At 68.7% G+C, this 110,855-nt stretch carries 116 protein-coding genes, 4 tRNA genes and 1 other RNA gene (2 of these 121 cut by a window edge); 42 read left to right on the top strand and 79 right to left on the bottom strand.

Annotated elements, in window-relative coordinates; genetic code table 11:
• Positions 1–2,633, bottom strand: partial view of a chromosome segregation protein SMC gene (gene smc, locus AC4FS1_RS02825; RefSeq protein WP_491152459.1) — the 5' portion only. Its footprint begins 892 nt before the window's first position; 2,633 of the gene's 3,525 nt are visible here — the first part of the coding sequence; it begins with the start codon at positions 2,631–2,633; its stop codon lies off the left edge, out of view.
• A 467-nt stretch (positions 2,634–3,100) separates the two neighbouring features.
• Here smc and AC4FS1_RS02820 point away from each other — a divergent pair, with 467 nt between their 5' ends.
• Both AC4FS1_RS02820 and AC4FS1_RS02815 read left to right on the top strand, forming a co-directional pair.
• On the top strand, positions 3,101–3,370 hold the full coding sequence (locus tag AC4FS1_RS02820; RefSeq protein WP_491152457.1) for a hypothetical protein: 270 nt from the start codon (positions 3,101–3,103) through the stop codon (positions 3,368–3,370).
• A 77-nt stretch (positions 3,371–3,447) separates the two neighbouring features.
• Positions 3,448–4,539, top strand: coding sequence for a GNAT family N-acetyltransferase (locus AC4FS1_RS02815; RefSeq protein ID WP_491152455.1), 1,092 nt, complete (start codon positions 3,448–3,450; stop codon positions 4,537–4,539).
• Here the strand turns inward: AC4FS1_RS02815 and mutM are convergent.
• From mutM to AC4FS1_RS02785, 6 genes are all read right to left on the bottom strand, one after another.
• Positions 4,496–5,443: a bifunctional DNA-formamidopyrimidine glycosylase/DNA-(apurinic or apyrimidinic site) lyase gene (gene mutM, locus AC4FS1_RS02810; RefSeq protein WP_491152453.1), complete on the bottom strand. Its 948-nt coding sequence runs from the start codon at positions 5,441–5,443 to the stop codon at positions 4,496–4,498. The two genes, AC4FS1_RS02815 and mutM, sit on opposite strands and share 44 nt — an antisense overlap.
• The gene (rnc, locus tag AC4FS1_RS02805; protein WP_491152451.1) at positions 5,436–6,125 is read right to left on the bottom strand and encodes a ribonuclease III; all 690 of its coding nucleotides are present in this window, start codon (positions 6,123–6,125) and stop codon (positions 5,436–5,438) included. Before rnc ends, mutM begins: the two co-directional genes overlap by 8 nt.
• A 17-nt stretch (positions 6,126–6,142) precedes the next feature.
• The gene (gene rpmF / locus AC4FS1_RS02800; protein ID WP_484509023.1) at positions 6,143–6,352 is read right to left on the bottom strand and encodes a 50S ribosomal protein L32; all 210 of its coding nucleotides are present in this window, start codon (positions 6,350–6,352) and stop codon (positions 6,143–6,145) included.
• 2 nt (positions 6,353–6,354) lie between these two features.
• A complete protein-coding gene (locus AC4FS1_RS02795; RefSeq protein WP_491155631.1) occupies positions 6,355–6,855 on the bottom strand; it encodes a YceD family protein in 501 nt (166 codons plus the stop codon).
• Positions 6,856–6,959: 104 nt separating this feature from the next.
• Complete coding sequence (coaD, locus tag AC4FS1_RS02790) at positions 6,960–7,457, bottom strand: pantetheine-phosphate adenylyltransferase (protein WP_491152449.1); 498 nt, start codon at positions 7,455–7,457, stop codon at positions 6,960–6,962.
• A gap of 25 nt (positions 7,458–7,482) precedes the next feature.
• On the bottom strand, positions 7,483–9,648 hold the full coding sequence (locus tag AC4FS1_RS02785; RefSeq protein WP_491152447.1) for an ATP-dependent DNA helicase RecG: 2,166 nt from the start codon (positions 9,646–9,648) through the stop codon (positions 7,483–7,485).
• A gap of 60 nt (positions 9,649–9,708) precedes the next feature.
• On the opposite strand from AC4FS1_RS02785, the gene AC4FS1_RS02780 reads away from it, so the two are divergent.
• The gene (locus AC4FS1_RS02780) at positions 9,709–10,293 is read left to right on the top strand and encodes an RsmD family RNA methyltransferase (RefSeq protein ID WP_491152445.1); all 585 of its coding nucleotides are present in this window, start codon (positions 9,709–9,711) and stop codon (positions 10,291–10,293) included.
• Here AC4FS1_RS02780 and thiL read toward each other — a convergent pair.
• Complete coding sequence (thiL, locus tag AC4FS1_RS02775; protein ID WP_491152443.1) at positions 10,263–11,246, bottom strand: thiamine-phosphate kinase; 984 nt, start codon at positions 11,244–11,246, stop codon at positions 10,263–10,265. The two genes, AC4FS1_RS02780 and thiL, sit on opposite strands and share 31 nt — an antisense overlap.
• Positions 11,247–11,280: 34 nt before the next feature.
• Between thiL and AC4FS1_RS02770 the strand changes: the two genes are divergently transcribed.
• Complete coding sequence (locus tag AC4FS1_RS02770) at positions 11,281–11,757, top strand: DUF3515 family protein (RefSeq protein WP_491152441.1); 477 nt, start codon at positions 11,281–11,283, stop codon at positions 11,755–11,757.
• A gap of 67 nt (positions 11,758–11,824) precedes the next feature.
• Here the strand turns inward: AC4FS1_RS02770 and AC4FS1_RS02765 are convergent, their stop codons facing one another.
• From AC4FS1_RS02765 to AC4FS1_RS02735, 7 genes are all read right to left on the bottom strand, one after another.
• Positions 11,825–12,910, bottom strand: a complete 1,086-nt coding sequence (locus AC4FS1_RS02765) for a D-alanine--D-alanine ligase family protein (RefSeq protein ID WP_491152438.1) — start codon at positions 12,908–12,910, stop codon at positions 11,825–11,827.
• Complete coding sequence (locus AC4FS1_RS02760) at positions 12,810–13,922, bottom strand: NAD(P)H-dependent glycerol-3-phosphate dehydrogenase (RefSeq protein WP_491152435.1); 1,113 nt, start codon at positions 13,920–13,922, stop codon at positions 12,810–12,812. Before AC4FS1_RS02760 ends, AC4FS1_RS02765 begins: the two co-directional genes overlap by 101 nt.
• Before the next feature lie 13 nt (positions 13,923–13,935).
• Positions 13,936–14,703, bottom strand: a complete 768-nt coding sequence (locus tag AC4FS1_RS02755; RefSeq protein WP_491155630.1) for a lysophospholipid acyltransferase family protein — start codon at positions 14,701–14,703, stop codon at positions 13,936–13,938.
• A complete protein-coding gene (gene murA / locus AC4FS1_RS02750) occupies positions 14,700–16,070 on the bottom strand; it encodes a UDP-N-acetylglucosamine 1-carboxyvinyltransferase (RefSeq protein WP_491152434.1) in 1,371 nt (456 codons plus the stop codon). Before murA ends, AC4FS1_RS02755 begins: the two co-directional genes overlap by 4 nt.
• Before the next feature lie 61 nt (positions 16,071–16,131).
• Entirely contained in the window at positions 16,132–16,728 is a 597-nt protein-coding gene (leuD, locus tag AC4FS1_RS02745) for a 3-isopropylmalate dehydratase small subunit (protein ID WP_491152433.1), read from the bottom strand.
• Positions 16,728–18,275, bottom strand: a complete 1,548-nt coding sequence (gene leuC / locus AC4FS1_RS02740) for a 3-isopropylmalate dehydratase large subunit (protein WP_491152431.1) — start codon at positions 18,273–18,275, stop codon at positions 16,728–16,730. The genes leuD and leuC overlap by 1 nt, the downstream gene beginning before the upstream one ends.
• Before the next feature lie 247 nt (positions 18,276–18,522).
• Positions 18,523–19,536, bottom strand: coding sequence for a TerC/Alx family metal homeostasis membrane protein (locus tag AC4FS1_RS02735; protein WP_491152429.1), 1,014 nt, complete (start codon positions 19,534–19,536; stop codon positions 18,523–18,525).
• A gap of 257 nt (positions 19,537–19,793) precedes the next feature.
• On the opposite strand from AC4FS1_RS02735, the gene AC4FS1_RS02730 reads away from it, so the two are divergent.
• Both AC4FS1_RS02730 and AC4FS1_RS02725 read left to right on the top strand, forming a co-directional pair.
• Positions 19,794–20,351, top strand: coding sequence for an RNA polymerase sigma factor (locus AC4FS1_RS02730; protein WP_491152428.1), 558 nt, complete (start codon positions 19,794–19,796; stop codon positions 20,349–20,351).
• A complete protein-coding gene (locus AC4FS1_RS02725; RefSeq protein ID WP_491152426.1) occupies positions 20,348–21,457 on the top strand; it encodes a DUF4349 domain-containing protein in 1,110 nt (369 codons plus the stop codon). The genes AC4FS1_RS02730 and AC4FS1_RS02725 overlap by 4 nt, the downstream gene beginning before the upstream one ends.
• A 13-nt stretch (positions 21,458–21,470) precedes the next feature.
• Here AC4FS1_RS02725 and AC4FS1_RS02720 read toward each other — a convergent pair whose 3' ends face one another.
• From AC4FS1_RS02720 to AC4FS1_RS02710, 3 genes are all read right to left on the bottom strand, one after another.
• The gene (locus tag AC4FS1_RS02720; RefSeq protein WP_491152424.1) at positions 21,471–21,875 is read right to left on the bottom strand and encodes a glucose-6-phosphate dehydrogenase; all 405 of its coding nucleotides are present in this window, start codon (positions 21,873–21,875) and stop codon (positions 21,471–21,473) included.
• Positions 21,876–21,970: 95 nt separating this feature from the next.
• Positions 21,971–23,671 carry a long-chain-fatty-acid--CoA ligase gene (locus tag AC4FS1_RS02715; protein WP_491152423.1) on the bottom strand — a complete coding sequence of 567 codons (1,701 nt, stop codon included), beginning with the start codon at positions 23,669–23,671 and terminating at the stop codon, positions 21,971–21,973.
• Between the two features lie 147 nt (positions 23,672–23,818).
• Positions 23,819–23,891: transfer RNA gene (locus tag AC4FS1_RS02710), tRNA-Glu, on the bottom strand.
• Between the two features lie 107 nt (positions 23,892–23,998).
• Between AC4FS1_RS02710 and AC4FS1_RS02705 the strand changes: the two genes are divergently transcribed.
• Positions 23,999–24,637, top strand: coding sequence for an MBL fold metallo-hydrolase (locus tag AC4FS1_RS02705; protein ID WP_491152421.1), 639 nt, complete (start codon positions 23,999–24,001; stop codon positions 24,635–24,637).
• A gap of 7 nt (positions 24,638–24,644) precedes the next feature.
• Here the strand turns inward: AC4FS1_RS02705 and AC4FS1_RS02700 are convergent, their stop codons facing one another.
• The 6 genes from AC4FS1_RS02700 to AC4FS1_RS02675 all read right to left on the bottom strand — a co-directional run bounded on the left by AC4FS1_RS02700 (position 24,645) and on the right by AC4FS1_RS02675 (position 28,740).
• Entirely contained in the window at positions 24,645–25,421 is a 777-nt protein-coding gene (locus tag AC4FS1_RS02700) for a hypothetical protein (protein ID WP_491152419.1), read from the bottom strand.
• 23 nt (positions 25,422–25,444) lie between these two features.
• Complete coding sequence (locus tag AC4FS1_RS02695; protein WP_491152418.1) at positions 25,445–26,107, bottom strand: M23 family metallopeptidase; 663 nt, start codon at positions 26,105–26,107, stop codon at positions 25,445–25,447.
• 88 nt (positions 26,108–26,195) lie between these two features.
• A tRNA-Gln gene (locus tag AC4FS1_RS02690) sits at positions 26,196–26,267 on the bottom strand.
• 69 nt (positions 26,268–26,336) lie between these two features.
• Positions 26,337–27,854 (bottom strand): glutamate--tRNA ligase, encoded by a 1,518-nt coding sequence (gene gltX, locus AC4FS1_RS02685; RefSeq protein WP_491152416.1) that lies wholly within the window; start codon positions 27,852–27,854, stop codon positions 26,337–26,339.
• Between the two features lie 71 nt (positions 27,855–27,925).
• Entirely contained in the window at positions 27,926–28,330 is a 405-nt protein-coding gene (locus tag AC4FS1_RS02680; protein ID WP_491152415.1) for a DUF1761 domain-containing protein, read from the bottom strand.
• A 2-nt stretch (positions 28,331–28,332) separates the two neighbouring features.
• Positions 28,333–28,740, bottom strand: coding sequence for a DUF6157 family protein (locus AC4FS1_RS02675; protein WP_491152414.1), 408 nt, complete (start codon positions 28,738–28,740; stop codon positions 28,333–28,335).
• Positions 28,741–28,793: 53 nt separating this feature from the next.
• On the opposite strand from AC4FS1_RS02675, the gene AC4FS1_RS02670 reads away from it, so the two are divergent.
• On the top strand, positions 28,794–29,642 hold the full coding sequence (locus tag AC4FS1_RS02670) for a helix-turn-helix domain-containing protein (protein ID WP_491152412.1): 849 nt from the start codon (positions 28,794–28,796) through the stop codon (positions 29,640–29,642).
• Here the strand turns inward: AC4FS1_RS02670 and AC4FS1_RS02665 are convergent.
• From AC4FS1_RS02665 to AC4FS1_RS02645, 5 genes are all read right to left on the bottom strand, one after another.
• Entirely contained in the window at positions 29,557–30,858 is a 1,302-nt protein-coding gene (locus AC4FS1_RS02665) for an MFS transporter (RefSeq protein ID WP_491152411.1), read from the bottom strand. The genes AC4FS1_RS02670 and AC4FS1_RS02665 overlap by 86 nt on opposite strands.
• On the bottom strand, positions 30,851–31,615 hold the full coding sequence (locus AC4FS1_RS02660) for a fumarylacetoacetate hydrolase family protein (protein ID WP_491152409.1): 765 nt from the start codon (positions 31,613–31,615) through the stop codon (positions 30,851–30,853). The genes AC4FS1_RS02665 and AC4FS1_RS02660 overlap by 8 nt, the downstream gene beginning before the upstream one ends.
• A gap of 182 nt (positions 31,616–31,797) precedes the next feature.
• The gene (locus AC4FS1_RS02655; RefSeq protein WP_491152407.1) at positions 31,798–32,904 is read right to left on the bottom strand and encodes a branched-chain amino acid aminotransferase; all 1,107 of its coding nucleotides are present in this window, start codon (positions 32,902–32,904) and stop codon (positions 31,798–31,800) included.
• Positions 32,905–32,956: 52 nt separating this feature from the next.
• Entirely contained in the window at positions 32,957–34,009 is a 1,053-nt protein-coding gene (locus AC4FS1_RS02650) for a 3-isopropylmalate dehydrogenase (RefSeq protein ID WP_491152405.1), read from the bottom strand.
• A gap of 26 nt (positions 34,010–34,035) precedes the next feature.
• A complete protein-coding gene (locus tag AC4FS1_RS02645; protein ID WP_491152403.1) occupies positions 34,036–35,568 on the bottom strand; it encodes an MFS transporter in 1,533 nt (510 codons plus the stop codon).
• A 75-nt stretch (positions 35,569–35,643) separates the two neighbouring features.
• Between AC4FS1_RS02645 and AC4FS1_RS02640 the strand changes: the two genes are divergently transcribed.
• Complete coding sequence (locus AC4FS1_RS02640) at positions 35,644–36,195, top strand: TetR/AcrR family transcriptional regulator (protein ID WP_491152401.1); 552 nt, start codon at positions 35,644–35,646, stop codon at positions 36,193–36,195.
• Positions 36,196–36,596: 401 nt separating this feature from the next.
• Here AC4FS1_RS02640 and serA read toward each other — a convergent pair whose 3' ends face one another.
• From serA to AC4FS1_RS02590, 10 genes are all read right to left on the bottom strand, one after another.
• Entirely contained in the window at positions 36,597–38,201 is a 1,605-nt protein-coding gene (gene serA, locus AC4FS1_RS02635; protein ID WP_491152399.1) for a phosphoglycerate dehydrogenase, read from the bottom strand.
• Positions 38,202–38,332: 131 nt separating this feature from the next.
• Positions 38,333–38,677, bottom strand: coding sequence for a bacitracin resistance protein (locus AC4FS1_RS02630; protein WP_491152397.1), 345 nt, complete (start codon positions 38,675–38,677; stop codon positions 38,333–38,335).
• The gene (locus tag AC4FS1_RS02625) at positions 38,674–39,165 is read right to left on the bottom strand and encodes a DNA polymerase III subunit gamma/tau (protein WP_491152395.1); all 492 of its coding nucleotides are present in this window, start codon (positions 39,163–39,165) and stop codon (positions 38,674–38,676) included. Before AC4FS1_RS02625 ends, AC4FS1_RS02630 begins: the two co-directional genes overlap by 4 nt.
• A gap of 108 nt (positions 39,166–39,273) precedes the next feature.
• Positions 39,274–39,891 (bottom strand): cyclodeaminase/cyclohydrolase family protein, encoded by a 618-nt coding sequence (locus AC4FS1_RS02620; RefSeq protein ID WP_491152394.1) that lies wholly within the window; start codon positions 39,889–39,891, stop codon positions 39,274–39,276.
• A gap of 75 nt (positions 39,892–39,966) precedes the next feature.
• Positions 39,967–40,992 carry a ketol-acid reductoisomerase gene (gene ilvC, locus AC4FS1_RS02615; protein ID WP_491152392.1) on the bottom strand — a complete coding sequence of 342 codons (1,026 nt, stop codon included), beginning with the start codon at positions 40,990–40,992 and terminating at the stop codon, positions 39,967–39,969.
• 36 nt (positions 40,993–41,028) lie between these two features.
• Complete coding sequence (ilvN, locus tag AC4FS1_RS02610) at positions 41,029–41,538, bottom strand: acetolactate synthase small subunit (protein ID WP_491152390.1); 510 nt, start codon at positions 41,536–41,538, stop codon at positions 41,029–41,031.
• A 4-nt stretch (positions 41,539–41,542) separates the two neighbouring features.
• The gene (locus AC4FS1_RS02605) at positions 41,543–43,345 is read right to left on the bottom strand and encodes an acetolactate synthase large subunit (RefSeq protein ID WP_491152388.1); all 1,803 of its coding nucleotides are present in this window, start codon (positions 43,343–43,345) and stop codon (positions 41,543–41,545) included.
• Positions 43,346–43,388: 43 nt separating this feature from the next.
• The gene (ilvD, locus tag AC4FS1_RS02600; protein WP_491152386.1) at positions 43,389–45,089 is read right to left on the bottom strand and encodes a dihydroxy-acid dehydratase; all 1,701 of its coding nucleotides are present in this window, start codon (positions 45,087–45,089) and stop codon (positions 43,389–43,391) included.
• Positions 45,090–45,098: 9 nt separating this feature from the next.
• Positions 45,099–45,884: a trehalose-phosphatase gene (otsB, locus tag AC4FS1_RS02595; protein WP_491152384.1), complete on the bottom strand. Its 786-nt coding sequence runs from the start codon at positions 45,882–45,884 to the stop codon at positions 45,099–45,101.
• The gene (locus tag AC4FS1_RS02590) at positions 45,881–47,314 is read right to left on the bottom strand and encodes an alpha,alpha-trehalose-phosphate synthase (UDP-forming) (RefSeq protein ID WP_491152382.1); all 1,434 of its coding nucleotides are present in this window, start codon (positions 47,312–47,314) and stop codon (positions 45,881–45,883) included. Before AC4FS1_RS02590 ends, otsB begins: the two co-directional genes overlap by 4 nt.
• A gap of 114 nt (positions 47,315–47,428) precedes the next feature.
• Here AC4FS1_RS02590 and AC4FS1_RS02585 point away from each other — a divergent pair, with 114 nt between their 5' ends.
• Positions 47,429–47,686, top strand: coding sequence for a hypothetical protein (locus AC4FS1_RS02585; protein ID WP_491152380.1), 258 nt, complete (start codon positions 47,429–47,431; stop codon positions 47,684–47,686).
• A 74-nt stretch (positions 47,687–47,760) separates the two neighbouring features.
• Positions 47,761–48,645, top strand: a complete 885-nt coding sequence (locus AC4FS1_RS02580; protein WP_491152378.1) for an AraC family transcriptional regulator — start codon at positions 47,761–47,763, stop codon at positions 48,643–48,645.
• 6 nt (positions 48,646–48,651) lie between these two features.
• Here the strand turns inward: AC4FS1_RS02580 and AC4FS1_RS02575 are convergent, their stop codons facing one another.
• Positions 48,652–49,449, bottom strand: a complete 798-nt coding sequence (locus tag AC4FS1_RS02575) for a class I SAM-dependent methyltransferase (RefSeq protein ID WP_491152376.1) — start codon at positions 49,447–49,449, stop codon at positions 48,652–48,654.
• 216 nt (positions 49,450–49,665) lie between these two features.
• Between AC4FS1_RS02575 and AC4FS1_RS02570 the strand changes: the two genes are divergently transcribed.
• The 4 genes from AC4FS1_RS02570 to AC4FS1_RS02555 all read left to right on the top strand — a co-directional run bounded on the left by AC4FS1_RS02570 (position 49,666) and on the right by AC4FS1_RS02555 (position 56,046).
• Complete coding sequence (locus tag AC4FS1_RS02570) at positions 49,666–51,333, top strand: catalase (RefSeq protein ID WP_491152375.1); 1,668 nt, start codon at positions 49,666–49,668, stop codon at positions 51,331–51,333.
• Between the two features lie 266 nt (positions 51,334–51,599).
• Complete coding sequence (locus AC4FS1_RS02565; RefSeq protein ID WP_491152373.1) at positions 51,600–53,315, top strand: glycosyltransferase family 2 protein; 1,716 nt, start codon at positions 51,600–51,602, stop codon at positions 53,313–53,315.
• Positions 53,316–53,335: 20 nt separating this feature from the next.
• Positions 53,336–54,043: an HlyD family efflux transporter periplasmic adaptor subunit gene (locus AC4FS1_RS02560; RefSeq protein ID WP_491152372.1), complete on the top strand. Its 708-nt coding sequence runs from the start codon at positions 53,336–53,338 to the stop codon at positions 54,041–54,043.
• Positions 54,040–56,046, top strand: a complete 2,007-nt coding sequence (locus tag AC4FS1_RS02555; RefSeq protein WP_491152371.1) for a glycosyl hydrolase — start codon at positions 54,040–54,042, stop codon at positions 56,044–56,046. Before AC4FS1_RS02560 ends, AC4FS1_RS02555 begins: the two co-directional genes overlap by 4 nt.
• A 74-nt stretch (positions 56,047–56,120) precedes the next feature.
• On the opposite strand, the gene AC4FS1_RS02550 is transcribed toward AC4FS1_RS02555, so the two are convergent.
• Both AC4FS1_RS02550 and AC4FS1_RS02545 read right to left on the bottom strand, forming a co-directional pair.
• Complete coding sequence (locus AC4FS1_RS02550; RefSeq protein WP_491152369.1) at positions 56,121–56,858, bottom strand: SDR family oxidoreductase; 738 nt, start codon at positions 56,856–56,858, stop codon at positions 56,121–56,123.
• A 36-nt stretch (positions 56,859–56,894) separates the two neighbouring features.
• The gene (locus tag AC4FS1_RS02545; RefSeq protein ID WP_491152368.1) at positions 56,895–57,650 is read right to left on the bottom strand and encodes an SDR family NAD(P)-dependent oxidoreductase; all 756 of its coding nucleotides are present in this window, start codon (positions 57,648–57,650) and stop codon (positions 56,895–56,897) included.
• A gap of 153 nt (positions 57,651–57,803) precedes the next feature.
• Between AC4FS1_RS02545 and AC4FS1_RS02540 the strand changes: the two genes are divergently transcribed.
• Positions 57,804–58,385: a TetR/AcrR family transcriptional regulator gene (locus tag AC4FS1_RS02540; protein WP_491152367.1), complete on the top strand. Its 582-nt coding sequence runs from the start codon at positions 57,804–57,806 to the stop codon at positions 58,383–58,385.
• 84 nt (positions 58,386–58,469) lie between these two features.
• On the opposite strand, the gene AC4FS1_RS02535 is transcribed toward AC4FS1_RS02540, so the two are convergent.
• Positions 58,470–58,542 (bottom strand) — tRNA-Lys (locus AC4FS1_RS02535).
• Positions 58,543–58,646: 104 nt separating this feature from the next.
• Between AC4FS1_RS02535 and AC4FS1_RS02530 the strand changes: the two genes are divergently transcribed.
• Together AC4FS1_RS02530 and AC4FS1_RS02525 are read left to right on the top strand one after the other, a co-directional pair.
• Complete coding sequence (locus tag AC4FS1_RS02530; RefSeq protein WP_491152366.1) at positions 58,647–59,492, top strand: inositol monophosphatase family protein; 846 nt, start codon at positions 58,647–58,649, stop codon at positions 59,490–59,492.
• Positions 59,489–60,058, top strand: a complete 570-nt coding sequence (locus AC4FS1_RS02525; RefSeq protein WP_491152364.1) for a hypothetical protein — start codon at positions 59,489–59,491, stop codon at positions 60,056–60,058. The genes AC4FS1_RS02530 and AC4FS1_RS02525 overlap by 4 nt, the downstream gene beginning before the upstream one ends.
• 25 nt (positions 60,059–60,083) lie before the next feature.
• Here the strand turns inward: AC4FS1_RS02525 and AC4FS1_RS02520 are convergent, their stop codons facing one another.
• Positions 60,084–60,785 carry a TetR/AcrR family transcriptional regulator gene (locus AC4FS1_RS02520; RefSeq protein ID WP_491152362.1) on the bottom strand — a complete coding sequence of 234 codons (702 nt, stop codon included), beginning with the start codon at positions 60,783–60,785 and terminating at the stop codon, positions 60,084–60,086.
• A 101-nt stretch (positions 60,786–60,886) separates the two neighbouring features.
• On the opposite strand from AC4FS1_RS02520, the gene AC4FS1_RS02515 reads away from it, so the two are divergent.
• Positions 60,887–62,347, top strand: a complete 1,461-nt coding sequence (locus tag AC4FS1_RS02515; RefSeq protein ID WP_491152361.1) for an MFS transporter — start codon at positions 60,887–60,889, stop codon at positions 62,345–62,347.
• Positions 62,348–62,408: 61 nt separating this feature from the next.
• Here the strand turns inward: AC4FS1_RS02515 and AC4FS1_RS02510 are convergent, their stop codons facing one another.
• Positions 62,409–63,212, bottom strand: coding sequence for a CGNR zinc finger domain-containing protein (locus AC4FS1_RS02510; RefSeq protein ID WP_491152360.1), 804 nt, complete (start codon positions 63,210–63,212; stop codon positions 62,409–62,411).
• Positions 63,213–63,316: 104 nt separating this feature from the next.
• Between AC4FS1_RS02510 and AC4FS1_RS02505 the strand changes: the two genes are divergently transcribed.
• Entirely contained in the window at positions 63,317–63,898 is a 582-nt protein-coding gene (locus AC4FS1_RS02505; RefSeq protein WP_491152358.1) for a ribonuclease H family protein, read from the top strand.
• Between the two features lie 30 nt (positions 63,899–63,928).
• Here the strand turns inward: AC4FS1_RS02505 and AC4FS1_RS02500 are convergent, their stop codons facing one another.
• From AC4FS1_RS02500 to AC4FS1_RS02490, 3 genes are all read right to left on the bottom strand, one after another.
• Complete coding sequence (locus AC4FS1_RS02500) at positions 63,929–64,090, bottom strand: hypothetical protein (protein ID WP_491152356.1); 162 nt, start codon at positions 64,088–64,090, stop codon at positions 63,929–63,931.
• Positions 64,091–64,322: 232 nt separating this feature from the next.
• Positions 64,323–64,541, bottom strand: a complete 219-nt coding sequence (locus tag AC4FS1_RS02495) for a putative acetyltransferase (protein WP_491152353.1) — start codon at positions 64,539–64,541, stop codon at positions 64,323–64,325.
• On the bottom strand, positions 64,535–66,004 hold the full coding sequence (locus AC4FS1_RS02490; RefSeq protein WP_491155629.1) for an SDR family NAD(P)-dependent oxidoreductase: 1,470 nt from the start codon (positions 66,002–66,004) through the stop codon (positions 64,535–64,537). Before AC4FS1_RS02490 ends, AC4FS1_RS02495 begins: the two co-directional genes overlap by 7 nt.
• A 61-nt stretch (positions 66,005–66,065) precedes the next feature.
• Here AC4FS1_RS02490 and AC4FS1_RS02485 point away from each other — a divergent pair, with 61 nt between their 5' ends.
• The 4 genes from AC4FS1_RS02485 to AC4FS1_RS02470 all read left to right on the top strand — a co-directional run bounded on the left by AC4FS1_RS02485 (position 66,066) and on the right by AC4FS1_RS02470 (position 68,682).
• Positions 66,066–66,485, top strand: a complete 420-nt coding sequence (locus AC4FS1_RS02485; protein ID WP_491152351.1) for an NUDIX hydrolase — start codon at positions 66,066–66,068, stop codon at positions 66,483–66,485.
• Positions 66,486–66,681: 196 nt separating this feature from the next.
• A complete protein-coding gene (locus tag AC4FS1_RS02480) occupies positions 66,682–67,626 on the top strand; it encodes a hypothetical protein (RefSeq protein WP_491152349.1) in 945 nt (314 codons plus the stop codon).
• A gap of 175 nt (positions 67,627–67,801) precedes the next feature.
• Positions 67,802–68,185 carry an ArsR/SmtB family transcription factor gene (locus AC4FS1_RS02475; RefSeq protein WP_491152347.1) on the top strand — a complete coding sequence of 128 codons (384 nt, stop codon included), beginning with the start codon at positions 67,802–67,804 and terminating at the stop codon, positions 68,183–68,185.
• The gene (locus AC4FS1_RS02470) at positions 68,182–68,682 is read left to right on the top strand and encodes an SRPBCC family protein (RefSeq protein WP_491152345.1); all 501 of its coding nucleotides are present in this window, start codon (positions 68,182–68,184) and stop codon (positions 68,680–68,682) included. The genes AC4FS1_RS02475 and AC4FS1_RS02470 overlap by 4 nt, the downstream gene beginning before the upstream one ends.
• Positions 68,683–68,725: 43 nt before the next feature.
• On the opposite strand, the gene AC4FS1_RS02465 is transcribed toward AC4FS1_RS02470, so the two are convergent.
• Positions 68,726–68,995: a hypothetical protein gene (locus AC4FS1_RS02465; protein ID WP_491152343.1), complete on the bottom strand. Its 270-nt coding sequence runs from the start codon at positions 68,993–68,995 to the stop codon at positions 68,726–68,728.
• A 188-nt stretch (positions 68,996–69,183) separates the two neighbouring features.
• On the opposite strand from AC4FS1_RS02465, the gene AC4FS1_RS02460 reads away from it, so the two are divergent.
• Complete coding sequence (locus AC4FS1_RS02460) at positions 69,184–70,272, top strand: hypothetical protein (protein WP_491152341.1); 1,089 nt, start codon at positions 69,184–69,186, stop codon at positions 70,270–70,272.
• Positions 70,273–70,541: 269 nt separating this feature from the next.
• Here the strand turns inward: AC4FS1_RS02460 and AC4FS1_RS02455 are convergent, their stop codons facing one another.
• The 3 genes from AC4FS1_RS02455 to AC4FS1_RS02445 all read right to left on the bottom strand — a co-directional run bounded on the left by AC4FS1_RS02455 (position 70,542) and on the right by AC4FS1_RS02445 (position 74,540).
• Complete coding sequence (locus AC4FS1_RS02455; protein WP_491152339.1) at positions 70,542–71,618, bottom strand: phage tail sheath family protein; 1,077 nt, start codon at positions 71,616–71,618, stop codon at positions 70,542–70,544.
• 577 nt (positions 71,619–72,195) lie between these two features.
• The gene (locus AC4FS1_RS02450; RefSeq protein WP_491152337.1) at positions 72,196–72,504 is read right to left on the bottom strand and encodes a hypothetical protein; all 309 of its coding nucleotides are present in this window, start codon (positions 72,502–72,504) and stop codon (positions 72,196–72,198) included.
• 485 nt (positions 72,505–72,989) lie between these two features.
• Positions 72,990–74,540: a tyrosinase family protein gene (locus tag AC4FS1_RS02445; RefSeq protein WP_491152335.1), complete on the bottom strand. Its 1,551-nt coding sequence runs from the start codon at positions 74,538–74,540 to the stop codon at positions 72,990–72,992.
• Positions 74,541–74,828: 288 nt separating this feature from the next.
• On the opposite strand from AC4FS1_RS02445, the gene AC4FS1_RS02440 reads away from it, so the two are divergent.
• Positions 74,829–75,104 carry a hypothetical protein gene (locus tag AC4FS1_RS02440; RefSeq protein ID WP_491152334.1) on the top strand — a complete coding sequence of 92 codons (276 nt, stop codon included), beginning with the start codon at positions 74,829–74,831 and terminating at the stop codon, positions 75,102–75,104.
• Positions 75,105–75,542: 438 nt separating this feature from the next.
• Here the strand turns inward: AC4FS1_RS02440 and AC4FS1_RS02435 are convergent, their stop codons facing one another.
• From AC4FS1_RS02435 to AC4FS1_RS02425, 3 genes are all read right to left on the bottom strand, one after another.
• Positions 75,543–76,211, bottom strand: coding sequence for a DUF4166 domain-containing protein (locus AC4FS1_RS02435; RefSeq protein ID WP_491152332.1), 669 nt, complete (start codon positions 76,209–76,211; stop codon positions 75,543–75,545).
• A complete protein-coding gene (locus AC4FS1_RS02430; RefSeq protein ID WP_491152330.1) occupies positions 76,208–76,816 on the bottom strand; it encodes an SRPBCC family protein in 609 nt (202 codons plus the stop codon). The genes AC4FS1_RS02435 and AC4FS1_RS02430 overlap by 4 nt, the downstream gene beginning before the upstream one ends.
• Before the next feature lie 168 nt (positions 76,817–76,984).
• On the bottom strand, positions 76,985–77,203 hold the full coding sequence (locus AC4FS1_RS02425; protein WP_491152328.1) for a hypothetical protein: 219 nt from the start codon (positions 77,201–77,203) through the stop codon (positions 76,985–76,987).
• 111 nt (positions 77,204–77,314) lie between these two features.
• Between AC4FS1_RS02425 and AC4FS1_RS02420 the strand changes: the two genes are divergently transcribed.
• The 4 genes from AC4FS1_RS02420 to AC4FS1_RS02405 all read left to right on the top strand — a co-directional run bounded on the left by AC4FS1_RS02420 (position 77,315) and on the right by AC4FS1_RS02405 (position 80,549).
• Positions 77,315–78,223, top strand: coding sequence for an oxygenase MpaB family protein (locus AC4FS1_RS02420; protein WP_491152326.1), 909 nt, complete (start codon positions 77,315–77,317; stop codon positions 78,221–78,223).
• Positions 78,224–78,424: 201 nt separating this feature from the next.
• Positions 78,425–78,826: a phage baseplate assembly protein V gene (locus tag AC4FS1_RS02415; protein WP_491152325.1), complete on the top strand. Its 402-nt coding sequence runs from the start codon at positions 78,425–78,427 to the stop codon at positions 78,824–78,826.
• Between the two features lie 108 nt (positions 78,827–78,934).
• Complete coding sequence (locus tag AC4FS1_RS02410; protein ID WP_491152323.1) at positions 78,935–79,576, top strand: hypothetical protein; 642 nt, start codon at positions 78,935–78,937, stop codon at positions 79,574–79,576.
• Between the two features lie 211 nt (positions 79,577–79,787).
• Positions 79,788–80,549, top strand: a complete 762-nt coding sequence (locus AC4FS1_RS02405; RefSeq protein WP_491152321.1) for a hypothetical protein — start codon at positions 79,788–79,790, stop codon at positions 80,547–80,549.
• Positions 80,550–80,595: 46 nt separating this feature from the next.
• Here AC4FS1_RS02405 and AC4FS1_RS02400 read toward each other — a convergent pair whose 3' ends face one another.
• The 3 genes from AC4FS1_RS02400 to AC4FS1_RS02390 form a co-directional block, all read right to left on the bottom strand.
• Complete coding sequence (locus AC4FS1_RS02400; RefSeq protein ID WP_491152319.1) at positions 80,596–81,813, bottom strand: trypsin-like serine peptidase; 1,218 nt, start codon at positions 81,811–81,813, stop codon at positions 80,596–80,598.
• A 306-nt stretch (positions 81,814–82,119) separates the two neighbouring features.
• Positions 82,120–82,563: a nitroreductase/quinone reductase family protein gene (locus AC4FS1_RS02395; RefSeq protein WP_491152317.1), complete on the bottom strand. Its 444-nt coding sequence runs from the start codon at positions 82,561–82,563 to the stop codon at positions 82,120–82,122.
• A 73-nt stretch (positions 82,564–82,636) separates the two neighbouring features.
• Positions 82,637–83,413 carry an SDR family oxidoreductase gene (locus AC4FS1_RS02390; protein ID WP_491152314.1) on the bottom strand — a complete coding sequence of 259 codons (777 nt, stop codon included), beginning with the start codon at positions 83,411–83,413 and terminating at the stop codon, positions 82,637–82,639.
• Positions 83,414–83,512: 99 nt separating this feature from the next.
• Between AC4FS1_RS02390 and AC4FS1_RS02385 the strand changes: the two genes are divergently transcribed.
• Positions 83,513–84,100 carry a TetR/AcrR family transcriptional regulator gene (locus AC4FS1_RS02385; RefSeq protein WP_491152312.1) on the top strand — a complete coding sequence of 196 codons (588 nt, stop codon included), beginning with the start codon at positions 83,513–83,515 and terminating at the stop codon, positions 84,098–84,100.
• Between the two features lie 299 nt (positions 84,101–84,399).
• Positions 84,400–85,209: a class I SAM-dependent methyltransferase gene (locus tag AC4FS1_RS02380; RefSeq protein WP_491152311.1), complete on the top strand. Its 810-nt coding sequence runs from the start codon at positions 84,400–84,402 to the stop codon at positions 85,207–85,209.
• Positions 85,210–85,410: 201 nt separating this feature from the next.
• On the opposite strand, the gene AC4FS1_RS02375 is transcribed toward AC4FS1_RS02380, so the two are convergent.
• A complete protein-coding gene (locus AC4FS1_RS02375) occupies positions 85,411–86,418 on the bottom strand; it encodes an aldo/keto reductase (protein WP_491155628.1) in 1,008 nt (335 codons plus the stop codon).
• A 103-nt stretch (positions 86,419–86,521) separates the two neighbouring features.
• Complete coding sequence (locus tag AC4FS1_RS02370) at positions 86,522–87,247, bottom strand: SDR family oxidoreductase (protein WP_491152310.1); 726 nt, start codon at positions 87,245–87,247, stop codon at positions 86,522–86,524.
• 108 nt (positions 87,248–87,355) lie between these two features.
• Between AC4FS1_RS02370 and AC4FS1_RS02365 the strand changes: the two genes are divergently transcribed.
• On the top strand, positions 87,356–87,925 hold the full coding sequence (locus tag AC4FS1_RS02365) for a TetR/AcrR family transcriptional regulator (RefSeq protein ID WP_491152309.1): 570 nt from the start codon (positions 87,356–87,358) through the stop codon (positions 87,923–87,925).
• A 255-nt stretch (positions 87,926–88,180) separates the two neighbouring features.
• On the opposite strand, the gene ssrA is transcribed toward AC4FS1_RS02365, so the two are convergent.
• Positions 88,181–88,549, bottom strand: a transfer-messenger RNA (tmRNA) gene (gene ssrA, locus AC4FS1_RS02360).
• Between the two features lie 139 nt (positions 88,550–88,688).
• On the opposite strand from ssrA, the gene AC4FS1_RS02355 reads away from it, so the two are divergent.
• The gene (locus AC4FS1_RS02355) at positions 88,689–89,288 is read left to right on the top strand and encodes a hypothetical protein (protein ID WP_491152307.1); all 600 of its coding nucleotides are present in this window, start codon (positions 88,689–88,691) and stop codon (positions 89,286–89,288) included.
• Between the two features lie 29 nt (positions 89,289–89,317).
• Positions 89,318–89,971: an SIMPL domain-containing protein gene (locus tag AC4FS1_RS02350; protein WP_491152306.1), complete on the top strand. Its 654-nt coding sequence runs from the start codon at positions 89,318–89,320 to the stop codon at positions 89,969–89,971.
• 4 nt (positions 89,972–89,975) lie between these two features.
• Here AC4FS1_RS02350 and smpB read toward each other — a convergent pair whose 3' ends face one another.
• The 4 genes from smpB to prfB form a co-directional block, all read right to left on the bottom strand.
• Positions 89,976–90,452, bottom strand: a complete 477-nt coding sequence (smpB, locus tag AC4FS1_RS02345) for an SsrA-binding protein SmpB (protein WP_491152305.1) — start codon at positions 90,450–90,452, stop codon at positions 89,976–89,978.
• Positions 90,453–90,538: 86 nt separating this feature from the next.
• Positions 90,539–91,453 (bottom strand): permease-like cell division protein FtsX, encoded by a 915-nt coding sequence (gene ftsX / locus AC4FS1_RS02340; RefSeq protein WP_491152304.1) that lies wholly within the window; start codon positions 91,451–91,453, stop codon positions 90,539–90,541.
• Positions 91,450–92,712, bottom strand: a complete 1,263-nt coding sequence (gene ftsE, locus AC4FS1_RS02335) for a cell division ATP-binding protein FtsE (RefSeq protein WP_491152302.1) — start codon at positions 92,710–92,712, stop codon at positions 91,450–91,452. Before ftsE ends, ftsX begins: the two co-directional genes overlap by 4 nt.
• Before the next feature lie 121 nt (positions 92,713–92,833).
• Complete coding sequence (prfB, locus tag AC4FS1_RS02330; protein ID WP_491152301.1) at positions 92,834–93,943, bottom strand: peptide chain release factor 2; 1,110 nt, start codon at positions 93,941–93,943, stop codon at positions 92,834–92,836.
• Between the two features lie 321 nt (positions 93,944–94,264).
• Between prfB and AC4FS1_RS02325 the strand changes: the two genes are divergently transcribed.
• A complete protein-coding gene (locus AC4FS1_RS02325; RefSeq protein WP_491152300.1) occupies positions 94,265–95,728 on the top strand; it encodes an HNH endonuclease in 1,464 nt (487 codons plus the stop codon).
• Positions 95,729–95,885: 157 nt separating this feature from the next.
• On the top strand, positions 95,886–97,157 hold the full coding sequence (locus AC4FS1_RS02320; protein WP_491152298.1) for an MFS transporter: 1,272 nt from the start codon (positions 95,886–95,888) through the stop codon (positions 97,155–97,157).
• A 39-nt stretch (positions 97,158–97,196) separates the two neighbouring features.
• Here AC4FS1_RS02320 and AC4FS1_RS02315 read toward each other — a convergent pair whose 3' ends face one another.
• Positions 97,197–97,754 carry a helix-turn-helix domain-containing protein gene (locus AC4FS1_RS02315; protein WP_491152296.1) on the bottom strand — a complete coding sequence of 186 codons (558 nt, stop codon included), beginning with the start codon at positions 97,752–97,754 and terminating at the stop codon, positions 97,197–97,199.
• A gap of 66 nt (positions 97,755–97,820) precedes the next feature.
• On the opposite strand from AC4FS1_RS02315, the gene AC4FS1_RS02310 reads away from it, so the two are divergent.
• Both AC4FS1_RS02310 and AC4FS1_RS02305 read left to right on the top strand, forming a co-directional pair.
• A complete protein-coding gene (locus AC4FS1_RS02310) occupies positions 97,821–98,753 on the top strand; it encodes an NAD(P)/FAD-dependent oxidoreductase (RefSeq protein WP_491152294.1) in 933 nt (310 codons plus the stop codon).
• Entirely contained in the window at positions 98,750–99,373 is a 624-nt protein-coding gene (locus AC4FS1_RS02305) for an SAM-dependent methyltransferase (RefSeq protein WP_491152292.1), read from the top strand. Before AC4FS1_RS02310 ends, AC4FS1_RS02305 begins: the two co-directional genes overlap by 4 nt.
• Positions 99,374–99,452: 79 nt before the next feature.
• On the opposite strand, the gene AC4FS1_RS02300 is transcribed toward AC4FS1_RS02305, so the two are convergent.
• Complete coding sequence (locus AC4FS1_RS02300) at positions 99,453–100,358, bottom strand: helix-turn-helix domain-containing protein (protein WP_491152291.1); 906 nt, start codon at positions 100,356–100,358, stop codon at positions 99,453–99,455.
• Between the two features lie 162 nt (positions 100,359–100,520).
• Here AC4FS1_RS02300 and AC4FS1_RS02295 point away from each other — a divergent pair, with 162 nt between their 5' ends.
• Positions 100,521–102,029 (top strand): GMC family oxidoreductase, encoded by a 1,509-nt coding sequence (locus tag AC4FS1_RS02295; RefSeq protein WP_491152289.1) that lies wholly within the window; start codon positions 100,521–100,523, stop codon positions 102,027–102,029.
• Positions 102,030–102,068: 39 nt separating this feature from the next.
• Here AC4FS1_RS02295 and AC4FS1_RS02290 read toward each other — a convergent pair whose 3' ends face one another.
• The 11 genes from AC4FS1_RS02290 to AC4FS1_RS02240 all read right to left on the bottom strand — a co-directional run bounded on the left by AC4FS1_RS02290 (position 102,069) and on the right by AC4FS1_RS02240 (position 109,361).
• Positions 102,069–102,485, bottom strand: a complete 417-nt coding sequence (locus AC4FS1_RS02290) for a pilus assembly protein TadG-related protein (protein WP_491152288.1) — start codon at positions 102,483–102,485, stop codon at positions 102,069–102,071.
• On the bottom strand, positions 102,485–102,925 hold the full coding sequence (locus AC4FS1_RS02285) for a TadE/TadG family type IV pilus assembly protein (RefSeq protein WP_491152287.1): 441 nt from the start codon (positions 102,923–102,925) through the stop codon (positions 102,485–102,487). The genes AC4FS1_RS02290 and AC4FS1_RS02285 overlap by 1 nt, the downstream gene beginning before the upstream one ends.
• Positions 102,926–102,932: 7 nt before the next feature.
• The gene (locus tag AC4FS1_RS02280; protein ID WP_491152285.1) at positions 102,933–103,355 is read right to left on the bottom strand and encodes a TadE/TadG family type IV pilus assembly protein; all 423 of its coding nucleotides are present in this window, start codon (positions 103,353–103,355) and stop codon (positions 102,933–102,935) included.
• A gap of 3 nt (positions 103,356–103,358) precedes the next feature.
• Positions 103,359–103,553 (bottom strand): hypothetical protein, encoded by a 195-nt coding sequence (locus AC4FS1_RS02275; RefSeq protein ID WP_491152284.1) that lies wholly within the window; start codon positions 103,551–103,553, stop codon positions 103,359–103,361.
• A 19-nt stretch (positions 103,554–103,572) separates the two neighbouring features.
• Positions 103,573–104,502 carry a type II secretion system F family protein gene (locus AC4FS1_RS02270; RefSeq protein WP_491152283.1) on the bottom strand — a complete coding sequence of 310 codons (930 nt, stop codon included), beginning with the start codon at positions 104,500–104,502 and terminating at the stop codon, positions 103,573–103,575.
• Entirely contained in the window at positions 104,499–105,362 is an 864-nt protein-coding gene (locus AC4FS1_RS02265) for a type II secretion system F family protein (RefSeq protein ID WP_491152282.1), read from the bottom strand. The genes AC4FS1_RS02270 and AC4FS1_RS02265 overlap by 4 nt, the downstream gene beginning before the upstream one ends.
• Positions 105,359–106,519: a TadA family conjugal transfer-associated ATPase gene (locus tag AC4FS1_RS02260; RefSeq protein WP_491152280.1), complete on the bottom strand. Its 1,161-nt coding sequence runs from the start codon at positions 106,517–106,519 to the stop codon at positions 105,359–105,361. Before AC4FS1_RS02260 ends, AC4FS1_RS02265 begins: the two co-directional genes overlap by 4 nt.
• Positions 106,520–106,667: 148 nt before the next feature.
• Positions 106,668–107,129, bottom strand: a complete 462-nt coding sequence (locus AC4FS1_RS02255; RefSeq protein ID WP_491152278.1) for a winged helix-turn-helix transcriptional regulator — start codon at positions 107,127–107,129, stop codon at positions 106,668–106,670.
• 22 nt (positions 107,130–107,151) lie between these two features.
• A complete protein-coding gene (locus AC4FS1_RS02250) occupies positions 107,152–107,856 on the bottom strand; it encodes an SDR family oxidoreductase (RefSeq protein ID WP_491152276.1) in 705 nt (234 codons plus the stop codon).
• 108 nt (positions 107,857–107,964) lie between these two features.
• Positions 107,965–108,525 (bottom strand): alpha/beta fold hydrolase, encoded by a 561-nt coding sequence (locus tag AC4FS1_RS02245; protein WP_491152274.1) that lies wholly within the window; start codon positions 108,523–108,525, stop codon positions 107,965–107,967.
• A complete protein-coding gene (locus tag AC4FS1_RS02240; RefSeq protein ID WP_491152272.1) occupies positions 108,522–109,361 on the bottom strand; it encodes an LLM class flavin-dependent oxidoreductase in 840 nt (279 codons plus the stop codon). The genes AC4FS1_RS02245 and AC4FS1_RS02240 overlap by 4 nt, the downstream gene beginning before the upstream one ends.
• A 132-nt stretch (positions 109,362–109,493) precedes the next feature.
• On the opposite strand from AC4FS1_RS02240, the gene AC4FS1_RS02235 reads away from it, so the two are divergent.
• Together AC4FS1_RS02235 and AC4FS1_RS02230 are read left to right on the top strand one after the other, a co-directional pair.
• Positions 109,494–109,575 (top strand) — tRNA-Leu (locus tag AC4FS1_RS02235).
• Positions 109,576–109,626: 51 nt separating this feature from the next.
• A complete protein-coding gene (locus tag AC4FS1_RS02230; protein WP_491152270.1) occupies positions 109,627–110,394 on the top strand; it encodes a DedA family protein in 768 nt (255 codons plus the stop codon).
• A gap of 6 nt (positions 110,395–110,400) precedes the next feature.
• Here AC4FS1_RS02230 and ku read toward each other — a convergent pair whose 3' ends face one another.
• Positions 110,401–110,855 carry the 3' portion of a non-homologous end joining protein Ku gene (ku, locus tag AC4FS1_RS02225; protein ID WP_491152268.1) on the bottom strand. The gene runs 493 nt beyond the window's last position, so 455 of the gene's 948 nt are visible here — the last part of the coding sequence; the start codon falls outside the window, past its right edge — the gene reads right to left on this strand; the stop codon is at positions 110,401–110,403.

The following is a 110,855-nucleotide window of genomic DNA, read 5'->3' as shown; positions in this document are numbered from 1 at the left end:
CGGGCCTCCGCCAGCTCTGCGGTGACCGCGGTGCGCGCAGACTCCGCCGCGGCCAATTCCACCCGCGCCTGGCTCACCGAACGGTCCACGGAATCCAGCAGTGGGGGCAGCTGCCTCGCCACGTCCGCGGCGATCTCGCGCTGCGCGCGCCGGAGAACGGCCCGGCGAGCGGCCTCCTCCGCCGCAACGCGTTCGCGCTCCCGCTGCCGCTCGAGTTGCACGACGCGGGCCTCGCCCGCGCGCACGCGTTCGCGGAGGGTCTCCACGTCGAGGCGTGCCCGCATCTCGGCGTCACGCGCCGCCTCCAGCGCAGCGAGCATGCCTTCACGGGCCGACGCGTCCAGGATCGGCCGGGGAGCTTCCAACGCGCGCGCCAGCGCATCCCGCGCGGCTCGCTCCGCCGACTCGGCGTCGGTGACGGCCGCCTGCGCCGGCACGAGGCCTGCGACGAGTCGGTCGCATTCGGCAACCGCCGCCTCGTGCCGCACGCTCGCGCGGTTCACCTTCTCGGCGTGTGCGGCGAGAGCCGCGTCCTGCGCTCGCAGCGCCGCCAGAGCCTCCCGCGCGCGCTGGCGTGCCGTGTGATGAGTGGAGACCGCATCGGCAAGGGCCTCTCTCAGCGAATCGGCCACCACCGAAATCTCCGTCAGGCGCTCAGCCGCTGTATCCCGCTCGGCGGCGAGTTCGAGCCGCGACCGCCCCGCCCCCGAGCCTGCGCGCAGCGTGAAGGCGGTGATCACTTCGCCGGCGCGGGTCACCAGAGTGACGGAAGCGGCCACCGAGTGCAGTCGTTCCAGCGCGGCACGCGCGGTGGGCAGGTCGTCGGCGATGAGGACCGAACCGAGGATGCCCCGCACACCCTCCGGGGCGGTCACCACATCGGCGGCCGACACGATGCCGGGGATGGCCGGGAGTTCGACGGGCATGGCGGAGACGTCGGCCGCCGCGATATCCACCACCCCCAGGTCGCTGTCACGGGCGAGTTCCGCGGTAGCGAAGGCGTTGTCCCGCGTGTCGACGAGCAGGCCCTCACCGAGAGGACCGAGCGCCGCCGCGATCGCCGCCTCGAACCCGGGCTGCACCTTCACGGCGTCGCTGACGAGACCGCGGATGCCGCGACCGCCCCCCGAAACCAGCTCGGCGGCGGCGTTGCGCACATCCAGAGCGCGCCCGAGCGCGGTGGTCTGCGCGGTCAGAGCCTCCACTTCGCGCTCGGCGGCGTGCAGCCGGTCGCGAAGTTCGGAGACCGTCGTCTCCGCATCGGCGGCATCCCGCTGGGCGCGTTCGTACGCGGCGGCATGCTCGGCCGCCGACTCCTCGGGCGCGAGCTCAGGGTCGAGCCCTTCCCATTCCGCTTCGGCCTCTGCCCGCCGCACGAGCGCCGCATCCAGCGCGCGCTGCTGGCGCTCCACCGCCGTCCGTACGGCTCCGAGCGCCGACGCCGCAGCCTCGGCCGTTCCGCGCAGCGTGCTGATGCGCATGTCATGCTCGGAGACGAGGGCGCTCTGCGCGGCGATGTCGACGTCCAGCGCGTCCAGTTCCGCGCGAGCCCGGCTCACGGCGCGCGAAGCATCGGCGGCCGCATCCTGGGCATCCCCCAGTCCGGCCGAGATCTCGTCGATCTCGGCGCGTGCGTCGTCGATCATCCCGCGGGACACCGTGGGGGTGAACCCGGACGGGTCGTCCCCGTCCGCGGAGAGCAGCGCGAGCCGCTGACCGGCGAGGGAATACAGACCGCGCAGGCGCTCCTGCACCTGTTCCAGCGCGAAGGACACGCGTCGCGCTCGATCCACTGCCTCGGAGCGCTGGTCGTTCTCCAGCCGCTCGATCCGCGCCCGCAGGTTCTCGGCCTGGTCCTGGAGAACGACCCGTTCGGTGTGCCGCTCGCTCTCGGCTCGCGCGTGGTCCGCGAGCTGTGTGCGCAGGGCCACCAGTTCGTCGGCGAACAGGCGCGCCTTGGCGTCACGCACGATCGCGGCGATGGTGGCTGCCTCCCGGGCGATCTCGGCTTGACGCCCCAGAGGTTTGAGCTGGCGGCGCAATTCTCCGGCCAGGTCGCTCAGGCGCGTCAGGTTCGCCTCCATCGCGTCCAGCTTGCGCAGGGTCTTTTCCTTGCGGCGGCGGTGCTTGAGGATGCCGGCCGCCTCCTCGATGAAGCCGCGGCGGTCCTCGGGGGTGGCCTGAAGGACGTTGTCGAGCCGGCCCTGCCCGACGATCACATGCATCTCACGGCCGAGCCCCGAGTCGCTGAGGAGCTCTTGGACGTCGAGCAGCCGGCAGGTGTCTCCGTTGATCGCGTACTCGCTCGCACCGGTTCGGAACAGGGTGCGGCTGATGGTGACCTCGGAGTACTCGATCGGCAACGCTCCGTCGCTGTTGTCGATCGTGAGCTGCACCTCGGCCCGCCCGAGCGGTCCACGCGTGGAGGTGCCGGCGAAGATGACGTCTTCCATCTTCCCGCCGCGCAGGGTCTTGGCACCCTGCTCGCCCATCACCCACGCGAGAGCGTCGACCACATTGGACTTTCCGGACCCGTTCGGCCCGACGATGCAGGTCACGCCCGGCTCGAACGCGAACGTCGTGGGCTGCGCGAACGACTTGAAGCCCTTCATCGTCACGCTCTTCAGGTGCATGGATGCGCCTTCCCGACCGGCATTCTCACCGGTTCACGGTATCGGACCTGCACCGCTGACCTCGCACGGCGTGCCGTACACCCGCCGACTCGGCTCGGGACGACACGCCCGGCGGCCTGGGTTTTCTGGGAGATCCCTTGACGCGCCCCGCGGAGATCCGCTAGCGTCACAGATCGCGTTCGAAGTTGAGAGGAGGTCACCCCAGATGATTCAGCGAATCGCGCACCGCGTCGCACCCACCAGCATGCCATTCGGCACCGGGGTGATCGGCTCCTTCCGCGCCCTCCCCGGCCTCGCCGGCTGACCCACCCCCGGGGGAAGACTCCGCCTTTTCGGCGGGGTCGATCACCGCGCGGGTTTCGTCGCCGCCCTGTGCGACTCCGCGTCGCCCATTCCCGTCGCACTTCTCTGCGGCCATCCGCCCGACTCCGGGCACGCCCCTTTCCTTCGCTCGAAAAGAAACAGCCATGAATACCACCCTTCCGCGCGTACGGGCTCTGGACTCCGAGAACCAACGCACGCTCAACGACCTGCGGTCGCTCCCGCAGCCTCTCTCAGCGATCGACCGGCTGTCGCTGCGGGTCGGGCTGTGGCTCCTGTTGCGGAGCACACGCAGCACGGCCCTCCCCCTCCCGGAGCACGCCGACCACACGCGGCGCCTCGCCGCCCTCCGCGATCGGGAGCTCCGCGAGCGCGCGGGACAGAAGCTCGCGGCTCTCCTCACGGTGCGCACCTGACCTTCGCTATCCGCGCCGGGGACTGCAGGTTCTGCGGTCCCCGGCGCACCGATCCACTCCGACGAAAAGACATTCCGATGAGCACCACCCCGGCCGGCCTCGAGCTGCGCCCGCTGACCCTGCCCACCACCATCGACGACGACGACGCCGCCGACTTCATCGAGATGGTTCGCGTGCGCAACATCGTGTACGAGGAGATCTCCGGACACGGCGACTTCCGTCTGGCTCCGCAGGAGTTGCTGCCCGCGTACGCCCCCGACCCCACCGAACTGCGGCTCGTCTGGGTGGCCGTGCTGGACGGCGAGATCGTCGGCCGCGTGGGCGTCGACATCCCCCGCGAGCCCGGATCCCGCGTGGCTTACTGGCTGATCGAGCTGCGCCGCGCGGTGTGGGGACGCGGGATCGGCACCGCCGCCTATGACCTCGTCGAGCGCACCGCCCGCGGCCATGGGCGCACCGTGCTGCAGTCGTGGGCGCAGCATCCGGAGGCCGAAGGCCCGCGCATCTCGTCACCGACCGGTTTCGGCAGTATCCCGCACGACCACGCCGCGCGGTTCTATCTCCGCACCGGCCATTCGCTCGAGCAGGTCGAACGCAACAGCGCCCTCGACCTGGCTGATCCGCAGCTGCGTCGCCACCTGGACGGGCTGCTCCAGGACGCCACCCGGGCTTCCGCGGGATATCGCGTCGTTCAGTGGCAGCTTCCGACGCCGCCGGAGTTCGTCGACGGCTACGCGTGGATGAAGTCGCGGATGGCGACGGATGTGCCGGCGGGGATGCTCGAGTTCGACGAGGAGACGTGGGATGCGGACCGCCTGCGGCGCCACGAGCGGGTCTACCTCGACGCAGGCAGAACGATGCTCGTCACGGCGGCGCAACACGTGGACTCGGGCGACGTCGTGGCTTTCAACGAGCTCGTCATCGGGAACGACCCCACGCAAGCCACGTCGCAGGAGGACACGCTCGTCCTCTCCGAGCACCGCGGCCACCGGCTGGGCATGCTGGTCAAGTGCGCGGCGCTTCTCGCGTGGCTGGACATCGCCCCGAACTCGCCGCGGGTGCTGACGTCCAACGCCGAGGAGAACCGGCCCATGCTCAGCATCAACGAAGCGATCGGGTTCGCGCCTATCGCCTACGAGGGAGCGTGGAAGAAGGTTCTTGCGGACTGACCGTCCGCGCGTGCGGGAGTCGCTGGCAGCGCGGGCAGTAGTGGCTCGAGCGGTTCATGAACGATGCGCGCACGAGGGGCCGGCCGCATCGTGGACAGGGCTTGCCGGTGCGGCCGTAGGCGTTCAGCGAATGGGCGAAGTATCCCGCTTGGCCGTTGACGTTCACGTACTGCGCGTCGAAGCTCGTCCCGCCCTCGGCGAGGGCCTTGTCCAGGACCGCACGCACCTCGGCCAGCAGGCGCCCGACGGCGCGTGCGGACAGGCTCCGCGCCGGCGTCTCAGGGTGAAGGCGGGAGGCCCACAGTGCCTCATCGGCGTAGATGTTGCCGATGCCGCTCACGGTGGTCTGATCCAGGAGCACGCGCTTGATGCCGGAGTTCTTGCGGGCCAGTGCCGCGCGGAAACGACCCTCATCGAAGGCAGGGTCGAGCGGGTCACGGGCGATGTGCGCGACCTGCACCGGCACCTCCGCCCGCTCGCTCCCGCGTCCGCCGGGAGCACCGTCGGGGGTCGGCACCAGGTCGTCGATGGCGAGCGAGCCGAACGTGCGCTGATCGGCGAACGCCACCGCAAGCTCGCCGTGGTCGGGATGCTCCACATCGATGCGGATGCGCTCGTGCCGCTCCGGTGCCGCACCGGGCGTCCGCAGCAGCAGCTGGCCGCTCATCCCGAGGTGCGCGATGACCGCCTCCGAATCGTCCGCCAGCGGCAGCCAGAGGAACTTCCCCCGCCGCGCCACGCCTTCGATGGTCCGGCCGATGAGCGCCGCTTCGAACGCCTCCCCCGGTGCGTCGTGGCGAGTCAGTGCCCGCGGGTCGCGTACCGACACGCCGGCGATACGGGCTCCGGTCAAGGCGGGAGCGAGACCGGCACGAACGACCTCGACTTCCGGGAGTTCAGGCATGGGCGCTGAGCTCACGCCATGCGGTGAGGGCGGCAGCCATCTCGGCCTGCTTCTTACTGGATCCCTCTCCCACCCCGGCGAGTTCGCCCACGAGCACGGTCGCGGTGAAGCGCCGGTCGTGGTCGGGCCCGCGGGCGTCGACCTTGTAGGCGGGGGCAGAAAGTCCGCGCCGCGCGGCAAGCTCTTGCAGGCTGGTCTTGGGATCCATCGCCGCGCCGTAGCGGTCGGGATCGGCCAGCAGAGGCTCGGTGAGGCGCAGCACCAGCGCCGTGGCAGCGTCGGGCCCGGCGGAAAGATACGTGGCGCCGATCACCGCCTCCATGGTGTCGGCCAGGATCGAATCCTTGTCGCGCCCCCCGGTGAGGTCTTCGCCTCGGCCGAGCAGCAGATGGGCGCCGAGGCCGATGGCCCGCGCGATCTCCGCCAGCGCCACCGTGGACACCACACTCGCGCGCCGCTTGGCCAGTTCGCCCTCGTCCAGGTCGGGATGCTGCGTGAACAGCCGTACCGTCACCGCCTGCCCGAGCACCGAGTCACCGAGGAACTCGAGGCGCTCGTTATGCGCGATGCCGCCGTTCTCGTACGCGAACGACCGATGTGTCAGGGCCAGTGACAGAAGCTCGGGGTCGATGTCGACCCCGAGCTTCTCGGTGAGCGTCTTGCGCTGAGGTACGTCGGTCACGGCACATGCCGTAGACGTCAAACGTCAGCGACCTTGCGGCCCTTGTACTCGAGGAACAGCTCGGTGCCCTGCGAGTCGGTGACGACCTTCGCCTGGTGGGGACGGCTGTAGACGACCTTGCCGTTCTCGATCGTCTTGACCAGGGCAGTCGCCTTGGCCTTCCACTGCGCGCGGCGCGAACGGGTGTTGGAGCGGGATACCTTCCGCTTCGGGGGGTTACCTGCCATGGCTAACTCTTTCCTGTGTTCTGGACATCGTGGTGCGGTGCGTCGTCGCCGGGCTCTGGGGTGAATTGCTGCAGGGCGGCCCATCGAGGATCGACGGTTTCCTGCGGTCGTTCCTCGATGCTTCTGGTCAGTCGCTCACCCGTGGCCGGGTCGAGGCCGGGGCAATCCGGCTGACACACCGGCTGGAACGGAAGCGACAGAACCATCGCGTCTCGGACGAGAATTTCCAGATCCACACGGTCATCGCGAACCTCGAAGTCCTCCGCTTCATCCCCAGGATACGCGAAAAGCTCTTGGAACTCGACTTCGACCGGCTGGGTGATGTCGATGAGGCACCGTCCGCAGACGCCGGAGTACGTCGCATCCGCGATTCCGGACACGAGCATGCCCTCGTGCACCGACTCCACTCGCAGGTCGATGCCGATCGGCTCGCCCTCGGGTATGGAGACCAGTCCCTCGCCCCACTTCGTCGGGGCCGGGACCTCGAGCTCGAATTCGCGCATCTCCCCGGGCCGGCGAACGATGTCGCGGACGGCCACGGAGAAGGGTCCAGGTCGGGTTCTCACGGTCGTCCATGCTACCCGCGCCACGAGATGCGCGGGCCGAGTCAGGGCCGAGCGCCTCGGTTCAGGAAGCGGGAGACGGCCGGCGGGACGAAGGGGGACACATCTCCACCCAGTGCCGCCACCTGCCGCACGAGCGAACTGGAGACCATGGCGTGCGCAGGATCGGGCAGCAGGAACACCGTCTCCACGTGCGCCAGGTGGCGGTTCACGATCGCCATGGGCGTCTCGTACGCGACATCCACTTGCGACCGGATGCCCTTGACCAGCACTCCGGCGCCCACGTCGGTGGCGTAGTCCACGAGCAACCCCATGGTCCAGGATGCGACGACGATCTCGGCGCCGTCGAGGGCGCTGTCAGCGATCGACTGTTCCAGCAGTGTGAGCCGCTGGGCGATCGGCAGCATCGCCTCTTTGCCCGGGTTGTGCACCACGAGCACGTGCAGCTCGTCGTAGAGCGCCGCGGCGCGGCGGATCACGTCGAGGTGTCCGAGCGTCGGCGGGTCGAACGATCCCGGGACGACAGCGATCCGGCTGTTCATGCCACCACCCTATCGGCGCCGCCCGTCATCCCTTCGCCAGGGCCGCGCGCTCCTCCGCCCCGACCCGGCGTTCGATGGCCGCCGCCAGCCCCCGGTGACGCGTGAGCGCGGGATCCTCCGCGAGCACCGTCTCGGCCACAGCCCGCGCCTGGGTGATGAGATCCGCATCGGCGACCACGCGCAGCAGTCGCAGCGATGAGCGCGCGCCGGACTGGGCGGCACCCAGGACATCGCCCTCCCCGCGGAGTTCGAGATCGACTTCGGCCAGCTCGAACCCGTCCAGGGTGCGTGCCACGGCCTCCACGCGGGCGCGCGCCGGCGTGCCCGGCGAGGACTCCGTCACCAGGAGGCACAGTCCCGGTACGCCACCACGACCCACACGGCCGCGCAGCTGGTGCAGTTGCGACACACCGAACCGATCGGCTTCCAGGATGACCATGGTCGACGCGTTGGGCACGTCGACGCCCACCTCGATCACGGTCGTGGCGATGAGCACGTCGATATCGCCGCGGGCGTAGGCCTGCATGATGGCGTCCTTCTCGTCCGCCGGCATCTTGCCGTGCAACGTGGCGACGCGGATGTCGGCGAAGAGCGGATGCCGCGACAAGACGTCGGCGACCTGCACGACACCCCACCGCGTGCGGGAGACCTCCCCGGCATCGGATACGACGTCCTCCGCGGTGTCGTCTTCGGCTCCGGTGTCGGAATCGATGGCGGCGCACACGACGAAGGCCTGCCGTCCTTGCTCGACCTCCTCCGCAACCCGCTCCCACACGCGCGCGAACCACCCTGGTTTCTCGGCCACCGGAGCGACGAACGTCTGGATGCCCGCGCGCCCGGCCGGCATCGTACGGATGGTGGAGACATCCAAGTCGCCGAAGACGGTCATGGCTACCGTCCGCGGAATCGGCGTGGCCGTGAGGACCAGGGTGTGGGGCGCCGTTCCCTTGGCCCGCAATGCCTCGCGCTGGTCGACGCCGAAGCGGTGCTGCTCGTCCACGACGACCAGACCGAGGTCGGCGAAGGTCGTGGTCGCGCTGAGGAGCGCGTGAGTGCCGACGACGATGAGCGCCTGCCCCGAGGCCACCCGGAGTGCGGCCTTGCGCCGTTCGGCGGCGGAGAGCTGGCCGGTGAGCAGCGTCGGCATCAGCTGGGGCGCCAGCTGGGGCCCCAGCATCCGTGCGATCGAGCGCACGTGCTGTGCCGCCAGCACCTCTGTGGGCGCGATGAGCGCGGACTGCCCCCCGGATTCGGCGACCTGCAGCATCGCGCGCAACGCCACGAGGGTCTTTCCCGAGCCCACCTCGCCCTGGACGAGACGGTTCATCGGCCAATCCCCCGCCAGGTCTGCGGCGATCTGGTCTCCCACCGAGATCTGGTCGGGGGTGCGACCGAACGGCAGGGCAGCGTCGAAACTCTCCAGGAGTCCGCCTGCTGCGGCCGAACGCTTCGTCGCCGACAGCGCGCGGACGAACTGGCGCTGCTGGAGGAGCGCGGCCTGCAGCACGAACGCCTCGTGCATACGCAGGGTGGCGACGGCCGGTCCGACCTGGTCCTCGAAGTCAGGCCGGTGGATGCGTTCGAGAGCCGTCCGCGCATCCAGCAGCTGATAGCGGGCGCGGAGGTCGTCGGGAAGCGGATCGTCCACCTCATCCAGCCCGTCGAGCACGAGACCGATCGCCTTGTGAATGAGGGTGCTGGGCACGGAACTGGTCGCCGGATAGATCGGGATCGGCAGGTTCGCATGAGCCTCCGCGGCCAGCCGGGCCGTCTCGACGTCTTCGAAGAGCTCGTAGTCGGGGTGCGACAACTGCGTCGTCCCGCGGTACTCCCCCACCTTCCCCGAGAAGATCCCGCGCCGTCCGGGATGCAGATCCTTCAGCCGCCACGCCTGATTGAAGAAGGTCAGGGTCAGGCGCCCGTCGCCGTCGCTGATGACGACCTCGAGGATCGAGCCTTTGCGATTCTGCATGCGCCGCTCGCCGGCGCTGACGACTTCCGCGACGATGGTGACGGGCTCGCCGATCGGCAACGACGCAATCGGCGTCAGCTCGCCACGCGAGGCATAGCGACGGGGATAGTGCGTGAGCAGGTCTCCGACGGTCGCCATGCCGAACGCGCGCTCGAAGGCACTGGCGGTCTTGCCGCCCACGGCGCCATCCAGGCGCGAGGCGAGCGTGAGGCCGGGCATGCTTCGAGTCTAGGCACGAGCGGGGACACGGCCGGCTCCGCAGGTTTGTAGGGTGAGACGGTGACACGCATCATCGCCGGAGCGGCCGGCGGCACCGGCATCGCCGTACCGCCCACCGGCACGCGACCCACCAGCGACCGCGTTCGAGAGGCGCTCTTCAGCGCGCTGGATGCGGCGGACCTGCTGGAGGGCGCCCGAGTGGCCGACCTGTACGCCGGCTCCGGGGCGCTGGGCCTCGAGGCCGCCAGCCGGGGCGCGCTCAGCGTCGATCTCGTCGAGAACGCGTCGGGCGCCGCCTCCGTCATCCGGCGCAACGCCGACCTGGTGACCAGACCCCCCGGCGTCCGCGCCGTCGTCCGCGTGCACCGGACCGCGGTGGCCACGTTCCTCCGCGGCACCACCCGCGGACCCTACGACCTCGTCTTCCTCGACCCGCCGTACGAGCTCCCCGAGGCTGAGCTGACCGAAGCGCTGGGAGCTCTCGCGCCGCACGTGACCGCGGAGGCCGTGGTGATCGTGGAGCGCGCCCGCCGCTCCCCCGAGCCCGCCTGGGCGGACGCGGGGCTGGAGCTGCTGCGATCCCGGTCGTACGGTGACACCGTGACGTGGTGGGCTCAGCCGCGCGCGGAGTCCCAGTCCCGATAGGGATCCCATCCCCCACGGCCCGCCCACGCAGCACCGTCGACGGTCACCGCGTCCGCTCCGCGAGCGCGGACCGCGCCGATGCGCCGCCCCGGGCCACCGCTTCCCGCGGGAGCCGTCACCAGCAGCGCGTGGTCCTCACCACCGGAGAGCGCAGACTCCGGGTCCAATCCGAGCTCGGCCCGGTCCAGGTCGAGCGTTACGCCCGAGGCATCGGCCAGGCGCGCTGCATCCAGCGCCAGGCCGTCTGACACATCCATCATGGCGGTGGCCCCGGCCCCGGCGGCGGCGATGCCCGCCGCGATCGGCGGCACCGGCGCCAGTTGGCGCGCCACCGCGTGCGCGTCGGCCGGGGAAAGAGCGTCCAGGCCCTCGGGAGTCAGGGGAATGGGGTCGCCCGCCTCGTCGACGAAGCGCTCGAACAGCACGGCGAGACCCCGCGCGGCCACGCCGACGTCGCCGACGATGCGCACCTCGTCGCCGACACGCGCCCCCGACCGCAGCACCGGTCGGCGCCCGTCGAGGGAGCCGAGCGCCGTCACGGCGATCGTGAGCGTGTCGGAGACCGTGAGGTCGCCCCCCTCCACCGCGCACCCCGGTGCAAGCTCGGCACACGCGGCGGCCAGCCCGTCGGCAAGGCCGTCGACGAAACTCAACGGAGTCGCATCCGGCAGGGCCAGAGCCACCAGCAGCGCCGTCGGACGCGCGCCCATCGCGGCCACATCGGCCAGGTTGACGGCCGCCGCCTTCCAGCCGAGCTGGAACGCCGAGGACCAGGCGAGGCGGAAGTCGGGTCCGTGGACGAGGGTGTCGGTGGTGGCCACCACGCGGCCATCCGGCGCCGCGATCACGGCGGCGTCGTCGCCGGGACCGACCAGCGCAGCGGAGGCGGGGAACCGGGCCAGGATGCGCCGCAGCAGCTGACCTTCACTGATTGCGCCGACTGTTGCATCCACGCGACCACGCTACCGGGCGGGTTAGCCTGGACGTGTGATCCGTCTGCGCCGTCTGCTCGCCGCCGTGGCGCTCCCCGCCTCTCTGGCGCTCGCGATGTCGTCGTGTGCGGCGACGGTGTCGTTGGAAGCCGCCGACAACGCCGGGGATCCGGCCTGCGCGGATGTGTCCGTGCGGCTGCCCGACACCGTGGCCGGCGAAGAGCGGCGATGGACGGACGCGCAGGCGACCGGGGCCTGGGGATCGCCTGCCGCCATCATCCTGACGTGCGGCGTCGCGGAACCCGGCCCCTCCACCCTCCGGTGCGAGACGGTGGAGGGCGTCGATTGGCTCATCGACGAGTCGGACGCTGCCGACGATCGCTATCGGTTCACGACCTTCGGGCGTACTCCTGCGGTCGAGGTCTACCTCGATTTCGACGTGGTGGGAAGCGCGGACACCCTCCGCGCGCTCTCGCCGATCCTCGACCGTGCGCTCCAGAAGACCGATTCGGTCTGCACGCCCCGCGCCTGACCGTCGAGTCGCCAGCATCCGTCCCCTCGGGGCCGAAAATCGCGCGTTTCCTGGCGAGTCGATGGGCTCAGGCGCGAGCGAGGCCGTCCTCGATGAGCTCGGTGATGAGCTGCGGATAGGTCATCCCCGACTCGATCCAGCAGCGCGGGAACATGGAGATGGGAGTGAACCCGGGCATCGTGTTGACCTCGTTGACGAAGAACTCCGCGCCCGTGTAGAAGAAGTCCACGCGGGCCAGACCCTCCCCGCCCAGCGCCTCGAAGGCGCGCGCGGCGATGCGTTGCATCTCGGCCAACTCGCCGTCGCGGAGGTCGGCGGGGCACACCAGGTCGATGCCCGGCGCGTCGAGGTACTTGGCCTCGAAGTCATAGAAATCTCGGCCGCTGACGACGATCTCGCCGGCGACGCTCACGCGCGGCGACTCCCCATCGGCCCCCGGCAGCACGCCGCACTCGAGCTCGCGGCCGATGACCGCCTGCTCGACCAGCGCCAGCCCGTCCTCGGCGAACGCGACCTCCAGTGCGGGCTGCAACTCGTCCCACGACGTGACTTTCGATACGCCCACACTCGACCCTGCCCGGTTCGGTTTCACGAAGAGCGGGAGGCCGAGCGACGCGATCCGTCGCTCCCACAGGTCACGGTTGCGCGCCAGGTCGGCACGTGTGACGGCCACCCACGGCACGACCGGCACGCCGGCCGAGCGCAACACGGTCTTCGCCACGTTCTTGTCCATCCCGAGCGCCGACATGAGGACGCCTGCGCCGGCATACGGAAGGCTCAGCAGCTCCAGCATCCCCTGCACGGTGCCGTCCTCGCCGAACCGGCCGTGGAGGATCGGAAGTACCACGTCGACGTCGCCGAGCGAGCGCTCCCCCGACGCATCCACGACCGTCAGTTCGCGTGAGACGGCTGACTCGGGCCAGCGGATGCGGGTGCCGTTGTCGACGACCTCCGGGAGCCGGGCGGCATCCAGCGCGAACTTGTCCGGATCGTCGTCCTCGAGCACGTAGGCGCCGTCGCGTGTGATCCCGACGGGGATCACACGGTAGCGGTCACGGTCGATCGCCCGAAGCACGCCGCCCGCCGTCGCGGAGCTGATCGAGTGTTCGCTGGATCGACCGCCAAAGAGCACCACGACCGCCGGCTTGTCCATTCTGCGTCCTCTCGCCCGTGGGCTTGTCGTCGTCGGTGGTGAGGTGGGGGGCGATGTCGCGCGGATCCATCGTGCCGTCCAGCACCATCTTCACCTGCTCGACGATGGGCATGTCGACCCCCACTTCGCGTGCGAGCTGAAGCACCGGCGCCACCGATGCGAGCCCCTCCGCGGTCTGCTGCATCTGCTTGATGACGTCCGGAAGGGTGACCCCCTGGCCGAGCAGCCGGCCGGCCGTGTTGTTGCGGCTCAGGGGCGACTGGCACGTCGCGATGAGGTCGCCGAGTCCGGCGAGCCCCTGCAGCGTCTCGGGGTGCGCGCCCTGCGCGACGGCGAAGTCTGTCATCTCCACCAGGCCCCGCGTGATGATCGACGCCTTGGTGTTCTCCCCGTAGCCGACGCCGTCGACGATCCCGATCGCCACGGCGATGAGGTTCTTCAAGACCCCGCCGAATTCGGTACCGATGACGTCGGTGTTGACGAACGTGCGGAAATACTTGTTGCGGGCGCGGAGCGCCACGGCTTGGGCGGTGAGCTCACTCGTGGAGGAGATCACGGCCGCGGTGGGCTGCTCCCGGGCGATCTCGAGCGCCAGGTTCGGTCCGGACGCCACCGCGATCCGATCCGGGTCGCACTGGAGCTCCTCCTCGATGACCTGGCTCATGCGGAGCCCGGTGCGCTTCTCGACGCCCTTCATGAGCGACACGATGGGAGCCTGCGAATGTGCGAGCAGCGGGCGCACGGCCTTGAGGTTCTCGCGCAACGCCTGACTCGGCACCGACAGGTAGACCTGTTCGACCCCCTCCAGCGCTTCAGCGAGGTGCGAGGTCGCCGTCAGCGAGCGGGGAAGGTTGATGCCGGGGAGGTACTGGGTGTTCCGGTGGGCTTGGCGGATCTCTTCGGCCTGCTCCGGACGGCGTGACCACATGGTCACGTGCGCACCGCCGTCGGCGAGCACCTTGCCGAACGTCGTTCCCCAGCTTCCGGCGCCCAGAACTGCGACGCGCGGCATCGCCGCATCCTGCCTACGGCTCAAGGCGCCCCGTCTCGGTCTGCCCGTGCACGGCGGGGTTCCAGCGTTCGGTGGGTGCCGGGATGCCACGCAAGGGTTCGAGCAGTTCGGTGATCCGATCCATCACGACCGCCGTGGCCTCGGCGAGCACTGCGGGCTGGGCGCCGCGGTCGCGGAACGCGGAGAGATCGACCGGCTCGCCGACCACCAGACGCACGCGGCGACGAGGGGGCCACAGGCGGAGCTTGCCGTACCGGGGCATGATCTGCTGGACGCCCCAGTGCGCCACGGGGATGACGGGAAGACCGCCCGCGAGCGCGAGACGCACCGCCCCCGTCTTCCCGCGCATCGGCCACATGTCGGGATCGCGCGTGAGCGTCCCCTCCGGGTAGACCACGACGCCGCGTCCGCTCTTGACGAGAAGCTCGGCGTTGCGGATCGTCTCGCGAGCCGATGCTCCCGAGGATGCGCGCGCCACGGGCACCATCTTTGCCGCACGCATGGCCGCGCCCAGGACGGGCACGCGGAAGAGGCTCTCCTTCGCCATGAAACTCGGCGCGCGACCCATCCGCCAGACGGCCACGGCCACGATAAGCGGGTCCAGTTCGGAATAGTGGTTGGGCGCGAGGACGTACGCGCCCTCCGCCGGGAGATTCTCTTCGCCGGAGATCTCGATCTTTGCCAGGACGCCGACAGCGGGGACGATCAGGCCGCCCAGCAACCAGTAGGCGCTGGGCCGGGTCTTCTCGCTCGACCGGCGGCGGGTACGTGCCACGACTATCCGATGACGTCGAAGTCGGCACCCAGCGCGTCGAGCTTCGCCAGGAACTTCTCGTAACCCCGGCGGATGATGCCGATGTTGCGCACTACCGATTCGCCTTCGGCAGCGAGGGCCGCGATCACGTAGCTGTAGCCACCGCGGAGGTCGGGGACCACCACATCCGCCCCGTGCAGCGGCGTCGGGCCGTTGATCACGGCGGCCTGCTCCAGCAAGCGGCGGGGCACGCGGCGGTCGGGGCTGTCGATCCCCTGCGGGTGCACGACGATGTCGGCGCCCATCTGCACCAGCGCCTCGGTGAAGCCGAGGCGGTTCTCGTACACCGTCTCGTGGACCACGGACGTGCCCTCGGCCTGCGTGAGCGCCACGATGAGGGGCTGCTGCCAGTCGGTCATGAACCCGGGGTGCACGTCGGTCTCCACCATCACGGGCTTGAGCGTGCTGCCACGGCGGAACTGGATGCCGTCCTCGCGGACGTCGAACCACCCGCCGGCCTTGCGGAAGACATTGAGGAAGGTCAGCATCTCCTGCTGCTTGGCGCCGCCGACGAAGATGTCACCGTCTGTCGCCAGGGCCGCGCACGCCCATGATGCCGCCTCGTTGCGGTCGAAGATCGCGCGGTGATCGTACCCCCGCAGCGAGTCGACGCCCTCGATGAGGATGACACGGTTGGGCTCGTAGGAGATGATGGCGCCCATCTTCTGCAGGACGGCGATGAGATCCATGATCTCCGGCTCGATCGCCGCGCCGCGCAGTTCGGTGACGCCCTTCGCCCGTACCGCTGTCAGCAGCACCTGCTCGGTGGCGCCGACGCTGGGGTAGGGCAGGTCGATCTTGGCGCCGTGGAGTCCGTCGGGCGCCGAGATCCGGATCCCCTCGTAGCTCTTGTCCACGACGGCGCCGAAGGCGCGCAGGGCGTCCATGTGGTAGTTGATCGGCCGGTCGCCGATGCGGCAGCCGCCCAGGTCGGGAATGAGCGCCTCGCCGAGCAGGTGCAGCAGCGGACCGCAGAAGAGGATCGGGATGCGGCTCGCGCCGGCGTAGGCGTCGATCTCCTCGAAGTGCGCCGTGACGGCGCCGCTGGGGTCCAGGCGGATCTCGCCGTCCTCCGCGCCGTCTTCCACCCGGACGCCGTGCACCTCGAGGAGGGAGCGGACGATCTGAACGTCGCTGATGTCGGGGACGTCGCGAAGGATGCTGGGGGTCTCACCCAGCAGGGCCGCGACCATCGCCTTCGTCACGAGGTTCTTCGCACCCTTGACCTCGACCCGACCGGTGAGCGGCCGTCCGCCCCGGATGGAGAGGACCTCGCCGGATTCTCCTGCCGGTCCGGAGTAGGCGGTACCGGTGTCGGGGACGAGTGCTCTCATGCGGGGACCTCACTTGGTGTGGACGAGGGATGGGCGCCGGCCCTGGTGGGGCAGACGTGACTTACGGGACGGGCAGTGTCCGCGGGCGCCAAGCCTCGCGGCGAGCCTCGAACTGCGCGATCTTGTCTTCGCTGCGCAGAGTGAGCCCGATGTCGTCGAGCCCCTCGAGAAGCCGCCATCTAGTGTAATCGTCGATGTCGAACGGGACTCGGAGGTCGCCGAGTCGCGCTTCGCGGGCCTCGAGGTCGACCGTCATCGAGACGCCGGGATCGGCGTCGACTGCCGCCCAGATGCGGGCGAGATCGTCCTCGCTGATGACGCCGGTCACCAGGCCCTGCTTGCCGGCGTTGCCGCGGAAGATGTCGGCGAACTTCGGGCTGAGCACCACGCGGAACCCGTAGTCTCGGAGCGCCCAGACAGCGTGCTCGCGGCTCGACCCGGTGCCGAAGTTCGCGCCGGCGACGAGGATCGAGGCGGCTGAGAATGCCGGCTGGTTGAGGATGAACTCAGGGTCCTGCCGCCAGCTGGCGAACAGCGCGTCTTCGAAACCGGTCTTCGTGACCCGCTTGAGGTACACGGCGGGGATGATCTGGTCGGTGTCGACCGCGGAGCGCTTGAGGGGCAGGATGACCCCGGTATGCGTGAAGAACTTTTCCATCAGCGGTTCACCTCACCCTTCGTCTCCTCGCTGCGGTCGTCGGTCAGGGCGCCGTGGCTGCCGTTCGTTTCGCTCCGCTCGACCGTGAACCGTGCGCCCGGAGTGAGAGACGACGCGCCCACGAGCTCGTTCAGATCGCTCGGGCTGGACAGCGTGCCACGCACCGCGGTCGCGGCGGCCACGAGCGGCGACACCAGGTGGGTGCGTCCGCCCTTGCCCTGCCGACCCTCGAAGTTGCGGTTCGACGTCGACGCGCAACGCTCCCCCGGTGCGAGCTGGTCAGGGTTCATGCCCAGGCACATCGAGCACCCCGCATAGCGCCATTCCGCGCCGAACTCCTCGAAGATCTTGTCGAGGCCCTCGGCTTCGGCCTCCAGCCGCACGCGAGCCGAACCGGGGACGACCATCACGCGCACACCGTCCGCCTTCGTACGCCCGCGAATGATGGACGCGAAAGCGCGGAGGTCTTCGATGCGACTGTTCGTGCAGGAGCCCATGAACACCGCATCCACCGGCACGTCCTTGAGCGGCGTCCCCGGAACGAGGTCCATGTACTGCAGCGCGCGTTCCGCGGCGGCCCGGTCGCCCTCGTCGTCCATGGCAGCCGGGTCGGGCACGACGTCGCTCAGCGACACTCCCTGTCCGGGGTTCGTGCCCCAGGTCACGAAAGGTTCCAGCTCGGCGGCGTCGAGGAACACCTCGGCGTCGTGCACGGCGCCTTCGTCGCTGGGGAGCGTCCGCCAGTACGCGACGGCCTCGTCCCAATCCTGCCCTTGCGGCGCGTGCGGGCGGCCCTTCAGATAGGCGAAGGTCGTCTCGTCCGGCGCGACCATGCCGGCGCGGGCGCCGGCCTCGATCGACATGTTGCAGATCGTCATCCGCCCCTCCATCGAGAGGGAGCGGATGGCGGAGCCGCGGAACTCCAGCACGTAGCCTTGCCCGCCGTTGGTGCCGATCTTGGCGATGACGGCGAGGATGATGTCCTTCGCCGTGACGCCCGGCTTCAGCTCACCCTCGACAGTGATGGCCATCGTCTTGAACGGCTTCAACGGCAGCGTCTGCGTCGCCAGCACATGCTCGACCTCGCTCGTGCCGATACCGAAGGCCATCGCGCCGAACGCACCGTGGGTCGAGGTGTGAGAGTCTCCGCACACCACCGTGATCCCCGGCATGGTGAGCCCGAGCTGCGGGCCCACGACGTGCACGATCCCCTGCTCCTTGTCGCCGAGGGAGTGCAGACGGACGCCGAACTCCGCCGCGTTGTTGCGCAGCGTCTGGATCTGCGTGCGGCTGGTGAGGTCGGCGATCGGCTTGTCGATGTTGAGCGTCGGGGTGTTGTGGTCCTCGGTCGCGATCGTGAGATCGAGCCGTCGGACCGGTCGCCCTTCCGCACGCAGTCCGTCGAACGCCTGCGGGCTGGTCACTTCGTGGACCAGGTGCAGGTCGATGTAGATCAGGTCGGGCTCACCGTTGTGGCCCTTGACGACGAGATGGTCGTCCCACACCTTCTCCGCGAGAGTGCGGGGACGATCGGGAATGGACGTCATTTCGGGATGGGGGATGCCCATGGGTTCTGCCGTTCTCCTCGGATGGGATCAAGCCCGCGACAACTCCGCGACGAGAAAGGCCTGGTTACGAGGTCCCGTCGCGGCCGCTAAGGAGAAGGCGAGCGATCCGCACGCGCCCACGATACCACCGCGCCGCGGCCGATCGTCCGACAACGCACCCGCCACGCGGTTCACCCGCCCCGTTCTGCGGCGCTCTCGCTGCTCAGCCCGGGACGGGCGATCCAGATCAGCGGTCGCGCGTCGCGGCTGCCGCTGCCGCGCGCCGCTCGCGGGCGGAGGCGAGGAGGCTCGCGACGGTGGCCACGGCCATCGCGGCGACGATCACGACGAGCGACGCGCCCGTGGAGATCTCCGGCGCCCATTCGATGTGCTCGCCGCCGTTGATGAACGGGAGCTCGTTGACATGCATCGCGTGGAGCACCAGCTTCACACCGATGAACGCGAGGATGAACGCGATCCCGTAGTGCAGGTAGCGCAGGCGGTCGAGAAGGTCGCCGAGCAGGAAGTACAGCTGCCGGAGGCCCATGAGCGCGAAGATGTTGGCGGTGAAGACGATGAAGGCGCTCTGTGTGATTCCGAAGATCGCCGGGATCGAGTCGATCGCAAAGAGCAGGTCGGTGACCCCGATCGCGACGAACACGATGATCATCGGCGTCCAGATCTTCTTGCCGTCGACGACGGTGCGGATCTTGGAGCCGTCGTACTCGTCGCTGATGTCGATGGTGCGGCGTAGAAGACGCACGATGAAGTTCTCGCGCTTCGCGGTGTCTTCGTGCTCGCCGCCGGGGAAGGCCTGGCGGATCGCCGTGTAGACCAGGAACAGCCCGAAGAAGTAGAAGATGGGGCTGAAGTTCTCGATGACCGCCGCGCCGACGAGGATGAACGCGCCGCGCAGGACCAGGGCGATGATGATGCCCACCATCAGCACCTCCTGCTGGTACCGGCGAGGCACCGAGAACTGCGACATGATCAGCACGAAGACGAACAGGTTGTCGATCGAGAGGCTGTACTCGGTCAGCCATCCGGCGATGAACTGGCCCGCGTACTCACCCCCGGCGAAGATCCACATGAGCCCGGCGAAGATCAGCGCCAGCACCACATAGAACACGACCCACATCGTCGACTCACGCGTGGACGGGATGTGCGGCCGCTTGAGGATCAGCAGCAGGTCGGCGATCAGGATGAGCGTCAGCACGACGAGCGAGCCGATCTCGAACCAGAGCGGCAGTTCCAGGTCCATCGGGGCCTTTCAGAGGTGAGGGGTCGGCGGAATCCGAAAGTCTCTCCCCGCGACGCTTGTCGCGGCGCGTACCCGGGGCCCGAGGAAGAGCCCGTGATGACGGATGCGCACTGTCGGGATACTCCCTCTCGCGGCGTCGAGTCTATCGCCATGACCGCGGGCGCGAATGGACGTGAGACGATCGCGGCCGGTCGGACACCTTCTCAGTGAGAGACAATGATCCGGCGGCGCGGGGGCGCTTCCGGGGACGGGACCACATGACGCACGACCAGGTCGACGACGCGACGCTCGTGGCGCACGCCGCGGGCGGATCGGAGTTCGCGTTCCGCGCGCTCTACCAGGCGTATGTGCGACCGGTCTACTGGATGGCCCACCGCCTCCTGAGCAACGCGGCCGACGCCGAAGACGTGACGCAGGAGACCTTCGTCGTCGCGTGGCGGAAGCTTCCGCAGCTGCATCTTCAGGGCACGTCGCTGCTCCCGTGGCTCGCGACGATCTGTCGCCTGCAGGCCGCAAACAGGCTCCGCGCGCGCCGAAGGGACAGGGCACGGTCAACCGAACTGGACGAGAGCGTTCCTGCCACCATCGACGTCGAGCAGCAGGTGGTGGACGGCGCCACGGTGGCGGCCATCCTGCGGGAAGTGGAGGGTCTGAGCGAGCTCGATCGCGAGATCTTCCGTCTGTGCGCCGCCGAGGGGTACGCGTATCAGGCCGCCGCCGAAGAACTCGGCGTCGCGCACGGGGTCGTTCGGAACCGTCTCTCCCGCATCCGCACGCGTGTGCGAAGCGCTGTGACCGAGACGGAGAACGCATGAACACCACAGACGCCCAGCCCCCGGTGCTGCCCGCCCTCAGCGACGACCGCGTCGCCGGAATGGAGCGCGCCGTCTTCGCCCGGATCGCCGCGGACCGTGACCATGAGCGGCGGCGCCGGCGGCTGCGCTGGTCGGTCGGCGGGGCTGCGGCAGCCATCGTTCTCGTCGCGGCCGTGATCGCGCCGGGTGTCATGTCGTCGCTTTCCGGCGGGACAGGCGGAAGCTCGGCCGTCGCGCCCATCGACGACCGCGGAGAGGTCGAGTGGGGGGCTGTTCCCGAAGGGGCACAGGATGTCGCGGTCGACGACTCCCGAGGGGCCGTCGTGGCCGCCGAGGGCCTGGCGGAGACCGGTCGCGAGGTCATTTCCACCGCCTCGGCGACCGTCGTCGTGGAGGACGTCGCCGAAGCCGCCGCTGCTGTCGCCCGCGATGCCGAGGCACGCGGGGGCTATGTCGAGTCGCAGAACCTCGGCGCCGGCGGCGGGGATGCACGCAGCGGGCCCGACGGTTCGGAGATGCTCGTCTACCCCGCACCGGGCGCCACCGGCGAGGGGTGGGTCACCGTCCGGGTTCCGGCCGATCAGCTCGATGCCGCGATGGCGCAGCTGCGCGAAATCGGAGAGGTGACGTCATCCACCGTGTCGCGTCAAGACGTCACGGACCAGGCGATCGACCTACGCCCCCGGATCGCGTCCGGCGAAGCATCCGTCGCCCGGCTCACCGAACTCATGGCGCAGGCGGCCGACGTCGCTGACCTCATCGCCGCCGAAACAGCGCTGTCAGAGCGACAGGCGACTCTGGAATCGGACCGGCAGCAGCTTGCCTGGCTGGAGGGTCAGGTCGAGCTCTCCACGCTGAGCGTGCAGCTGACACCGCGATCCACAGCCGTCGAAGCCGACCCGGCGGGTTTCACCGATGGCGTCGTGGCCGGCTGGAACGGCCTCGTCGCGAGCCTCAACGGTCTCGTCATCGCGATCGGATTCCTGCTGCCCTGGATCGCTGTCGCCGCCGTCGCCGCCGCCGTCGTCTGGGGCATCGTGCGCCTCGTGCGGACCGCACGGCGTCGCCGCACCCGGACGTCGGGGCCCTCCGACCCCCGCTCCTGAGTTCGAGCGGGTTTCAGGCGACCTGTCGGCCGCACATGCCGCACTCACCCGTGGCAGACACCTCGACGAAGCAGTCCGGGCACATCGCCCGAACAGTGTCCGACGGCGCGGGGCGGCGGACGGGGGCCTCGGCGCGCGGAGCCCGGGGCTTCGACGAACGCGCGGGTCGCACCGGCGCGACGACGGCGGGCGGTGCCGGGGCGGCGGGGGTGTGCGCGCTGCAGTAGAAGCGGACATAGCCGGCGTGGTGGTTGGGGTGACGGTGCTTCACAACCCACAGCTCGGTGCGCGGAAGGGGATCGCCGGCCACGCCGCACGTGAAGCAGCGCGTCGGCTCGCCCGGAGCCGCCTCGGCCGCGGGGGTGGGTACGTCGAACGGGATCTCGTCCCGCCAATCCGATGACTGCACAACCCGCACGGCGTCTCCTCCTCGTTCGTCTCAACGGTACGCGACGCCGGTGGTGCCCGCGGCCGAATCCGGGTCCCGGGGGCGAGGCTCCCTGTCCTGCCGGCCTAGGAGCGGGCGAGCAGGCGCTCCCGAACCTCTCGTCGCAGCACCTTGCCGATGAGCGAGCGCGGCAGGTCGTCCACGGCGACGATGCGACGCGGGACCTTGTACGCCGCGAGGTGCTCGCGGCAGTGGTCGCGGAGTGCCTCCACGTCGAGCTCCGCACCCTCGCGCAGAACGACGGCCGCTGCCACATCCTCACCTCCGCTGGAACGCGGAAGCGCCACGACCGCGGCCTCGGCGACGTCGGGATGGGTCTCCAGCGCGAACTCGACCTCCGTCGGTGCCACGTTGAAACCCCCCGTGATGATCAGCTCCTTGAGCCGGTCGACGATGGTGACGAAACCGTCGGGCGATACGGAGGCGATGTCGCCGGTGCGCAGCCATCCACCGGGAAGCAGGGTGGCGGCTGTTTCCTCCGAACGGTGCCAGTACCCCTGGAACACCTGCGGTCCACGAAGGAGCAGCTCGCCCGGCTCCCCCAGCGGCCGGTCGACGGCGGGGTCGTCGGGGTCGACCACGCGGATCTCCGTGCTCGGAAAAGGGACGCCGACGGTGCCCGGGCGCCGGGTGGGTCCCATGGGGTTGCCGAGCGCCACGGGAGACGTCTCCGTCATCCCGTATCCCTCGACGAGCAGTCCGCCGGTTGCCTCCTCCCACCTCTCGACCGTGGCGGTCGGCAGGCTCATGGCGCCGGAGATCGCGAATCGAACGCTCGAGAGGTCGATGGTGCCGCGGGATGCAGCGCGCGCGAGGCGGTCATAGATCGGAGGAACGGCGGGGAGGAACGTCGGTGGGCTCTTCTTCACCGCATCCGTCACCAGCTCCAGGTCGAACGTCGGGAACAGGACGAGCTTCGCGCCGATACTCATCGCGAACGTCAGGCACAGGGTCATCCCGTACGCGTGGAACAGGGGCAGGACGCCGTAGAACGTCTCGCGACCGTCGACCAGTCCGGGTACCCAGGCCCGCCCCTGCATGGCATTCGCGCGCAGGTTGGCGTGGGTGAGCATCGCGCCCTTCGGAGTGCCCGTGGTGCCGCTGGTGTACTGCAGCAGCGCCAGATCGGTGACCACCGGGCCGGCCACCCGCCGCGAGAGACGGCGCGAGGCGATGAGCTTCTTCCAGGCCAGCGGATGCCGCGTCTTCGGCGTGCTCGTCATGCGCTCGCGCGCTGCCCGCGCCTTCGGAATCGGAATGCGCAGAGCGAGCCGCTTGGCAAGAGGGAGGGCCTCGGTGATGTCGACGCTCACGATCCGATCGAGCGCCAGATCGGACGGGAACCCCGCGACGGTGTCGTACACCTTGTCCCAGACGATCGCGAACCGCGCGCCGTGATCCTCGAACTGATGACGGAGTTCGCGCGCGGTGTAGAGCGGGTTGTGCTCGATCACGACCGCACCCAGCCTGAGCGCCGCATAGAAGGCGACGACGTGCTGCGGACAGTTGGGGAGCACGAGGGCCACCCGATCTCCGCGCCGAACGCCCATCCGCCGCAGGCCTTCCGCGGCGCGCTCGATCTCCTCGCCGAGCCGCCGGTAGGTCGTCACAGCTCCGAAGAATTCCAGCGCCGGCCGTCGCCCGAACGCGCGGACGCTCGCGTCCATCATCGCGGGGAGCGTCTGCGTGGGTTCCTCGATGTCGGCGGGAACGCCGTCGGCATAGGAGGAGAGCCAGGGACGAGACTCGTACGGATTGGTGGACATACCCTCATCCTCCCCCGCGGTCGCCTCGCCGGGACAACCGCGCTCCCGGGGTTGCGCGCGCCTCCGAGGCGAGCTAACGCGCCCCGGCTCTTGCCTGGGGGAATACGGAAGAAGCCCGTCCATCCGGACGGGCTTCTTTCCCTGTTGTGACCCCAGCGGGATTCGAACCCGCGTTACCGCCGTGAGAGGGCGGCGTACTAGGCCTCTATACGATGGGGCCGTCGACAACCGTTCGATTATGCCATGCACGCGGGGAGGCGGCCAAATCGGGGGCGACCCGGCGAGGGGTGGTTGCCCGGCGGCTCACGGCGCGGTTGACTCGGCCGTATGCGAGTGACGAAGTATGAGCACGCGGCCCTCCGCGTGGAGGTGTCGGGCAAGCATCTGATCATCGATCCGGGGGTGTTTACCACTCCACTGACCGACCTCGGCGGCGTGATCGGCGTCGTGGTCACGCATGAGCACCCCGACCACTGGACGGCCGAACACCTCGACCGCATCCGGAAGGCGACCGGGGGTGTCCCCATCTTCGGTCCCGAGGGCCTCGCACACGCCGCGCCGGGCCACGACATCACGGTGGTCGCGCCCGGCGACACCGTCGAACTCGAACCGTTCCGTTTGGAGTTCTTCGGCGGTCGGCACGCCGTGATCCACGAGTCCATCCCGGTGATCGACAACGTCGGTGTGCTCGTGAACGGCGCCTTCTACTACCCGGGCGATTCCTACGCCGTACCCAAAGGCGCGGATGTACAGCTCCTGGCCGCCCCGGTGGGGGCTCCGTGGCTCAAGATCGGCGAGGCGATGGACTTCGTCCTCGCCGTGCGCCCACGACGTGCGTTCGGCACCCACGACATGACCCTGTCCGTAGCCGGCCGCGATATGGGGCGCGCACGGCTGCAGTGGGCCACCGAGCAGCACGGGGGCGAGTTCCTCGCCCTGGACCCGGGCGACAGCGCGGACATCTGACCCCGGCTCAGCTCTCCCCGGATGGCGGGCGGATCCAGACGTGCACGCGGTCGCTGTGGTGGGAGAAACGGAGGAACGTGTTGGGGGGAAGATCACCGAAGACGTTGGCGCGCATCCCGCGCCAGATCCGGAGATCGATCGTGGGATCAAGTCCACGGGGCGTGCAGTTCACGCCGAGGATGCCGTACCTCTCCGCTTCGATCACGAGGCATCGCTCCCCCGACGCCGCCACCACCAGCCAGATCTGAAGCGCCTCGTAGGCTTCGAACCTCTGGACCTCGTCCGCGGTGACGTCCGCCGCATCCAGGAACCCCTGTCGAGCCAGGCGCTCCGCATCCTGCCCGGCGGGAATGCGCCCCAGAGACATGTCGGATCCGGGTGCCGAGAGCTGGGAGACGCCCCACACGAGCACGGCCGTGAGGGCGACGGCGAGGACGGCCACGAGCCACGGCTTCCGGACCCGGCCGAACCCTGGCGGAACCCGGCGCGACCGTGCCCCGGTCCCCTCTGACGCGGCACCGGTGTCGCCGATGTCATCGGCGGGAGCGTCGGCGAGGGTCCCCCCAACCTTGGGTCGGTCCCCCCGCGGGGACGATGGAGCGGATGCGGTCGGTGCCGGCACCGGCGCAGGCATCGCGCCCGCGCGGTGCAGCAGCGCTTCGAGAGCCTCCAGCCGAGCGACGGCGACAGGGTCGGCGGCGATGTCGGGCCTCGGGCCGTACGCCCGGCGACGCAGCGCGGCGAGCTCCCGAGATTCCTCAGGACTCAGCGCCGTTGCGTCCATGCTTCATTATCGCCGCGTGCGGGTCACTGACGAGGGGGTCTGGTGCCGATCACGGTGCCGTTGCGTGGGAGCCGGCCACCGAAGGAGATCGGGAGAGGGCGCGCCCGACGGGGGTCCCCATCGTCCATCGCCTGAAGGTGAATGTGCGGCTCCGTGCTGTTACCGGAATTCCCGCACTCCCCCACCTCCTCACCGAGAGCGACCTCGGCGCCCACCGCTGCGTGGACGCTTCCCCGCCGCAGGTGGCACACCGCCACGAGCACGTGAGGACGCGCGGCGATGATCACATGGTTTCCGGCTGCGGATGCCCACCCCTGTCTGACGCGCCGCGTCTGCGTCAGTGCGTACCAGAGCGAGGGGACGCCACGGTAGGTCGCGTGGTCAGGGTCGCCATCACGCAACGCGACGATTCGGCCGGCGATCGGCGCCAGGATCGGCCGCCCGAACCCCGGGAAGGACTCGGGCGACTCCGGGCGCCACAGCGTCTTTGCGCGCACCGGTGCCGTCCGACCGCGATCGTCCACGGGCACGAGGTCGATCGCGTACGCGGTGGCGAGAAGCGTCGTCCCATGGCTGGGAACGCGATCGGCCGGGCTGTTCCGCACGAGCCAGAGACCTGGGCCCGGCAGCGCCACGTCCACCGCCCGCGCCGGACCGGGTCGATCAGGGGGCCGCTGATGGAGCATAGGTCCAGTGTGACCCGCTCCTCGCCGGAGAAAACTAGAAGCCCGGGGGTATCCGCGCTTCTGCGAATTTCCGGGCTGCTTCGTCTTGCTGGGGTACCTGGACTCGAACCAAGAACAACGGTACCAGAAACCGCCGTGTTGCCAATTACACCATACCCCACCGGGTCACAGCCGAAGCCGTGCCGACGATCCAGTCTAGAGGACAGCCGGACCCTCGCCAAACCGGCGGCTACCGCCCGAGGCGTTCCACCAGCGCTCCCAGGCGACGGATGCTGACCGCCTTTCCCAGCAGCTCCATGGACTCGAACAGCGGCGGCGACACACGGCGGCCGGTGAGAGCCACGCGGGGCGGACCGTAGGCGACGCGGGGCTTGAGCCCGAGCTCCTCGACCAACGCCGTGGACAGCGCCTGCTGCACGGCTGCCGCGGTGAACTCCGCCTCGGGGACGAGCTCCAACGCACCGACGGAGGCGACGAGCACCTCGCCGGCATTGGCCGGGAGCGACTTGAGGGCGTCGTCTTCGTACGCGACCTCCTCCACGAAGAGGAACCCGAGCATCCCCGGAACCTGCCCGAGCAGCTGAACGCGTTCCTGCACCAGGGGCGCCGCCGCGGTGATGATGGCGGTCTGCTCGGGCGTGGGGATCGCGTCGACCAGGCCGGCGGAGGCCAGGTAGGGAACGATGCGTCCGGCGAAATCAGCGGGCTCCAGCATCCGGATGTGGTCACCGTTGATGGACTCCGCCTTCGTCTGGTCGAACCGGGCCGGGTTCGGGTTGACGTCGGCGATGTCGAAAGCGGCGACCAGCTCGTCGAGGGAGAAGACGTCGCGATCGGGCCCGATCGACCACCCGAGAAGGGCGAGGTAATTCAGGAGGCCCTCGTGGACGAAACCCTTCTCACGCTGGAGGAACAGATCCGCCTTCGGGTCGCGCTTGGAGAGCTTCTTGTTCCCGGTCTCCCCCAGGACCAGCGGCATGTGGCCGAACCGGGGGACGAAGTCGGTCACGCCCGCGTCGATCAGCGCCGCGTACAGCGCGAGCTGGCGGGCGGTGGAGGGCATGAGGTCCTCGCCGCGGATCACGTGCGTGATGCCCATGAGCGCGTCATCCACAGGGTTCACGAACGTGTACAGCGGCACTCCCCCGGCGCGGACGACCACGAAGTCGGGGAAGCTCCCGCCGGGAAAGGTGACCTCGCCGCGGATGAGGTCGACGTAGGTGAGGTCGTGGTCCGGCACGCGGAGTCGCCACGCCGGCTCGCGGCCCTCGGCGCGGAAGGCGGCCTTCTGCTCGTCGGTGAGGTGCCGGTCGTGATTGTCGTAGCCGAGCTGCTTCGCGCGGCCGTTCGCCTCGTTGCGGGCGTCGATCTCTTCGGCGGTGGAATAGCTCTCGTACACGGCGCCGGATGCGACGAGCTTGTCGAGCACGTCGCGGTAGATGTCGTGCCGCTGCGACTGCCGGTAGGGCGCATGGGGGCCGCCGACCTCGACGCCCTCGTCCCAGTCGATGCGCAACCAGCGGAGAGCGTCCAGAAGCTGGAGATAGCTCTCCTCGCTGTCCCGGGCGGCGTCGGTGTCCTCGATGCGGAAGATCAGCTTGCCGCCGTTGTGCCTCGCGTACGCCCAGTTGAACAGGGCCGTGCGGATGAGCCCGACGTGCGGCAGTCCTGTCGGAGACGGGCAGAAACGGACGCGGATGTCGCCGCCGGAGGCGGTCGTGGTACGGGGGTGGGGCGTGGCAGGCACCCCCCGATCCTAGTCGCCGCATCCACCGCCTCCCGCTGAGCGCCGGGGGGAGGCGCGGCGGCCGGCCGTGCTCAGAACAGCCCGATGACGAACCCTCCGAGCGTACATCCCACCAGGTGGTATCCCCCCGTGATGGCCGCGAACCGATAAGGCTGGGGTGTGTGCGGCGTCAGGGCATTCGTGGTGGACGCCGCCGCGATCGCCAAGCCGACCCCCGCGCCGACCGCGGCAGACATCAGAACCCCGTCGGCTCCGGCCAGTGCGGCGAGAGCCGCCACGGCACCCGTGCTGATGGCGGTTCCTGCCAGTGGCACGGTGTAGTAGGCCAGGGGGAACCGGTCGGTGTCGTTCGCGCGGTCGTAGCCGATGGACCGGTCCCAGGCGCGACCGAAGAAGGGCGTGAACCACAGCGCGCCGAGCGCGTAGTAGACGATCGCGGCGACGGCGACGCCCCACCACGTGATCTCCCCCGTCACCCTCAGGCCCGCCGCGAACGCATCGCGGACTTCTGGCTGAGATCCGGCCGGGCGATGAGCCGTTCGTAGTCGGTCGTGCCGACCCCGTACACCGCCACCCGCCCGTGCGCGTCGTGGTGCGTTCCCCACCCGTACCGCTTTCCGAGCGGCGAGGCGCGCAGGCACGCCTGTTCTCTCGCCCAGAAGCGCTCGCGCTCGGCGTCGAGCTCGTCGGCGCGGATGCCCTTGCGTGTGGCATGCACCGCGAAGAGGATGTCGTCCGACGTCATCGCGTAGGGATGCGCGGCGATGAGCTCGAACTGCAGCGTGGCAACGGTCGGCGTGCCCGCCGTGAGCGGAGGAATCTCGGCGCTCGACACCCGGCAGTCGGGGGCGACCGCGATGAACGTGTTGAGGTAGTTGGTCGTCACCCTCTGATGCTCTCGACAGCCGGCCCCGCTGTCTTGGAGAATTGCGCCAGATCATGGACGCCCGGACCCGACGCATAGACGACAGCGAACGGTCGGGGGTGCTCGTGCCGTCGAATCTCACCCGGTTCCGGGCCGAATGGGTGCAGCCGGCGGCCGCCGTCCGCGACGTCGTGGACACCTACTGGGCCGTCAACTGGCAGCTCGCCCCCGCAGACGCGGTCGAGCAGCGGATCGTGGACTTCCCGGCGGTCACCCTCAGCATCGAGGAGGGCGATGTGCCGGCGCCCTTCGTCGGTACCACGGTGCGGCCAGGCGCATGGTCGCGGGTCATCAGAGGCCGCGGCGCCGTCTTCGCGATCCGGTTGCGGCCGGCTGGCCTCGCGGTGGTGTCTGATCTCGACGTGCGTGCGATGGATCACGAGCAGGAGATCACTCCCGAAGTGGACGACCGGGCCCACCGCCTCCTGAGCGCGGTCTCACGGGCTCACTCCGTGCCCGACCGCGCATCGCGGGCGGATGACCTTATTCTCGGGATGTTGCGAGAACGAAGCCTCAGCGCAGCGCAGCGGCTGGCGAACGTTGCCCTCGACGCGCTCACCGCGAGCCCCCGGGTTCGGAGGGGCAGATCGATCGCTGCCGAGATCGGGACGAGCGAGCGCACCCTGCAACGCGCTTTGCGCTGCACGATCGGCCTCGGACCGAACGACGTTGCGCGACGCATCCGGCTTCAGGAGGTCGTTCGTCAGCTGTCACTGCCGGACGCCGACGCGGCGGCCACGGCCGCCGCTCTGGGATACGCCGATCAGGCGCACCTCATCAACGAGTTTCGGGCGGTGGCGGATACGACGCCGGGGCGCTACGTCCGCGATCTCCAGCGGTCGATGCGCGCTCTGCACGGCTGAACGGCAGCCCCGCGCACACGGCGGCGACCAGGACGAGCGCGGTCAATGCGAGCCCGCCGTAGCCGATCCACGTCAGGACCACCCCGGCGATGATGGCGCCGGCGGCGCCCACCATGCTCATCGTGAAGTCGCTCAGCCCCTGCCGGCGGACGCGGGACGAGGCGGCGGACGCCTCCGTCAGAAGCGCAGACCCGGCAACGGTCGTGGCGCTCCAGCCGAGCCCCAGCACGACCAGCGCCGTCGTCACGGCGGGCATGCTGTCCGGTGCGGCCGCGGCGAGGACGAGGGATGCGGCCAGGAGCGCCTGGCCGATGAGGATGGTCGCTGCGCGCCCTACACGGTCAGCCAGGAAACCGAACACCGGGGAAAGCGCGTACATCCCGGCCACGTGGAGGCTGATGGTGAGCCCGATGATCGACAGGGTGGCGCCATGGTGCAGCAGGTGCACGGGAGTCATGGCCATCACCGAGACCATCGTGGCGTGCGCCGCCGCGACGGCGAAGATCGCGTACCGGGCGGCGCGCGGGTGGTCCTCGTTCGCGACGGCGGCGGCGGGGGAACCCTCGGCCGCGCGCACGGCGAGTCGCTGGGCCAGGAGCAGCGGATCGGGGCGGAGACCGACGAGGTACACCACGACCGCCAGGAGCTGACCCACCACGGTGAACACGTAAGGACCGGTGAGCTCCGGCATCCCCAGGAGCCCCCCGAGCACCTCACCGGGCCCGACGAGGTTCGGGCCGAGGACGACGCCGATCGTCGTGGCCCAGACGACCATCGACAGCGCGCGACCCCGCGATGCATCCGACGCGAGGTCGGTCGCGGCGAATCGCGACTGGAGATTGGACGCTTGCCCTCCCCCCACCAGCGCGAACGCCACCAGGAGAAGGGGAAAGGCTCGTGCCGCGGTGGCGACGATCACCAGGAGCACGCCCGCGAGAGCCACCAGCATCCCGGTCGTCAGGCTCAGCCGGCGGCCGCGGCGGCGCGCGAGTCCCGCCAGGGGGATCGCGACGAGCGCGGTACCGAAGGTGATCGCGGCGGTCGCGAGTCCCGCGAGGGATTCGTCGCCGGAGACGTCGGCGGCCAGCAGGACGCCGAGCGACAGCGTGGCTCCGAACGCCACGCCGCCGAGGATCTGGGCCGCGGCGAGCACCGCGATCGTACGGCGCTGGATGCGGGCGAGGTCGGTGTCCGCGGGGACCGAGGAGTCAGGCATCCCGCGCGGTATTGCGCAGCACGCCGATGCCGGAGATCTCGACCTCGATCGTGTCGCCGGCACCGAACGGGCCGACGCCGGCGGGCGTACCCGTGAGGATGACGTCTCCGGGGAGCAGGGTGAAGGCGGCGGACGCGTAGGCGATGATGTCGGCGACCGAGTGGATCATGTCGGTGAGCGGAGCCTGCTGCTTCACGTCACCGTTCAGGCGCGTCGTCACGGTGGCCGAGGAGGCGTCGAACTCCGTCTCGATCACCGGGCCCAGCGGGCAGAACGTGTCGAAGCCTTTGGCGCGCGACCACTGGCCGTCGCTGCGCTGCAGGTCACGCGCTGTCACGTCGTTGGCGACGGTGTAGCCGAAGACGTAGTCGAGTGCTCGCTCGGCCGGGACGTTCTTGGCGATACGGCCGATGACGGCAGCCAGCTCGCCCTCGAAGTGGGTGTTCTGCGACTGCGACGGCCGCACGATGACATCGCCGGTCCCGATGACGGCGGTGTTGGGTTTGAGGAACAGCAGCGGCTCGGCGGGGGCTTCGCCGCCCATCTCGGCGGCATGGTCGGCGTAGTTCTTGCCGACGCAGACCACTTTCGACCGCGGAATGACCGGCGCCAGGAGAGCGGCGTCTCCCAGGGGCACGCGCTCCCCGGTGGGCTCGAACCCGGCGAACATCGGGTCGCCCGCGAGGACGACCAGGTCGTCGTCGTCGACGATGCCGTAGCGGATGGCGTCCTGGTGGCTGAACCGCGCGATCTTCACCCGTCCACCCTACCCAGCCGCTCCCGCCCTTCCACCCTCCCCCGGCCCGTCCGTCCCGCGCGTCCCGCTCCCCCGAGCCGCGAGACTGCACGCACGCCACGAGACCCCATCCATCGGACGCGGTCCCGTGGCGGAGACGCAGTCTCGCGGGTCGCGGGTCGCGGGTCGCGGGTCGGGTCAGGTCAGGCGTCGAGGCGCGTGAGCCAGTGATGCCGGTCTTCGGCGCGGCCGTACTGGATGTCGGTCAGCTCCTGGCGCAGCTCCAGTGCGAGCGTGCCGGTCGGCTGCACGTCGATGAAGTCGCGGCCCTTCAGCATGCCGATCGGCGTCACCACGGCTGCGGTTCCGCAGGCGAAGACCTCGGTGATGTTCCCGGATGCCACGCCTTCGCGCCATTCGTCCAGGGAGACCGAGCGACCCTGCACCTTGTGGCCGCGGTCCTTCGCGAGCTGGAGGAGCGAGTCACGGGTGATGCCCTCGAGGATGCTGGGCGACTCGGGCGTGACGATCGTTCCGTCCTTGAAGACGAAGATCACGTTCATCCCGCCGAGCTCCTCGACGTTGCGCTTCTCGTCGAGGAAGACGACCTGGTCGCACTCGTGCTCGTAGGCCTCCGACTGCGGAAGCAGGCTGGAGGCGTAGTTGCCTCCGGTCTTGGCGGCGCCCGTGCCGCCGCGGCCCGCACGCGCGTAGTCCTCGCTCAGCCAGATCGACACCGGCTGCACGCCGCCCTTGAAGTACGCGCCGGCCGGGCTCGCGATCAGGTAGTACGCCACCTTGTTCGCGGGTCGGACGCCGAGGAAGGCCTCTTTCGCGAACATGAAGGGGCGGAGGTAGAGGCTCTGGTCATCGCCCGAGGGCACCCACGCGCCATCCACGGCGATGAGTTCCCGCAGCGACTGCAGGAAATACGCGGCGGGGAGTTCGGGCAGCGCGAGGCGCCGGGCGCTGCGCTGCATCCGACGGGCGTTCTGGTCGGGGCGGAACGTGTGGATGGATCCGTCGGCGTGACGGTACGCCTTGATCCCCTCGAAGACCTCCTGGCCGTAGTGCAGCACCGCTGCCGCCGGATCGAGGGAGATGGGTCCATACGGCGAGACCCGCGGCCGGTGCCATCCGCCGCGGACCGACCAGCAGATGTCCACCATGTGGTCGGTGAAGTTCGTACCGAACCCGGGGTTGGCGAGGATCTCCTCGCGCTGGGCCGGGGACTTCGCGGCAAGGTTTCGCGTGACGGCGAACTCGAGGGGCTCGAGTCCGGTGTCGGGGTCGCTGTCGATGAGAGTCATGTTCGTCCTGGCGGGTTAGGGAGCAGGGCGTCGGTGCGCGCTGGGCTTCAGACTACGCCTGGAGCCGCGCGACGATGGCGTCGCCGATCTCCGACGTGGTGCGGGCGGAGCCGCCCCGGGATGCGATGTCCTCCTCGACCGCAGCGGTGACGCGGTCGGCCTCCGTGGACAGCCCGAGGTGATCGAGCAGCAGCGCGACGGAGAGGATGGCGGCGGTGGGGTCGGCCTTCTGCTGTCCAGCGATGTCGGGCGCCGATCCGTGCACGGGTTCGAACATCGAGGGGAAGGCGCCGTCGGGGTTGATGTTGCCCGAGGCTGCCAGGCCGATACCACCGGTGACGGCGCCGGCCAGGTCGGTGAGGATGTCTCCGAAGAGATTGTCGGTGACGATCACATCGAAACGGCCCGGGTCGGTGACCAGGAAGATCGTCGCGGCGTCGACGTGCAGGTAGTCCACGGCGACGTCGGGATGCTCCGCAGCCACGGCGTCCACGATCCGCTTCCAGATCCCGCCGGCGTGCACGAGCACGTTGGTCTTGTGCACGAGGGTGAGCTTGTGCCTCCGCCGCCCGGCGAGCTCGAACGCGTATCGCACGACGCGTTCCACCCCGAAGGCCGTGTTGACGGATGTCTCATTGGCGATCTCGTGCGGGGTGCCCCTGCGGATCGACCCGCCGTTGCCGACGTACGGGCCCTCGGTGCCCTCCCGGACGACGACGAAGTCGATTTCGCCCGGATCGGCGAGCGGGCCCGGGGCTCCGGGGTAGAGCTTGGACGGGCGCAGGTTCACGTAGTGATCGAGTTCGAAGCGCAGCTTCAGGAGCATCCCGCGCTCGATGTTCGCGTCCTTCAGGCGCGGATCGCCCGGGACCCCGCCCACAGCCCCGAGGAGGATCGCGTCGTGCGCCTTGATGGCGTCGAGGTCGTCGTCGGTGAGGGTGTCGCCGGTGTCGAGGTAACGGGCGGCTCCGAGCGAGAAGGTCGTGCGCTCGAAAGCCACGTCACGACCGTCCGTGGCGGCGTCGAGCACCTTCACGGCCTCCGCGACCACCTCCGGGCCGATGCCGTCGCCCGGGATGACGGCAAGCTTGACGACACGCGACATGGCACTCCTAGCGAGGATCGGGCGCGTCAGGACTTCGCGCCGCGGGGTCCTCCCAGGCTAGCGGCCGCGATGACCCCGGCCAGGACGATGAGCGCCGCGCCGATCAGGGCGGTGACCACGACCCCGGAGTCGAACGCGTGCGCGGCGGCCTCGTGGAGCGCTGCGCCGACATCCGGTGGGAGCGACTGGGCGGCAGCGACCGCTCCGGCGAGTGTCTCGCGCGCCGCATCCGCTGCGGCGTCGGGCACCCCGGCCGGGATGACGAGCTGCACACGGTACATCGCGGTGAGGATGCCGCCGAGGACCGCCGTTCCCAGAACCGCTCCCAGCTCGTAGGCCGTTTCGGATACGGCGCTCGCGGCGCCGGCCTTGGCCGAGGGTGCACTCGAGAGGATGAGCTCGTTGGACACCGTCTCGGCCGCGCCGAGACCGATCCCGAGCGCGACGAACGCGCCGATGAGGGCGGGTAGATCCCCGGTGGCGAACGCCACGACGAGGTAGGCGACGACGGAGAAGACCAGGGCAACGGGCACCACGATCTGTGGCGGGAAACGTTTGGCGATCGGTACGACGAGGAGCCCGGACGCGATCATGGCGGCGAGTCCGGGCAGCAGCGCGAGTCCCGCCTGCAACGGCGAGAGTCCGACCACGAGCTGCAGATGCTGCGCGACGAAGTACAGGAAGCCGACGAGCCCCACAACGCTGAGCAGATTGACGAGGATCGCCCCGGAGAAGGTGCCGCGGCGGAAGAGGCTCATGTCCAGCATGGGCGAGTCCAGCCGCAGCTGCCTGCGGACGAAGAGCACGCCGAAGACCGCACCGACCGCGAACATCCATGGCGCAGGGCTGAGGATGCCGTGCACGGCGAGCTCCTTGATGCCGTAGACGATCGGGACCATGGTTGCCAGCGACAACAGGATGCTGAGGACGTCGATGCGACCCGGGCTCGGGTCTCGGCTTTCGGGCACGAGGAGGGGCGCGAGGATCAGCAGCGGGACCAGCACGGGTACGGCGAGTAGGAAGACCGACCCCCACGAGAAGTGCTCCAGCAGGAATCCGCCGACGATCGGGCCGAGGGCGGATCCCGCCGAGAAGCCGGTGGCCCAGATCGCGATGGCGATGCGGCGCTGATCACGGTCGCGGAAGATCGTCCGCAGGAGCGAGAGGGTCGAGGGCATCAGCATCGCGCCGAAGACGCCGAGGAGTGCCCGCGCGGTGATGAGAAGCGCCGCCGTCGGGGCGAACGCCGCCAGCGCCGAGACGACGCCGAATCCGGTCGCGCCCAGGAGCAGCATCCGCTTGCGGCCGAACCGGTCGCCCAGCGATCCCATCGTGACAAGGAGGCTGGCGAGCACCAGCGGGTACGCGTCGATGATCCAGAGCTGTTCGATGCTGGTGGGCGCGAGGTCGAGGGCGATCGCGGGGAGCGCGAAGCTCAGCACCGTGTTGTCGACCGAAACCAGGAGGACAGGCAGCATGAGCACCACCAGGGCCACCCATCCGCGCCAATCCGCCCGGATCACGGGAAGGGTCGAGGTGGTGCTTGTCGTTTGGAGCATGAGTGCCTTTACTTAACCGTCCAGCCGGTATAGTAACACGTGCCCCCCGCCCTCTCCCCTGGATACCATCCACTCATGAGCCGTCCGCCCCGCGCCCGCGAACGCGTCCTCGACGCCTTCGCCGGCATCCTCGCCCAGGATGGTGAACGCGCTGCCACCATCGATGCGACCGCCCGTGCGGCCGGCGTGTCCAAAGGCGGCCTGCTCTACCACTTCGCCTCCAAGGAGGCACTCGAAGCCGGCCTCCTGGAGCGCCTGGAGACCCTGGCTGCCGAGGACATCGCGCGCATCAGGGAGTCGCCCGAAGGCGCCGCTGCTGCCTTCATGCGTACGTCGCTGCATACCGGCACGCCGTTGGATAACGCCATCGTCGCGGTGTCCCGCCTCGCCCAGAACGGCAGTGCTCCCGCGATCGCAGCCCTCCGTCGCGTTCGCGACCTGTGGGAAGACGCGATCAGGCCGGATACGCGCGACGAGACAGCACTTCAGCTCGTGATGCTCGTGAGCGACGGGCTCTACTTCAACAACGCCCTCACCGTCGGCTCCGTCCCCGGCCCCGTCCCCTCGGGCGCCGAGCTCGATGCGCTCGTCGCGCTCGTCCGCGCCGCGACGCGCCCCGGCGCCTGACGCGTCGGCCGCCGCCCGTCCTGGCGCGGCATCCGCGGGTGCGGCTCGCCGCGAGATCAGGAGTTTTCGCGGACACAGGACGATCCCCGCCGAATCATCCTGCCTACGCGACAACACCTGATCCGGCGACACAGCGCGCCGCCGGCATCCCGTGCGACGCGAACCCGCGCGCTCCGCGGAAGCCGCGGGGCATCGGGCCTTGCGCGGCGCCCGCGGACGCCTCGAACCGGGCCCGAGATCAGGAGTATTCGCGGACACAGGAGGATCCCCGCCGAATCGTCCTGCCTACGCGACAACACCTGATCCGGCGACACAGCGCCCCCCGGTGGCACAGCAAGCCACCGGCGACACAGCCGCCCGCATCGGTGCGGCGCTCCCCGCACCGCGGCGGATGACGGCGGTCAGGACTCGGTGATCTCGATCTGACGGAAGAGGTCGGCGTCGATGTCGGCGCGCACTCGCTCGAGGAGGTCGTCCGGCACCGGCGAATCGACCGTGAGCACCGACAGCGCCTGGCCGCCGGCCGCAAGACGGGCGATCTGCATTCCGGCGATGTTGATTCCTGCCTCGCCGAAGCGCTGGCCGTAGACCGCCACGATTCCGGGCCGGTCGGTGTAGAGCATCACGACATGGTGCTTCTCGATCGGCAGCTCGACCGCGTACTCGTTGATCCCGACGAGCTTCTCGATCTGCTTCGTGCCGGTCAGCGTGCCCGATACCGACAGCTGCGAACCGTCGGCCAGCGCACCGCGCAGTGTGATGACGTTGCGGTATTCGTCGCTGACGTCGTCCACCAGCAACCGCACATCCACTCCGCGCTGCTCGGCCAGGAGCGGGGCGTTCACGTACGACACGGTCTCGCTGACGATGTTGGTGAACACGCCCTTCAGCGCGGCGAGCTTGAGGACGCTCACGTCGTACTGGCTGAGGTCTCCGTGCACCTCGACGTCGAGGCTCGTGAGCGGGCTGTGCGCGAGGGAGGCGAAGATCTGTCCGAGCTTCTCCACGAGCGGGATGCCGGGGCGCACATACGGGTCGATGACGCCGCCGGCGACGTTGACGGCGTCGGGGACGAGCTCACCGCCGAGGGCCAGACGCACCGAGCGTGCGACGGACACGCCGGCCTTCTCCTGGGCCTCCTCGGTGCTCGCGCCCAGGTGCGGCGTGACGACGACGTTCGGGAGATCGAGCAGGCGACGGGCGGGGCCGTCTTCGGCGGGAGGTTCGGTCGTGAAGACGTCCAGGCCCGCTCCGGCGATCTCGTTCGTGGTGAGCGCCTTGTAGAGCGCGTCCTCATCGATCAACCCGCCGCGCGCCACGTTCACGACGTAGGCGGTGCGCTTCATGCGGCGCAGCTGATCGATGCCGATCATGCCGGTGGTCTCGGGCGTCTTAGGCATGTGGATGGTGAGGAAGTCGGCCTGCTCGAGCAGTTCCTCCAGGGTCACCAGCTGCACGCCCAGCTGCTGCGCGCGCGCACTCGTGACGTACGGGTCATAGGCGATCACGCGCATGTCGAACGCCTGGAGGCGCGCGGCGATGAGCGCCCCGATGCGACCCAGCCCGACGATGCCGACGGTCTTCTCGAACAGCTCGGTGCCGGTGAACGCGCTGCGCTTCCACTGCCCCTCCGCGAGCGACGCGTGGGCGGCCGGGATGCGACGGGCAAGGCTGAGGATGTGACCGACGGTGAGTTCGGCCGCGGAGACGATGTTCGACGTCGGCGCGTTGACCACCATCACGCCGGCGGATGTGGCCGCCTTGATGTCGACGTTGTCGAGGCCCACCCCGGCGCGGGCGACGACCTTCAGAACGGGCGCCGCGGCGATCGCCTCAGCATCCACCTTCGTCGCGGAGCGGACGAGGATGGCGTTGGCGTCGGACAGGGCCGCCAGAAGCGCGGCACGGTCGGTGCCGTCGACGGAACGTACGTCGAAGTCGGGACCGAGGGCGTGGATCGTCGCGGGTGAGAGTTCTTCGGCGATGAGGACGACGGGCTTCGTCACAGGCAATTCCTTCGGGCGCGCGGGCAGGAGAGCCGCGCCGCCGAACCTTCGGGCCTCGGGAGGCGTGGCGAGGCCTCCGCCAGCCTAGCGCGGGCGCCGGGAGCGCTCTGACCGTGTGACGGACCGCGGCATCAGCCGCCGTAGAGGGCGAAGGATGTGACGGCGTAGGCGAGGATGTTGACCCAGAACGCGGCCGAGAGCGCGAGCCCCGCGAACAGCACGAGCGCGAACTCCCACGATCGGCGACGCCAGCCCAGGGCCAGGGCGACCGCGAACGCGATCATCGGGAAGACGATCGGCAGGATGTGGACGAACCACCCCCATCCGTTCAACCCCAACGGCCCCGTCGCCTGTCGCACCAGCACGTCGACGGCGCTCCACACGAGGTAGGCGTAGAAGAGTCCGAAGACGGCGGCGATCGCGACCGTCTTCCACGGAAGCCGCGCCGCGCGCGGACCGGCGATGTCCGCGGTCATCCGAGTCCTCCCGTCGCGAGGAACGGCCACGGCACGAGCAGCACCACGCCGGCCAGGAGCCAGGCGAATCGCACCCAGGTCTTCGAGCGACGCGTCAGGAGGTAGGCCGCGGCGAACCAGATCAGCGGCGCCGCCGCAGCGGCGAGGCTGATCGTGACGAGCGCGACGGCCGGCACCGGCAGCCCTTCCACGGCCTGCAGCCGGAAGCTGACGAAGAGCCAGCCCACGGCGAAGAGGACGAACGCCGCCCCGACCGCCCCGATGCCGATGAGGGCAGCGTTGCTGAGCGCGGTCGGTTCCGTCTCGGGGTCCGGCGCGTGATCCGTGCGCCTACGACCGCTCCCCCGCCCCACGGCGGTGTACCCCGGCGGCAGGTCGCGCCCGTTCCGTTTCGGCGCGCGGGGAGGGGTGGAATTCGCACGCGCGTCGAGCGTCGGATCGTCGTCGCCGTTCCAGTTCAGGGCGTCGTCGTCGCGTCCGGTGCTCATTCCCCCAGAGTATCCGCGGCGCCTCCCTCTGCCGACAGGGCCCCGCTCGACGGGCGTCCGGGTCGATCCCTGTTCGATGCCGGGATGTCCCGTCGCCGTGGCCGTGGCTCAGCCGACCGGCAGCGACGCCAGCAGCCCGTCGATCTCGGAGCGCGTCCGCGCGGCACGGTCTGCTGTCGCCGCGAGGGGCGCGGCGTCGTGCGGATCCCCCGCGTCGCCGGCATGCGCCTCAGCCAAGCGGACGTTGGAGCGCAGGTTGATGAGGGCGGCACCGAGCCCCGCGCGCAGGGCCTCCCCCGCCACACCGGTGTCGGCCACGAGGTGCGGGTTCCCCACCTCGGCGATCACACGCAACTGCTCCGCGAGGGCGATGCCGAGTTCGGCGAGCCGAGCCGAGGATGCTGCGGCGGCGACCGCCTCCCGGTGCAGGTTGCCCTCGCGGCCGGGTCCCTTCGCGGCCAGCGCTGCGCCGAGGGCGACGGAGCGGACCCCATCCTCGTGGGCGGCGTCGAGAGACTCCTCCCGCAGCACCCGCACGCGTTCGCCCGCCCGCGCAGCGACGGGCTCGTCCGGCGTGTAGCCGCACACCATGTGCAGGAGGGCGGCGGCGATCGCCATCATCACTCCCGCGGCCGACCCGCCGCCGGGGGCGCCGGTCGGTTCGGCCAGACGGGCCAGCCACGCATCCAACGCGAGCGAGGTGGGCACATCCGGGTCTGCCTGCATGAACTCACGATACCCAGGCACGAACGCCGGATGCCCCGGACCTCGACGGGTCCGGGGCATCCAAGGAAAGAAAGGTCAGCGCGCGGCCGAGCCCTCCACGTAATCCGAATCGGTCTGCTTCCACGCGAACAACGACCGCAGCTCCTTGCCGGTGGCCTCGATCGGGTGGTTCTGCTCCTTCTCGCGCAGAGCGAGGAACTCGGGCGCGCCCGCATCCTGGTCGGCGATGAAGCGCTTCGCGAAGGCGCCGGACTGGATGTCGGCGAGGATGCCCTGCATGCTCTCCTTCACCGCCGGCGAGATGACGCGCGGGCCGGAGACGTAGTCGCCGTACTCCGCGGTGTCGGAGATCGACCACCGCTGCTTGGCGATGCCGCCCTCCCACATGAGGTCGACGATGAGCTTCAGCTCGTGCAGCACCTCGAAGTACGCGATCTCCGGCTGGTAGCCGGCCTCGGTGAGGGTCTCGAACCCGGCCTGCACGAGGTGGCTGACGCCGCCGCAGAGAACCGCCTGCTCGCCGAACAGGTCGGTCTCGGTCTCTTCGGTGAAGGTCGTCTTGATGACGCCCGCACGCGTGCCGCCGATGGCCTTCGCGTACGACAGGGCGGTGTCCCAGGCGGTACCCGACGCGTCGCGCTCGACCGCGATGATGTCGGGGATGCCGCGACCGGCGACGAATTCACGTCGCACGGTGTGACCGGGAGCCTTCGGGGCGACGAGGATGACGTCCACACCCTCGGGTGCGTCGATGTACCCGAAGCGGATGTTGAACCCGTGCGCGAAGGCGAGGGTCTTGCCGGGGGTCAGGTTGTCGCGGATGCTCTCGTTGTAGATGCCGCGCTGGTGCTGGTCGGGCGCGAGGATCATGATGAGGTCGGCCCACGTCGTCGCGTCGGCGACGGAGAGGACCTCGAACCCGTCCTCCTGCGCCTTCGCCGCCGACTTCGAGCCGTCCTTCAGCGCGATCGCGACCTCGACGCCGGAGTCGCGAAGGTTCTGCGCGTGAGCGTGGCCCTGCGAGCCGTAGCCCACGATGGCGACCTTCTTGCCCTGAATGATCGAGAGGTCGGCGTTGTCGTCGTAGAAGATCTCTGCCATGGGGTTGTTCTCCTTCATGAGGGGTGGAATCGGTGGTCAGTTGCGCAGAACGCGCTCGGTGATGCTCTTGCCGCCGCGCCCGATCGCCACGAGTCCGGACTGGGCGATCTCCTTGATACCGAACGGCTCGACCGCCCGGAGGAAAGCCTCGACCTTGCCGTGGTCGCCGGTGATCTCGACCACGAGGGCGTCGGGCGCGTAGTCGACCACAGACGCGCGGAAGAGGTTCACGACCTCCAGGACGTGGGAGCGCGAGGCGTTGTCGGCCCGCACCTTCACGAGCATGTGCTCGCGCTGCACGGATGACGCGGGATCGAGCTCAACGATCTTGATGACGTTGATCAGCTTGTTCAGCTGCTTCGTCACCTGCTCCAGCGGAAGATCTTCCACGTCGACGGCCACCGTGATGCGGGAGAGCCCGGGAACCTCGGTGACGCCCACCGCGAGAGAGGTGATGTTGAAGCCCCGGCGGGCGAACAGCCCCGCCACGCGGGTGAGCAGACCGGGTTTGTCCTCCACGAGGAGGCTCAGCACATGACTGGGCATCGTGTCAGTCCTCCTGGCCGAAGGCGGGCGAGTGGTCGCGCGCGTACTGGACGTAGTTGTTGCTCACGCCTTGCGGCACCATCGGCCACACCATGGCGTCAGCGCTCACGACGAAGTCGATCACGACGGGGCGGTCATTGGTCTCGAGGGCCGTGCGGATGGCGGCGTCCACGTCCTCCTCCTTCTCCACGCGCAGCGCGAGGCAGCCGTACGCCTCGGCGAGCTTGACGAAGTCGGGGATGCGGATGCTGTTGTGGCCGGTGTTGAGGTCGGTGTGCGAATACCGGCCGTCGTAGAACAGCGTCTGCCACTGGCGGACCATGCCCAGGGACGAGTTGTTGATGATCGCGACCTTGATGGGGATGTTGTTGATGACGCAGGTGGCGAGCTCCTGGTTGGTCATCTGGAAGCATCCGTCACCGTCGATCGCCCACACCACCCGGTCCGGCTCGGCGACCTTGGCCCCCATCGCCGCCGGAACCGCGTAGCCCATCGTGCCGGCACCGCCGGAGTTCAGCCACGAGTTGGGCCGCTCGTACTTGATGAACTGCGCCGACCACATCTGGTGCTGCCCCACGCCCGCGGCGTACACGGCTTCAGGACCGGTGAGCTCTCCGATGCGCTGGATCACGTATTGCGGCGACATCAGTCCGTCGGTGGGCTGCGTGTAGCCGAGCGGGAATTCCGCCCGCAGACCGTCGAGGTAGGCCCACCACTCCTCGGTGTCGGGCGTCGCGGTGCCGAGAGCCTCGCGGTAGGCGGCATCCAGGTCGACCAGCACCTCGCGCAGGTCGCCGACGATCGGGACATCGGCCGTCCGGATCTTGGAGATCTCGGCGGGGTCGATGTCGACGTGCACGACCTGCGCATGCGGGGCGAACAGTGCGGCCTTGCCGGTCACCCGGTCATCGAACCGCGCGCCGAGCGAGATGAGCAGGTCGGACTCCTGGAGGGCGAGCACCGCGGGAACGGTGCCGTGCATGCCGGGCATGCCCAAGTGCTGGGCATGCGAGTCGGGGAACGCCCCTCGCGCCATCAGAGTCGTCACGACGGGGGTGCCCGTGGTCTCCGCGAACGCCAGCAGCTCCTTCGAGGCGCGGGAACGGATGACGCCGCCGCCGACGTAGAGCACCGGCTTCTTCGCCCCGGCCAGCAGCTGCGCCGCCGCCTGAATCTGCTTGCCGTGGGCCTTCGTCACCGGTCGGTAACCGGGCAGGTCGATCTTCGGCGGCCACACGAACGGCGCCTCGGCCTGCTGGGCGTCTTTGGTGATGTCCACCAGCACCGGACCGGGGCGGCCGGTACCGGCGATCTCGAACGCGGCGGCCATGGCGCCGGGAATCTCCTCGGGGCGCTTCACCAGGATCGAGTGCTTCGTGATCGGCATCGTGATCCCCACGATGTCGGCCTCCTGGAAGGCGTCCGTGCCCATGAGGGTCGAGAAGACCTGCCCGGTGATGCAGACGATCGGCACGGAGTCCATGTACGCGTCGGCGATCGCCGTCACGAGGTTCGTCGCGCCGGGCCCGGATGTGGCGATCGCCACGCCGGTGCGTCCGGACGCCGATGCATACCCTTCGGCGGCGTGGCCGGCGCCCTGCTCATGGCGCACGAGGATGTGGCGGATCTCGGAGGTGTCCATGAGCGGGTCGTAGACGGGCAGGATCGCGCCGCCGGGCAGACCGAACACGTCGGTGACGCCGAGCAGTTCGAGCGAGCGGACGACCGCCTGCGCGCCGGTGAGCACGGGAGCGGCCGCGGCGCGAGCGGGTGGCCGGGGAACGGCCGGGGCGGATTCGGCGGGCATGGTGAAATCCTCAGAACAGAGAAGGGATGACGGGTGGGCCGGGTTACCCCGTGACCGCGCCCTCCGCGGCGGAGTGCACGAGCTTGGAGTACTTGGCCAGGACGCCACGGGTATAGCGCGGGGGAAGCGGCTCCCAGCCAGAGCGGCGGGAACTGAGCTCGGCCTCGTCGACGAGTAGGTCGAGAGTGCGAGCCGCGATATCGACCCGTATCAGATCACCATCGCGCACGAAGGCGATGGGACCAGCGTCCACCGCTTCGGGTGCTATGTGGCCGATGCACAGGCCGGTTGTGCCGCCCGAGAATCGTCCGTCCGTCAACAGTAGTACATCTTTTCCGAGGCCTGCGCCCTTGATGGCAGCGGTGATGGCGAGCATCTCGCGCATGCCCGGCCCGCCCTTGGGGCCCTCGTACCGGATGACCACGACGTCCCCCGCGGCGATCTCTCCCGCTTCGAGGGCGTCCATCGCTGCGCGCTCGCGCTCGAACACGCGCGCGGGTCCTTCGAACACTGCGGCGTCGAAGCCCGCGGTCTTCACGACCGCTCCCTCGGGGGCGAAGGACCCGTGCAGGACGGTGATGCCGCCGGTTGCGTGGATGGGGTTGTCGAAGGTGTGGATGACCGTGCCGTCGACCGGGTCGGGGTCGAGGTCGCGGAGGTTCTCGGCCAGCGTCTTGCCGGTGACGGTCAGGGCGTCGCCGTGAAGGAGGCCTTCGTCCAGCATCGCCTTCATGATCACCGGGATGCCGCCGTGCCGATCGACATCGTTCATGACGTACTGGCCGAACGGCTTCATGTCGGCCACGTGCGGCACCTTGTCGCCGATGCGGTTGAAGTCGTGCAGGTTCAGCTCGACCTCCGCCTCGCTCGCGATGGCGAGGAGATGGAGGACGACGTTGGTGGAGCCGCCGAGCGCCATCGCCAAGGCGATCGCGTTCTCGAACGCCTCCTTCGTGAGGATGTCGCGGGTCGTGATTCCCAGGCGGAGGAGGTTGACGACGGCCTCACCCGACCGGTGGGCGAAGTAGTCGCGACGACGGTCGGCCGAGGGCGGCGCGGCGGAACCGGGGAGGCTGAGCCCCAGCGCCTCGGCGACGGAAGCCATGGTGTTGGCGGTGTACATGCCACCGCAGGCGCCCTCGCCGGGCGCGAAGGAGCACTCGATGCGCTTGAGATCGGCCTCGCTCATCCGCCCCGCGAGGCACGCACCGACGCCCTCGAAGGAATCGATGATCGTGATCTCCTTCTCGGTGCCGTCCGAGAGCTTCACCCAGCCGGGGGCAATCGAGCCCGCGTACAGGAACACGCTCGACAGGTCGAGGCGGGCGCTTGCCATCAGCATCCCGGGAATGGACTTGTCGCACCCTGCGAGCAGCACGGATCCGTCGAGGCGCTCGGCCATCATGACGGTCTCGACGGAGTCGGCGATGACCTCCCGGGACACGAGCGAGAAGTGCATCCCCTCGTGCCCCATCGAGATCCCGTCCGAGACGGAGATCGTGCCGAACTGCAGCGGGTATCCCCCGCCGGAGTGCACGCCTTCCTTGGCGCCCTGCGCGAGCCGGTCGAGGCTCAGGTTGCAGGGGGTGATCTCGTTCCAGCTGGACGCGATGCCGATCTGGGGCTTGTCCCAGTCCTCGTCGCCCATACCCACGCCGCGGAGCATCCCGCGGGAGGTCGTGGCTTCGATGCCATGGGTCACGACGCGGCTGCGCGGCTTGATGTCGATGGTGCTGTCAGGCATTCTCGAAGTCTATTGCCGCCGCGCGGCTCGCATCTCCGCGAGCAGCCCGAGAAGATCGGCGAACGCCGGGATGTCGGCCACCGTCACGGTCGCGGCGGTGTCCCCCGCCCCGACTCGAACCCCGAGATCGCCGGCGCCGAGTGAGCGCAGCGCATCCTCGTCGGTCACGTCATCGCCCGCGAACAGCACGGCCGTGGCGTTCGTCCGCTCCCGGAGGTTTTGCACGGCGGTGTCCTTGCCCTCATGGCGGAAGGCGTACTCGACGATGTTGTGCCCGGTGCGCCGGCGCCACGTCGGCGCTTGGGCGTGCATGAGCTCGTCGACGACGGCGTTCGCCCGCGCCGCGGTGGCCGCGTCTGCGACGCGGGTATGCACCGCGATGCCGAACGTCTTCGGCTCGATCCGCACGCCCTCCATGGCCCGCGTGGCTTCCTCGGCGGCCAGGCGCACACGATTGCGCAGAGCGAAGTCCGCCGGCGCTTCGTCGGGTTCGACCGCGCCGATGCCCGGCTCCCAGTATTCGGCGCCGTGGGAGCCTGCGAGCCACAGCGGGGAAGTGTCATCGTGCTCGGCGATGATGCGGAGATCGCTGAGGCTCCGACCCGACACCAGCGCCACGACGGTGTCGGGCAGGGCGGCGAGCTTCTCGACCGCCTGCGCGGCGGCGGGAAGCATCCGCGCGTCCATCGGTTCGTTCTGCAGCGGCGACAGCGTGCCGTCGAAGTCGAGGGCGAGCAGCAGGCGTGGGGTGTCGGCCAGGGGTGCCAGGACGTCCTCGGCCACCGTGGTGGTCACGACGTGACCGCCGAGGGACGGTCGTGGAACGCGGAGAGGGCGTCGAGGAAGTCCTGCGACCAGTCCTCGACATCGTGCTCGCGCACGCGGCGGCGGAGCGCCCGCATCCGCCGCCCTTGTTCCGCCCCGGGCATCTTTATCGCGCGCATGATCGACTCCTTCAGTCCGTCGATGTCGTGCGGATTGATGAGGATGGCGCTTCCGAGTTCGTCGGCGGCGCCGGCGAACTCGCTGAGGAGCAGGACTCCGCGGTTGTCCACCCGGCTGGCCACGTACTCCTTGGCGACGAGGTTCATCCCGTCGCGGAGGGCGGTGACCAGCATCACGTCGGCGGCGAGGAAGAGCGCCACCATCTCCTCGCGGGGATATGCCTGATGAAGGTAGCGGATCGCCGTATGGCCCATCGTGTCGTAGTCGCCGTTGATCCGGCCCACCGTGAGCTCGATCTCGTCACGCAACTGGACGTACGCCTCCACCCGCTCGCGACTCGGGCTCGCCACCTGCACGAGCGTGACGTCATCCACGCTCAGCTGGCCGTCGTCGAGCAGCTCGCCGAACGCTTTCAGGCGGTGGCGGATGCCCTTGGTGTAGTCCAAGCGGTCGACCCCGAGAAGGATCTTCTTCGGGTTGCCCAGACTTTCGCGGATCTCCGCCGCGCGCGCCCGGATGTCGGGGCGATGCGCGAGTTCGATGTAGGAGTCGGCGTCGATGGAGATCGGAAACGCCTTGGCCAGCGCCGTGCGGGTTCCGCCCGTGCTGTCGGGTACCGAGATCCCGGATGCCTTCGTCTCATAGCGCAGCTGCCGCCGCACCGCGCGAGCGAAGTTTCCGGCGTCAGCCACGCGCTGGAACCCGATCACGTCGGCCCCGAGGAGACCCTCGAGGACCTGGCGCCGCCAGGGCAGCTGGGAGTACAGACCGTACGCGGGAAACGGGATGTGGTGGAAGTACCCGATGGTGAGATCCGGTCGGGCATCGCGCAGCATCCGCGGGACCAACTGCAGCTGATAGTCCTGTACCCACACGATCGCGTTCTCCGCCGCGACGGCGACAGCCGCATCGGCGAAGCGCTGGTTGACCTTGACGTACGCCTCCCACCACTGCCGTTTGAAGCGGGGCGGCGAGATGACGTCGTGGTACAGCGGCCAGATGGTGTCGTTCGAAAAACCCTCGTAGTAGTTCTCGACATCGTCGGCCGAGAGAGTCACCGGCACGAGGTGAACGCCGTCGAAGTCGAACGCATCCAAGTCGAGGTCGGGCTGTCCGGCCCAGCCGACCCACGCTCCCGCGGCCTTGCGCATGACCGGTTCCAACGCGGTGACCAGACCGCCGGGTGAGCGACGCCATGCGGTGTCATCGTCCACCTCCGCGTCCGCGATGCGGTCGACGGGAAGTCGGTTGGCGACGACGACGAACTCTGCCTGGGTCACACGGGGCTCCTCGGTGCGGTTCCCCCCAGGCTAACAGCGCTCCTTCTGGGCGCCCGGGGGCGACCCGTGTCAACCCTTCCCGCGCTACCCTGTGCGCACCGCTAGCGTTGACGCATGCGCAAGTACCTCTTCGGCAGTGGACTCGTGACGGCGATCACCGGCGGTCTGACGTTGCTGCGGAGCCTCCGCAGCAACGAGCCCTTCACATGGCGCACCGCTCTGGCGCTGCTGAGCTGGGGTATTTCGCTCGCTCTGGCCATCGGTTCCGTCGTGGACACCCGCCGGGCGGGGCGAGGCGGCATCGTCCCCTCCGACTCCCCGATCTCGGGCAAGGAGCAGAAGTTGCTGCAGAAGCGGCTCCGCAAGCGCTGACCCCGCACCCATCCACGCCACGGCCCCGTCCACGCGACGGCCCGTGGCTCACGCTCGGCGGTTAGCGTTGGCAGGTGGACATCGTCAGCGAGGCGCTCCGCGGCGTTCGGATCGGGCGAGCGGAGGCATGCTCCGTGCGGGAGTCGGGAGCGTGGGGTTGGCGGTACCCCGCCTTTCCCGGAACCGGTTTCCACCTCGTCCTGGAGGGCGATGCGTGGTTGGCCGTCTCCGGCGCGGCGCCGCGGCGCCTGCGTCCCGGTGACGTCGTCTTCACCCCTGCAGGGGCCGAGCATGGCCTGAGCCACGCGCCACGCCCGCTGCACGAGCTGACGCCCGCGGACGCCAAGCAGGATTTCCCGGGTCCGGCCAAGGCCGACGCGGCGTTCCTGTGCGGCGCGTACCGGCTCCACGAGGGCCCGGTGCCGCACCTCTTGCGTTCTCTCCCCGAGGTGATCGCGATCTCCCCCGACCATGACCGTTATCCGGAGCTGAGCCCGCTGTTGACGCTGGTGCGGGCGACCCTTGCCGATACCGGTCCCGGGGCGCGGGTCACCCGCCCGGCACTGCTCGACCTGGTCTTGACGCACCTGTTGCGCCAATGGCTGGCGGACAACCGCAGCGCCGAGGCCGCGGATGTCTCCGACCCGACGATCGTGGAGGTGCTCCGGCGCATTCATGCGGCCCCCGACCACGCCTGGACGGTTCCAGAGCTCAGCGCGATCGCCCGCGTGTCGAAGACCACCTTCCTCGAACGTTTCACGGCCGCCGTCGGCCAGCCACCCAGGCGATATCTCACCGCGTGGCGTCTGTCCTACGCCGCCCGTCTGCTCCGCGAAACCGACGCCCCGCTGGCCGCGATCGCCCGCCAGGCCGGCTATTCCACCGAGTTCGCGCTCAGCCACGCTTTCCGGCGCGAGTACGGCATCCCACCCGGCCGCTTCCGGTCGATCGGCGGCTGAGCCTCGTCACCGCCGAGCGCTGATGAATCGTGCGGTGGACGGCAGGGCGTAGCCGCCCGACGCGGTCCGGTGCTCTTCCATCTCACTGAGCATGGCGCGGCGCGCCGCGAGACGCTGCTCCTCGTCGAGGGCACCGAAGAACGCGGCGAGTGGCCCGAAGCCGGTGTCGAACTCCCACCACGCCCCGAAGTCGGGATACGTCGTGTCCCAGTGCACCCAGGAGGCTTCGACGTCGCGGAAGCCCGCTTCGGAAAGGAACCCTTCGAAGACACCAGGTGCGCCCACCTCGCGGAACAGCGCGTCCATGTCGGGAACCGATCCTTCCGGAAGGATCCGGCGCAGCACGGAGATGCCGATCCGGGTGTAGGGGCTGTCGTCCAGGGCGCTCCACGTGGCGATGCTCAACGGCCCCCCGGCGCGCAGAATCCGCGCGGCCTCCCCCGCCGCCACAGCGAACGGGGCCGTTCCCGGCAGGAACAGACCCATCCGGGAGATGACCGCGTCGACGCTGGCGTCCTCGAACTCCAGGGCGCCCATGGACATGAGTCGGAAGTCGACGCCGAGCCCCTCTCTGTCCGACTCGGCACGTCCGGCGGTCAGCACGGCCGGATCGATGTCGATAGCCGTGATCCGCAGATCCGGGCGTCGACGAGCCAGCGTCAGGCTCAGCCCGCCGGTGCCGGAGGCCAGCTGCACCACGTGGGCACCCTCGGGCAGGCCCTCCACGGGACGGAGCAGGGGGTCGGCCAGTCCCGTCAGCAACCTCATGACGTTGGCGGTCGGGTCGGTTTGGGCGTAAGTCACTGAGGTCCTCCTGGAAACGGCGCACCGGTTGTGTGCGCCTCTGGATATAACCAGGCCACGCAGCGGTACACCATGCTCCCCCGCCCGCCGTACATACGATTGCGCGCAGCGGCCGCGCGGCTCCGCACTATAGCTCGGGGTGAGATCGTCTGCGAGGGGGGTGGAACCCTGTCCGCGACAGCGGAGGCTGGAAGGGAACCAACGAGAGGACCCGCCATGAGCGATGTCGCGAACGAACCGCCCGCACCCAGCGAAGAGGACCGCCCGATCCTGACCAACCGACAGGGTCACCCCGTCTACGACAACCAGAACTCCCGCACCGTCGGGGACCGCGGCCCGGCCACGCTGGAGAACTACCAGTTCCTGGAGAAGATCAGTCACTTCGACCGGGAGCGCATCCCGGAGCGCGTCGTCCACGCGCGCGGCGCGGTCGCGTTCGGACATTTCGAGGCCACCGGCAAGTGGGGCGACGAGCCCATCGAGAAGTACACCCGCGCCAAGGTCTTCAGCACGGCGGGGAAGAAGACCGACCTCGCGATCCGCCTCTCGACCGTCATCGGCGGTCGGGACTCCTCCGAGGCCGCGCGCGACCCGCGTGGGTTCGCCGTGAAGATGTACACAGAGGACGGCAACTGGGACCTCGTGGGCAACAACCTCGCGGTGTTCTTCATCCGCGACGCCATCAAGTTCCCCGACGTCATCCATTCGCTCAAGCCCGACCCGATCACCTTCCGCCAGGAACCGGCGCGGATCTTCGACTTCATGTCGCAGACTCCGGAGTCGATGCACATGCTGGTGAACCTCTTCAGTCCCCGCGGCATCCCGGCCACTTACCGGACGATGCAGGGCTTCGGCGTGAACACCTACAAGTGGGTCAACGCCCAGGGCGAGACGCACCTGGTCAAGTACCACTGGCTCCCCCGCGCCGGCGTGAAGAGCCTCACCGAGGCCGACGCCGCGAACATCCAAGCCGGCGATCTGGGCCACGCGTCCAAGGACCTTTACGAAGCGATCGAGTCGGGCGACTACCCGCAGTGGGACCTTTTCGTTCAGCTGATGAGCGACGACGACCACCCGGAGCTCGACTACGACCCGCTGGACGACACCAAAGTGTGGCCGGAGAACGAGTTCGAGCCGAAGCTGGTCGGCACGATGACTCTCACCAGCAACGTCTCCGACCATCACAATCAGAACGAGCAGATCGCGTTCGGCACCGGTGTGCTCGTGGATGGGCTCGATTTCTCGGACGACAAGATGCTGGTGGGTCGTACGTTCTCCTACTCCGACACCCAGCGGTATCGCGTGGGTCCGAACTACCTGCAACTGCCGGTGAACAGCCCGAAGAACGCGCGGGTGGCCACCAACCAGCGCGGCGGGCAGATGTCGTACGGCGTCGACCTCGGCGAAGGCCAGAACCCGCACGTCAACTACGAGCCATCAACCATGGGCGGGCTGCGCGAAGCCCAGTACGCGACCAAGGACGAGCAGGGTCCTGTGATCAGCGGACGCCTCACACGGGCCCGCATTCCTCGCACGAACGACTACATGCAGGCCGGTCAGCGCTACCAGCTCATGGAGCAGTGGGAGAAGGACGACCTCGTTCTGAACTTCGTGACGCTCATCGGAGAGGCGACGCCCCAGGTCCAGCAGCGGATGGTGTGGCACTTCCTCATGGTCGACGATGAGCTGGGCCTTCGCGTCGGCGAGGGACTGGGCATCACCGTGGACGATGTGAAGGACCTTCCGCCGCTGCAATCCCAGACGCTGAACGAGGAAGAGATGCAGCGCCTGCAGAACCTCGGCCATAACGGCCCGCGCGATGTGTCCGGCCTCACCATGACCCACGTCGTTCCGAACGAGCACGTGGTCGTCGACCGGAGCTGACGCACCGCGCCGCCCGACGAGACGAAACAAGCCCCGCACACTCGCGAGAGGGTGCGGGGCTTGGTGCACCCCTGGGCATGACCGCTGAGGACGCGTACAGGCGATCGTCACGCAGCGTTCACACGTGGGGAACACCGTTGACGCCGGAGGAGCGGAGCATGGAGCCAACGTTTCGGGCTCTGGGGGCACGAAACCTGGGGTAGGGATCCATGCGTGCCGACGGCGCTGCGGATGGGGGCACCGCCGTCCATGGGGAAGGGAACCCAATGGCACGCATTTCATCCACGCACCAGCGCCGCCACGGCCACTCGCCGGAGCATCCGGAGAAGGGCGGGGAGCCGACGCCCGTCATGATCCTGCTCGTCGTGATCGCGACCATCGGGGTGCTGGCGTATACGGGGTTCCTGCTCGCCCCGGGCAGCCGCGGCGATCTGCTGCCGTATGTCATGATCATCGTCGCCGAGTCCGTTCTCGTCCTACAGGCGCTGCTGTCGATGTGGACGATCCTCTCCAGCGGCCGCAACCCCCGGGATTACGCGGCGCACGAGGCCGCCGCGCGCCTCCTGCCGCGTCTGGCCCGCGGCGACGACCGGGTCCACCTCCGTGGGAGGCCGGTCATGATCGATGTGCTCGTGACGGTGTACGGCGAAGACCTCGACACCGTCCGGCGCACGGTCACGGCCGCCGTGGGGATGCAGGGCGCCCATCGCACGTGGGTCCTCGACGACGGCCGCTCCGACGACGTGCGGGCTCTGGCCGGAGCCGCCGGTGCCCGTTACGTACGCCGGCTCAGCTCCCACGGCGCCAAAGCCGGCAACATCAACCACGGCCTGACGCTGGCCAAAGGCGACTTCTTCGCCATCTTCGACGCCGACTTCGTTCCGGTGCCGACGTTCCTGCTGCAGACCATGCCGCTGTTCGTGCACGACGACGTCGCGTTCGTCCAGACCCCGCAGGTATACGGAAACCTGCACACGGTCGTCGCGCGCGGAGCCGCGTACATGCAGACCGTGTTCTACCGGTTCGTCCAGCCCGGGCGCAACCGGTTCAACGCGGCGATCTGCGTGGGGACCAACGTGGTATTCCGCCGGTCGGCGATCGACGAGGTCGGCGGGATGTACACCGACTCGAAATCCGAAGACGTGTGGACGTCACTCCTCCTGCACGAGCGAGGCTGGCGTTCGGTCTTCCTCGCCGACGCTCTCGCGGTCGGGGAGGCGCCCGAGACCATCGAGGCGTACAGCAAGCAGCAATTGCGCTGGGCGACGGGGGGCTTCGAGATCCTCCTGCGCCACAACCCGCTGGGCCTGCGGCGTCGCCTGACGATGGATCAGCGCATCCAGTATCTGGTGACGGCCACCTTCTACCTCACCGGCATCTGCCCGCTCCTGCTCCTGCTCGTTCCGCCGCTGGAGATCTACTTCGACCTGCGGCCGATGACGCTGGAGACCACCGTTTTCACGTGGGCGCTGTACTACGGCGGTTTCTACGCCATGCAGATCCTGCTCGCGTGGTTCGCCGTGGGGTCGTTCCGCTGGGAGACGCTGACCCTGGCGACGGTCTCGTTCCCGATCTACGTCAAGGCGCTGTGGAACGTCCTTCTGGGGCGGGACATCGGATGGCACGTCACCGGATCGGCGTCGCGCCGCTCGCCCTTCAACTTCGTCATCCCGCAGACCCTGTTCTTCGTCTTCCTCGCGCTGACGACAATCGTGGCCTGTTGGCGCGACGTCGAGAACGGGGCGCTCACTCTCGCCACGGCCTGGAACGCCACCAACACCCTGATCCTCGGGGCGTTCCTGGTGACGGCGCTCCGTGAAGCGCACGCCCTCGCACATCCGCAGGAACGCCTCGGGCTCCCCGCGGCGCCGGTCGTGACGGCCCCGCTGACGATCGTCGCACGACCGCTCGCGCTCGCCCCCGTCGCGGCGGAGCCCACCGCCGATGAACCGACCCTCGTGTCCGCGGGAGGTGCCCGATGACGTGGGGGAACCGGCTGAGAATGGCCGGAGGCATCCTGTGCGTGCTCGTCCTCGTGGCCGCCTTCACGGTCGTTTTCAATCAGCGGCAGCAGCGCGTCCTCTCCACGAGCGCCACGATCGCTGCGGAGAGCTTCCCGGTCGGCACGGATTACGGCGGCATCGTGACCCGGCAATACGTCGAGGTCGGCGACGAGGTCTCGGTGGGCGAGCCGCTCTTCGACGTGCGGAGCCTGCACCTGCAGCGCGACATCGCCTCGGGCCAGATCGCGGACCCCGCTGTGGCGGTCGGTGTCTCGGCGGACGGCACATCCACCATCGCGGCGACGGTGGACGGCACCGTACGGGAGATCGCCGTCCCGCAGGGCGGCTTCGCCCAGGCCGGAAGCATGCTCGCGACCGTCGACGAGAATTCCTCGCTGTTCGTGGAAGCGGAGTTCCAGCTTTCCGCACGGGACTACGCCCGGATCTCCGAGGGAAGCGACGTCGAGCTCTTGCTTCCCAACCAAGCGGTACTGCAGGGTTCCGTCGTCGGCATCGAAGTGACGACCGTCGACGGGGAGGCGCTGTCGACCCTGCGGATCGACAGCGAGGAGCTCTCGGACAAGAGCGCCACAGGCATGTTCCAGGCCGGAACCCCCATGCAGGCGACGCTGCAGCTGCGCGAAGACGGGCCTTTGGCCGGGGTCGGCGACGCGGTGCGCGATCTTCTCCGGAAGGTCGGCCTATGACCGCCCGCCGGCTGTTGCCGGCGCTGGCGCTCGTCGCGGCGCTCGCCGTCACCGGATGCACCGCCGCGACGCCCGCGGATGAGGCTGCCCCCGCCGGGGAAGACGCCGCACAGCCGTCCGCGTCGATCGCCGCGCTGCCCGTGGAGCGGATGGCCGATATCGGCGAAGCCCGCCTGGCAGAGGATCTCATCCCGCCGACCAACCGATGGTATTCCGGGCTGATCTTCGGCGCCGAACCGCAGCCGGTCTACCCGTTCCCCATCGCCTTCGCCGCCGACGACGACGCGTTCACCGTCGACCTGCCGGAGGTGAGCGCAACGGAGAAGACCATCGCCGCCTCCTTCGGCGGAGGGCTGCGCATCGGGCTGGACGCCGACCGCTTCGCGGCGGTGCGGGCCGATCCCGTGTCCGTCACCCTGCGCTGGTCGGACGGCGACGCTCCGGTCGGCGACGTCACCATCGCCGAGGGATCGCCCGTCGTGGGCTTCACCGCTGCGCGCGAGAGCGCGCTGGTTCCGGCCGCGCCGCTGCGCGCGGCCGGCGATGGGGTGTGGACGGCCGCGACAGACGGAACGAGCTTCGGGGTCGTGGCAGCCGGGGCCAGCTGGGACGGGCAGACGCTGACCGTCCCGGAGGGAGGTCATGCGCAATGGTTCGCCATGCCCGAAGGCGCCGACGTGACCGAGTGGGCCGACGCCCTGGACGCGCCGATCGAGGCGGTGCGCGTGGAGCCCGGCACGAGCGCCTCGGGTTCGTCGACCACCCTGACCTATGCCGGGACGGACAGCACCGTGCTCGTGCCTTTCCCCAGCCACGCCGGCGCGGGTTCGGACTGCGAGCTGGGCACGTTCCGCACCGCCTATGGCGAGGCGGACGCGTGCCGCGGCACGGAGTTGACGTGGACGGTGCCCGAGATCTCGCCGCGCGCCTCGTTCGATCTCGAGGCGATCGATGGTGACACCCGCGCCGCCATCCTGGCGCAGGTCGCCGCGGACCTGGATGCGACGCCCGCTCTCCCTGCGGACACCTACTACGGCGGCAAGGCCCTCGCCCGGCTCGGCGCGCTCCTCACCCTCGCGCGCGACCTCGGCGACACGGCGCTGTCCGAACGCGTCGCAGACCGGTTGTGGACGGAGCTCGCACCGTGGGCGGAGGCGGATGGCTGCCGCGAACGTGACAGTCGCTGCTTCGTCTACGACGACGAATTGCGGACCGTCGTCGGGCTGACGCCGTCCTTCGGCTCGGAGGAAGGCAATGACCACCACTTCCACTACGGCTACTTCCTGGCCGCCTCGGCCGCCCTCGTCTCAGCCCAGCCGGACAAGGCCGCTGAGCTGACAACGGTGATGGACGCTCTCGCCGCCGACATCGCCGGCGGTGCATCGGCGGAGTCGCTCCCGCGCCTGCGCGTGTTCGACCCGTATCGCGGGCACTCGTGGGCGTCCGGGCTGGCTCCCTTCGCCGACGGCAACAACCAGGAGTCCAGCTCCGAAGCGGTCGCGGCGTGGAACGGCCTGGCGCTGTGGGCCGAGACCCGCGACGACGATGAGCTGGCGCAGACCGCCGCATGGCTGCTGTCGGCGGAAGTGGCCGCCGCGCGTGCCCTCTGGCTCGAGCCCGACCCCGCCACCCTCCCCGACGGGTTCACCCACCCCGTCGTGTCGCTGACGTGGGGCGGCAAGCGCGACTATGCCACGTGGTTCAGTCCGGAACCGTCGGCGATCCTCGGCATCCAGGTACTGCCGCTGACCCCCGTCACGCTGGATTATCTGGGGCAGGAACCCGACCGCGTCGCCGTGAACGTCTCCGACGCCGGCCCACAGGCCTTCAGCGGCCCGCTGGGCGAGTACGTGCTGATGTATTCGGCGCTGGGCGGTGCGGCCCCGCGTGCCGCCGCGAGCGAGGCCCTGGCGGCTCTCCCCGGCGACAGCGTGGATGACGGCAACTCCAAGGCCGTCATGCTGGCGTGGCTCGCCGCGAGCGAGGCGGCACCCGGGCAGTGACCCGCGGACCTCTCGCAGGCGAGCCCCTCGCTACACCGGCAGCGGCACTCGCCCCGCCAGCGCCGTCATTGATCTCACGCTTGCGCCGTCGGGCGGACGACGATTTCGCCGACGTCGATCCCGTCAGGTTGTTCGATCGCGAATGCGATCGCACGCGCGATCGCCGAGGGGGGCATCGCCATGCTGTCGATCGTGCCCTGGAGGTTTGCGCGGATCTCAGGATTGGTCACCGCGTTGGCTGCCTCAGTGGACGTCATCCCGGGGGTGATGAGCGTCACACGCAGATGCTCTCCCGCTTCCTGTCGCAGTCCCTCGGTGATCGCGCGAATGGCGGATTTCGTACCGGCGTAGACGGCCATCGTCGGCACGACCCTCAGGCTCGCGGTGGATCCCGTGTTGATGATGTGGCCGGATTTCTGAGACCGGAATACGGGAAGGGCAGCTGCGATGCCGAACAGCACCCCCTTGATGTTGATGTCGACCATGGACACCCAGTCCTCCACCCGGAGTTCATCCAGCGCGGAGAGGGGCATGACGCCGGCGTTGTTGATAAGCACATCGAGTCGCCCGAAGGTCGCCGTGGCCAGCTCCACCAACATCTCGACATCGTGACGACTGCTGACGTCGACCGCGGCGTACACAGCCTCCCCACCCGCCGCGATGATCTGGGCCGCGAGCTTCTCGAGCCGCTCGACGCGACGCGCGCCGAGGACGATCTTGGCCCCCCGTTCGGCCAGGAGAAGCGCGGTTGCCTCCCCGATCCCGCTGCTGGCCCCGGTGATGGCGATCACCTTGCCGTCAATCCCGTTCATGGCGTTCTTTCCTTTCCCCGCAAGCCTGTTGGCTGTTCACACCTGGGCCAGTCCACCGTCGGCGAACAGCTCCACGCCGTGGATGAAGCTCGAATCCTCAGATGCCAGGAACAGGACAGCCTTGGCGATCTCGCTCGGTCGGCCGATACGACCGATGGGACTGCCGGCGCCCATACGGTCGACCTCCGACTGGACGCGCTGCTCGCCCTGGGCGCGGGCGATCGCGGCGCGGAGAGACTCGGTGTCGACAGCACCAGGGCTGAGCACGTTGATACGGATGCCAGACCCCTTCGTGTCCTGGATCCAGCTCCGAACGAAATCGCGCACAGCGGCCTTCGCTCCCCCGTACATGCTCATGCCACGGGGCGGGCTGATGGATCCGGTCGAGCCGATGATCACGACGCTGGAACCCGCCGTGAGATAGGGCAGCGCCGCCTGCACTGTGAAGACCACGCCCTTCGCGTTCGTATGGAAGGTCTGGTCGAACTCCTGCTCCGTGATGGAACCAAGTGGGGCGTGGTACCCGGCACCGGCATTAGCGATCACGATGTCGAGGCGCCCGTGCCGGGCTTTGACGTCTGCGTAAAGAGCATCGACGTCGGTGAGGGAGCCGACGTCGCCGGTGAAGACGGAACACGCATCCCCCAGTGACGCGGCCGCCGCCTCGAGAGAATCCGGATGGCGGCCGGTGATGGTCACCTTGGCGCCGACAGCGATGAGTTCTTCCGCGATGGCGAGCCCGATCCCCGAACTGCCGCCGGTGACGACCGCGACCTTGTCGTGCATATCCATGAGTTCCACGATTCTTCGTTGGCGTCCGCCACGCTCGTGGCTTAGACTATTGTCGAAACGGACAGGTGTCCGTTCGGTCTGCGACGTTAGCGGACAGCTGCCCGTTTAGCAATGCCCCGGCTGACCTGTGCCCGGGAACTCGAAGGAGCTGGTGTGACCCCGCCGACAGATCACGCCGGCAGTCAGCCCCACATGCGTGCGGATGCTGCGGCGAATCGCCAGAAGATTCTCGACGCCGCCCGCGCGGTGCTCGCACTCTCCGGAGATGCCACGATGCAGTCCGTCGCGAAGGCGGCCGGGGTCGGGCAGGGCACCCTTTACCGGCACTTCTCCACGCGCGAAGCGCTCATCATGGCAGTCCACCGGAACGACGTACGTGCGCTGGTGGAGGCCGCGCCGAAGCTGGCGTCCTCACGGCCAGCTCGCCAAGCACTCCGCGAGTGGCTCGACCAGCTCGCGGCCTACGGCAAGGTCAAGCACGGCCTTGCCGACGCGCTTTACTCCGCCATGCGGGAGACGCTGTCCGAGGAGGGGTACAGCTCGATCGTGGACGCCATCGCTCTGCTCCTGGACGCCGGGAAGGCGGAGGGCACCGTGCGACCGGATATCCAAGCCGAGGAGATGATCCTGCTGGTCGGGTTCCTGTGGCGTATAGAGACCGATGCCACGTGGGAGGCACGCTCGAGCCACTTGCTCGATCTCGTCATGGACGCCACGCGTCCGCCGGCCTCATAACCCCCGGCTCGGCCGCCGCGAACAGGAGCGTGCGCCCTGTGACGAAAGAAGCCCCGCAAACTGGCGAGAGTTTGCGGGGCTTCGTGCACCCCCTGGGACTTGAACCCAGAACCCACTGATTAAGAGTCAGTTGCTCTGCCGATTGAGCTAGAGGTGCGGACGGGCCGGGGTCTGAAGACCCGGGCGGACCGAGGGATCACATTACCATCCCGATCAGCCGTGCCGCCAATCGCGCATCCCGGCGCCTGTAACCTTGACGACGTGTCCCCTGCCGACGCTTCGCCGCCTTCGCTGCGCGGCCCATACGCCGACGATCTCGCCCTCGCGCTCCGCCTCGCCGACGCCGCCGATGCGGTGTCGATGGCACGCTTCGACGCGGCCGACCTGAATGTGTCCGCGAAAGCCGATGCGTCGTTCGTCACCGAAGCAGACCTGGCCACCGAGCGCGAGATCCGCCGCATCCTCACGGCCGAGCGCCCCGACGACGCGGTGCTCGGCGAGGAGTTCGGAGCCGGTGGGTCCAGCGCTCGGCGCTGGATCATCGATCCCATCGACGGGACGCACAACTACCTGCGGGGCATCCCCGTCTGGGCAACGCTCATCGCCCTCTCGATCGACGGCGTCCCCGTGGTCGGAGTGGTGAGCCAGCCCGCGATCGGCCGACGCTGGTGGGCGGCGGAGGCGGCGGGCGCGTGGACGAACACCCCGGACGGGCAGGCGCGCCGCATCCACGTCTCCGATGTGTCGCACCTTCCTGAGGCGAGCGTGAGCTTCCAGAGCATCGAACAATGGGCGGATGCGGGGCACCTCCCGGCGCTGCTCGAACTCACGCGCAGCGTCTGGCGCGACCGCGGCTACGGCGACGCGCTTCCGTACATGTGGCTCGCGGAAGGGCGCCTGGAGATGGTGGCCGAGTTCGACGTCAAGGAGTACGACGTCGCCGCGGTCGCACCCATCATCCGAGAGGCCGGTGGCCGGTTCGGCTCGTATGACGGAACCGACTCCCTCGACGCCGGGTCGTCGCTGGCCACCAACGGCATCCTCCACGCCGCATTCCTCGATCTGCTCCACGCCGCCGACGCCCGCTTCACTGAAAGTGCCCGATGAAATTCCTGCGCCCTGCGGCGGTCGTCGCACTCGCCCTCTCACTCGCCGCCCTCGCGGCGTGCTCGACCCCGAACGCCCCGGAGACGACGCCCACCACTCCCCCGCCTCCGACGGCGGTGCCGACCTCCCCCGCGCCCACGCCGTCCGGCGATGCGGCCGACCCCGGCGAGCCGTCGTGCGAGACCATCATCCCGGCGGCCACCGTCGCCGACTTCGAGAAGGTCGGCTGGACCGCACAGGCCGACGTCTTCCGCATCGGCGGCACCGAAGTGGCCGGCGGCATCCAGTGCACGTGGGGCGACTACTCGGTGGCGACGGACCATGTGCAGATCTTCGGCTGGGCGCCGATCGGTCGCGCCCAGGCTGAGGAAGCGCAGTCCGAGCTGCTGCGCACCGGGTGGCGGCGGGAGGAGGGTGAGGGGGGCTTCTACGTCACCGAGAGCCCGGAAACGGCCATCGCCCCCGATGAGGACGGCTACGGGTTGACCTACTTCTTCGGGGACGGCTGGGTGACCCTCGCCGACACCAAGCAGACCCTCGTGCTCGTGGAGTGGCCCATCGGCTGACCCGCTGAGGCGGGCTCCCGGGCGGTCATGATCCCGCTCGTTCGCTCTCCCCGACGGTGGGGTCCGTGGAATCCGGGTGCGGGGATGCGGCGGCGGCTCCGCGCACGCCCGCGATGGCCGCCTCGACGACGACGGCGGCAAGCGCGTCGATCACGGCGGGCGGTTGCCACTGCAGCGGGCCGTGCACGGCGATGTCCGCGAACCCGTGGACGGCCGACCAGCACGCCCACTCGGCGTTCGGACGGCGTTCGGCAGCGAGGGCTCCTGTGCCGACCATCGCATCCAGTGCATCCAGAAGCAGCCGGAAGGGCTCCACCACCTCGCCGTCAAGGGTCACGATCGCGTCGCTCGGAGTCTGGTCGTGCACAGCGAACGCCAGTTCGAACCATCCCGGCTCGGCTCTGGCGAAGTCGATGTAGGCCAGTCCGATGGACCGGAGGCGCTCGACGGATGCTGCGGCGGTGGAGACGTCACCTGTCTCGGCCTGCGCCCGCGCGAGGATCGCCCGGGCGAGGGCGAGCTGGGCTTCCGCGGCAGCTGCGCGCACCAGCTCGCCCCGATCGGCGAAGTGACGGTACGCCGCGTTGGGCGAGACTCCGGCGGCGCGTGTCACCTCGCGCAGGGTGACCGCGGCCGGGCCTCCCGTCCGCGCTCGGGCGAAGCCCTCCTCGATCAGCGCGCGTCTGAGGTCACCGTGATGATAGGTGCGCGCCTCGATACTCGTCATTGCATTGCCCAACCTCGGTGTGTACGGTGTGAACATCAATGTACACGGTGTCCACATAGACGGCGCACTCCGTCACCCGTCCGGCGCGAAAGAAGCCCGCCATGACCGAATCCGACCTCCCCTCGGGGCAGCTCGAGGAACGCGCGCAGGGGGGTCCGGGCCCGGGGACGGTACGTGCGTTCTACCAGGTGCTCGCCAACACCGCCGTCGCGAACGTCACCTCCAGCTACCTGTGGTGGGCGCTCACCTTCTGGGCGTACCTGGAGACTCGCTCAGTACTCGCGACCGCCATCATCGGTGGCTCCTACATGCTGTTGGTCGCCGTTCTCGGTGTCGTGTTCGGCGTGATCGTCGACCGGCTCAAGAAGAAGGCCGTCATGGTGCTTTCCAGCGTCGTGACCCTGGCGACGTATCTCCTGGCCGGCGCCCTGTACCTGTCATTCCCGGAGAGCGTCCTCGTGAACTGGGGAGGACCGTGGTTCTGGGTGTTCGCGGGCGTCATCCTCATCGGCGGCGTGGTGGAGAACCTGCGCAACATCGCGCTTTCGACCACCGTCACGCTCCTCGTGCCCGCCGATCGCCGGGACCGCGCGAACGGCCTGGTCGGCGCGGTCCAGGGCATCGCATTCATGGTCACGAGCGTCTTCTCCGGTTTGTCCATCGGGCTCCTCGGGATGGGCTGGACCGTCGTCATCGCCATCGTGGCCACCGGAGTCGCCCTCATCCACTTGCTCTTCGTCCCGATTCCCGAGCGAGGTGTCGCGCATGTAGAAGGCGAGGTGCCCCGGGGCTTCGGCTTCCGGGAGGTCATCCCCGCCGTCGTGGTGGTACCCGGACTTCTGGCCCTGATCCTCTTCTCGACCTTTAACAACCTCGTCGGCGGGGTGTTCATGGCACTGATGGACCCCTACGGGCTCACCCTCTTCTCGGTCGAGGTGTGGGGCATCGTCCTCGGGGTGACGAGCATCGGCTTCATCCTCGGTGGCGGGCTGGTCGCGAGGTTCGGGCTGGGCAAGAACCCGGTGCGCACCCTGCTGGTGGTCAACGTCGGGATCGCGCTCCTCGGAATGACCTTCGCCATCCGCGAGTGGTGGTGGGTGTATGCCCTCGGGATTCTCGTCTTCATGGCCCTCATGCCGATCGCCGAGGCGGCCGAGCAGACGATCGTGCAGCGCGTCGTGCCGTTCGAGAAGCAAGGACGCGTCTTCGGGTTCGCCGCGAGCATGGAGTCCGCCGCAGCACCCGTCTCGTCGTTCCTCATCGGACCGCTTGCGCAGTTCTGGCTCATCCCGTTCATGAACTCCCAGCCCGGACGCGACTCGTTCGGCTGGCTCCTCGGCCCCGGCGAGGCCCGCGGCATCGCGCTCGCGTTCGTCGGTGCGAGCTCCGTGCTGCTGGTCGTCGTGCTCCTGGCCTTCCTCTCCCAGCCGTACCGCCGACTTTCTGCCGCCTACGCGGCGGCCCCGCCATCCCTCCCTGCGGCGGGTGAGGATGCGGTGGCATCGGACCCGGAGCAACGCACGCCGGAACCACGCCCCACGGTTCAGCCGCCGGTGGGATAGGGGCCACGACGCGGCGCCGTCGGCCGTCCGCGCAGAGGCTCAGCAGGCTTCGCCGACACGCTCAGCGGGGTTCGTGAACGTCCACCCCGCGGCCCGTTCGCAACGCCCGCGCCACCAGGTTGGGCCGGTAGTCGAGCTCCTCGATGGCGGCGAGGACACGCCGCCGAGTGGGCTCCGACACGTTCACCGTGCCGGTCACCACGTTGGAGACGGTCTTGACGGAGACCCCGGCGCGGGCCGCGACGTCGACCATCCGCGGCACACGTTGTCCTGCATCCGCCAGCGGAAGGGCATCCTCGGCTGATGCCGCGGGCGAGTTACGGCGGCGCATCTTGATGTAGTTGCCGCACCCCTGCATCGAGCACCAACGCCCCGACCGGTTCCGGGAGTCATCCCAGTACGCCCATCGGCACGAATCCCGCGAGCAGGCTTTCACCCGCATCCAGGTGCCGTCCGTCCGGGCGGTGTCGATGGCGAGGACGATCGGCGCAAGCGGTGCGGGGCTCGTCCCGGGGGCGATGCTCGAGAGCGCCGGGCCGGCGTCCTCGCCGAACGCCATCCGCACCGGTACGTGCTGCAGGGCGTCGTTGAGGTCGGCGAGCGAGCCGGGGAGCGCTTCGTGGCCGGCGTGCGTCAGCAGCACCTCCCTGAGCCCCTCCCGGATGCGGCGGGCGAGAACGAGGTCATCCTCCGTCACGTCAGCGGAGAGTTCCCCGACCCGTTCGCGCAGCCAATCTGCGAGCGCGGACGGCGACGTCCAGGTCTCGTCGTCGACCTGCCACTCCACCGTGTTGACGAAGTCGCGCAACAGACGCGCCGCCGCCGGCACGGTTTCGGGCGCTCGCCCCTCCGTACTCCGAACCATGACACCAGTAAAGGCATGACGAAGGTGTTGCACAAGAGAGGGAGCGTCGGACGCGCCGCCGTCGGGCACCGGGCGCGCGCCGCCGGCGTGAAAGGATTTCGGATGTGCCACAGAGTTCCACACCCCCAGATCCGGAGTACATCGTCGCGACCGATGGCGCCTGCAAGGGCAACCCCGGACCGGCAGGATGGGCCTGGGTTGGCATGGATGGCGAGTGGGCGGCGGGGTCGGTACCCCTGGGCACGAACAACATCGGTGAACTGCTCGGGCTGCTTCGCGCCCTGCAGTACCACGCCGATGTGCCGAACCTCCGGGTGCAGGCCGACTCGAAATACGCCATCGACACCTACGCCTCCTGGATGGACGGCCACCGTCGACGCGGCTGGAAGACCTCCACCGGTGCACCGACGAAGAACCGCGACATCCTCGAGCTGCTGATCACCGCGCGCGATGCGCGCGAAGCTGCGGGACTCCCGCCCGTGACTCTCGAACATGTCCGCGGGCATGCCGGGCACGTGCTGAACTCGTGGGCCGACAACCGTGCGGTCCGGGCTTCTCACCACGCTGCATCCGGCCTCGCGAAGGAATGGGCCACACGCGCCGGTCAGGAGCGGGTCGACGTGAGCGCGATGCCGCCGAAGAGCGGGGAAGACAAGCCCAAGCCCCGCCGCGCACGGACCGCCTGATCCGCGGCCGGCGAGACCCACGACCGGGCGTCAGCGGAACGGGTTCTGCGCGCTGCCGTCGCCCGTGTCGGTGACACCCGCCGCGTGGCCCTGATCCCACGCATCCCCGCGAGCCTCGAGGTCCCGCGACAGGGCGTCGGCGTCGAGGATGCGCTTGGCCAGACGGACCCAGTCGCCCCATTGCGCGTCCACGGCACCGTGCTCCGCCGACCCAGCGCTGACCTCCCAGCGCTCGGGGGCGTCTGCCGGCTGAAGCGAGAGTGTACCGACGCTGATTGTGCGTCTGCGCGGATCCGGCATAGGTGACCGTCCTGACTGCGGGGGGACCTGGTTCTGCCTTCATCGTCCCCCTCTGATGCGGCCTGTCGTGGGAGGCGCTCGGCGCTCGAGAGAACCTGTTGCGCCCGCGCACCACGCCGACTGCCTACTGCGCCGGTCGGCGCGGGCGCGGGTCGGGCGGGGGCGGCACTTCCTTCGCGGCGATGATGTCGGCCACGGGGATGCGTTCCACGCCCCGCTTGCCGTCGACCACCACCGTCGAACCGTCGGCGCTCAGGAGCTGGCCCAGCGCATCGGTTGCCTGTCCGGACGGAAGGAGGTAGCGGATGACCACCCGGCGCCCGACTGGAGGCAGCTTCACCATGCGCCGGGCGCGTAATCCTTCAGGAACACCCCGAACAGGTCTTCGCCCGCTTCGCCCCGCACGATGGGGTCGTACACGCGGGCGGCGCCGTCGACGAGGTCGAGCGGCGCGTGGAACCCCTCTTCGGCGAGCCGGACCTTCGTCGGGTGGGGGCGCTCATCGGTGATCCAGCCGGTGTCGACGCTCGTCATGAGGATGCCGTCGGTCTCGAACATCTCGCGGGCGCTCGTACGCGTGAGCATGTTCACCGCCGCCTTGGCCATGTTGGTGTGCGGATGCCCGGGACCCTTGTATCCGCGACCGAAGACGCCTTCCATCGCGCTGACGTTGACGATGTAGGTGCGTCGGGCACTGCTCGCGGCCAGCGACGGACGGAGTTTGGAGACCAGGAGGAACGGCGCGGTGGTGTTCGCCAGCTGCACCTCCAGCATCTCCAGGGGGTCGACCTCGTCGACGCGCTGGGTCCACGAGTTCGCATCGTGCAGGTCGGGGATGAGCCCGCCCGCGTCGATCGCGGTTCCGGCAGCCAGTCGCTCGAGCGAGCTCGACCCGGCCGTCATCGCCTGCTCGGTCAGCTCATCGGCACGCTCGGCCGCAGCCGCGAGAATCGGGTGCGCGGCAACCGAACGCTCGAGTGCCTTCGGGTGCTGGTCATTCGTGTGGCCGAAGGTGACCAGCTCCGGCAACGGGCCGTCCGGGAGCGGGGCGAGTTCGGCATCGACGAGCGGCTGGTACGCCCCCGGCGAGCGGCGAACCGTCTGGGTCGCGTTGTTGATCAGGATGTCGAGGGTGCCGGCTGACGCGACATCCTCGGCCAGTCCGACCACCTGTGCCGGATCGCGCAGATCGATCCCGACGACCTTGAGGCGGTGCAGCCACTCCGGAGCATCCGGCAGGCTGCTGAAGCGGCGCACGGCGTCGCGGGGGAACCGCGTGGTGATCGTCGTGTGAGCTCCGTCGCGCAGCAGGCGCAGGGCGATGTACATGCCGATCTTCGCGCGACCGCCGGTGAGCAGTGCGCGCTTACCCGTGAGATCGGTGCGCGCGTTGCGCTTCTCATGGCTCATCGCCGCACACGTGGGGCAGAGTTGGTGGTAGAACGCGTCCACGACCGTGTACGGCTGCTTGCAGATGTAGCACCCGCGTGCCTTGATCAGGGTGCCGGCGGTGGGCGCGGTCGTCGCGGTGGTGATCGGGACTCCGCGGGTCTCGTCGTCGATCCGATCGGCAGCGCCGGTCGCGGTGGCGGCGACCACCTCGCGGTCGGCCTGAGCGATCGCATCGCGGATCCCGCGGCGCCGCTCCTTCTTGGCCGCCTTGAACATGTGCGCGGTCGCCCGGCGAACGGCGATGAAGTCCGGATGCGACTGATCGACGTGGGCGATCTCTTGGAGCACGTCCAAAGCGACGGCCAAACGCTCCGGATCGATGCCGCTGGACGGCGTGGCGGGGGCGTCGGACATCTCAGGAAGCACACGCGATTCTACGTCGGCCGACATGGGCGGATGCTGTTACCGTGCGACGGTGCACTCCTCCCCCGTTCCCCCCGTGACCCGCCGCATCCACGTGTCGGCCGCCGTGATCGCGGATGCGGAGGACCGCCTGCTGCTCGTGCGCAAGGAAGGCACCTCCGCGTTCATGCAGCCGGGTGGGAAGCCGGAGCCGGGCGAGTCGGCGAGCGAGACCCTCTGCCGCGAACTCGCGGAGGAGATCGGCGTCCATGTGCGTCCGGAAAACCTGCGCGCTCTCGGGACCTACACGGCCGCTGCGGCCAACGAACCGGGGTTCGTCGTCGTCGCCGAGGTATTCGCGGTCGACATCGGCTCGCAGCGTCCCGAAGCCCGGGCGGAGATCGCGGAGCTTCGGTGGGTGTCGGGAGCGGAGGCCGAGCACCTTGAGGTCGCACCGCTCGCGCGCGAGAACTTCCTGAATGCCGCGCCCTGACCGCCGCGCGGAGCCGCGCCACTCCTCAGTATCTCCTTCAAACCCTCCGGCAAAGGGTGCCCCCCCCTCGCGCGCCGTTAGTTCCCGGGCTCCGGGAGCGGCCCGCCACCTGGACGACCCTCCGCGGGGAGTGACTAGCCGCACCCCGCCGCCGAAGGTAGGGTGAGCCAACGCCTGGTCCTGGGGAGGCACCGGTATGGCCCGTTGGGGATTGGGAACCGCGTCGATCTTCGTCGTCGCCCTTGTGTCCGGGGGGTGGCTGGGGTTCACGGCGACCGCACAGCCGGCCCTGACGACGCTCGATCTCAAGGACAAGATCGAGCTGTGGGCGGAGAGCGAAGACGCAGAGTTCGGCCTCACCTGGCAACTTGCGCACGACGGGAGAGTCGAGCTGCGCGTTCACCGGACTATGAACCGGCAAGCCGACAGAGATGTGACCGCCCTCGTAGTGCTCGCGTGTGGCGCGCGTCTGAAGGACGCTACGCCGCGCCTAGACTTCCAGCAGATCGAACCGCCCCCTCACGAGCTGACACCGGCCGGGGATCCGGCGGGATGCGGTCAGTTGGGTCAAGCAGTGGGTCGCACCGAACTGGAGTACCAGCTTCTGACTGTTGACCTCCGCCCTGGAGACGGGCTGGTCCTCACCGGAACCCCGGTGGAGGCGTGGACAACTGACACGCTCGGATCGCGATTGGCGCGCACGCCTCAGATGTCGTCGATCTCTGCCGGTCAGGAGGAAGCGAGTACCCCTGAGGAGCTGAAGCCGCTCAGCTTCTCCCACTTTCCGCTGCTCGAGGAACGCGGCGCGGTGCGGCCGCGAGCCTCCAGCTTCACAGCCGTCTTACTGTCAACCGCGACCGAGGAGCGCCAAGCCGTCTACGGACCGTCCGCAGATGGGGTGGTCGAGCACACCGACAATGAGGTCGTCGATTGGGGCGACGGTGGATTCATCCATTCCGTCCAGTGGAGAGGAGACGGCGTCCAAACGCTCGGGCCAGGGATCGTGAGGTGGTCCGAGCCGGCGGGCGCGAATAGGACACAGATCTTCCTCCTCCTATCGGGCGTCCTACTCGGCGTGGCCGCCGCACTTCTCATCGAGAGCATCCTCGAGCGGTCGAGAAGAAGGCTCCCCCGCCCCTGACGCTGGGCCCGTCATCCTGTCCCCTGGTACCAGTAGGTGCCGGCAGCCGGTGCCGAGCAGGCGGAGCTGGCGCCGCTCGCGCGGGAGATTTCCTCTCCGCTGAAATCCCCGGGGCAACATCTCCCGGAGCATTCTCTATCTCGACAACACGTAACACTCCGGTTACGCTTCGCGGGTGGATGTCTTCGAGTGCCTCGCCGACGCGACGCGTCGCCGGCTGCTGGGTGTGCTCGCGCACCGCGAGCACACCGCAGGGGAGCTCGCCGCCCTCGAGCCGATCAGCCGCCCCGCGGTCAGCCGTCACCTGCGCGTGATGCTGGAATCCGGCCTCATCGGCGCCGTCGCCGACGGCCGCCACCGGCGATACCGCTTGCGGGCGGAGAAGCTCGAGGCGGTTGAGGAGTACCTCAGGACGCTGAGGCGTCCGCCTGTGCCGGAGTCCGCGTTCGACGCGCTCGACCTGGAGGTGCGCCGGGCTTCGCGCGACCACCGCCATTCCGCGTCCCCGAAGGAGCGCACCGGGGGCGCGGCATCCATCGACACCGAGGAGATCGCATGAGCAATCCCACTCCGACCGGCGCCGTCGGCGAAGGCCCGCGGGGCCGCGAGGTGCAGTTCGTCCGCCGGTACCGCGCCGAACCCGACGCGGTCTGGGCGGCCCTCACCGAGTCTGATCGCCTGGAGCGCTGGATCGGCCGATGGGAGGGCGACCCCACCACCGGGACGGTCACCTTCTTCATGACCGCCGAGGGCGACGACGTCGAAGGCGAAGCGGTCTCGATCGTGGAATGCGATCGGCCCAAGCGCTTCGCCGCGGACACCGCGGTGGGCGACCAGCGCTGGCATCTGCGCTTCGACCTGGAGCAGGAGGCCGGTGGCGTGACGGTGCTCACCTTCGCCCAACTGTTGTCCGACGGCGACATGTCGAGCGTCGGGCCGGGCTGGGAGTACTACCTCGACCGGCTCACGGCCGTCATGGACGGTGCCGACGTCGATGGGGTCGACTTCGCGGACTACTACCCCAACATGGAGGAGTACTACGGGGCGCTCGCCTAGACCGGCTCAACTCTTCTGACAGGGGGAACCCCCGTCCGCCGACCTACCAGACGGTGCCGCCGCCGATGGAGATGCCGCCCCATGTCAGCGCGATGAAAATCCCGGCGAACACGACAGGCGCGATGCCCTTGCCGCTGCGCGCGAGCCCTTTGAGAAGGGCGATCACGGCGAGAATCGCGGCGATGATCGAGAGCCCGCCGCCGAGGATCAGCCCGATGAACAGCGGAACGGGCATGAGCACGAGGCCCGCCAGCGCGACCCAGAACGCGGCCCAGGCAGACGGGTTGGAGGTGCGTTCGACAGAGGAGGCCATGCATCCATTATCTCGTGTTCATGAGCGCAACGCCGTGAGACCGCGCTGCTCGTCCTGCTGCGGCCGGCGCCGGCGCGCGTCACTCCGCGGCTCTCGGCCTTCGAAAGGGGAACAGGGGCAGCACATCTTCGTGGTGAGCGGCGCATCGAGGCTCGCGCACTGCGGTCATCGCGCGATAGACAGGGCGCGTGACGAGCGAAGCGCGTACGTTTCCCAGCCCTCGGATGCTGGGGGCACTGTTGATCGCCGTGAGTATCGCGGTCGGAATCGCGGCGGGGTGGCTGATCTCCGTGGCGCCTTGGGCGATCCTCGCCGCGTGTCTTCTCACCCTCGCGACGATCGGCATGGGCGTCGGCGTGCTCTGGTGGTTGCGTCCCAGTTGGGCGAATAAGACGTGGCCGCCCACAGGTCACGAGCTCCCGGCGGCCGTTCGTGCGCGGCGAAGCCTGCGGAATCTCGGGGTCATCCTGCTCGCACCGCTCCCTCTTGCTGTCGCCGGACTCGCCTGGGCGCTCGCCGACGCCTCGCTCGGATGGGAGCGGGTGCTCGTTCTCACGTTCTTCGTCATCATCTACGGGACCGCCGGCGCCTGGTTCCTCCGCGCGTCCAGATTCGACGCTGATGCGGCCACACAGCGCGACTCGTATGTGACGCGCCCCACGGTGAAGGCTGGACCGCTCGACCCGGAGGGGTGGCGTGCGCTCGGCGGGCCGCTGAAGGGGACCTTGCCCGCCGCCACCATCGCACCGTTCGCCATTGCGGTGGCGGTGGTCCCCGCGCAGCTGCTGCTCATGCTGGACGACATCACGTGGGGCATCCTGATCGGGTTCGTCGCCGTCGCCCTCGGCGCGGTTGTGGGGCTGGTGGCGCTCCGCCGATACCGGACGCCGGTCGAGGCGAACCCGTCGACCAAACTCGTTCGCCTTGGAGGGAAGACGCTGCCGTGGGCAGACGTGACCAGAGCAGAGCTGGTCGTCGACCCGTTGTGGGCCGGAGCGCCGCGAACGCTGATCCTCACCCTCGGTGACGGCTCGAACCGTCGCGGACGCGTGGTCCTCCGCAGAAAGGGAAACCTCGAACTGAGCAAGGAAGAAACTGAACTCGCCCTGCGCATCATCGACGCATCCACCATCGAAATGCCTCGCGACAAAGACGACCCGCGCGGACGCTTCTCCCGACAGCTTTACCCCAACAGCCTCACCAAGACCGAAGCCTCAGCGCTCATCGCCCAGCCTCCGGGAATGAATGACGACCTGCCGATCAGCATGCCCCACTAGGTCATGTCTCAGTCAGTGCAGCAGTTAGCCGGTCGCGAGCGGCGCAGTGCCGGGTCGTGGAAGACCGAGCCTCGGAGCGCCAGCGGAGAAGCGAGGCTATGCCGCGAAAGCCCGGAATGGAGTCACTCGTGAACGCTGCGCTCGCTCCGTCGGAGTCGGGCTGACAGGTCGTAGCATCACGGTCGCCGCGCACGAGACGCAGATGGACAGTTCGTCCACCCTAACGAGCCTCTCTCTCCACGAGAGATCCACCGGCACGCCCGGTCGCGCTATGTCGTCGCTGCGCGAGCCGTGATCCTCAGCACCATGAACTCAGCGGGTTTGGTCGGTGCGAATCCGACCAAACACACGAGGGTGCCGGCCGCGATCTCGGCGTCGGTCATGGTGCTTCGGCCGCACCGGACGAAGTAGGCCTCCTGGGCAGTCTGGCCACGAAAGGCGCCTCTTCGCCACAGCTCGTCCAGAAGCGTCGAAACATCCCGGCCCACCGCGCCCCACAAATGCGGGCCGTTGGGTTCGAACTCCGTCCACCCGAGGCCGCGCGTTAGGGAGGCCTCGAGGAAGAGAGCCAAGCGCCTGACCGGCAGGAACTTCCACTCCCGTTCGGCCGAAAGCGTGCGAGCGCCCCACAACACCGTTCCCCGACCCGGAAAGGCGGCGATGACATTGATGCCGAGCGCGCTGCAGGCCTCGCGCTGCGCTGTGGTGAGGTCCACTGCCGGGGCGAGAACGCCGGGCAGCGCGCCCCGAGGTCCCGTCGCAGCGGTGAAGACATCGGTCACCGTCAACGCGCCGGCGACCGACCCGAGCGGAGAGATCGTCTGGCGCCGGCCCGAGCTCGTCCCCCGGTGCACCCGCGGCCAGAACAGCGCTGCATCCGGGCCCTCGACTCCCACCGCCGCAGCCGGACCCGCGGCCATCGCCGTCTCGGCCGACTCAGTATCTGACCATGGGCCCTCGACCAGCAGCGTTACCGGGCGGGAGGCGAGCGCCTCCGCCACGGCGGCGATCACCGCTAGAGGCGCGGCAGGATCAGCCACGACGGCGACGAGCGAGGCATCCGGATGCAGGTCGGGGATCGTCGATCGCGCGGCTTCGGGCGTCAGCTCCGGCAGCGGCGCGACCCACGCGCGCCGACCGCCGGCGAGGAAGAACATCTCGACGGCGGTTGTGAGCGCACCCGGTTGCGGCGACCGCTGGGCGAATTCGGACATGCTGTGGACGAGTGCCGGGCGCCCGTCGCCCGCTCCGAGGAACGCCGGTATGTCGGTGGGGACCGACGCAATCGGATGCGGCGGGACGCTGCGCGGTCGGGGGGCATCACCGGTTGCGGGTCCACTCTGCATGCGCGCATGCTAGACGCTCCGGCGGGCCGTGACCATCCGTGCGGCGAGCACTCGTCCGAGGACGAGATCGCAGCGCGGTCGGCTCGCCGTCAGCGCCGTCATGGCATATGCAGTCCCGCGGTGGTTACCCCGAGCGGCCGCGACCTCGAGATGCCCGGCGTGCTCGTCCTACGCGCGGGGTCGGCCCGCACTGCACCTGTTGCGATCAGGCGCAGCATTTCGCTTGGAATGGAGCCCTCGAACCATGGAAGTAGGTCGACAGGGGATGCCTGTGTTCAACGAATGCTGGGGATCCACAAAGTGCTCGCATGCATCGCTCTTCTGTTCCTCGCCATCCATGGGTCGCTCGTAAGGTGTCGGGGGTCCTGCTACCGGCGCGGTGATAGGGCCAGCTGCCTGTCGCGTTTGTCGTTCCGTGAGCGGACATGGCTGCGGGCGGGTGTTGCGAGAACCTGGACGCTTAGCGGCGCGACACAACCATCCCGCCCACCAACGATGCAGCTGAGGGCCGCTTTCGCGCTGCGCCGAATCAGTGGCTTTGATCGTCAGAGTCGGTGAGATCGATGAATGCGTCGCGCTACGGATGAGCGCGGGCAACGTCGGCAGGTGGGATCTCATGAGGACGTGCCGCGGCGTTGGAGTCGGCCTTGCCGTAGGGAACGATCTCCACCGCAACGAAATCCCAGCGGTACAACGTGGTTCCTGCTGCAGGGCGCTGCGAGGTGATGTAGTAAAGCCCTGGCCATGCCAGCGCACCGATCGGCGGGCCGTCCGGATCGGGGTTAGCGAGTGTCACGCCCGCGTCGCCGGCCACATCCCGGCCGACATGAAATGGAAGCCCGAAGACATCAGGCACTGTCACCTGATCCGCGAACCGCTCCGTCATGAGTCCGACGCACGCCCAGATCAGCACCCTCCGATACGCCCCATCGAGCACCGGCTGACGCTCAGTCTGGATCGGAAGGTATCGTGCATGCGTGAATGAACGCCCGCTTCCTAGCATCGGCGCACCCCCTATCAGGGCGCTCGCCGAGGCTGGGGTGCTGAACTTGGACGACGTCAAGAGAGTCGGCGTTACGCATCTGGAAACACTCCACGGAGTCGGGCCCAAGGCGATCCAGCTGCTCGCAGCAGCGCTCGAAGAATAGCGAACCGCCTCGCACGTAGAGCGACCCCAGCCGGTCACACGCGATGGAAGTGTCAGTAGATCCGACCAGTGGTACGAACCGCAAGTCGATCACAGGATCATCGGGGCTCTGTTGCGTTCGCTGGCCTGATCGGAAGCTCGCATCTCCCGGCTCGTGGACCTACTATCCCCCGTACTGACTCCAGCACGGGGTGGTCTCGCTTAGTTCGAGATTCGGGGTGCGTCTATCGCGGTTCGCCGACGATGCCGCTCCCGGAGAGTAAAACACTGTGTGGCCCGTTATCCGCGTCGCTGTCGATAATGAGTTGGGTGCTCATCGATCCGGAATTTGAGGGGCTGAAGAGAACTGTGAGTTCCAGCGATCGGCACGGCTCGATGTAGCCGCTGACCTTTTGCCACCGAAACGGTCCCGTCCCGGGCTTGACCTCAACCCGGATGGCATGCGTTCCGATGTTGCGCATCACGACCTGACGACCTTCAACGTCACGGATCGACGCGCGACCGTACCCGATGCTGGGCGGACCGACGCGTAGACGCCTTGTACTATCGGCGAGCTTGATCGCTGGCATAACTTCTGGATCGAAGACCTCGATAGGGATCTCGCCGATTTCTTCATTCGGGCCGACCCCACCGCCTTCGATCGATTCAGATCGCCTAGCCTGGCGCTCCACAAGTTCTTGCTCTAGCTGAGTATCACCAAGGTAGATGGTCCCTAGCTCGGGATGGTCAAGCATGGATCGTGGCGTAGCGCCGCCCGCCATAGGTTCGTCCTCGGGCACGCGAGACGAATAGCTCCGGTTGTCGACATTGGCTGGGTCGAGGTTGTACTGGTCCGCAAGAGGGTGAAGCTTTTGCCAGAACGCCCAGAGGCGGTCGATGTTGCAGTGGTGCAAGTAGAAGAGCGGATCGGCAGGGCTATACGGGGTCATCATCGTCCCGCCGACGAATTGGTGAGCGACACTGTGAGCTGCGTTTTCGATCTCGCGAAAGCTGGCGAAACCGGGTCGCTCAAGATACCAGGCAATATTGCTCAGTTTGGGTTGATTGTCTGCTGCGTCCTCTGAGGCGTCCCCGACGCCGTGAGCGTGGTGACCGGCGTCTCCCGGCCTCGCGCCTCGCTCAAATCCGCCTTCCTCTGGCCGCCAATCATCAAACATTCCGCCACTATTTGAACGTCCTCCAAAGAAGGACTTCCACGGCTCATCGTCGAGCGCCCATGAGTCGTCTCGCGTCCAGTCCCAGTACGGCAAGTGGACGCGGGGGTTGATCCGCTGGAGGTGCTTCTCGAATCGCAGGAGAAAGTGTCGGTGCCATGGCAAGAAGGCCGGTCCGAAGTGAACCTGAGACCACGCATCGGAATGCTCGCTGGCAAAGGCGCGAATGATGCCACTCTCCCACAGAGCGTTGAGGGCGACCCCAAACTCCCTTCGAGAACCCTCATTCATTGACATGAAATCGGGGCGAGCGCAGTACAGCCGTGAGGGACCAACGACTTGGCCGGTGGGAGGCGGTGGTGACGACAGAGTCAGCTGACGGCGCGAGATCACCGTGACGTCACCACCGCCGAGCATCTCGCGGACAGCGCTTAAGAGTGAGTACTCAGGGGCCGCGTACGCATCCGCGTACATGGTGTACCCCGAAGAGTTCACCCAGTAGCGCTGACGCTCGCCATCGATAAGTACATCCTGGTGGCCGGCGACCGCTCGGACTTCCACCGTGTGAGACCCGACGAGGAGTAGGTCCGCCCATTCCTCATCGAGCGCGACGATCTCCACGTCCTTCGCCAGTGAGGCTGACTTTCGAGGTGCCACGGCTTGACCCCTGACTCGGCAAGCTCCGCACTAAGCCAGCCGTTGATTCTGGGTTACACCCGCGACTCATCTGCGTCAAGAACCCGTTGCGAACTCTCACTCACCGAGCCCGTCGACGCCCGCTCATCGCCACACGGCCGTTGCTCTTCGCGAGCAGTGCCCGGGTGGGGATCCGCTAACGAACCCCCTCCGCGGTAAGCGGCGGCAGTCTCAGAGCCGTCGCGACAAATTCGGCCGGTGTAGTTTTGCGGCATGCGCGACATCACTACGCCGATAGGCCCGGCGGCGTACCGTCGATTCCTCAAGCGCAGCACTGCATTCCGCGCGGTAATCGCAATACCGCTTGCCGCCGGCTTGGTTGTTCTCGCAGTGCTTGGCGGCACGCAGGATGCACAGATTTTGCCCTTGTTCTGGATCAACATCGGTTTGCTCGTCTTCGACGTGCTGTGGGTCGTGTGGGGCCTTCAACAGATCGGCAAACTCACCGACGACGCTCACCGAGACACCCAACCCCTTCAGGACGTCTGATACGTGTTGATCACCCACTCCCCATTACGGAACGTCTGACCCACTCGGGGATCGGGCTGCGGGCACCAGGAGAGAGTGCGCCGTAGGCTCGGACCATGGAGCCAAGGGCGCGCGGATGGTGGGTTACCGGGAGCGCACTCCTCGTACTCGTTGGGGTGATAGTCACCATCGTCTATTTCTTCCGGCCGTGGCGCAGTTGCGATTACGAGGACACGTCGGCGGGATGCGCAATGCTCCCCGCCGACGCAACCGTTATGGCCCTGGCAGCGGTCATGACGCTCGTGTCGGTTGGTGTGTTCGTACTTGCACTCTTCGCCAAGGAGCGCTCGGCTGTCCGGTGAAGCACCGGGTTTCGGGCGGGTGCCGGATCGGACGTGCCTCAACCGTTGGTACGGGAAACAAAAGCCGATCAGCGACCGGGCAGCGGGCTGCTGGTTGTCAGGTTCTGACTTCGTGTCGGTGGGGCTTGAGTCGAGCGGGTGCGTCGGTGGCGGGTATCCATTCGGCCTGGAACGTACCGCGGTAGCCGAAGAGGAATCCGAACCGGCGGTTGCGCACCTCAAGATCGATGTGAAAGCGCTGGTCGCTGTCGTCGTAGTACTCGTGGAGGAAGGCGCGACCACTGAACCGCATCGGGAATCGGAAGCCGATAGGTCCTTCGTAGAAGCGCTGCGCGTCGGAGGTGAGCAGGAGCCCGCCGCGTTCGTCGACGCGCAGGTCGAGGTCGACGGCGAGGTGCTGGTGGGTGCCGAGGTAGTCAACGATCCGACCATCGTTCAGGATCATGGTGGCGTCGAACCGGCGGCGCTTTGGTCCGAGGGTGTACTCGCGGACGAACGTGACGGTCTCGCGGCCGAGCGGGTCGAGGTACGGAAAGTTCTCGATCGCGAAAGGCACGTCGGTGCCGGTGTCGGGGATGAGGATGTTCCGGAGCCGGCCGATCTGCAGGAACGGGACGGTCCACCACGGCCCGCGCCGGATGCTCGTCATCACCCCACGCCCGACGCACGCTTCCCCGGAGTCCAATCCCACGCCGAACCGTCGTCGCATCATCGGGTGCAGTCGGTCGAAGTCCGCTCCGAGTGCCGTCTCGAAGATCGATGTCACCGGGTGACCTCCGGGTCCGGCAGGGCCGCTAGGGATGATGGCGCATCGGCGAGATGGTCGGCTCGCCGCGGTGTGCCGCGCGGTGCTCGTAGACAATGGGCGGCACGCGGGCGGTCAGGCCTCCACCACCAGAGCACGCTCCGCAGCGGCCAACGCTCAGGCGGGACGCCGGTCTCTAACCAGATCCGCAGCCGGTCGAAGCTCCACGCTGTCGCCCACCCGAGAACCGGGCGGACGAAGACGTCCAGCACACCCCAACCCGGGGAGTAGTCGTATCCCGTGACGAAGACCGTGACCTGCCGCCCCCCGGCGACGTACCGCCAGTAGCCGCGACCGGCAGCGATCGGAGACAGCCGGTCCTTCGTCTGGAACCGCAGCGCCGACGTCCGGGCCCCGTCGAGACCGTTCTTCTCGCCCAGGCTGACACCACATCCCCGCACTGTGTGGAACGGGACACGCCGTTCGTACGTGAATGTCGAAGCGCCGGCCACGGTCACCCCATTGGGCGAGATTTTCGAGAACCGCACATCCCAGCGCACGTGCTGAACAGGGTCCTGCGTCGCATCCCAAACGGCATCCACCTCAGCACGGATCGACGTCTCCACATAGATGCCCCGACCCCGCACAAGACGAACCTACGGCACCCACTGGTCGGATCGCGTGTGTACCCGGCTCGAGCTGAACGACCCGCCGCTCGCAATCGGCTCCTCAACCGAGCGCCACACTCCATGTACCCGACGCCCCCTTCCACGCCAATGCCCGCAGGGCGACCGTCATTCGGCCAGATAGCCGGTGCGCGGGTCGATCCCCGACAAGAATGCGCGGACCTCGGAGCGCACCTCGTCGTCCGTGCGCGCTGCCGCGCGCAATCCTCCTACCGAGAACCCGTAGCTCGCGTCCGGGCCGCTCACCCAGGTGTGGTGCATCGAGCTGCCGTCTCTCACAACGTCGAACTCTTCACCATCGACGACGAATCGCACGGGTTCGGTCACGGCGCCATAGTCTCACGACGGGAGATTTCTGGCACGATGGCCGAACCCCCCGTGGGCTCAAGATGGGCCGTCCCTGCGCCGGTCCCCCAGCGGGCGTGGCACGCTGGAGCCATGAAGGGTCCCTCTCTCCGCGCGCGGCTGCTCACGGCGCTTTCGGGCGATCCGGACGGCATGCCCCGGTGGGTGCGTGAGCTCGCCGAGGGCGACGACGACGGGTACTTTCCCGACGGGGGCGCGGTCTGGACGGTCCACGCGGGCACCGCGACCTTCGTCGCCGGCATCCGAGCGCTGCTCATCCAAGCCCTCCACCCCGGCGCGATGGCCGGCATTCACGACTTCTCGCGCTACCGAGAGGATCCACTAGGCCGACTGACGGGCACCGTGCGGTGGATCATCTGCGTCACGTACGGCTCGACGACGCAGGCGAAGCAGGAGACGGCGCGCGTCGGCCGGCTGCACGAGCGCGTCGAGGGAACCTACGCGACGGATGCCGGGGCTCACGCCTACTCGGCGTCGGACGCCCGTCTCGTGGAATGGGTGCACCTCGCCTTCGCAGAAGCGTTTCTGGGCGCGCACGAGCGGTGGGGCGGTCCGATTCCTGGAGGTGCCGACGGATACGTGCGCGAGTGGGCGACCGCTGGGCGTCTCATGCGTGTGGAGAATCCGCCCGAGACGGAGGCCCACCTGAGGGAGAGGCTGCGGGGGTTCCTCGACCGTGCGGAGCTCCGCCGCGACGAGCGCGTCGACGAGGTCGTGCGGTTCTTGCGTGACGTGCCCTTCACCGGCTCGATGCGACTTGCCTATCGCGTGCTGTTCGCCGCGGCTGTCGCGAGCCTGCCGCGGCCGTACCGCAAATTGCTCGGGGTTCGTCGCAGTGTCCTGCCCGTCGTGACGGCGACTCGCATCGTGCTCGCGGTATCGCAGCGCGCGCTCGGCGCGGGCCCTCGCGCACAGGATTTCGCTCGAGAGCGGCATCGCCGCCTCGCGCACGAACAAGCCGGGGCCCATCCCGCAGGGTGAGGCTTCGCCTCCCCGGGCGTTGAATCGCCCCGGCTCCCCATCGAGGAACCACGTCACGGGGCATCACAGCGCGCAGGGAGCGTCCGTTTGACGACCGGGCTTCGGGCAGGGCTTATCGAACAACGGGCTCGAACCGGCTACTCGCCCGTAGCGGTCGCTGACCCTGGTTTCGTGCTCGTGGGGTCACGCCATACTGAGCGCATGTCGCTTCACCGTGGAATCGTCGGGCCAGGTCAGGATCCCACCAGACGAGGAAGAGTCAACGTCCGGATCCGCGACGTGAGTACCCATGCGCAGTGGGCGGAGCTGCTAATCCCCTTGGGCGGCGCAGGCGCCGTGGCTCCGGGAGAAGGCGATGGCGTGTGGGTCATGTACGAAGGCGGCAACTCCGCAACTCCCGTCATCATCGGACACGTGCGTGAGCCCTCACTCATCACAGCTGTTGAGCTCGCTGCGGAGCTGGGCCACGACGACGGCGAGCAACCAGGCCACAGGGTGCGTCAGTACCTGCGCAGACACTACCCGGATCACAAGCCGAACTCACGCTGGCTCCTGACGGCCGAGCAAGCCGACGACGTCCGCGAGCACTTCCGCGCGCGCTGACGGTCGTCAACGGATAGCTCGTTGGTATCGAACCGTCGCTCGATCAGCGACCGGATGCGGGCGGGGCGGAGGTCTGGGCATGATTGCGGTGACTAGCCAGGAGGGCTGATGCGATCAAGCAGACCGATCCCCGGCAACCCGTGGCCGCGCGACATGGGGATCACCGTCGAGGACAGGCCCACCGCGCTGCTGGAGTTGCTGTGGATCCGCCAGGCCCACGACCTGCACTTGGAAGGGGCGGACCTCCCGCCTCTGCTCGTAGATGCGCCCGCTGGCGTGAGTGGGGCGGGGCCGTCCGCTGCGGAAAGGGTCGAGTGGGAGAGGGCGTGGCCGCCACTGTGGCACGCAGCGGCGGAGCACGCTGGCCGTGACCAGGATCCCCGACAGTTCGAGCGTCTCCAGCAGACCGCGAACCGATCGCCCGAGCGCGAGATGATCCTCCACGAAATGGTCGGCCCCTCTTGGCGGGACGCATTCGGCGACGCGATCTTCGACGACGGCTACCAGGACTGGTCTCGCCGCGGGGCGGACGTTCGCCTCTCGTCGATGCGGCAGAGGATGATGCATTCGCCGGAGCACAGGGATCTCGATGCGCTCATCCCCGCATGGCGTGCCGGTCTGACCAAGATCGTGACCATCCCGTGCGAGGGCGAGTACTCACGCAAGATCACCCTCAACGCTTTGCTGATGACTGACGCTACTCGCAACGACAGTGTCAGCTACCAGCGCGCCCTCGAGTCATTCCACTGACGATTCAACGGGGCTCCTCCGCACACGTTCAGGCGCGGACGGCAGGTACGACTCTCGGGCGGAGCCCGGAGACCGACCGTCATCCGCACGGGGACTGGCTGGGCTCCGGCGTGTTGGACCCAACGCGCGACGCATACGTGTGTGGTTCTACCGCTGACCTGCGGCTCACCAGTGCTGGCACCCGGACTGCCAGCCCCAATATGGTGGCGACATGAGCCTCGCCGGCAAGATCACCCTTGGAGCCGCCGTACTCGTCGTTGGTGGCCTCGTCATCCTCGCTGCCCCCGCTGTGGCTTCTGTGGCTGGCGTGGTCTCGTCATGGGCAAGCTCCACTCCGACTGAGGAGTCGCCCGAGGTGGATTCAGTGGCGGACGATGACGCCGCGGTCGAGAAGATGCTGGGCGAGTTGGGCGATGGGTACGTGTATGTCGGCAACGGCACGGCGATCCCAGAGAACAGCCCAGCAGGGTGCGAGGAGCCGCGCTGGCTTCACGTGGGCGGCGGACGCGCCAGCATCAACGGCGACCTGATCGACCGGGGAGTCAACGAGCTTGCACGGGGGACGGCGGGCCTGGACGCTGAAGGCAACGTAAAGACGTACACGGTCGAGCCCGGTGACGCGCTGTATGCGATCGGTGACCGGTTCTGCATCGCAAACGCGCTGACTATCGCGACCCTCAATCACACGCGCACCATCCAGCCTGGCGAGGTACTGCTGCTTGCTCCTGACAGTTCGATCCCGTGGGTGGAGTACTACAGCCCGCGGAGCGCTGAGGGCGGCTACCAGCAGATTCCCTACCAGCTCGCGGTCGAAGCGATGAGCGCCGCTGCCTGGGCGGGCGAAGTCGACCAGATGCGTGACATCTTCACGAACGAGCTACGCGCGCTGTATCCCGACCCGGCCGAGGCCGACGTCATCGCGCAGGCGCTCGACGCTGGCGACCTCGACGTGCTGCGCCAAATGTTCGCGTAGCCCAGTAACGTCCTCGACGGGCCCGCGCTTGCCCCGGCATTTGGGGTCAGTCCCAGTTTCGGCGTCCCCACTGGACGATCGCAGGGAGCGCGTCTCCGCCCGCTGCGCACGCCCACGTCTCGTCACCAGAAATGGTGCCGTCCGTCTGCGAGCCGGAATGGACACCAATCGCACACGGGTTGTCCCTCCCGAACCATCCGAAAAGCGGCGACCCGGAGGCTCCTGACGCTTCATCGGCATCGTTCTCAACCTGCGTCGTGTCAAATGTGCTGCCGTCCAGGTTGATGTCGTCCCCGTCGTCGTCGTCGCGCACGGCGATACCGAATTGAGCCGACATCGCGACCTGGCTCCGGTCGTAGGGGAAGCCCGCCATCGTCCACGACCGCTGCCCCTCCCAGTCCGAGTCGTAAACGCGGGCACCGAAGAACCCCATCGAGTCCCCGATCGGGTCTGCGAGCTGACAGATCTGCAGATCGTTGCCCGAGTCGGAGTGCCACCGCCTCCGACGTCTCACCCATGTGATGAGCCCGAGCCCGAAAACCGGTCGATTCGCCCAGCACGCTGGAATCACGCGTATCCGGACCTGGCCGCTTGACAAAGAAACGCTGTCGAAGGAATGCCCGCTGGTCATCAGCGTGCGACGGCCGACGAGAAAGCCCGACGCGTAGCTGCCCGAGTTCATCCAGGTACCCGATGCGTCGGGCTGCCACAGCTCGATCTTGCACACGGCGGTGTACGGGTAGAAGGTCGGACGAAGGAAGTCGCGAGACTCACCGTCGATGATTGTCGAGTGCGCATCGCCATCCTTCGTTTTAACGACCACTGTCGACAGGTCCACCGTGCCCCCGCGAGCGGAGGTGCCGACAGCGGCGCGTAGGTGCACGTTTGCAAGGGTGCGCGGCAGGTAGGCGATCGGGGTGCCCCTCGGCCGCGAACCATCCACCCTCTCCGCGCGAGTACGCTCTTGCAACCGGCGCTCGTGCCGCAGCTCCCGCGCTCGCACTCGTTCGGCAAGCGTCCGGGCGACCACCTCGCCATGCGATGCGTCCTCATCGACGATCGGCACCCCCGGGATGATTCGGCCGCTGAGGCTATACACCCCATCGAACTCGGTGGTCGTCACGGTGGGCGCCTCGTCGGACTGGAATGCATAGGCGTACTCGTTTACGTGTCCCCAGGGCCGGAGGTCCTCTTGGATGCAGTCTTCCTCGTCCAGCGCGACGAGTTGGTCGATTGCGATGGGTCCGTCATCACCCTGTGGCATGGCGCCTTCCCTTCATTCGACGGAGGCCGCCCGCCGGGCTCAGATGCATCGGAGAGGCGAGAAGGTGAAGGTGACCCGTCGGTCGGCGGCTCATTGTCCCGCCGCCTCGGCAGCGGGTCAATACACCCCGCGTAGGCCCGTTGCATGCTTGGCTCCAGCTGGGAGATCGTTGCGACCAGTTCAACGAGCCGACAGATCAGCGTCGCAGCGCGTGGGCTGTCGCGTTGATCGACCGCCTATCGGGGCGGGGGATGACTCACTTGCCGCGGCGTCTATGTACGCAGCGCGACGGACTCGTCTTCGCGGTCACGAAAGGTTCTTCGTCGATGGAGGGATGTCGGAGAAGACAATTTCCACGAGCGGGCTCCCGGCCATCCAGTCCTCGACGTGCTGGGGCTGTCGAACGATGGCGGGATTGTGGGGTTGGTTGAAGTCGTCGACGATGTACTCGAAGATCGGCTGCTTCTGCGCGGGATCGGTGATCGGCAGAGCGGTCGCCCGGAGGTCGGCTCGAATGCCGTGTTTGAGATGGAAGACGAACTCGGGGTTGCCGAGCAGGTTCGAGTACCAGTCGCGGCGTGCGGGGGTGCTGCTGAGGTACCACCGGCCATAGACGCGATGGAACCAGATCTCGATCCGGCGAGGCTTCCCTGACCGGGCACCGATGGTGGTGATGTCGACAGTGCGCTGCCAGGCCGTGGAATCACGGCTGATGTTCAGCGCGCTCAGGATTTCAGTAGTGCTGGGCATGATTTCTCCTCGTGCCGCTTGCCTCGCGCCTCGCCCTGGACCAATCCAGGCCGAGGCGGAGGATGGTGTGTGGTTAGACCGTGAGGTCCCATTCGGCGGCCTGCGCTTCACGGGTCTCGTGCTCCATCGACGGCGGGAACACGTTGCGGTATGTGGTGATCTCGCCGGTGATGACCTTGACGATCACGTCGACCATGTTCTGCGGGTCTTCCTGCCCGACCAGGGTGAACGGCGGTTCCCACCCCGGCAGGATGGCCGTCTCCGGGTCGTACCAGTAAGTCGACGCTTCGAGTGCGGTGTCGTTGAAGCCGGTCAGATAGAACCCGGGCTGCACGGTCGCCACGGTGATGCCGATGGGCTTCAGCTCCTCGCGCAGGGTCGCGGCAATTGCTTCAATGGCGTACTTCGTCGCGCTGTACGCGCCTCCGGAGGGTGGAGTCTGCAGACCCGCGTCAGAGGAGTTGAACACGATCTTTCCACTGCCCCGCGCGGCCATCTGCCGGATGAAGCCCTTGGTCAGTTCCATCGGGGCGAACACGTTCGACTCGAAATTCGCCCGAAGGCGGGACATCGGGAGGTCCGTCAGCGTTCCGCTGTGGGCGACGCCGGCGTTGTTGAACAAAACGTCGATGTCGTAGCGAAGGGCGTGAGCGACATCGATCTCGTCGAACAGGTCGAGCTTGATGACCTCGATATTTTCCAGACCTGCTGCCGCGATCTCCTGACGCAGCTGCCAGGCCTGCGGCCAGATCTGCACGCCGGCAATCACCCGATATCCGAGGCGCGCAAGGTCGAGTGCGGTCAGGCGGCCGAAGCCGCTGCCTGCGCCGGTAATAAGAACGGTCTTCATGATCTTCCCAACTCCTAAAAATACTAACTGGTCCGTACGTGACGGTAACTCTAAGCGTCAGTGATGTCAAACGGACTAGTTGGTAGTTATGCTTAAGAGATGACGACGACGAGCAAGGGCGAAGCCACCATGCGGCGCATCCTCGACGCCGCCTCCACGGAATTCGCCCACTACGGGATCGCCGGGGCGCGGGTGGACCGGATCGCTGCCGCCGCAAACTCCAACAAGGGCCAGATGTACAGCTACTTCGGCAACAAGGACGCGCTCTTCGACGCGGTCTATGCCGAGCACATCGGTTGGATGATCAATTCCGTTCCGCTTCGCGGAGACGACCTGCCGGGCTATGCGACAGAGTTGTACGACGCGTACCTCGCCCACCCGGAAATCGTCCGACTCACCACCTGGGCACGCCTTGAACGCCACCCCGTCGGCGACCTCTACAACGACGGCAACGACCACAACCGGGGAAAGACCGATGCGATCCGGCAAGGCCAGAGGTCCGGCAGCATCGACCCCTCGCTCGACGCCGACGACATCCTCTCGATCGTTACAGCCATGTCGATGGCTTGGTCGCCGGCCAGCGCGCTCGTGGCAGCCAGCGCGGACGAACCCGGAACGGTGCACGCACGCCGCAAGAGCGCTCTCGTAGCGACGGTGCGCGGGGCGTTCTCCGCGCCCCATCGCTAACGAGGACGGCACTCAGGCGACCGCACCCTTGGTAGCCGGATAGCCGTCGGGTGAGTGCGCATGATGCTCACAGCCCGAGCTGGGCCTTCCTGCGCAGGCTCATCTCGCCCAGAAACGATCGATTACGGACCGGCTTTCGGGCAGCCTGACCGGCTCGCATGGATAGACGCGACATAAGCGACGGCCTGAACTGTCCCGAAAGAGTCTCGTCCCTCGTGCCATCTCTCCAAGGACGCGCATACTGTGCGTACCCGCCGTCGCCGGCACGGAGCCGAACCTTCCTTGGATGAGGAGTGATCATGCCGAGTTCTAATTCCGCGTTCGAGGGCTCCATCCCGGTCCTCTACGAGCGTTACCTGACGCCGTTGCTCTTCGAGCCGTACGCGGTTGACATCGCAAAACGCATCGCACCGCTTGCGCCGCGGCGGCTGCTCGAGACCGCGGCCGGTACCGGGGTCGTGACCCGCGAACTCGAACGGATGCTCGGAGAGGGCACGACCATCATGGCCACGGATCTGAATCAAGCGATGATCGACGTCGCCACTACCACGCGAGGATTCGGCCACGCCAGCTGGGCGCAGTGCGACGCCATGACACTGCCCTTTGACCGGGACACCTTCGATGTCGTTGCCTGCCAGTTCGGGGTGATGTTCTTCCCGGAGAGAACACGGGCGTATCAAGAAGCAGCGCGCGTGTTGGCCAGCGAAGGCGTTTTCATATTCACGGTCTGGGACCGCCTTGCGGCCAACGATGTCACCCGCATCATCGCGGAAGCGTTGACAGCACGGTATCCCGACGATCCTCCGTCCTTCATCGAACGAGTCCCGTTTGGATACTTCGACGTTGACTTGATCCGCTCAGAACTGATCGAATCCGGCTTTTCTGAGGTCGTCGCCGAAACGGTGACCCTCCCCAGTCGAGCCGACGCCGCGCACGACGCGGCGGTCGGAGTGTGCCAAGGCACCCCGGTGCGCGCCGAGATCGAATCGCGGGAAGCCGACGGTCTGCAATCAGCTACGGAAGACGCGGCGCAGGCGCTGGTAGCAAAATTCGGCTCCGGTCACCTTGAGAGCACCATCCAGGCGATCACCGTGACAGCGCGGCTGTGATCCCCGGCCATCCGGCCGAACCCGCCGAGGGTAGGACTCTTTCGAACCCACGGCATTGACCGCGTGGCCCGCAGGCGGATCCCTCACCGAACGCCCGCGAGTGTCGGCTCGTCGGGCCGAGCACTGGACGCTTTGGCGGAAGCGGCCCGGGGCACGGGCCCACCCTGCGTCCCCGGGCCTCGGGGTCGCTTCAGGTGCCCGTCAGCGACGCGGCTGGATCTTCAGATCACCGCGCGTCTGCACCCGGATGTGGTCGCTGGCCAGCATCGCGTGCGGGAAGCCGAGGTCGATCGCGCTGATCTCGTCGAGCCGGGCCATGTGCTCCGTCGAGAGGGTGACCTCAAGAGCGCCCAGGTTGTCTTCGAGCTGCGCGAAGGTGCGCGTGCCGAGCACGGGGGCCGTCACCGCGGGGTTGTGCAGGCTCCATGCCAGGGCGATCTGCGCGGGCGTACGTCCGAGCTCCGCGGCGACGTTGCGCACGACGTCGACGATGTCGTGGTTGCGATCGTTGATGCTCCCCAACGCAACGTTGAGGCTCCCGCGTGAGCTTGCGGGTTCTGACCCGCCGGCGAGGCCGTCGCGGGTGTACTTGCCGGAGAGGACGCCGCCGGCCAGCGGCGACCACAGCACCGGCGCGATGCCGAGCTGCTGAGCCATCGGCAGCAGATCGCGCTCGGCGGATCGCTCCACCAGGCTGTATTCCATCTGCAATGCGACCAGCGGCGACCAGCCGCGCAGGTCTGCGATCGTCTGCATCCGTGCGATCTGCCAGGCCGGCGTGTTCGAAATGCCGATGTAGCGGACCTTGCCCTGCCGCACAACGTCGTCCAGGCCGCGCATGATCTCCTCCACGGGGGTGGACTCGTCCCACACGTGGAGGTAGAGCACGTCGACGTAGTCGGTGCCGAGTTCGCGCAGGCTCGTCTCCAGTGCGCCCAGCAGGCTCTTGCGGCTGGCCCCACCGGAGTTCGGGTCGCGGGGATCCCGCAGCGTGGAGTACTTGGTCGCGATCACCAGGCTGTCGCGGTGGCCCCGGGTGAATTCACCCACGACGCGCTCGGACGTGCCGTAGGTGACGGCAGTGTCGATGAAGTTGCCGCCCGATGCGACGTAGTGGTCGAAGATCCGACGGGCCTCGTCGACGTCGGAGCCCCAGCCGAGCTCGTTGCCGAAGGTGGCGGCGCCGAGCGCGAGCGGCGAGACGCGCAGTCCCGATCGGCCGAGCTGACGGTAGGTGTCGAGAGTGAGAGTGATGTCGGTCTCCTCAGAGGGTCGGAGGGCAATTGGAGGTGGGCGTGCGGGGGAATCGGGTTCAGGCGCTCAGCCCGTGGCCACCGGCGACGGTTATCTCCTGCCCGGTGATGTAGGCGGCGGCATCGGAGGCCAGGAAGGCCACTGTCTCGGCGATGTCGCGGGCGGTCGCGAACCGTCCGAGCGGGATCTGCGCCGCGATGGCGTCGCGCGCGCTCTGCGGCAGGCCGAGCTTGTCCAGCAGTGGCGTGTCGGTCATGCCGGGGCTCACGGCGTTCACGCGGATGCGGCGGGGTGCGAGCTCGACCGCGAGTGAGGGAAGCATCGCGAGCATCGCGCCACGCGTTCCCGCTCCGAGCGTGGCTCCGGCGCTGCCGCGGCTCGCGCCGAGGCCGACCGTCATGACGACCGATGCACCGTCGCTGAGGATCGGCAGCGCCCGCTGCAGTGCGAAGAACTGCCCCTTGAAGTTGATATCGGCCTGGGCGTCGAACTCCGACTCCGTGACGTCAGTCACCGGCGCCGGCCGGAAGACCCCGGCGTTGAGGAACAGCAGGTCGAGCGATCCGAATCGCTCCCCCACGGCGCCGACGAGCTCGTCGATGTCTGCGACGGAGCCGCTGTCGGAGCGGAGGACGAGCACGTCGTCGCCGAGCGCGGCGCGGGCGGATGTGACCGATTCGGGGTTCTGGCCGGTGACGGCCACCTGGTAGCCGCGTCCGCGCAGGAGCTCGGCGGTCGCCCGGCCGATGCCGGTGGTGCCGCCGGTGATCAAAGCGGTGGGCATGAGCTTTCCTCTCGTCGTGGGGCCGCCCTCAATCGGAGGACCCTCCGGTTACGCCACTGTACACTGATCCGGAGAGCACTCCGCTTTTCCCTGCATTCGGGAGCACCCATGACCGCCACGCCGCCCATCCTCCGCGTCGACGCCCGACGCAACCGCGATCGCCTGTTGTCAGCGGCCGCTGATGTGTTCGCGGTGGAAAAGACCGTGTCGCTGGACTCCATCGCGAGGCGGGCGGGGGTGGGTATCGGCACCCTGTACCGACACTTCCCCACAAAGGAGGACCTCGTCGAGGAGGTCTACCGCGATCAGGTGCGCACGCTGCGTGACGACGCGACGGCACTGCTCGCCGCCGAGCGGCCCGCCCGCGCGCTCCTGGCATGGATGCTGCGCTTCGCCGAGTGGGCGCGCGAGCGACGCGGCGTGGGCGAGGCCCTCGTCGCGATGAGTGCCACCGGCCGCTTCGGCAGCGGCCCGGTGTGCGACGAGGTCCAGCAAGTGATCGGGATGCTGCTCGAGGCCGGCATCGCGACGGGCGAGCTGCGCGCGGGTGTCGACCCGGTCGACCTGGGGGCACTCCTGGCCGGCGCCCTCTCCGTCGCGGGCGCCCCCTCGCAAGCTGCGCAGCTCACCCGCATGCTCGACATCATCGTCGACGGCCTCACCCCGCGGCTCGCATGATCGGGTGAGAGGCCGACGCTATCGACCAAGGCGAGGTGGGAACGCGGTACGGGCCCCGAAATTCAGCGCTCGCGTGCGGACGGCCGCGATGACGCTCGGCACGTACGCCGATCGCTCAGCGACCGGCTCATGTTCGCTCGTCCCAGCGGCAGCAGCATCCCGGCGATTCCGTGTCGTGGTGCCTCATCGAGGACAAACAAAGGCCCGAGATCCGCGATACTCCGCGGCTCTCGGGCCTTGTTCGGTGACAGCGGCTGGTGGAGATGGGGGGAATCGAACCCCCGTCCATCGCTGAGATATCGCGTCTTCTCCGGGCGCAGTCTGTGCAGACGTTCTGCTCGGCTCCGACCTTTGTCACAGACACCTAAGTCGACGAGCCCAGCCTGGGAAGAGTCCCGAGCGGCGTCCAGACGCCACCGCTCAGCAAGTCCCCTAGATGACGCCAGGATCCGTAGCGGGGACGCCTACGGTCTGACGGAGTTCAGGCTCGCTTAGGCAGCGAGGGCGAACTCAGTGCGGTTAGTTTCAGCACTTATTGTTTTACAGGGAGCGTTTACGAGATAACCCTGTATCCTCGGCCCGCTTCTCGCGAATTCACAGGCGATGTCGAAACCGATCATCCCCGTGATCCTCCGTGTGGAGGGGCCACTGTCACTCTGTGGAATTGTCGCCGGCTGCCGAAGCACCCGAGCGTTACAGAGTACAACGGATGCGGCGGCCAAGCCATTCCCGAGCGGTTCTCGCCGAACCCTATGATCAGCCCATGGAGAAGCGGTGGGTGTGGATCATCGTGGGAACCATGGCCGTCGGCACGGTCCTGGTCATCGCTCTCGTTCTCACGTTCGGGTGGTCGCCCGTGGTGGCGCCGGCCGCGTCACCGACTTCGTCGTCGTCGGGGGCTGTGGAGTCGCCCTCGGCCTCGCGGACCCCCTCGCCCGCACCGAGTGAGCCGCCCGCCCCAGCCGGCTGGCAGGAGCCGACGTGCGAGAACATCATGCATCCGGCGTTCAGCACCGACTGGCTTCCGGCACGCGTGGAGGACCCCGAGACGCTCTTCACCGACGGCATCCAGTGCTGGTGGGCGGTGGACCCCACCGTCGGCACCGACAACGTGCTCCTCTACGGATGGGCTCCGGCCACGGCGGAGGTGTGGGCAGCCCTCATCGCCGAGCGGACCGCCGAGACCGACACGGCGTGGTTCACCGAGGAGGACGAGCGCGGCGTGTATCTGACGCACAAGACCGACTACTGGGTGCAAGACGCCGACGGGTACGGAACCACCTACCTGTTCACGGGCGGCGCGATCCTCTTTGCGCAGACGAAGGCTGAGACGGAGGATGTCGTCGGCCCGCCGTCTGCGTGACGGCCCGGAGAGCGCCGTATGCTCGCGGCATGAGCGAGGTCGTGGTCACCGTCCGAGGCGAGCAGGAGCGGCGTGTCGCGCCCGAGCACGCCATCGTCAGTCTTTCAGTCCGGCGGGACGGGCCCGAGCGCGGGCCGGTCGTCGAGCGGGTGACGACACTCGCCGAACCCCTCCGCGACGACCTGGTCGCCCATCAGCGGTCGGGCGAAGTGGTGGAGTGGTCGAGCGGTCGGGTGTCGGCGTGGTCGGAGCGGCCGTGGAACGCGGAGGGGCGTCAGCTTCCCCCGGTGCACCATGCGTCGATCGACATCACCGCGACCTTCGGAGACTTCGTGGCGCTGTCGTGGTGGATCGGTGAGGTGGCCGAGACGGATGCGGTGCAGGTGACCGACGTCCGCTGGGAGCTCTCCCCCGCCACCCGCGCAGAAATCGAGCGTGAGGTGGGGGCCGAGGCTGTTCAGGTTGCCGTCGACCGCGCCCGCGCCTACGCGGAGGCCCTGGGTCTGGAGTCGGTGACGCCGCTGGAGATGGCCGACGCGGGGCTGCTGCTGCCGCATCCCGAGCGAGGCCCGGTGATGATGCGCGCGATGGCGGCGGCGGATGCGTCGGGTGCGGGCCTGGCGTTGCAGCCGGCCGACATCGTGGTCAGCGCCGCCGTGGAAGCACGGTTTCTCGCGCGCTGACCGCTCAGTCGCCGAGGCGGTTGCGCGACCGCATGGCGCGCTCAGCCTCGCGCTTGTCTTCGCGCTCGCGGATCGTCTGGCGCTTCTCGAACTCGCGCTTACCCTTGGCGACCGCGATCTCGACCTTCGCGCGTCCGTCGGAGAAGTACAGCCGCAACGGCACGAGCGTGTAGCCGCCCGCCGACACGGCGTGAGATATCTTGACGATCTCGTCCTTGTGCAGCAGCAGTTTTCGGGTGCGCTTGGTGGCGTGGTTGGTCCAGTGCCCCTGCGAGTACTCGGGGATGTGCACGGCGTCGAGGAAAGCCTGACCACCGTCGATGTAGGCGTAGCCGTCGGTGAGGTTCGCGCGCCCCTGCCGGAGAGACTTCACCTCGGTGCCGGTGAGGACGAGGCCGGCCTCATAGGTCTTCTCGATGGCGTAGTCGTGACGGGCACGACGGTTGGTGGCGATGACTTTTTCGCCCTTTTCGCGAGGCATGTCCCACCTCCCTCGGATCCCAGGCACACGCAGCCGTTCAGTCTACAAGGCCGGCGCCGCCCGTGAGGTCGGTGCCGCGGGCTCCGCTACGTCCGCAGCCAGCGGCGGATCGCGAATCCGGCCGACAAGGCTGCCAGCACCACCCCGATGAGCACGATGACCGGGACGACGATCGCGATCTCGGCGGGGCCGACCCAGGTCGAGACGAACGTGATGCGGCTGCGGAGGTAGTCGTCGACGCCGAAGTTCACGATCGCCCACACTGCGGTGCTTGCGAGGGCAGACCCGATCAGCGCTGCCAGAACCCCCTCGAGGACGAACGGGGTCTGGATGAAGCGATTGGATGCGCCGACCAGCCGCATGATGCCGATCTCCCGCCTGCGCGCGAAGGCCGACAGACGGATCGTCGTGCCGATGAGAAGCACCGCTGCCACGAGCATCAACGCCGCGATCCCGACCGCGATGTACGTCGCGACGGTGAGCGCGGAGAAGAGCGGCTCGAGGTACTGCATCTGGTCCTGCACCTCTTCGACGCCGTCCATCCCGCCGAAGGCCTCGGCGATCACCTCGGATTGACTCTGATCGACGAGGTTGATGAAGAAGCTGGCGTTGATCTGGTCGGCGGTGAGGATGTCGGCGTAGTCCTCGCCGAGCTGCTCCAGGGCGTCCTCGTACGCGTCTTCGCTCGTGACGAAGCGATAGTCCCGGATGAGGGGAGCCAGCGCCTCGCCGTCGAGGCTGCCACGCACCTGCTCGATCTGCTCTTCCGTGGCCACACCGTTCACACACGTCTCCGAGTCCGAGACGCTGGTGCACATGTGGACGGCGACCTGCGCGCGATCGACCCAGAAGTCGCGCATCTGACCGATCTGCATCTGCATGAGCATCGCGGCACCGACGAAGGTGAGCGACACGAAGGTCACGAGCACGACGGAGATGACCATCGAGGCGTTGCGGCGGAGGCCCGAGAAGGCCTCGGACAGGATGAGTCCGAGTCTCACGAGGTGGGCCCCACTTCGTCGTTACCGTCGTCGAGGCCGAGACGATCGGCGAGCCCCAGCTCGTCGATGTCGACCGGCGGAAGATCGATCGCGACGGGCCGCGTGTGGGTCGACAGTTCCTCGGGGCGGACGGCCGCCTCTTCCGGCGGCACCGGAACATGGCTTTCGGATGCTGCCGGCGCGGACACCGCGGACGCGGTGATCGTCGCTCCGCCCATGGCAGCGACGGCGGGCTCGGCCGTTGCTGAGTGGGGGGCGCGGACCGGCGGCGAAGGCGCGCGTTCGGGTGCGGTCGCCTCGGCGGGCCACACGGACGGAGCATCCGGCTCGGGCGGCCACACGGACGGAGCATCGGCCTCGGCGGCGCGGGCGTGAAGGATGGGCGCATCCGGCGCGGCGGCGGCGCCGAGCGCTTCGGCGGCGGCCGGTGCGAGCTCATCGGCGGCAGCATCCAGGGCGACTGCGGCGGCGGGCGCGACGTGGGCGACCTCGCGCTGCACCTCGAGCACAGCGGTCAGGGCCGCGACGGCGGCGGCGCCCCGCTCTACCTCGGGCGTGAGGCGCGGCAGTCCGGACGTATCGCCGTATCCGCCGTGACGCTCGTCGCGCATCATCTGGCCGTTCTGCAGTTCGATGACGCGCCGCTGCATCTGGTCGACGAACCCGGCCTCGTGCGTGGCCATCACCACGGTCGTGCCGCCGGCATTGATGCGGGCGAGCAACTGCATGATGTCGATGGAGGTTCCCGGATCGAGGTTTCCCGTCGGCTCGTCAGCCAGCAGCACCTGGGGGCGGTTCACGAGGGCGCGTGCGATCGCGACGCGTTGCTGCTCACCGCCCGACAGCTCGTGCGGCAGCCGCTTCTCCTTGCCGCCGAGTCCGACGAGGTTCAGGACCTCGGGCACGGCTTGGTGGATGAAGCCGCGGGATGCGCCGGTCACCTGCAGCGTGAAGGCGACGTTCTGGAACACCGTCTTGGTAGGGAGAAGCCGGAAGTCCTGGAAGACCGCCCCGACGTGGCGGCGGAAGTAGGGCACCTTCCGGTTCGGCAGGGTGCGCAGGTCGCGGCCCAGCACCACCACCCGCCCGCTGCTCGGGGTCTCCTCGCGGAGGATGAGGCGCAGGCACGACGACTTGCCGGACCCGGAGGCGCCGACGAGGAAGACGAACTCGCCACGCTGCACCTCGAAGTCCACTGCATCCAGAGCGGGTTTGGAGGTGCCGCGGTACCGTTTGCTGACATTTTCGAACCGGATCATGGCGCATTGAGCCTAAGCGCCGGTCCGCGACCGCTCGCCGTGACGCGCCGCCCGGGCCCACTTGCGTGAACCGGCTGCGACCTCCGCAGAATGAGCGGCCGATTCAGGCCGGTCGGGTGGATCAGTCGTCGAGCTTGCGCTTGCGCCAGCGGATCCCCGCGGCGATCAGGCCGTCGAGGTCGCCGTCGAAGACGGACGCGGGGTTGCCCACTTCGTAGCCCGTACGGAGGTCTTTCACGAGCTGCTGGCCGTAGAGGAAGTAGGAGCGCATCTGATCGCCCCAGCTGGCCGTGATCGTGCCGGCGAGCTCCTTCTTCTTGGCCGCTTCCTCTTCGCGCTGGAGGAGCATCAGTCGTGTCTGCAGAACGCGCATAGCCGCCGCGCGGTTCTGGATCTGCGACTTCTCGTTCTGCATGGACACGACGATGCCGGTCGGGAGGTGGGTGAGGCGCACGGCCGAGTCGGTGGTGTTGACCGACTGTCCGCCCGGGCCCGAGGAGCGGAAGACATCGACGCGCAGGTCGTTCTCCGGGATTTCGACCTCCACGGCTTCTTCCATCACCGGGATGACCTCGACGGCGGCGAAGCTCGTCTGCCGCTTGTCGGCCGACCCGAACGGGCTGATGCGGGCCAGGCGGTGGGTTCCGGCCTCGACGGAAAGGGTGCCGTAGGCGTAGGGGGCATCCACCTCGAACGTCGCGGACTTGATACCCGCGCCCTCGGCGAAGGAGGTGTCCATGACCTTGACCGGATACTTGTGGCGCTCGGCCCAGCGCAGATACATGCGCATGAGCATCTCGGCGAAGTCGGTCGCGTCGTCGCCGCCGGCACCGGAACGGATCGTCACCACGGCGCCGCGGTCGTCGTACTCGCCGTCCAGCAGTGTCTGAACCTCGAGCTGACCGATGACGCCCTCGAGTTCTGCGAGCTCTCGGCGGGCCTCTTCGGCGGCGTCTTCGTCGTCCATCTCGTGCGCGAGTTCGACCATGACATCGAGGTCATCCAGTCGCTGTTCGATCTCGGTGATGCGGCGCAGCTCCGTCTGGCGGTGACTCAGTGCGCTGGTGACCTTCTGCGCCTTGTCGACGTCGTCCCAGAGGTCTGGCGCGCCGGCTTCCTCGCTCAGACGGGCGATCTCTGTGGCGAGCCCCTCCACGTCGACGACCGACTTGATGTCGCGGAAGGTGGAGCGCAGGGCCTGGATGTCGGCGGACGGATCGAATTCGAGCATGGCAGTTCAGCCTACCGCCGTCGCGGCGGCGCCTGCCGCGCCCGCGTCTGGTGGAGGGGGATGGCGCGCGGGCGTCCGGGGAGGAGGATGGCGCGCGGGCGCACTCCTCCTGTCATGCCGGCCGGTGCGCTCCTCCGGGTCCGCATCTCCGCCCCGACCACGGTCGCGGTAGGGACATTTCGGGAGGAAATGGCGCTTCGGGAGGGCCGATAAGGCCAGAACCGCCTCCCCCGTGCACATCTCCTCCCGACGCGCTCGGGGGGAGCTCGCGACCTCTCCGAGCCTCGAACAAATGTCGGAGGGTGGTGGGACGATGAAGTCATGACCAGCCCCACCACTGCCATCGCCGAAGCGCTCACCGCGCTGGATGCGGCGTGGGATGACGCAGCGGATGCGACGACGCTTTCGGATGCGAGAGTCAAGCTCGTGAACGAGCGCCTGGCCGACCTCCGTCGCCGGGTGGACGGGCTGCACGCCCGCGTGGCGGCAGAACTTGCCGCGCGGTCCCGTCCGGAACTCGGGAGCGAAGGATTGGCGCGGAAGAACGGCTTCCGCACCCCGGCGAAGCTGATAGCCGAGGCCACGGGCGGCCACACCGCCGACGCGGCACGACTCATCCAAGTGGGTCAGGCCACGGCACCCCGGCTCTCCCTGTCCGGCGAGCCCCTACCCGCGAAGCATCCGCACGTCGCGGCAGCGCTGGACGCGGGGCACATCAGTGTCGCCGCCGCATCCGCGATCACGACGATGCTCGACCGCGTCTCGCTGCGCGTCGACGTGACGACCCGTGATCACGCCGAGCGGACGCTGGCCCAGCAGGCGCCGCTCCTGACATACGACGAGCTGCTTTCCGTGCTGCGCCGGGCCGAAGCGCACCTCGACCCGGACGGGCTCGAGCCGCGGATCGCCGAGCAGCATGGCGAGCGTTCCTTGAAGATCACTCAAGACGCGGTGGGCATGACCGTACTGACGGCACGGCTCGACCCCGAATCCGCCGCGCCGGTCGTCGCCGCGATCGAGGCCATCGTCACGCACCAGCTCCGCACGTCCCGCGGCCACAATGCCTCCGACCCTGACAACGACGACGGCACGACGTCGCCCGACGACGCAGTGGGCGCCAGTGGAGCCGGTTCCTCCGTCGAGCAGGGCAGGGAGGGCGTGATCATGGACGAGACGCGGTCGTTGACGCAGATGCGGGCCGATGCGCTCGGCGCGATCTGTCGGCACGCGATCGGATGCGACGCCGGCACACTCCCCGGCACGTCAACGTCCGTGGTGGTGAGGATGACTCTCGAGGATGTGCGCACCGGCACCGGAGTGGCCACGATCGACGGGATGGAAGCGCCGATCGACGCGGGCACCGCGCGCCGCATGGCCGCGGCGGCCGACATCATCCCGTGCGTTCTGGGCACTGACAGCGAAATCCTCGACTGGGGGCGCGCGAAGCGCCACTACACGAACCCGCAGCGCCTGGCTCTGGTCGAGCGGGATGGGGGATGCTCCTCGTGCCACCTGCCGCCCGCGTTCGCTGAAGCGCACCACATCCGATGGTGGGTGCGAGACCACGGGGAGACGAACCTCGATAACGCCATCCTCCTCTGCACGTCGTGCCACCACCGGGTTCATGCCGATGGGTGGGAGATCCGTATCGACACTCCTCCCGGCGCACCTCCTAGTGCGGGAACGGTGTGGTTCATCCCACCCGCCCACGTGGATCCGAACCGCACTCCGCGCCTCGGTGGACGGCGACGGTTCGATCCCCTCGCCTGGAGCTTGACCGCTTGACCGCTTGACGGCTGACCGCTTGACCGCTTGACGGCTGACCGCTTGACCGCTTGACCGCTGACCGGCCCACCACCGCCCGCCGTCTGCGTCCCTCCCCACGCGCCGGATGCGTCGCCGCTGTCACGCGGCGATGACGCCGCTGGCTAGGGTGAGAGCGATGACCGACTCGCCGCGACACGTCCTCCGACGCTTCGCGCCCATGATCTACGGGCCCACGCTGCTCTTCGCGCTCGGCGAAGGTGCGGTTCTCCCCCTGATCCCCGTCATCGCGAGCAACCTCGGCGCCGACGTCGCCCTCGCGGCCCTCGTCGCATCCGCCCTGGTCGTCGGTCAGCTCTGCGGCAACATCCCTGCCGGGTGGGCCGTCGCCCGGTTCGGTGAGCGCGCGACGATGGCCTCCGCCGGATTCCTCGCTCTCGCCGGCATCGTCGCCATGGCCCTCGCTCCGAACCTCGCGTTGTTCGCCGCTTCCGTCTTCCTCATCGGGTTCTGCGCGGCGGCGTTCGGCCTCGCGCGCCACTCGTTCATGACCACGCGCGTGCCGCTGGTCTTCCGGGCCCGTTCCCTCTCGCTCCTCGGGGGCACCTTTCGTCTGGGGATGTTCCTCGGCCCGTTCGTCGCCGCCGCTCTTCTGGCGATCTTCGCCGACGAGCACGCCGCCATCTGGTTCTTCGCCGTCACGCTCCTCGCTGCGATCCTTCTCGTGCTGTTCGGGCGAGACCCGGAAGAGACGCTCGCCGCCGAGGAGCGCGCCGAGAGCGTCCGAGGCTCGCGCGACACCGAAGACAGCGGTGAGGCCGTCACCGGCTCCATCCCCGTCGTGGAGCGCGTGGGGGTCTTTCGCACCATGTGGCGCTTCCGCCGGGTGCTCGGCCGGCTGGGGCTGGCGGCAGCATCCCTCTCCGCCGTCCGCTCGGCCCGACAGGTGGTACTTCCCCTGTGGGGCGTATCGATCGGGCTGGATGCCCAGACCATCGCTCTCGTCGTCGGCGTCTCGGGCGCCATCGACTTCGCACTCTTCTACGCCAGCGGCCAGGTAATGGACCGGTTCGGCCGACTGTGGGCTGCGCTGCCCGCCATGCTGCTCATGGGCGCCGGTTTCCTCGCACTCTCCGTCACGCACGACACCGCCGAGCCGGGGCTGTGGTTCGGGCTCTTCGGCGCCGTCCTGGGCGTAGGCAACGGCCTGTCCAGTGGAATCCTGCTGACGCTCGGCGCGGATGTCGCCCCACCCTCTGACCCGGCGCCCTTCCTCGGCTCGTGGCGCACACTCACCGACGCCGGCGGAGCGGCCGCGCCGCTCATGGTCTCCGCCGTCACGGCGCTGGCCTCGCTTCCGGTCGCGATCGCCGTCGTCGGCGTTGTCGGCTTCCTGGGTGCTGCCGGATTCGTCCGTTGGGTGCCGCGGTTCGTCCCACGCCAGCGCTGACTCAGAGAACCCGCCAGATCGCCGCGTAGGCCGTTGTCGTCACGGGCCCGCCACGTACGTGTGCATTCGTGCGCCGGCCTCGTTGAAGATGCTGATCACCACGGCCGGGCGGGAACCGGCGGCCGAGAGGGCGTGCGGGATGCGGGTGTCGAATTCGGCTGCCTCTCCGCGGGCGAGGATGAGATCCTGCTCGGCCAGACGCAGCCGGAGCCTTCCACTGACCACATACAGCCACTCGTATCCGTCGTGCACCCGGAGACCCGGGAGCTCGTCCACGGGCGGGAAGGTGACCCGGTAGGTGTGGATCGGTGAGCCCTCAGGGGCCAGCGGGGCGATGATCATCCCGTCCCGCCGGATCACAGGGCGGCGCACCCGGGGATCGGGGGTCTCCGCGCGCACCAGATCATCGATGCGGATACCGAGCTGGCGAGTCAGCGGAAGCAGCAGCTCGAGGCTCGCCTGCCGCTTCCCCGACTCCAGCCGCGACAGCGTGCTGGTCGACATCCCGGCGCGCATCGCGAGCTCCTCGAGCGTGAAACCCCGTTCGCGGCGCGCGTCGCGCAGTCGCACCCCCACCTGCCGCAGTTCCTCCGACATGGCACTCCCTTGCTGATTTGGCAAAACTGTTTGCACTCCCGTCATTGTGCGCGGAAAGTGGGCCGCATGGAAGACGACCAGTGGGATGTCATCGTGATCGGCGGCGGCGTGGCGGGACTCAGCGCCGCTCTCATGCTCGGACGGGCGCGCCGCCGCGTGCTGGTCATCGACGCGGGGAGCCCCCGCAACCGCTTCGCCGCCCACATGCACGGGGTGCTCGGTAACGAGGGGACCGATCCCGCGGCGCTCCTCGAGCGCGGACGCCGTGAGGCTTCGGCGTACGGGGTGCAGTTCCATGCTGCATCCGTCACGCAGGTTGATGAGACCGAGGACGGGGTGAGGGTCGCTGTCGCCGGAAACGACATCCACGCGTCGCGTGCGGTCATCGTCGCGACGGGGATCACCGACGACCTCCCCGCCATCCCGGGACTGGCCGAGCGGTGGGGGCGCACGGTGCTGCACTGCCCCTACTGCCACGGTTGGGAGGTGCGCGACAAACACCTCGGCGTGCTGGCCACCTCTCCCCTGAGCCTTCATCAGGCGCAGCTGGTGCGGCAGTGGAGCGACCGCGTCACGGTCTTCACCGCCGCCCTCGGCGACCTCGACCCTGCGACCGAGCGGCGCCTCCGCGCGCGCGGCATCGTCCTCGTCCCCACGCCCGTCACCGAGATCATCGGCGACGGGGAGGAGATCTCCGCGGTGCGCACGCAGGACGGTGGGGAGGTCGCGGTGGACGCGATCTTCACCGGCGGCACGCTCCGCCCGCACGACGACTTGCTGTCACACCTCGGGCTCACTCGTGAGGAGAACGCGATGGGCACCTTCCTGCGCGTCGATGCGATGGGCAAGACCAGCAGCGATCGCATCTGGGCCGCGGGCAACGTGGTCAGCGCCGGGGCGAACGTCCCCCTGTCCATCGGCGCCGGTACCTCCGTCGGCGCGGTCGTCAACGCCGCGCTCGTCTCCGCCGACTTCGACGCGGCGGTGGTGGCAGCATGACGACACCGGAGGCCCTGCCCGCGGAGTTCTGGGAGAACCGGTACGCGAGCACCGAGAGGGTGTGGTCGGGGGCGCCCAACGTGACGCTCGCCCAGATCGTCTCCACCCTCCCGCCCGGGCGCGCCCTCGACCTCGGCAGCGGAGAAGGGTCCGACGTCCTGTGGCTCGCCGCGCACGGATGGGAGGCCGCCGGGCTCGACATCTCCCCCACCGCCGTGGCCCGCGCGCGGGCCGCCGCATCCGCTGCCGGCCTTTCGCCGCGGGCGAGGTTCGCGACCGTCGACCTCTCCACGTGGACGAGCGACGAGGGCTACGACCTGGTGACCGCGAGCTTCTTCCAGTCGCCGGTCGCGCTCGCGCGCACCGGTATCCTGCGTCGCGCGGCGGGTCGCGTCGTACCGGGCGGGCACCTGCTCATCGTGTCGCACGCGGGGTCCCCGCCGGGTGCATCGCTGCCGGCGGGGGCCGAGCATCTCTTCCTGTGCCCCGACGAGGAGATCGCGGCGCTCAGCCTCCCGCCGGAGGCGTGGATGACTGTGATCGCCGAGACACGCGGGCGGCCCGCGGTGGGGCCGCACACACATCACGAGGACGCGGTCGTGCTGCTTCGGAGAAGGTGATCGGTCATTCGGGGACAGGCCGAGCGGCCCGGGGAGAACGCGCACCAGGCGAGCCGTGCGTGGTGCGGCGAATCACCGCTCACGCCTGACGAGTCGGCTCCTCCCGCCGGTCACCCACTCCCCCGCCGGGACCTGCCCCCCAACTGGCGAGCATCAGGAGGCCGTCTTCCGACGGCGATCCCTCCGGCGCCATGTAGACGACGACTTTCTGGTCCTTCTCCCCGGGCACGTCGAGGGCCTGGTACTCGATCGTGAGCTTCCCGGAGATGGGATGGGTCATCCGGATCGTCCCGAAACTGCAGCGATGCACGCTGTACTCAGCCCACACGCGGCGAAAGTCTTCGCTCTTCACCGTCAACTCGCCGACGAGTTCGTTCAGAGCGGTGTTGTCGGGGTGGGAACCGGCGTCGGCACGGAGAACAGCCGCGGCCTCGGAGGCAGCGGTCTCCCAGTCGTCGTAGAGACTTCTCGCCTCGGGCGACAGGAAGATCCACCGGGCGAGGTTTCGCTCACGCGAGGGCACCTTGGTGAAATCGAAATAGAGCGAGCGGGCCAGGGGGTTCATCGCAAGGATGCTCATCCCCAGTCCCATGACGACCGCGGGGGACGTTTGGAAGGCGGCCAGCGTGCGGTGCACGTTCGGCTTCACGCGGGCGGTGTCCTCACGCGCCGACCTGCGGGGGTCATAGTTCTTCTGCGCGACGAGAGCGAAAAGGTATTCGCGCTCTATCGGATTCAAGCGCAGGGCGGACGCCACCGCGGCGAGCACGGCGTCGGACACATGGCGGGTGCGTCCCTGCTCGATCCGCGAGTAGTAATCGACGCTCACGCCGGCCAGGTGCGCGACCTCTTCACGCCGCAAGCCCGGGACGCGACGGGAGGAACCGGAGCCGCGCTGCACCGAGTCGTCGAGCCCCACATCGGCGGGGACGAGCCTCGCCCGGCTCGCGTGGAGGAACTCTCTCAGTTCGTCTTCGATCGCCATACGCCCATCATCCACCGCGAAAGCGGGCAGGGGGCGGTGTGGGTAGCACTGCCAGACCTAGGCAGAACGGTGCGTGCTGCGGCCTCTCTCGGAGGCCGGCGCTCGGTTGAACTGGACATCGCGGTTCACAGAAGCGACCCGACGTTACGGAAGGACTACCCCATGACTCTCGACACCTATGACGTGATCATCGTCGGCGGCGGATCGGCAGGCGCTGTTCTGGCCAACCGGCTCAGCAGCGACCCCTCCCGATCGGTGCTGTTGATCGAGGCAGGCACCGCCTACCCCCCAGACGGCAACCCCGAGGTCATTCTCAGGGCGAGCATGGTCGGCGGCGATGCCGACCACGACTGGGGCTACACCGGCCGTCACAATTCAAGCGTCCCGAACCAGGCGATTCCGCGGGGAAAGGTGCTCGGCGGCAGCTCTGCTGTCAACGCCGCCGTCGCGCTCCGGGCCCGGACATCCGACTTCGCGAAGTGGGAGGCCCGCGGGCTTGCGGGGTGGTCGTTCGCCGACGTGCTGGAGACCTACAAGTCTCTGGAGAACACCCCGGACGGGGATGATGCGCTCCGCGGGCGCACGGGGCCTTTCCCCATTCGGCAGCGCCGCTACGACGAGAGCACCACCTCCATGCGCGCGTTCATCGACGCGAGCGTGGCCGAGGGCTTCGCTCGCGTCAGCGATGCCAACGGCGCCGACCAGGACGGGGCCTCGATGAACCCCCTCAACATCGTCGACGGGGTGCGGCAGAGCACCGCGCTGACGTATCTGACCGCCGACGTGCGTTCTCGCCCCAATCTGACGATCCTCGGCAGGACGCACATCGATCGCGTCGTTTTCGACGGCACGACGGCTTCCGGCGTGATCACCTCCGACGGGCAGGCCTATTCTGCCGGCGAGGTCATCCTCTCGGCCGGCACATACGGGAGCGCCGCGATCTTGATGCGCTCGGGCGTGGGCCCGGCCGAAGACCTGACCCGACTCGGGATCGACGTCGTGGCCGATCTGCCCGTCGGGCGGCGGCTGCAGGACCACCCGTTCTACTACAACGTCTACGCCTTGAAGCCCGACGCCCTCGAGATGACTCCCCAGTTCGGAGCCATGCTGTGGGTGAAGTCCAGTGAAGCCGAGGAGGGTGACCTCGACCTTCAGATCTCGGTGAGCCACCTCTTCGATCCGGCGAACAGCCCCACCGGCGGCGCCATCGTGCTGGCGGTCGCCCTCGTCCAGCCGGAGTCGTTCGGAACCGTGACCCTGCCGAGCACCGAGCCGCTGGCAGCGCCCATCATCGACCTCAATCTGCTGTCCACGCCGCGTGATCGCAGCCGCATGCTCGAGGCCGTCAAGCTCAGCCGTCGGGTCGCGCGTAACGAGATCTTCGCGGCTGTCTCCGAAGAGATGGTACCCGGCGCGCAGGTGGAGTCCGATGAGGAGCTCGCCCGAGTGATCGATGAGCAGATCGCCTCCTACGCCCACCCGACGTCGACGGTGCCGATGGGCGGACCGGATGACCCGTGGCACGTGGTGGACGGCGGCGGTGCCGTGCGGGGGCTCGCCGGAATCCGCGTGATCGACGCATCCATCATGCCGGTCGTGCCATCGGTGGCGACGAACGTGACGACGATCATGCTCGCCGAGCACATCTACAAGAACACCCTGGCGCGATAGGGCGGGGGCCGGCTCGGGAGCGGCGGATCACCGGCGCCCTCACCGCAGCGCGTTGCGGCTGGTGGCCGTCGCCGAGAGAGCGACGCCGCCGGGGACGAACATCGTGATCACGGGCGGATGCCACGTGCCGGCGACCGTGACGCGGGCAGAAAGCCCGTCTGGCGTCGTCGCGGCCACCAGGGTCGCTTCCTCACCGACGGCCGCCACCATGTCCGTCGCCTGCGCGAACACCCCGGCGTCCGTCAAGTCGGTGCGCGGCTGCCCCGACTCCACGGTCAGGGTGAAGCCATCGGCGGCGGCGAGCGCGGCCGCATCGGCGAGCGCGTCCAGGCGCTTCTGCGCGAGGTACAGGCTCGTGGCGTTGGCACACACCAGGACGAGCACGAGGGCGAGCACCGCGTAGCCGATGGTGAGGAGGAGGACGCTCCCCTCCTCCTCACCACGCCGGATCGCCATCAGTCCTCGCTCCAGAACCGCGACACCTTCTGGGCCGCCGATGCCTCGATCGGGATTCGGGCGATCCGGTCCAGTCCCAGCACGGGAGGAACGAGGGGCAGCGACACCTCCGTCCGTACCGTCACCACGACGGTGGCCCCCGCCTCCGGGCACGCGGATGGCGCGTCCCGGCACGACACGTCGACATCGGCGCGATCCGGATCGATGCCGTACTCGGTGACGACGGTCGCGAGGATCGCCGAGGCCCGGGTGTCCGCCGCATCCGCCCCCTCGGCCGTCGCCACCGCGCGGGCGATGTGCCGGGCGCCCGACTCGGCGCCGAGGCTCTGCCCCTGGATCATGCCGAGGGCAACGACGAGGTACACGATGGGTACCAGCAGGAGCAGTCCCACGAAGATGAACTCGAGCGCGGCCGAGCCCTTATCGTCGGCGGCGCGCACTCTCACCTCACTCCAGAGATTCGACCGGGGCAAGAGCGCTCACCTCCAGCGCACGCTCGATCCCCAGAAGTCCGAGCAGGGGCAACGTCGTGCGGATGGTGACCCGCACCGCGGGGCTTCCCGCCGCATCCGTCTCACGCACGGCGATGTCGTCCGCATAGGACTCCCCCACCGCCCGGGCGACCAGCCCCCGCGTGCGCTCGGCGCCCTCGGCCAGACTCGTGTCGGCGAGCGCCGCGTGAAACGCACCCTCGACGGCAGCGTCGTGGACCACGTTGCGGACATAGACGCCGAGGGCGAGTTGGATGACCGCGAGTGTGAGCAGGGTCAGCAACGCCCCCACCAGGACGAACTCGACGGGGCTGGAACCCGCGTCGTCAGCGAGCGCACCGCGCACGGCACGCCCGACGACATCGCGCAGTCGGCGCATGCGTCACAGCCCGGAGACGCGGGAGATCGCCTGCTCGAACAGCTGCGCGAGAGCGGGGCCTGCGAGTGCCCAGATCACGACGACCAACCCAGCGGTCATCAAGGTGATGAGCACCCAGCCCGGAACGTCGCCGCGCTCGTCCGACAGCACGTCCCCCCATGCGGTGCGCAGGCGGCGGATGAAGTGGTTTCCTCGCATGTGTCCTCCTTTCCGATGGTCAGCCGATTCCGAGCCGCAACAGGAAAATCCCCGGGAACACCGCGTAGAGCACGCTCAGGGGAAGAATGAGGAACACCAGCGGGATGAGCATGAGGATTTCTTTCCGCCCCGCCTGCTCGATGAGTGCGCGCTTGGCGTCTTCGCGCGCGTCCGTGGCCTGCGCCTGCAGCACCTGCGCCAGCGGGGCGCCCCGGTCCAGCGCCGCAACGACCTGATCAAGGGCCCTGGACAGCGCGGGCACCTGCAACCGGCTTCCCAGCGACGTCAGGGCGTCGGTGAGCGGCTCACCCGTGCCCACGGTCAGCAGCGTCGTGCGGATCTCGCCGGTGAGTTCCCCCGAGCCGACCTCCCCGACACGGCGGAGAGAATCCAGGATGCCTTCGCCGGCGGAAAGGCATAGCGCCAGGAAGTCCAGCACGGTGGGGAGCTCCTCCTCGATCCGCCGCATCCGCCGGCCGGCCGCCCACGTCAACCGCGCGTCGCACAGCACCACCGCGCTCGCCGCCAGCACCGGCGCGACGATCACGGCCGCGGGCGTGAGCCCGCCGGCGAGCGCGACCAGCACCACGAGCAGAGCGCCGACGCCGAGACCCGCGAGACCCCACACGAGCTGCCGCGTGCGGAAGGCCGTGGCGTTGATCGTCCAGCCGGCCTGGCCCAGGCGGCGCGAGAGAGCCTCCGAACCGCCGAACATCGCGGCGACTCGATCGAGTGCCCCGCGTACGGCGTCGCGAACCGTGGGGACCGGTGACAGGGCGGGTCCGATACCCAGGGGATCCGTGACGTCGCGGATGTACGGCGCGATGCGCCGGGCGAGGCTCGGCGCGCTCACCCGGGGGGCCAGGGAGACCAGCAGACACACGCCGATGCCGAGGGCGGTTCCCAGCACCACGGCGACGGCGGACTCGGTGAGAAGACCCGGTGTCATCCGAACCACCGCCGCGGCTCGGGAAGGCGACCGATCCGCAGCATCAGGCGGAATGCGACCACCGACACGAGCCCGCCGGCCAGGATCAGGCCGACCCCCTCGGGGCTCGAGTACGCATCGGCACCTTCGGGGCGCAACGCCAGCAGGACGAGGATGATCCACGGGGACACGACCCCGAGCACCGCTGCGCCACGGATCCACGACTGCCGGGCTTCGACCTCCCCGCGGAGCAGAGCGTCGGCGCGTACGGAGGATGCCAGGGCGCGCAGCACGGTGGGAAGCTCCGTGCCGCCCACCTGCCGCGCCATGCGCAGGGTCTCGATGATGCGGTCCGCCACAGGGTCGGCCAGCGCGGTCTTCAGCCGCCCGATGCTGGACTCGAAGTGACCCGAGGCGTGGATGTCGACCGCGAACGCGGCGAAGGCCGACCGCAATGCCGGCGGCGCAGAGCCGGCCAGGCTCGCCACGGCGTCCGGCAGCGACATCCCGGCGCGCACCGAGGCGATGAGCAGGTCGCACACGTCGGGCCACAGGTTCCGTCGCGAGCGCAGCAGGCGCACGCGACGCGCACGCAGCCACACGAACGGCGCCGCTGCCGCCGCGCCCGCCACCACGAGCGCGAAGGCGGGGACCGACGTGAGGAGCCAGGCCACCGCGGCCGCGATCACCGCGCTCGCCAGCGAGAGCACGAGGACGACGCGACCCCGCACCCCGGCGAACCCCGCCGATTCGAGGAGCCGCGCCAGCGGTCCCGCGGGGGCGGAAGGGCCGGCAGCCCGCATCGAAGCGGCGGGCCACAGCCACGGGGAAGCGACCAGCAGGACGCCCGCGGCGAGCGTCGCGCCCAGGAGGACCGTCATCGCCGGCTCCCGGGTACGACGCGGCGCACCTCCGGAGCGTCGCCGAGGATGCGACCGGTCGGCTGGACGATCTCCGCCACACGCCGCCGGCCGGAGGCGTCGCGTTCGCAGTGCACGACGAGATCGACAGAGCGGGCGACGGCCGCCGTCACAAAGGTCGCATCGATGTTCCGTCCGGCCAGGAGCGGGAGGGCCGCCAGCTTGACGAGGGCTTCCGGCGCGGAGTTGGCGTGGATGGTTGCGGCGCAGGGCACACCCGTGTTGAGCGCGAGCACGAGGTCCAGCGCCTCCGCATCCCGCACCTCGCCGACGACGAGGCGGTCGGGTCGCATGCGCAGCGCCTCTTTCACGAGACGCCGGAGGGTCACCTCTCCGGTCCCTTCCAGACTCGGCTGCCGTCCCTGCATCGCCACGATGTCGGGCGCGTCGACGGCGAGTTCGAAGGTCTCCTCCACGGTCACGATCCGCTGCCCGGATGCCGCCGCGGCCACCAGCGCGCCGAGAAGCGTCGTCTTCCCGGCATGCGTCGGACCCGAGACCAGGATGCTCCGCCCGTCGCGCATGGCACCGGCGAGGAGGTCGGCGCCTGCCCCGCTGATCGATCCGGACTGCACCAGGTGCGCGAGGTCCCGATACGCCGGCAGGAATTTCCGGATGTTCACGGCCCAGTGTCGCCGGGTGATGTCGGGGATCGCCACGTGAAGCCGGGACCCATCGGGCAACGACGCATCGACGAAGGGCTGACTGAGGTCGACGCGCCGCCCTGTCGTGTGCAGCATCCGTTCCACCAGATCCCGCACCCCGGAGTCGGTGAGAGCGAGCGGCACGCGCTCGGCCCGGCCTCCCCGTGCCACGAACACGCGGTCGGGCGCGTTCAGCCAGATCTCCTCGATCGTCGGGTCGTCCAGATACGGCTGCAGCGGACCGAACCCCGACAGCTGCGCGAGCACATCGCGGACGCACCCTGCCTCATCATCGACCGGGTCGAGCCCCCGCGCCAGGGCGTAGTCGTTGTGCCGGCGCACCTCGTTGGCGGCGATGCTCGTGGCGAGCTCGGGATCGAGGGTCGGATCCGCCTGCTCGGCGCGGAGCCGCTCGCGCACCCGTTCGGCGACCGCGGCGGCCGCGGAACCCGGAGAGGCGAAGGCGAGACTCACGCGGGAATCCTCGCAAAACCCCGATGAGCGCGCGGAAGTTCTCCACACCCCGCGGCCGTCTGCACCCCCAACGGCGCGTTACGCCGCTACCGATCGCGGATCGCGCGCCCGTAGCGGCGCGCGAACCCGCCGCTCGAGGGAGCTGACCTCAGGAGCGGGGCTCGTCCACGCGCCGGGCGATGACGTCGACCGGAGCCGAACCCTGCGGGGAGACGAAGGCGGCGGCGACCGGATCTCCTTCGCTGGTGGTGAAAGTGATCGACCCTTCCAGGCTGGATGGTGCGAATCGTTCTCCCCACTGCTGCAGTGCGAAGATCGGAAGGGCCAGTTCTCGCCCGGATTCGGTGAGGACGTATTCGTGCCTGGTGCGCTCTCCGCTGTCCCGGTACGTCTGCCGCGTCATGATTCCCGAGTCGACCAGGAGGGCGAGCCGGGCGGTGAGGATGTCGGGGGCGACGCCGAGCCGGGCTTTGAACTCGGCGAATCGCGTCACCCCCGCCAGGGCCTCACGGATGATGAAGAACACCCACCGCTCCCCGACGATGTCCACGGCCTTGGCGAGCGAGCACTTGGTGTCGCCGCGGTACTCGGTCGTTTGGTCCTCGGGCATTCACGGTCTCCTGTCGATGTGTTCAGCTCGCGAATTGGGGGTACAGCTGGCCGGTGCTTTCGCCGAGCCGGCTCTTCCATGCTGCCGTGGCGTCGTCTCCGAAGAGGTCGAGCGCGCCGGCCTCGAACTCGTCGAAGGCGCGACGGGCGACGTCCTTCGGGTCGTTCTTGGGGCCGTCGTACCAGGCCATCATGTCGGTGTCGGTGCTGGCGAGCGACAAGGAGGCCACCCGGGTGCCCTGGCCGGCCAGCTCGAAGCGGAGGCTGTTGGTCGCTGCCAGCAGTGCCGCTTTGGATGCCCCGTAGCCGCCGGAGGCGTCCATCGCCAGGTAGGCCATGATCGAGACGACGTTGATGATCGCGCCGCCGCCGTTTCGCGCCAGGACCGGTGCGAAGCGATGCACCATCTCCATCGTTCCGAAGTAGTTGGTCTCCATCTCGGCGCGGGCGTCGGCCGGATCGCTGCCCAGGAGCGGAGAAAGGGTCGTGAGACCTGCGTTGTTCACCAGGAGCGTCGTGTCGGCGGCGAGCTCGGCCGCGGCAGCCACGGATCGCGGGTCCGTGATGTCGAGCTGCACGGGGATGATGCCCTCCGTGGTGATCGTCGACGCATCGCGTGCGCTGCCGTAGACCTTGGCTGCGCCTCGCGCGAGCAGCTCCACGGCGAGAGCCTTGCCGAGGCCGCGGTTGGCTCCGCTGACGAAAGCAGTCTGTCCAGCAATATGCATGACGATTTCCGTTCCTGAGTTTGACTTTCCTACCTAGAAGGCTACGCCCCTGAGTAGGAAACCGCAACCCAGATTTCCGGACGGCTGCCGGACCGTAATCCCTCCGTCCTAGCGCCGCTCACCCAGAACGCGCCGGATGTCCTCGGCGACGACGCGCAGGTCCCCGCCGAACTGGTGTCCCCCAGGCAGCGAGCGCGCAACAGCGCCCGGGATGGCTGCGGCGTAGAGGTCACGGTGGGCGAACGGGACGATGTCGTCATCTTCACTCGCGTACAGCATCACCACCGCGTCCACCGGCATGCGTTCGGCGAGGTCATCGGGAAGGTCGAACCCCTCGAACGTCCAGTCGGGATCGCCGCCAGGGAAGGGCGCCGCGAGAAGGCAGACAGCGGCGACCGGCGGAAGGAGGCGGTCGCCGGCGAGATAGGTGAGGAGCACGTAGCCACCGGCCGAGTGCCCGACCAGCACGACGGGCGCCCCCGCGCGACCGATCGCCTGGGCGATCGCCGAGTGCCACAGCCGATTGTCGGCGCCATCGTCGTCGGGCATCGTGGGAAAGTCGACCGAGTACTGCTCTCCCAGGTGTTCAGCGAGGCTTGCCGCCAGCGGAGCATCCTCTTCGTGAGCACCGGCTCCGGCGCCCTGGACGAAGACGACGCCGATCGTCACGTCAGAGGGTCCTCGTCATCTGACGGCATCGACGCCAGGGCCGCCCGCGCCGCGTGGGCTGCATCGAACAGCACACGCGGGTCCGGGTCGCCCTCCCAGTGGGAGAACACGATCGTGGTGAGCCCGGCCGAGACGAGTTCGACGGCCTGAGCACCGGGATCCGCACCAGGCTTCACGTACCCGACGACCTGCAAGCGCTCGTTCTCGAGCGGGGAGCCTGCGCGGCCCTCCCGCACGATGGCGACCTTGGCGGCGACCTCTTCCCCGGTGGGCACCTCGTCCAGGACCACCCCGTCCGCGAGTTCGCCCGCCAGACGCAACGCCTTGGGTCCGTTCGCGCCGAGAAGGAGCGGCGGCACAGCGGAGGGGAACGGCGGGTGGCTCAGCTGCACGCGGTCGAGGTGCACGTATCGACCGTCTACGGTCACTTCGCCACCGCGCAGCAGTGCGCGGACCGCAGCGACGTATTCGCGCATCAGCGTCAGCGGGCTCTCCACGGCTGCCCCGGCCTGCACCATCCACTCGCGGACGCCGTGCCCGAACGCCGGCACGAATCGCTCGGGGTGGATCCGGGCGAGCGCCGCGATCTCCATCGCCGCCAGCGCGGGATTGCGCAGGGGCGTCGGCATGAGCCCCAGTCCGACCCGCATGTGAGAGGTTACCGAGAGGGCGGCGGTCGAGGTGACCAGTCCGCCGCCCCAGAAGCTGTCTTCCCAGAACCAGAGATCGTCGAACCCTTCGGCTTCGACGGCCCCCACCGCGGCGAGCAGGTCCTCGGGAGGTAGCTGAGGACGGATGACCACACCGACGCGCGCTCGCTGCTCTGCTTCGTGCACGCGCCGAGCCTATCCGAGACCCGCACGGCCCACGATGGCGCGACAGCACCCGGCGCACCCCCGGCGGGCGCCCCTTTTCGGGGGGTTCCCCCACCATCGGCGCGAGAGTGCTCGCCTAGACTGATCCCACTCGCGGGAGTGGTGGAATTGGCAGACACGCAGGATTTAGGTTCCTGTGCCTCCGGGCGTGTGGGTTCAAGTCCCACCTTCCGCACGGCGACGCTTGCGTGTGCGCCATGCCGCCGACCGAACGACGGGACCCTTCGTGATCACCCACGCCGCTCTCATCCCCTGGCTCGACCCTGAGACGATCATCACGGCCGCCGGGCCCTGGGCGCTGCTCGTGGTGTGCCTCATCATCTTCGCCGAGACGGGGCTCCTGATCGGGTTCCTCCTGCCCGGGGACACTCTGCTGATCATGGCGGGTCTGCTCTCGCACCCCTCCGCGATCGCCCCGAACGGTGTGTTCGGTATCAATGTCTGGCTCGTCGGTCTCCTCATCGGCCTGGCCGCCTTCCTCGGCGGCGAGGTGGGTTACCTCATCGGCCACAAGGCCGGCCCGGCGATCTTCGAGCGCAAGGAATCCGGCCTCTTCAGCGTCAAGAACGTCGAGCGCACGAACGCGTTCTTCGAGCGCTTCGGCGGGCTCACCGTCATCCTCGCGCGCTTCGTTCCCATCGTGCGCACCTTCGCCCCCATCGCGGCGGGCGTCGGGCACATGAACAAGTGGAAGTACACGATCTACAACCTCGCCGGGGCACTGCTCTGGGGCTTCGGTCTCACGATGCTGGGCTACGGCATCGGGCTCATCCCCGGCGTCGGTGACTTCGTCGCCGAGTACATCGACGTGATCCTGCTCATCGCCGTCGCCGGCACGATCGGCTTCGTCGCCTTCCACTACTTCCGCGAGCGCGCCCACGCGAAGCGCGCGCCGCACGGGGGCGAGCCGGAGACGGACTCCGGCGAGGCGCAGTCGCTCGTGCTCGACCAGGAGAGCCTGGAAAGTCGCCGCCCGGAGGCGCCGAAGGACTGACGGCCGTCAGGAGGCCTTCGCGGTCTTCTTCTTCGCTGCGGTCGTCGTCTTGGCAGCAGACGCCGGCTTCGCCTTGGTCGTCGATTTCGCGGGCGACCCTGATTTCGACGACCCGGATGCTGCTGCGCCCGAGCTCTTCGGCGCATCCTCGCCCTTGGTGCCCCGTGCCGCACGGCTGCGCTCCACGCTCGCGCGGAGGGCCTCCATGAGGTCGATCACTTCGCCACCGGAGTCCTCGTCCTCGGTCTCGCCGAAGGTGGCAGCGGTGTCCAGCGCGTCGCCCTGTTCCAGCTTGGCGTCGATGAGGGTGCGCAACTCCGCCTGATACTCGTCCGTGAACTCCTCGGCATCGAAGTCCTTCGCAAAGCTCTCGACGAGCGCCGCCGACATCTCCAGCTCCTTCGCCGAGATCCGCACCGTCTCGTCCAGCGCCGGGAACGCGGCATCCCGCACCTCATCGG

It is taken from the genome of Microbacterium sp. Z12_35 (genome assembly GCF_058310475.1).
Note: the sequence above shows the minus strand (reverse complement) of the source record. Positions and strands in the feature narration are given on the sequence as shown.

Coding starts and splice junctions, on each gene's coding strand:
- AC4FS1_RS02380 (WP_491152311.1), top strand. CDS start 84,400: ATGCCGAGTTCTAATTCCGCGTTCGAGGGCTCCATCCCGGTCCTCTAC.
- AC4FS1_RS02415 (WP_491152325.1), top strand. CDS start 78,425: ATGTCGCTTCACCGTGGAATCGTCGGGCCAGGTCAGGATCCCACCAGA.
- AC4FS1_RS02370 (WP_491152310.1), bottom strand. CDS start 87,247: ATGCCCACCGCTTTGATCACCGGCGGCACCACCGGCATCGGCCGGGCG.
- AC4FS1_RS02480 (WP_491152349.1), top strand. CDS start 66,682: ATGGCCCGTTGGGGATTGGGAACCGCGTCGATCTTCGTCGTCGCCCTT.
- AC4FS1_RS02605 (WP_491152388.1), bottom strand. CDS start 43,345: ATGCCCGCCGAATCCGCCCCGGCCGTTCCCCGGCCACCCGCTCGCGCC.
- AC4FS1_RS02725 (WP_491152426.1), top strand. CDS start 20,348: ATGAACACCACAGACGCCCAGCCCCCGGTGCTGCCCGCCCTCAGCGAC.
- AC4FS1_RS02270 (WP_491152283.1), bottom strand. CDS start 104,502: ATGACACCGGGTCTTCTCACCGAGTCCGCCGTCGCCGTGGTGCTGGGA.
- AC4FS1_RS02730 (WP_491152428.1), top strand. CDS start 19,794: ATGACGCACGACCAGGTCGACGACGCGACGCTCGTGGCGCACGCCGCG.
- AC4FS1_RS02465 (WP_491152343.1), bottom strand. CDS start 68,995: ATGGCCTCCTCTGTCGAACGCACCTCCAACCCGTCTGCCTGGGCCGCG.
- AC4FS1_RS02305 (WP_491152292.1), top strand. CDS start 98,750: ATGACGACACCGGAGGCCCTGCCCGCGGAGTTCTGGGAGAACCGGTAC.
- AC4FS1_RS02315 (WP_491152296.1), bottom strand. CDS start 97,754: ATGTCGGAGGAACTGCGGCAGGTGGGGGTGCGACTGCGCGACGCGCGC.
- AC4FS1_RS02310 (WP_491152294.1), top strand. CDS start 97,821: ATGGAAGACGACCAGTGGGATGTCATCGTGATCGGCGGCGGCGTGGCG.
- AC4FS1_RS02650 (WP_491152405.1), bottom strand. CDS start 34,009: ATGTCGCGTGTCGTCAAGCTTGCCGTCATCCCGGGCGACGGCATCGGC.
- AC4FS1_RS02570 (WP_491152375.1), top strand. CDS start 49,666: ATGAGCGATGTCGCGAACGAACCGCCCGCACCCAGCGAAGAGGACCGC.
- AC4FS1_RS02320 (WP_491152298.1), top strand. CDS start 95,886: ATGACCGACTCGCCGCGACACGTCCTCCGACGCTTCGCGCCCATGATC.
- AC4FS1_RS02695 (WP_491152418.1), bottom strand. CDS start 26,107: ATGCTCCATCAGCGGCCCCCTGATCGACCCGGTCCGGCGCGGGCGGTG.
- ilvN (WP_491152390.1), bottom strand. CDS start 41,538: ATGCCCAGTCATGTGCTGAGCCTCCTCGTGGAGGACAAACCCGGTCTG.
- AC4FS1_RS02405 (WP_491152321.1), top strand. CDS start 79,788: ATGAGCCTCGCCGGCAAGATCACCCTTGGAGCCGCCGTACTCGTCGTT.
- AC4FS1_RS02670 (WP_491152412.1), top strand. CDS start 28,794: ATGGACGCCCGGACCCGACGCATAGACGACAGCGAACGGTCGGGGGTG.
- AC4FS1_RS02440 (WP_491152334.1), top strand. CDS start 74,829: ATGCGCGACATCACTACGCCGATAGGCCCGGCGGCGTACCGTCGATTC.
- ftsE (WP_491152302.1), bottom strand. CDS start 92,712: ATGATCCGGTTCGAAAATGTCAGCAAACGGTACCGCGGCACCTCCAAA.
- AC4FS1_RS02795 (WP_491155631.1), bottom strand. CDS start 6,855: ATGCGCGAATTCGAGCTCGAGGTCCCGGCCCCGACGAAGTGGGGCGAG.
- AC4FS1_RS02350 (WP_491152306.1), top strand. CDS start 89,318: ATGAGCGAGGTCGTGGTCACCGTCCGAGGCGAGCAGGAGCGGCGTGTC.
- leuD (WP_491152433.1), bottom strand. CDS start 16,728: ATGGAAAAGTTCTTCACGCATACCGGGGTCATCCTGCCCCTCAAGCGC.
- AC4FS1_RS02365 (WP_491152309.1), top strand. CDS start 87,356: ATGACCGCCACGCCGCCCATCCTCCGCGTCGACGCCCGACGCAACCGC.
- AC4FS1_RS02620 (WP_491152394.1), bottom strand. CDS start 39,891: ATGCAGGCAGACCCGGATGTGCCCACCTCGCTCGCGTTGGATGCGTGG.
- AC4FS1_RS02625 (WP_491152395.1), bottom strand. CDS start 39,165: ATGAGCACCGGACGCGACGACGACGCCCTGAACTGGAACGGCGACGAC.
- AC4FS1_RS02550 (WP_491152369.1), bottom strand. CDS start 56,858: ATGAACGGGATTGACGGCAAGGTGATCGCCATCACCGGGGCCAGCAGC.
- AC4FS1_RS02665 (WP_491152411.1), bottom strand. CDS start 30,858: ATGCCTGACTCCTCGGTCCCCGCGGACACCGACCTCGCCCGCATCCAG.
- AC4FS1_RS02280 (WP_491152285.1), bottom strand. CDS start 103,355: ATGCGCCGACTGCGCGATGTCGTCGGGCGTGCCGTGCGCGGTGCGCTC.
- AC4FS1_RS02525 (WP_491152364.1), top strand. CDS start 59,489: ATGAAATTCCTGCGCCCTGCGGCGGTCGTCGCACTCGCCCTCTCACTC.
- coaD (WP_491152449.1), bottom strand. CDS start 7,457: ATGAACAGCCGGATCGCTGTCGTCCCGGGATCGTTCGACCCGCCGACG.
- AC4FS1_RS02655 (WP_491152407.1), bottom strand. CDS start 32,904: ATGACTCTCATCGACAGCGACCCCGACACCGGACTCGAGCCCCTCGAG.
- AC4FS1_RS02400 (WP_491152319.1), bottom strand. CDS start 81,813: ATGCCACAGGGTGATGACGGACCCATCGCAATCGACCAACTCGTCGCG.
- AC4FS1_RS02515 (WP_491152361.1), top strand. CDS start 60,887: ATGACCGAATCCGACCTCCCCTCGGGGCAGCTCGAGGAACGCGCGCAG.
- AC4FS1_RS02815 (WP_491152455.1), top strand. CDS start 3,448: ATGAGCACCACCCCGGCCGGCCTCGAGCTGCGCCCGCTGACCCTGCCC.
- AC4FS1_RS02470 (WP_491152345.1), top strand. CDS start 68,182: ATGAGCAATCCCACTCCGACCGGCGCCGTCGGCGAAGGCCCGCGGGGC.
- AC4FS1_RS02520 (WP_491152362.1), bottom strand. CDS start 60,785: ATGACGAGTATCGAGGCGCGCACCTATCATCACGGTGACCTCAGACGC.
- AC4FS1_RS02255 (WP_491152278.1), bottom strand. CDS start 107,129: ATGCCCGAGGACCAAACGACCGAGTACCGCGGCGACACCAAGTGCTCG.
- AC4FS1_RS02645 (WP_491152403.1), bottom strand. CDS start 35,568: ATGCTCCAAACGACAAGCACCACCTCGACCCTTCCCGTGATCCGGGCG.
- AC4FS1_RS02385 (WP_491152312.1), top strand. CDS start 83,513: ATGACGACGACGAGCAAGGGCGAAGCCACCATGCGGCGCATCCTCGAC.
- AC4FS1_RS02275 (WP_491152284.1), bottom strand. CDS start 103,553: ATGCGAGGAAACCACTTCATCCGCCGCCTGCGCACCGCATGGGGGGAC.
- rpmF (WP_484509023.1), bottom strand. CDS start 6,352: ATGGCAGGTAACCCCCCGAAGCGGAAGGTATCCCGCTCCAACACCCGT.
- AC4FS1_RS02760 (WP_491152435.1), bottom strand. CDS start 13,922: ATGCCGCGCGTCGCAGTTCTGGGCGCCGGAAGCTGGGGAACGACGTTC.
- AC4FS1_RS02250 (WP_491152276.1), bottom strand. CDS start 107,856: ATGCATATTGCTGGACAGACTGCTTTCGTCAGCGGAGCCAACCGCGGC.
- AC4FS1_RS02700 (WP_491152419.1), bottom strand. CDS start 25,421: ATGGACGCAACGGCGCTGAGTCCTGAGGAATCTCGGGAGCTCGCCGCG.
- AC4FS1_RS02630 (WP_491152397.1), bottom strand. CDS start 38,677: ATGACCGCGGACATCGCCGGTCCGCGCGCGGCGCGGCTTCCGTGGAAG.
- AC4FS1_RS02495 (WP_491152353.1), bottom strand. CDS start 64,541: ATGGTGAAGCTGCCTCCAGTCGGGCGCCGGGTGGTCATCCGCTACCTC.
- AC4FS1_RS02390 (WP_491152314.1), bottom strand. CDS start 83,413: ATGAAGACCGTTCTTATTACCGGCGCAGGCAGCGGCTTCGGCCGCCTG.
- AC4FS1_RS02545 (WP_491152368.1), bottom strand. CDS start 57,650: ATGGATATGCACGACAAGGTCGCGGTCGTCACCGGCGGCAGTTCGGGG.
- AC4FS1_RS02410 (WP_491152323.1), top strand. CDS start 78,935: ATGCGATCAAGCAGACCGATCCCCGGCAACCCGTGGCCGCGCGACATG.
- AC4FS1_RS02510 (WP_491152360.1), bottom strand. CDS start 63,212: ATGGTTCGGAGTACGGAGGGGCGAGCGCCCGAAACCGTGCCGGCGGCG.
- AC4FS1_RS02785 (WP_491152447.1), bottom strand. CDS start 9,648: ATGCCCGGCCTCACGCTCGCCTCGCGCCTGGATGGCGCCGTGGGCGGC.
- AC4FS1_RS02450 (WP_491152337.1), bottom strand. CDS start 72,504: ATGACGGAGCGGTTCGCGGATCAGGTGACAGTGCCTGATGTCTTCGGG.
- AC4FS1_RS02735 (WP_491152429.1), bottom strand. CDS start 19,536: ATGGACCTGGAACTGCCGCTCTGGTTCGAGATCGGCTCGCTCGTCGTG.
- AC4FS1_RS02355 (WP_491152307.1), top strand. CDS start 88,689: ATGGAGAAGCGGTGGGTGTGGATCATCGTGGGAACCATGGCCGTCGGC.
- AC4FS1_RS02455 (WP_491152339.1), bottom strand. CDS start 71,618: ATGCAGAGTGGACCCGCAACCGGTGATGCCCCCCGACCGCGCAGCGTC.
- ilvC (WP_491152392.1), bottom strand. CDS start 40,992: ATGGCAGAGATCTTCTACGACGACAACGCCGACCTCTCGATCATTCAG.
- AC4FS1_RS02765 (WP_491152438.1), bottom strand. CDS start 12,910: ATGGACAAGCCGGCGGTCGTGGTGCTCTTTGGCGGTCGATCCAGCGAA.
- AC4FS1_RS02705 (WP_491152421.1), top strand. CDS start 23,999: ATGCGAGTGACGAAGTATGAGCACGCGGCCCTCCGCGTGGAGGTGTCG.
- ilvD (WP_491152386.1), bottom strand. CDS start 45,089: ATGCCTGACAGCACCATCGACATCAAGCCGCGCAGCCGCGTCGTGACC.
- AC4FS1_RS02640 (WP_491152401.1), top strand. CDS start 35,644: ATGAGCCGTCCGCCCCGCGCCCGCGAACGCGTCCTCGACGCCTTCGCC.
- leuC (WP_491152431.1), bottom strand. CDS start 18,275: ATGACGTCCATTCCCGATCGTCCCCGCACTCTCGCGGAGAAGGTGTGG.
- AC4FS1_RS02395 (WP_491152317.1), bottom strand. CDS start 82,563: ATGCCCAGCACTACTGAAATCCTGAGCGCGCTGAACATCAGCCGTGAT.
- AC4FS1_RS02295 (WP_491152289.1), top strand. CDS start 100,521: ATGACTCTCGACACCTATGACGTGATCATCGTCGGCGGCGGATCGGCA.
- AC4FS1_RS02715 (WP_491152423.1), bottom strand. CDS start 23,671: ATGTCCACCAATCCGTACGAGTCTCGTCCCTGGCTCTCCTCCTATGCC.
- AC4FS1_RS02820 (WP_491152457.1), top strand. CDS start 3,101: ATGAATACCACCCTTCCGCGCGTACGGGCTCTGGACTCCGAGAACCAA.
- AC4FS1_RS02565 (WP_491152373.1), top strand. CDS start 51,600: ATGGCACGCATTTCATCCACGCACCAGCGCCGCCACGGCCACTCGCCG.
- murA (WP_491152434.1), bottom strand. CDS start 16,070: ATGAGAGCACTCGTCCCCGACACCGGTACCGCCTACTCCGGACCGGCA.
- AC4FS1_RS02265 (WP_491152282.1), bottom strand. CDS start 105,362: ATGACGGTCCTCCTGGGCGCGACGCTCGCCGCGGGCGTCCTGCTGGTC.
- AC4FS1_RS02560 (WP_491152372.1), top strand. CDS start 53,336: ATGGCCGGAGGCATCCTGTGCGTGCTCGTCCTCGTGGCCGCCTTCACG.
- AC4FS1_RS02490 (WP_491155629.1), bottom strand. CDS start 66,004: ATGTCCGACGCCCCCGCCACGCCGTCCAGCGGCATCGATCCGGAGCGT.
- AC4FS1_RS02325 (WP_491152300.1), top strand. CDS start 94,265: ATGACCAGCCCCACCACTGCCATCGCCGAAGCGCTCACCGCGCTGGAT.
- AC4FS1_RS02585 (WP_491152380.1), top strand. CDS start 47,429: ATGCGCAAGTACCTCTTCGGCAGTGGACTCGTGACGGCGATCACCGGC.
- AC4FS1_RS02290 (WP_491152288.1), bottom strand. CDS start 102,485: ATGGCGATCCGGCGTGGTGAGGAGGAGGGGAGCGTCCTCCTCCTCACC.
- smpB (WP_491152305.1), bottom strand. CDS start 90,452: ATGCCTCGCGAAAAGGGCGAAAAAGTCATCGCCACCAACCGTCGTGCC.
- AC4FS1_RS02555 (WP_491152371.1), top strand. CDS start 54,040: ATGACCGCCCGCCGGCTGTTGCCGGCGCTGGCGCTCGTCGCGGCGCTC.
- mutM (WP_491152453.1), bottom strand. CDS start 5,443: ATGCCTGAACTCCCGGAAGTCGAGGTCGTTCGTGCCGGTCTCGCTCCC.
- AC4FS1_RS02300 (WP_491152291.1), bottom strand. CDS start 100,358: ATGGCGATCGAAGACGAACTGAGAGAGTTCCTCCACGCGAGCCGGGCG.
- AC4FS1_RS02420 (WP_491152326.1), top strand. CDS start 77,315: ATGAAGGGTCCCTCTCTCCGCGCGCGGCTGCTCACGGCGCTTTCGGGC.
- prfB (WP_491152301.1), bottom strand. CDS start 93,943: ATGCTCGAATTCGATCCGTCCGCCGACATCCAGGCCCTGCGCTCCACC.